Here is a 112,358-nt window from a genome sequence, read left to right as displayed (position 1 = left end):
GGTGGCGACGGCGGCAACTGCCAGGAGCGATCTCTTCATTGGCTTGACCTTTCACACACGGGAACTGTTTGGGAACCAGAGTTCCATACTTCGTTTGAATGATCAATGAACGGCCCCTTTGCCGGGGGCGACCAATCGTTTGGATCGAGCCAGGGAGGCAATGATGGGCGACGCGCTGATCAATACTCTGATTGCTGCCGGGATCGTCCTTGCGATCGGCTTCGGCTGGTTCACCCATATCCAGAACCGTGGCCGGCGCCCGCGCGCTGCGACCGGAGGCGATGGGGGAGGCGGCGACAGCTATTCGGGAACCAGCGACGGCTTCTCCCTGGGGAGCTGGTTTTCCAGCGGCAGCTCGGGGAGCTCGAGCGACGCTGCAAGCTGCTCCACGAGCGACAGCGGCGGTAGTGGCGGGGATTGCGGAGGCGGTGGCGATGGTGGTGGAGGCGGTGGCGGCGACTAGGTCCGCCGCAAGCTTGATCCAGCGCAACTCTCTATTTTAGAGCCGTTCTAGGCTGTTTCCCGGCCAGTTTGGAATAGCTTCAAATACCGGTTTTCCTTTTGCATCCGGGCGGCCGCTTAAATATCGATGATGGCGCATCACCGAAGGGCCTGCCGCTTCCATGATCGTTTGTTCCTGTAACGTGCTGAGCGATGACGACATCCGCGCCGCCGTCGCCGAGTCCGACGACGCTGTGCGGCATGCCAAGCAGGTCTATGGATGCCTTGGCTGCAGCGCCGAATGCGGTCGCTGCGCGCGGACGATCAAGACCATCATCGACGAAGCGCTCGGCCCCTGTGCCAAGTCCTGCTGTTCGGGCTGCCCGCACAACCACACCGTGGCCGCCAATGACGAGATTGCCGAGCCCACCCAGTTCGCTCTCGCGGCTTGCTGAACACCACACCTCCATCCCCTTGGCTTGAGCTTTTCCCCGGCTGCGTCTCCGTAGCCGGTTGCCCTCGCGGGTAAACTGACTTAGAAACGTTCTAAATTCGGTTTGCGGCCGATTTGGACGCTAGATTTGGAGTGCATCATGCAGGGCGACGCAAAAGTCATCGACTATCTCAACAAGGCGCTGCGTCACGAACTGACTGCGATCAACCAGTACTGGCTGCACTACCGCTTCCTCGACAATTGGGGCCTGCGGGACATGGCCAAGGTCTGGCGCAAGGAATCCATCGAGGAGATGGAGCACGCCGACAAGCTTACCGAGCGGATCCTGTTCTTCGACGGTTTCCCGAACATGCAGGTGCTCGATCCCCTGCGCATCGGCCAGAACGTCAAGGAGATCATCGAGTGCGATCTCGCGGCTGAGATGAGCGCGCGGGCGCTCTACCAGGAGGCGGCGGGCTACTGCAACAGCGCCAAGGATTACGTCACCCGTGACCTGTTCGAGAAGCTGATGAGCGACGAGGAGCACCACATCGACTTCCTCGAAACCCAGCTCGACCTGATCGGCCGCATCGGCCTCGAACTCTACACCCAGAAGCATGTCGGCGGGCTCGAGGGCGACGGGCACTAAGCACTGACGTCGCCACATACTCCCATGTCGTCCCGGCGAACGCCGGGACCGATCATCCCGGGGAGAAGTGTGGTGCGAGGCGGCAACTCCGCGTCTTCGTCAAACCGCTCCTTGTGGCTATACGGCCCGGATCTGCGCTTCGCCTGTCCGGGACGACACCACTGTTGCGCGCCACTACAGCTGCGTCTTGTACAGTGCTTCCACGACGTCCTGGCTCTGCGGCTCACCAAGACCGGTTTGCTCGTGGATCACCTCGGTGATGCTCGGCATCACCGAGCGTTGCACCTTCTCAGGCGCCCACAGTTTCGAGCGCATCAGCGCCTTGCCGCAGTGGAAATAGACTTCACTGACGGCGACGCTCAGCACCGCGCGCGGCGGCTTGCCGAATTCGACCATCGAGGCGAGCAGATCCGGATCGGCCGACAGCGTTCCGCGTCCGCCGACGCGTAGCGTCTCGTCGATCCCCGGCACGAAGAACAACAGATGTACGAAGCCGGAGCCTTCGACGACGTTGCGAAAACTGTCGATCCGGTTGTTGCCGGCGCGGTCGGGCATCAGCAACTGGTTGGGGCCGGCCACATGGACGAAGCCATTACCGCCGCCGCGCGGCGAGGCATCGACGCTGCCGTCGGCGCCCGATGTCGCGAGCACGCAGAACGGCGACATCTCGATGAATGTCCTCGCATGCGTATCGATCGCAGGACGCGCTTTCGCAATCACGCGCGGGGTTGGCTTCGCATAGATGGTGGCAAGGTCTTCGGCGCAAAGATCGGTCACGAACGTCTCCTTCATTGCAGACTGGAGGATATCAGTCCCCGTCCGGATCGCCAGCCTCTTGCTTGCGTCGCCACGGCCAGTCGGTCACGTCGCCACAGTACAACGCCCACCAGATCAGGACCGGTTGAAGCGCCAGCCGCGGCCCGTGATAGAGCCAGCTGTTGGGGAGGGGCGGAAGGTCGATGCCCTCCAGGGCGTGCTTGATGTTAGCCGGCCACACGCAAAGCGCATAGAGCGCAAATGCGACGCCTGCCCACCAGCGCAGTGGTCGTGTCACCAGCGCGATTGCGCCCGCGATCTCGCAGGCACCGGTGACAAGGATGACTTGCGATGCATACGGAACCCAAGAGGGCGTGATAGTGAGAAACTTGTCGGGAACGCCGAGATGCGCGATGCCGGCCGCCATGTAAAACGCTGCCATGACAAAGCGCATCACAGCGCGTGTCGGATCGGTTGCGGATGCCATCAGCCGAACTAGCACGCGCGGCACCCAGGCGCTATCGCAACCCGATTACACGGCGTCGGCCGGCACGAAGCAACTGATGATGATTGCGCCGCGGTGATGGACGTACCACACCACGGCCTGACCGACCGGATTGCCGCGGTCGCGGATCACGGCGCGCTCGGGCACTTCCATCCATTGTCCTTCGATCGGCACCCAATAGGCGCCGTGCCGCACATCGTATTCGGTACGATGGCCGTCGGAAACGTCGCAGCAGGGGACACCATTCGGCGCGATCACGCTCTTGAACCATGCGCGGATGTCGGGTGGAACGTGGTCATATTGGCCATTGTCGAACGCGAATGCGGCGCTCGTCAGCGCCATCATTGCGGCCAGCAAAACGCACAGCGCAAGCCTGTGCATGCGATCCTCCGTCGCGCGCCGATTCGTATCGTTGACGCGATTAAGCCCGAGCTGTCGGTTCAATGCATGCTCAAATAATATGCGGCGTCGAGACCCCGCATATGATGCGTTGCGATATGAGGGATCCGCTGCCGCAGATGCTGGATGCCAAGGACTTCCTTCACGATGTAGGATTTCGGCTTGGTCGATCGTCTTGCAGGGAAACATCGGGAGAGGCTGCATGTGCCGCAACATCAAGACGCTGTTCAATTTCGAACCGCCGGCGACGGAAGACGAGATTCACGCGAGCGCGCTGCAGTTCGTGCGCAAACTGTCCGGCTTCAACAAGCCGTCGCAGGCCAATGAGGAAGCCTTCGACCGCGCGGTGGCCGAGGTCTCGGAGGCCGCGCGAAAGCTTCTGACCTCGCTGCATACGCATGCGCCGGCGCGGGATCGCGAGGTCGAGGCGGACAAGGCCCGGGAGCGTTCGCGGCTGCGGTTCGGTTAGTTCGGTCTCAACCGGCCGTTCCGTGATCTGGCTCACGGTATGGGGCGTCTCAACTTGCGATGATATCCGCCGGGGTTTTGACAGCCCGGAGCACGATCATGAGCCGCCCTCTTATTCCCCTCAAAGCAGGTGCCGTCACCTTCACGGTGCTGTGGACTGCATGGATGATGTGGTGGAGCGGCTCCTACAGCAGCGTCAACCTCGTCATCCTGGCACTGCTCGGCACGCTGGTCGGCTATCTCTGGTACCGCGCCATGCGCTGGCAATTCGAGCGCATGGGCATGCTGTCCCGACGGGAGGATCAGACGAAGCAGACGTGACAGCTAGTCCTTGTGGGTATGCTTCTTCTTTTTCTTCTTCTTTCTGTGCTCGTCGTCTTCGCCGTCGTCGCTCTCGTCATCGACGAAAGTCTCGTCGGTTTCCAGCACGGCGGCCTCCAGCGCCTCGCGCTCGGCGGCTTCACGCTCGCGCTGGCGGCGGCGTTCATCCCAGGCGTCGAAGAGCTGCTCCAGCCAAGGCAGCACCTGCTCGATCGACGGCAGCTGGCCGGGCGGTCCGGCCTCGCCGCGCGGGCCCTGTGGCCCCGCCGGCCCTTGCGGCCCGACCGGCCCCCGCGGACCGGCTTCGCCGGCCTTGCCCGGCAGGCCAGGCTTGCCTTGCGCGCCGGCTTTTCCGGCAGCGCCGGGCTTGCCTTGCGGTCCCGGCTTGCCACGCACGCCGTCCGGCCCCCGCTTGCCCGGATGACCCTGCGGTCCGGGCCGTCCCGGCTCGCCCTGACGCCCGCGCGGTCCCTGAGGTCCCTGCCTTTTCTGTTCGTCTGCCACGCCACTGCTCCCTTGACCGGAAGCAAGCTACTTAGCGTCGTTTGACGACAGCAGCAATTCCGCCCGCACATCGCGGCGCGCTTGATCAACATCAATCGGCCGCAGGAAGCGCCGTGTCACTGAATGATACGCGGCCACATATTGCAGGGAGAGCCCGATGCATGCAGCGTGGAAACTCTTCTGCCTGTCGGCAGTCATCCTTGCGGCGTCGCTCGGCCTTGCTCATCTGCTCGTGCCCGATGTCGTGCCGGTCGCGTTCGCCGAGGAGCCGCAGCCGGCATGGGCCGTCATGACGGCCTTCATGCTCCGCGCCATCGAGATGATCGCGGCGGCGATCGCGATCATCTCGCTTGCAGCTCTCGCCGGCATTCCGCTCTACGTTGCCTGGTCGCGTGCTAGTCGTGATACGCAGGCACGTCGATGCCGGAGGCCGCATAGATTCTGATCTTGTTGCGCAGCGTGCGCACCGACAGGCCGAGCACGCGCGACGCGCGGGTGCGATTGCCGTCGCAGCGTGCGAGCGTCTGGAGCACGAGCTCGCGCTCGACCTCGTCGACGGTCGCGCCGATCAGCAGCGGAACGATCTGGTTGGGGCTCAGGAATTGCGCGCCCGGCCCGGACGCGGCGACATGAACAGTGGTCATCAACATACTCCCCGATCAACGCCCGCTTCCATCGTTGGAAGCGGATCGAGAACAAACGACCCCCAAGCCGTAGATCTACGGTGGGCGGGTTTGGTTAACGAAAGGTTAATCGCGGGCCATCGCACAAGATGACCTCGGGAATGCCGCGAAGGCGCCGCGATTGGCAACAGGTGCATGGTGATGCGGGCGCGCCTCGGTCGGCGAATTGTCTGCCGCGCCTCACACCGTCCGGTATCCGCCATCGACCATCAGGATCGTGCCCGTGACATAGGCCGACTGGTCCGAGGCCAGGAAGATCGCGGGTCCGACGATGTCCTCGGGCTTGCCGGTGCGCGCCAGCGGGGTGTGATCGACGAAGGCCTGCACCAGCGCCGGATTGGTCGCGCGCACATTGGCGTTGATGTTGGTTTCGATGAAGCCTGGCCCGATCGCGTTGACGCGCACGCCGTCCTTGCCGAGCTCGACCGCGAGCGCCTTGGTGAAGCCGAGCACGCCATGCTTCGAGGTCGTATATGCCGCCGAGCTCGGCGTGCGCAGGTGCACGAAGGACTGGATCGAGCCGATATTGACGATACGACCCTTGGCTGCGCGCAGTGGCGCGAGGAATGCCTGCGTCACGTTGAACACGCCGTTGAGGTTGAGCGAGATGATGTCGTCCCAGTCCTTCGCCACCGTCTCGGTCTCGGCGGTGAAGGCGTTGCGGCGGGTGATGCCGGCATTGTTGACGAGGATCGAGACCTGCCCAACCTTGTCCGCGACTTGGCCGGCGAGCGCAAAGCAATCCTCGCGCCTGGTTACGTCCAGTGCGAAGCTTTTGGCCTTGCCGCCGGCCTTGCGGATTTCCTGGGCGGCTTCCGCCACGGTGTCGGCGTTGACGTCGAGCAGCACCACTTGCGCGCCTTCGCGGGCGTAGCCGGCGGCGATCGCCCGGCCGATGCCGGAACCGGCGCCCGTGACGACGGCGATGTGGTTTGCGAGCAGTGCCATGACAATTTCCTCCCGGATTCTGTTTCTAAGTTTCATGAAAGGCTAACTCGAAATTAAGGGGTCGGAAACGGCCGCCTTGGCATACTGATCCTGATTGCTAAACGTTGCGCGCATGATGGAACGGCTTGAATCCTGGAAACCGGCGCTCGAGCGCCTGCGGTCGGCGGACGCCGCCGATTGGGCCGAGGCAGGCCGGCTCGTGGCCGAGATCGTGCGGATGAGCCCGGATGTCACGCTGCGCCAGGCGGCCGAGCAGGCGCTTCCGGTGCTGCGCCAGGCTGCGGACAATGACGATCACGGTGTCGCGCTGGCGGCCCGGCGCCGCATCGGGGTGGTCCTCGAGGTCGTCCATGATCTCACGGCGCCGCGCTTCGGCCGCCGCAACGCGATGCCGAAGAAACTGTCCAGCGAGGATCGCGCCCGCAAGATGCTCGGCTTGCCGCTCGCCGTGCAGCTCACCTGCGAGGACATCAACAAGGCCTATCGACGCGCCGCCAAGGGCACGCATCCCGACCAGGGCGGCAACGCGCAGGCCTTCATCGACCTCGCCGCCGCGCGGGATATGCTGATCCATCCCGGCGCCCACAAGGACGCGTGAGCGCACTCAGCTCTTGCTGACGCAGCTCGGATAGGGCGCGGCTTCTCCCGCGACGATCGGGCAGAGATCGATCGGGCTGAGCTCGCGCAGGCGCGCCGGCCATCTGTCGTCATTGACGGGCGGCTCGTCCATCTCGGGGCCGCGTTCCGCCCACTGAATGGTGTAGTAGTCGGTCGCGCCCTTCAGCGTGATCAGCAGCGCGGTCTCGCTGTGCCGGGTCGGGCCGCTGTCGACGCGGCCGCAGCCGATCACGGCACCGAAACCCTCGAAGCGGCCGAACTTCAGGACACCGAAAGGTCGTGCCGCAAAGCTGTCGGGGCAGGCCGATCTGAAGCCGCCGGCGATCGCGCCTGCGAACGTCTCGGGTGAGCTACCCGGCGTCAGCGTCATGCCCTTCTCGCCGGTGACGGTGATCATCTGGGTCCAGCGCTCGAGCCGTCTCGCCCTTCAGCACGGCCTCGCGGATGTAGTGACCGGCCTTGGTGTTCTCGAACACCGCGACAAAGGTCGATGGCATCGAAAAGCTGACGAGCTGGCCGAAGATCGGCGAGATCACGCGGAAGGATTCCGGGGCCTGCGCCTCCGCCGTGAAGACGAGGGCGAGCGAGACACCGAGGATAGAAGCCGTCGTGGCGAGCTTGCGCATCGATTGATCCCGCGGGAATTGGATGGAAACGCAACCGGGCGAGGATGCTAGCGGCGCAGCCTTGTCCGGCCCTTGTCGTGCGCTGCGGTGCGGCGCGCTTCCAGGCCGCGCGTCCCGGACAGGATGTGAGTAGTCCCGCGATCCCGGCAGGTTCAAACCGCGCGCGAGCGACACGGGTAATCCAAAAAGAAAAGGGCGGCCCGCTCGCGCCGGCCGCCCTCGAAACCCGATCTGTCGCGCGACGCTCAGAGCGTGCAGCGGCGCTCCGCGCGCAGCTTGATCTGCAGGTCGGACGCGGCCGTGAAGGTCGGCAGCGGCTTGCTGACGACCTTGTAGGTCGACGCGCCCCACTGGAACGGCTTGTACTTCAGCTCCTCGTTCCAGACCTGGCAGATGCCGGTGTTGTCCCAGCGGATCACGTAATAGCCGGGCGCTGCGGACGCGGGCGTGGCAAGCACGGAACTGGCGATGCCGGCAAAGGCACAGAGGGCGAGAACGCGACGCATGAAATATCTCCTGATGGGGAAGTAGGCCTCGAAAATTCGTGCGGTAAAAGCCGGTCCTTTGCAAGCCGGGGAGCGACCGTTTCACGGATATGTCAGACCGGCGCGCGCAATTGGTTGGGTCGCGTGCCCTGCAAGACACACGGGCGAGGCGTGGATCACTTCGCCAGCGACGCCACTGCCTCGATCTCGATCAGCATCTTCGGATCGGGCAGCGCATGCACCACGCAGGTCGTGCGCGCGGGGTAGGGCGGCGGGCCGAAGGCGCCGGCATAGAGCGCGTTCATGGCGGCGACGTCGGAGGCGCGGGTCAGCAGCACGTTGACCTTGGCCAGATCGCGAAAGGTCGCGCCGGCCTCGTCCAGCACCCGCCTGATGTTGACGGCGACATTGGCGAACTGCGCCTCGAAACCGTCGGGCAGCGCGCCGTCGGCGTCGAAGCCGGGAATGCCGGAGACGAACAGGAGGTCGCCGACGCGCGTGGCAAAGGACAGCGGCGGCGCCTTGACGTGCGGCGGGGGCGCGAAATGCTGGATCGGCATGGGATCACCTCGGATGGCATTGAGCGTCATAGCGTAGCGACAGGCCGGGCCTGCTCCAACAGGAAACGCGAAAACAACCCCATGCACAGTAGGGACCGGACCGGAATCATTGAGGTATTCCAGAATTCGGGAAGGGCGAAATTTTCGCTTGCTCCGTCGGGCAAAACAGGAGCAGAATGGCATGGTGCGGATGGCGTGCCGGCGAGGGTGGTGGTCCGCCTCTTCCCGTGTGTGGCCGCTGGCAGCAGGGGCTGGAATCCATCCATGCCGTCATTGCGAGCGCAGCGAAGCAATCCAGACTGTCTCCGCGGAAAGATTCTGGATTGCTTCGCTGCGCTCGCAATGACGGAGAATGAGGGCCTTCTGCGCGTCCTGCCGCCGCCGTACTTGCGGAAGCTTCCCTCCATCATGTTGCCGCCGCGATCCATCGGATAGATTCTGCTGCGTCTGATTCGTTTCCTCCCTTGAAAAATAGCTCCCGGAGATACTCCATGAAGATCGCTTCCACCCTTCGCGCCGCGCTGGTCGCCATAGCCGCGCTTGCCGGCCTCACGACGTCGGCGCTGGCCGACAGCGGCACCGTGGTGCTGACGATCTACAAGGCGGGCTGGATCATCGGCGGTTCCGGCGGCTCCGGCGTGCTGAACTTCCGCGGCCGCTCCTATGCGCTCTCGACCGGCGGGCTCGATTACGGCCTCGTCTTCGGCGGTTCCAAGACCGTGCTGCGCGGCCGCGTCTCCAACATCAACCGTCCCTCCGATGTCGCCGGCGTCTACGGCGCCGCCGGTGCCGGCCTTGCGATCGGCCGCGGCGCCCGCGCCATCGTGCTGAGCAATCAGAAGGGCGCGGTGCTGGAACTGTCGGGCACCCAGACGGGCCTGATGGCGAATGCCGATCTGAGCGGACTTGCGATCACGATGCGATAGGGCACGGTGTGATGCGTAGGGTGGGCAAAGGCGCGTGAGCGCCGTGCCCACCACCACGCCAGAGTTTGCAATGCGCCGCTCGCGGCCATCCTTCGAGACGCGCGCAAGAGCGCGCTCCTCAGGATGAGGTTGCGGTGACAGAAATGGTGGGCACGCTCCGCTTTGCCCACCCTACGATCTTTCCATCGGCGTGCCGCCGTGACGCGCTTGCAACAGTCGTGCGTATTCGGTTCTGCGTCATTCGATCGAAGGACGCAGAACGTCACCCAATTGGACTACGGCTTCGGGCAGAAGTTTTTGCCCGGGGCCCGACATGCGACGTTCATCGACCAGCCGAAACATGCCGGGATTGCTTTGGGGCGGCGCGCTTCTGGCCGGGCTGGCGCTCGCAGCACCAGCCCGGGCCGCGGACCTCGCGCCAAAGCCGTTCACCAAGGCGCCGCCGCTGGTGGCGTCGTCGTGGACCGGATTTTATGCCGGTCTCGGTCTCGGCTTTCGATCGACCAGCGCCGATCTCACCACCACGTCGGTGCTGGAAGACGGCGTTCCCCGTGATATCAGTCGCGGCGTCCTCACCCAACCGTTCGACGGCACCGGCTTTCGCGTCAATCCCTATGCCGGTTACAACTGGCAGGTCGCTCCCCACTGGGTCGTCGGCATCGAAGGCGATGTCGGCTTCGGTGACCAGACCACGGCACTGCCGGGATTTCGCGCCTCGCCGCGGGCCGGCTCGTCCACGTTCGCGGTCGACAGCCTCTCGGTGAAGACCACATGGGATGCGGGCCTGCGCGGCCGCGCCGGCTATCTGCTGACGCCGGCGACGCTGGTCTATGCGACCGGCGGCCTCGCCTGGCAGCATTTCGACGTCACCTCGGTCTGCGTCGGCGCGACCTGCAACGATGCCACGCCGACCACGGTCACGAACGCGGTGACGAAGACCGGCTGGACGCTGGGTGCCGGCGTCGAGACCGCGCTGTGGGGCAACTGGCTGCTGCGCGGCGAATATCGCTACGCCGATTTCGGCACCGCGCCGATGGCGATCGCGCGCACGCAGAGCGGAGCCGGGCCCGCGCTCACGGTCGACAATTTCGACACCAGGCTGCGGACCCACACGGCCAGCGTCGGCCTCGCTTACAAGTTCGGCGAGCCCGTCATCGGCGGCCGCTCGCAGCCGTTGCAGGCGCAGGCCGCGATGCTGCCGTCCTGGACGGGCGCCTATGTCGGCCTTGGTCTTGGTGCGCGCGCCACGCGCACCGATCTCACGGCAACGTCGGAATCGGTTGGAGGCTTCACGGACGATGTTCTCGAGGGCCGCGCCAACAACCGCCCGATGGACAACACAGCGTTCCGCGCCAGTCCCTATGCCGGCTATCTCTGGCAGCTTGCCTCGCAATGGACCGCCGGTGTCGAAGGCGATGTCGGCTTCGCCGACCGCACCACCACGCGCGAAGGCTTCACCACCATCTTCCTCGCGGACTCCCAGTCGCCCGGCGAAAGCCTCTCGATCCGCAACCGGTGGGACGCCAGCCTGCGCCTGCGCGGCGGCTATCTCGTCGATCCGCAGACCATGCTCTACGCCACCGGCGGCGTCGCCTGGCAGAATTTCGAGCTGACCTCGACCTGCACCAGCGGCCCCTGCACCGGCTTCTTCGCGCTGTCGCCGGCGATCATCAGCCAGTCCACCACGAAGACCGGGTGGACGCTCGGTGGCGGTCTGGAGACCGTGCTGTGGGGCAACTGGCTGGCGCGCGCCGAATATCGCTACGCCGACTACGGCAAGGCCGGCTTCACCGTGGCGCGGTCGAGCGGAAGGGCTGACCACGACCCATCCGCGAACACGTATGACGTCGCGATGCGCACGCATCTGGCGACGTTCGGGGTGACGTACCGGTTTCAGTGAGGGACTGGAACGGTGCGTAGGGTGGGTTAGCCGTAAGGCGTAACCCACCACCGTCTCTATCCGAGGGCGCGCAAGAGGTGGGTTACGCCGAGCGGACTGCGCTTCGCGCAGCCGCGGGGCTAACCCACCCTACTTTTCCCTTACGGCAACACGGCGGTGCGACGCCGGTCCAGCGCATTCGCATGGGCCATCCACTCCGGCAATGGTGCGCCGTCGCGATGCCGGCCGCCGGCGCACGCTGCCGCCCAGGCCGCGATGGCGCCGAGCAGAATGGCTGTGGCCACCGAGAACGCCAGGATGATCGTGCTCCGCCGCGATCGCGCGATCGCCGTCCTGGCGTTGGCGATGACGGTGTCGACGCGGCGCTCGGCTTCAGCCGGCGCAAGACCCGTGGTGCCGGCAACTTGCTGGATCAAATAGGCCCGGTCGTCCGCGCTGAGGCCGTCATGGCTCGAGGTGGTGAGAAGGATGCGGCCGGCTTCTGCGCGTTCCGAACTGAGGTCAACTGTCGGTGCGCGGCGCCCGGCCCGGTAGAGACGGTCGAGCTCGTAGCTGAGCAGCGGCTCAGCGGCGCTCGTGCGCGCCGACGTGGCGCCCGTTGGCGTGCGCGAGAACGTCGCCGCGCCCAGCAGCGTGGCGAGCACAGCGCCCATCACCACCGCGAGCGCCCAGACCGCCAGACCGTGCAGGCCGTCCGCCTGCTCGGTGTGCTCGACCGGACCGCCCGGCGCGGCCGGTGTGCGCACCCAGCCGGCGATATAGCCGCCCAGCCCGAAACTCAGGACCGCCTGGAGGATGAGGTAGATGCCGGAGAGGATCCACAACGCCGCGGAGGCGTCGCGCCAGCTCGGCGCAGCGGAGGTGACCCCGAGCCCGATGCTCGCGCCGAAGGTCACCATGACGAACGACAGCGCTGTGGCCGCGAACGCGCCGAGCAGAATCGGCGACCATTGCAGATAGCGCGAACCGCGATCGGCGCCGTACGCCTCGACATCGGCGCGCGGCGCCGGGGAAGGCCTTCCATCGACATTTCCATCATCCTTGCTCAGCGCAGGCCGAAGAAGGACAGCACAGCCAGGATCACCACCACCAGGCCAACCAGATAAATCAAACCGTTCATTGTCGCCTCCATTACGTTGTCGGCGTCAATTATGCCTGCCCGTTAAAGTTCCTATGCCGGGACAATGCTGCAAAGCTGAACTCAGGCGATTTGCCCGCGATGCGTGTGAGATCGCGCCGCCCTTCGCGATCGGCCGCCCGCAACCTCATACTTAAGTTCACTTTTTAACATTGGCGGGGAACGTTCCCGCCCCTGCGACATTCGTTCTCTGTCGTCAACATCACTTGACGGCGAGCCGAGGTGAACAGCCGTGCAGCAGGGGCAAGTGCTACCGACGATCCTGGTCGTCGAAGACGATCCGCTCATTCGCGGACTTGTCGAGGAAACACTGGCCGAGGGCGGGTTTGGCACCGTCATCGTGGGGTCGGGCGAGGAAGCCATCGCCTTGCTCAAGGGCGGGACCAACGACTACCGCGCCCTCGTCACCGACATCAACCTGAGCGGCGCCGTCGACGGCTGGGAGATTGCCCGCGTCGGGCGCGAAATCGACGCCGCATTTCCGATCGTCTACATGACCGGCGCCGCAGGCGACGAGTGGCCCTCGAAGGGCGTGCCCGGCAGCATCCTGCTGGCCAAGCCATTCGCCCCCGCGCAACTCGTGACGGCGGTGTCCCAGCTTCTCAACGCGGGCACGCCGACAGGCTGAGACGTCCCGGCACGGTCAATCCGCTGACGTGCCGTTGATCCACGCCGCAAGCTCGCGCCACGGCTCAAGCGTCCAATGCCCGGACGCGGCACCGGACGGCGAGGGCAACACGAAGATCTCCGGCAAGCTTGCGTCGCGCGGCTGCCGCCCGAGCGCAATCGCGCTCGACGACCTGCCGTAGAACAAGCTCGCCGCCTTCTTGCTCGTGAACGCAATTGTCTTCGGCCGATACTTTTCGATCTTGGCCCTGAACCCCGCGACGTCGATCGTCTCCGCCGCGATCTGGTGATCCATCCCCGCGCCCGACTTGGAGAGATCGGTGAAGCCGATCCCGAACTCGATCAGCGCGGCGAACTCGCCCGGCTGATAGCGCCGCGGCGTGATGCCGGCCTCATGGATCGCGCGCCAGAAGCGGTTGCCGGGATGGGCGTAGTAGTGCCCGAGCTCGGCAGAGCGTGTCGAGGCGGCTGTGCCGACGAAGACGAGGCGGAGGTTGGGGCGGAGCTGGTCGGGGAGGCGGTGGGGGTGTTGGACATCTTCGATACGACTATTGGCTTGCTTCTTCCTGAATTTGCCGTCGGTATTGTCAGTGGCGTGTGAGCGCCGTGCGCCTCCAGTGGGTTGGGGAAACGATGCAAGACCAGTTCGCGTGGCCCGAGCCCGAGCACGAGGCCGACAAGATCATTTTGCGCAACGTCCGCAGCCACGGCTGCCATATCACGGGCGTGCCCGGTGCCCATCCGCCGTTTGCATTTTCAATCGGTCTGTATCTGAACTACGGCCACCCCGAACTCATCATCTTCGGCCAGAGCGCCCAAAACGCGCACGCCATCATCAACCTTATCCGCGATCGCGCTGCGGCGGGGCATAAATTCGTCGACGGCGATATCTCCGCCGAGCTGCTGGAGAACGGCTACAAGCTCGGCTTCTGGCAGGTGCCGTTCGGGGCCTATCCTGATTATCTCGGCACTGCAATCTGGTTCTACAGGACATCGCGGCTCGCATTCCCTTGCCTGCAGATCGTTTGGCAAGACGCCGATCGGCGTTTCCCCTGGGAGGCGGAATGCTCGCCGGCTGTCAAGAAGGATCAGCCGTTGTTGAAGAAGACGACGTCTTGAAGTGATGCTGCGAAAAGGAAGCCGGGCCATCTGCCCGACTCCGGCGCGCAGGATGGTTTGGGTGCAGCGAAACCCATGGCCTCATTCACGGTTCGGCGTATCCTATCCTCTCTCGGTTCGACCGAAGAGTTTTGCTGCGCTATGCTCACCTCACAAATGCTGCGTAGGGTGGGTTAGCCGCTCACAAGTGCCGTCGTTCAATACGCGACGGTGCAAGGCGTAACCCACCGCGGCAGGAAAGGCTTTGGATGGTAAGTGGTGGGTTACGCTACGCTAACCCACCCTACGGGCTGCCTCAAGATTTCGGCGTTGGTTTCTGGACAACTTCACGCGCTCTGCTCATGTCGGTTTGGTAAATTGCGTCGAGGCATTGCCCGTTTGAGAGGTCGAGTTTAAACGGAACCCAGGCATCCTCGATCGGAGTCCATGCCTCGCCAGATAGTTCCAGCCCGCGTCTCGTGAGATTGCGAAAGCCGTCCCAGGAAATTCGCGGACTGTGCCATTTCGTATTGTCGGCAGCCATCGCGCAGAAATCGACTATGCTGCGAAACACAACGAACTTCTCTTCTTCGAGAACAAAGATCTCCTCGATTTGAGACCCAATACTGTCGCGCAAGCTGCGAGTCTCGGGATCGACGATAACGGCTTCCCCCATCGCGATAACGATTACATCGCTTCCATTTGGATGATTCAGAACCGCACTGAATCTGGTCAATCCCCCAAGAAAATTACCAACCCACGGCTCCGAATCCGATGGATAGAAGCAAACAACTTGGCCCTCGCGCCACTCGCGAGGGCCGTTCTGGGTGAATGATACAGCCGGGGGGCCGTATGGCGGTAATCCGGGTAGGACTTCAAACCGCATTTGAGCACGCCGAGTTAGAGCGTCGCCTTACAGCACCCGATTGCTCTCCTTCACCTTCTCCGCATCCAGATACAAGCTCTCGCCCATCTCCTTGAACTTCGCGCTCATCTGCTTCATGCCGTCCTCGGCGGTGCCGCTCAGCGACATACCGATCGAGTTCGGATCGTTCAGCGTGGCCGCGTAGTCGCGCACGTCCTGCGTGATCTTCATCGAGCAGAATTTCGGGCCGCACATCGAGCAGAAATGCGCGACCTTGTGGGCTTCCTTCGGCAGGGTCTCGTCGTGGAAGTTCTTGGCGGTCTCGGGGTCGAGGCCGAGGTTGAACTGGTCGCTCCAGCGGAAGTCGAAACGGGCGCGGGAGAGGGCGTCGTCGCGGAGCTGGGCGGCCGGGTGGCCCTTGGCGAGATCGCTCGCGTGGGCGGCGATCTTGTAGGTGATGACGCCGACCTTGACGTCGTTACGATCAGGGAGGCCGAGATGCTCCTTCGGCGTGACGTAGCAGAGCATGGCGCAGCCGAACCAGCCGATCATGGCAGCGCCAATGCCCGAAGTGATGTGGTCGTAGCCCGGTGCGATGTCGGTGGTCAGCGGTCCAAGCGTGTAGAACGGCGCCTCGCCGCACTCCTTGAGCTGCTTGTCCATGTTGATCTTGATCTTGTGCATCGGCACGTGGCCGGGGCCTTCGATCATGACCTGGCAGCCCTTGTCCCACGCAATCTTGGTGAGCTCACCGAGCGTCTCCAGCTCCGCGAACTGCGCGCGGTCGTTGGCGTCCGCGATCGAGCCGGGGCGCAGGCCGTCGCCGAGCGAGAACGAGACGTCATACTTGCGCATGAGGTCGCAGATCTCGTCGAAATGGGTGTAGAGGAAGCTTTCCTTGTGATGCGCCAGGCACCACTTCGCCATGATCGAGCCGCCGCGGCTGACGATGCCGGTGACGCGGCTGGCGGTGAGGTGGATGTATTGCAGGCGCACGCCGGCGTGGATCGTAAAGTAATCGACGCCCTGCTCGCACTGTTCGATCAGCGTGTCCTTGTAGAGCTCCCAGGTCAGCTTGACCGGATCGCCGTCGCACTTTTCCAGCGCCTGATAAATGGGGACGGTGCCGATCGGCACCGGCGAATTGCGCAGGATCCATTCACGAGTGGTGTGGATGTTGCGGCCCGTCGAGAGGTCCATGACGGTGTCGGCGCCCCAGCGGATCGCCCACACCATCTTCTCGACCTCCTCCTCGACCGACGACGTCACCGCGGAGTTGCCGATGTTGGCGTTGATCTTGGTCAGGAAGTTGCGGCCGATGATCATCGGCTCGAGTTCGCTGTGGTTGATGTTGCAGGGAATGATGGCGCGGCCGCGCGCGATCTCGGAGCGCACGAATTCCGGGGTGATGAAGGCGGGGACCGATGCGCCAAAACTTTCGCCGTCGGCAAGCGCTGCCTCCGCGCGCTCGAGCTGCTGCTTGCGGCCGAGGTTTTCGCGCGCGGCGACGTAGATCATCTCCTTGGTGACGATGCCGGCGCGGGCGAATTCGAGCTGGGTGATCTTGTGGCCGTCGAGGCCGCGCAGCGGCTGGTGATAGGCGCTGAACGCGCGCGCGGCCTTGTCCGCGGAGACGCTGCCATTGTCCTCCGGCTTGATCTGGCGGCCCTGATACTCCTCGACGCCGCCGCGCTCCAGCACCCACGATTTGCGGCCGCGCGGCAGGCCGGCGTTGACGTCGATGGTGACGGACGGATCGGTATAGGGACCGGAGGTGTCGTACACCGGCAGGTTCGGCTCGCCGGCGCCTTCGGAGAGGATGATCTCGCGCAAGGGCACGCGCAGCTCGGGCGCGGCGTCGGGCGAGGCGAAGATCTTTCGCGAGGAGGGAAGGGGGCCGGTGGTGACGGCGGGGACGGTTTTTTCGGGGTTGGAGCGGATGTTCATGGGATCCTCCGGGTTATTTCGTATGTGGGCGCGTCTGGGCGACGTTGGTGGTGTCTTGCTCCGTCATTGCGAGGAGCACTTGCGACGAAGCAATCCAGACTGCCTCTGGGGAGAGACTCTGGATTGCTTCGCTTCGCTCGCAATGACGAGTGGAGAGAGTAGGCGCATCACGCAGCCTCCTTCAGGCCGAGCCACTGCCGCACCCGCGCATCCGGGTCGGTGTTCTGGGTGACGTCGGACACCACGGCGATGGAATCCGCGCCGGCGGCAAAGATCTCCGCGGCGTGCTCGAACTTGATGCCGCCGATCGCAACCAGCGGGATGCTGCCGATGCGCTTCTTCCATTCCGTGATCTTCGGGATGCCCTGCGGTTCGAAGCGCATCGACTTCAAGGTGGTGAAGAAGATCGGGCCGAGCGCGACGTAATCGGGCTTGGCCGCGAGGGCGGTTTCAAGCTCGGAATCGTCATGGGTGGAGATGCCAAGCCAGAGGCCGGCCTCGCGGATGGCCTCGAGGTCGGCCTCGGCCAAATCCTCCTGGCCGAGATGCAGATATTTTGCGCCGGCGACGATCGCCGCGCGCCAATAGTCGTTCACGACCAGTTTGGCCTGCGTGCCCTCGGTGATGGCGAGCGCATCGGTGACGAGCTGCAGGGCCCGGGAATCGTCGAGGTCCTTGGCGCGCAGCTGAATGGTGCCGACGCCGAGCCTGGTCAGGCGCTCGACCCAGGCAAGGCTGTCGACGACGGGATAAAAGCGATCAGGATACGGCATGCCAGAACGGGGTCCCAACGACAGGGGTGGAGGGGGAGGCGAAGTCGCGGGCGTTCATCAGCCCGGCTTCATAGGCGGTGCGGCCGGCATCGCAGCCGAGGCGGAAGGCGTTCGCCATCGCGACGGGATCGGCGGCCTTGGCGATGGCGGTGTTGAGCAGCACGGCATCATAGCCGAGCTCCAGCGCCTGCGCCGCGTGGGAGGGTGCGCCGAGGCCGGCGTCGACCACCAGCGTGATGTCAGGCAGCCGTTCGCGCAGCAGCTTGAGCGCGTCGCGGTTGGTGATGCCTTTCGCGCTGCCGATCGGCGCGGCCCACGGCATCACCACCTTGCAGCCGGCGTCGACCAGGCGATTGGCGACCGAGAGATCCTCGGTGCAATAGGGAAACACCTCGAAGCCGTCCTTGATCAGGATGCTGGCGGCTTCAACGAGACCAACGACGTCGGGCTGCAGCGTGTCGTTGTCGGCGATCACTTCCAGCTTGATCCAGCTCGTGCCGAACAGCTCGCGCGCGAGCTTGGCCGTGGTCACGGCTTCGCGCACGGTGCGGCAGCCGGCGGTGTTCGGCAGCACGGCGACGTCGAGTTCGCGGATCAGGTTCCAGAACGCGTCGCCGGTCTTGCCGCCGGCGGATTCGCGGCGCAGCGACACCGTGACGATGTTCGAGCCCGAGGCGCGGATCGCCGCCTGCATGATCGCGGGCGAGGGTAGAGCGCGCTGCCGATCAGCAGGCGCGAGGCGAAGGTTTTGCCGTAGAAGGTCACCATGTCCTCACCCTCCCTGCCGCGGCGTGATGATCTCGATCTCGTCGCCGGCCTTGAGATGGGTTTCCGCCCAGCGGCTCTTCGGCACGACGTCATAGTTCAGCGCGATCGCGAAATGCGTGCCTTCGTAGTCGAGCTCGCTGAGCAGCGCGTCGACGCTGGCGGAGCTCACCTCGCGCTGCTCGCCGTTGATGATCACGCGCATTGCATCACCTCGTTGTCGATCTGGCCGCGCTGGACGTATTGCAGCGTCAGTTCGGCGAGCGCCGGCGCGATCAGGAAGCCGTGGCGGTAGAGGCCGTTGACGCTGATCTGGCCGCCGCTGATGCCAATGCGCGGGAGATTGTCGGGAAAGGCGGGGCGCAGGCCCGAGCCGAATTCGACGATGCGGGCCTCGCCGAAGGCCGGATGCACCGTATAGGCGGCGCCCAGCAGTTCCAGCGCCGAGCGGACGCTGACGCCGGTGTCCTCGGCCTCGATCGAGGTCGCGCCCAGCATGAACAGGCCGGCCTCGCGCGGGATCACGTAGAGCGGCCAGCGCGGGTGGATCAGCCGCACCGGACGTGCGAGCTGCACCTCGTTCGTTTCGATCAGGATCATCTCGCCCTTGACGCCGCGCAGTTCCTTCTGCTCGTCGCGTGCGCCGAGGCCGCGGCAGTCGATCACGATGCCTTTAGAAACAAGTTCTGCGAGCTCTTTCGCGGACACGTCGCTGCCGAACTTGATGGTGCCGCCGGCCGCGATGATGCGCTCGTGCAGCTTCGGCAGCACGCGGCGCGGCTCGACATGGCCTTCGCCCGGGAAGAACAGCGCATCGCGGAAGCGGCCCTCCAGCGACGGCTCGAGCTCGGCGAGATCAGCGGCATCGAGCCGGCGATGGCCCTCGGTCAGCCGGGCAAAGCGCTCGAAATCGTTGCGCTCGCGCGGATGGGCGACGACGAGCGAGCCGTTGAAGGGCGTGTCGGGCAGTTCGCGCCGCCAGATGTCGAGCGAGCGCTGGCCGAGCCGGGAGATGACGGGTTCGGCGACCTCCGCCTCGCACCAGGGCGCGAGCATGCCGCCGGCCCAATGGCTGGTGGCATCGGCCATGGTGGCGTCGCCGCGCTCGTGGAGCGTGACGGGATGGCCGGCCTGCGCGAACAACAGGGCCTGCCAAGCGCCCGCAATGCCTGCGCCGATGATGGATACCGGGGAATCCGGTCGTTTGGTCGTCTGCAACATCCCTGTCCCTTCGCCGGCATGACCCGGATCAGGTTCAAAGGGTCACCGCGGTCTTGGGAAGGCTTGCCGATTTGCAAGCTTTGCCCATTTAGCGGTATCTCAGCTCCTCCTCGGAGCACCCCTCGGAACGGCTCTAATGTAGGCTTGTGACGGCTGGTGTCAACGCATGTTGCCGGGAACCTGCGCCCGCGCGTTGCGGACGCGCTGGGCGAGCTTCCGGTGCGGCACGGTGCCGAACATCGGCTGCGGGTTGCCGTTGGGCTCCAGCCAGGTCGGGGAGCTGGTGTCGGCGCTGGCCTGCTGCACCATCTCCTGACGTTGTCGTTTTGCGGCGTAGTAGTAGCCGCCCGCGAAATAACGCACGGCCTGGGAGTGGTCGCCATTGGCGGCGCGATAGGCGCCGGCGAGGTATTTGACCGCGTAGGTGAGGTTGGTGTTGGGATCGCGCAGGCCCGCGGCATCGCCGGTGTAGCCGAGCCCGCGGGCGGTCGCGAGCTTGATCTGCATCAGGCCGATGGTGCCGCCGTGGCCGACGAGGCCGGGCTGGTAGCGGCTCTCGCGCATGATGACGCGATGCACCAGCGCTTCCGGCACGCCGTTGGCGCGCGCATGGGCCGCGACCATCTCGGCATAGTCGGCTTCGCCCGCCAATGCGGCCTGCGGCAACACCAATCCGGCCGCGAGCAGCGCGGCGATGCGTAAAATTTTCATCAGATATCCTCAAGGTCCCGGTGACCCGCGCCCAAGCCTCTTAAGGCGGCCGAAGACGGCGATGATGTGGCGAAGCGGAACCTGTTTGCGCGGGAACCTACGCCGCCAGCCGCGGCTGCTGCCAGATCGGCAATTGCATCCGCACGATCAGCCCGTGCGGCTCGCGGTCGTGCAGCGACAGCTCGCCGCCATGGGCGAGCGCGATCGCGTGCGCGATCGACAGGCCGAGGCCGAAGCCGGTGGAATCGTCCATCGTGCGCGCGTCGTCGCCGCGCACGAACGGCTCCAGCATCTCCTGCTTGCGCGCGTCCGAAATGCCGGGGCCGTCGTCCTCGACGTCGATGACGAGCCTGGTGCCCGATACGTCGAGGCGGATCGTCACCTCGGCGCCGAAGCGCACCGCGTTCTCGACCAGGTTGGTGACGCCGCGGTGCAGGTCGTCGGGACGCGCGGCGGCGGTCGCCGAAGCCGGCCCGTCGTAATGCACGACATGACCCATGTCGCCGAACTGGTCGGCAATGAGTTGCAGCGTGCTGGCGATGTCGACCAGCGTCACCGCCTCGATCTTGCGGTCGTTGCGCAGCAGCGAGAGCACGGATTCCAGCATCGAACGCATCTGGTCGAGATCGATCAGCATGCGCCTGCGATGGCCCTCGTCCTCGATGAACTCGGCGCGCAGGCGCAGCCGCGTGATCGGCGTGCGCAGATCATGGCTGATCGCCGCCAGCATTCGCGTGCGATCCGACATCAGCCGAGTGATCCGCTCATGCATGCGGTTGAGCGCGCGCGCGACCGAGCGGATCTCCTCCGGACCGCGCTCGGGCAGGGGAGCAGCCGCCTCGCCGTCCAGGCTGAAATTCTCCGCCGCCCTGGCAAAGGAGGATAGCGGCGCGGCCAGCGCATAGGCCGCCCAGAGGCCGAGCATGGTGACGCTGATCAGCGCGAACAGCAGCGTGATCATCCACGGGCCGCCCCAGAATCGCGGCGGATGAGGCGATTGCTCGACGCGGCCCGCGATCATGGTGCCGTCGGGCAATCCAACCGCGATTCGCTGCGCGGCCCCTTGCGGCGCCAGCGCCAGAACCTTGTACTGGTGGCCGAGGTGGCGTCGTACATTGCGCAGATGCGGGTTGTCGCCGTCATCGGTGAGCGGAACGGCCCCCGGTGCGAGCAGCTCGATGCCGGCCTTGGGAAACGCACGCGCGATGTCCGCGAGAATGCGCGGCCGCTCGCTGGCGTTGGCGCCGCTCAGCAGCAGGGCGGCATCCGCGAGCTGATGCGCGCTGTCGGGCGGCGGATCGGCACGGTCCGGCCGGCTGATCAGGAAGCTGACGGTGAGGATCAGATGCAGCGCGACGATCGACGCCACCACCAGCGCGGTGATCTGTCCGCCGATACTCTTGAGGTGGAAGAAGCGGAACGGCGTCATGGCAGCCGCCCCACTAATTGCCCAGGGGCGCCGCGACCGCTTCGTGGCTGGCTACTTCAGTTCTGGGCGTGAAGAGATAACCGCCTGAGCGAACCGTCTTGATGATGGTGGGATCGGCGGGATTCGGCTCGATCTTGCGGCGGATACGGCTGACCAGCACGTCGATGGACCGTTCGAACGAGCCGGTGTTGCGCCCCTGGGTGAGGTCGAGCAGGCTGTCGCGCGACAGTACGCGGCCGGGCCGCTCGCAGAACGTCCTGAGCAGGTCGAACTCGGCGCTCGTCACCGCGACGCGGGCGCCTTCCGGGTTGCGTAGCTCGCGCAGCCGCAGATCGATGCGCCAGCCCTCGAAGGCAAGCGTGCTTGCGCCCTCGATCGAGCTCGCCGCCTGTGCAGCGGCCTGGCGGCGCAGCACCGCGTTGATGCGTGCGAGCAGCTCGCGCGGGTTGAAGGGCTTTGACAGATAGTCGTCCGCGCCCATCTCGAGCCCGACGATGCGATCGACGTCCTCGCCGCGCGCGGTCAGCATGATGATCGGCGTTTGTGTCTCCGAGCGCACCTTGCGGCACAGGCTCAGGCCGTCCTCGCCGGGCAGCATGACGTCGAGGATGATGAGGTCCACGCGATGATCCGCCATGGCGCGCGACATCTCGCGGCCATCGCTCACGGCGGTGACGTTGCAGGCGTTGTTGCGCAGGTACTTCGCAATCAACGTCCGGGTTTCGCGGTCGTCTTCGACAACCAGGATGTTGGGAGAGGGATTGGCCATGCGCTTTGTTTGTCCAAGATTCGGGCCAAAAGGCGAAGATTTTTGTTTCGGCATGTTTCCGGATGCCCGGGTGCAACACCCGGCAACAGCTCGGCAGTGGTGCGGCAAGGTCTCGTTAAGGCCGTTAACCATACCGTGGTGGCGCCACTCAGGAAACCCCGAAAGAACCACGGAGCCATCATGACCTCGATTTCGGCGGCCTCCGCCGGTAACTACCAGTCGCCGTTGCAGCGGCTGCAGCAGGAATTGCAATCGGAAGTCTCCGCCGGCACGATCTCGTCGTCGGACCAGTCTGCGCTCTCCATCGCGCTGACGGACATCGACACGGCGCTCCAGCAGAGCCGGTCGAGCGACCAGTCGAGCGGCACGCGTCCCTCCAAGGACGACCTGAAGTCGAAGATCGACGACCTCATCTCGAACGAGGTGTCGAACGGCACGCTGACCTCGGACCAGGCGGACGCGTTGAAGAACGTGTTTCAATCCGCTTTCGCCAGCGGCGCCGGCGGTGCGGGCGGACCACCGCCCGGTCCGCCGCCGTCGGACGACAGCTCTTCGGATTCGTCGTCGTCCACGGACTCGACCAGCAGCACGTCGACCGCCTCCACCACGGCGGAGATCCTCCAGCAATTCCTTCAGGCGCTGCAGCAGTCGCAATCGTCGAGCTCGTCCTATGGCGCCAACGGCAGCTCGTCCAGCAGCTCGGACATCTCCGCACTTCTGATCGACTACAAGAGCTGACCTGAGCGACGCGGGTCGGCGCGGTCCCCGCCGCGATGGTGCTTCTTCCCAGGGCGCATCATCGCCGGCGGGGAACCGTGCATCCGGAACGTTCCTCTGTCACTCAGGAACCTTCGTCGCGATGCAGCGCCACGATCGCGCGACGAAATTGCCGCAACTCAGGAACTGCGGCTGCTCAGCGCTGTTCTCTCCGCACAAGTTTTCTACTGAAGGAGAGCACAACCATGTTGATGAAATCGATCGCCGCCGGCCTTGCCGGCACCGCGTTGCTTGCGACCGTTGCGTTTGCCCAGTCGCCGACCGTCACCACCGACAAGGCGGCGCCCGCGGCCACTGCCACGACGACGACCACGACGGCCTCCGGCCAGTGGCGCACGTCCAAGATGGACGGCCTGAAGATCTACAACGAGGCCAACGAAAACATCGGCTCGATCAACGACCTGCTGATGGACAAGAACGGTGACGTCAAGATCGCCGTGATCGGCGTCGGTGGCTTCCTCGGCGTGGGCGAGCATCTCGTCGCCGTGCCCTACGAGAAGCTGAAGTTCGTCAACGAGGCCGTCGCCTACACCGGCACGAAGCCTGCAGCGACCACCACGACGGGCGCCGCGACCGGCACCGAGAAGACCACGACGACGACGGCCACGACCGCGTCGACCACGTCGAAATGGTATCCGGACCATGCCGTTTTCAATGCGACCAAGGACGAGCTGAAGAACATGCCCGAGTTCAAGTACTCGGAGTAGTGCGGCTCGCCTGATTGCTAAAGCGAAGCGCGCCCGGTTCCCACCGGGCGCGCTGTCGTGTCGTTTTCCGTCATTGCCAAAGTTTTGGTTCTCTTGGCGGTGCCTTCTTTGTCTTCTCCACCGCTTGCGGGAGAGACCGCACCGCATCGAAGATGCGATGCGCTTGAGGGGACTCTCGGCGAGTCTATTCGCTGCCGCACTTGAGCCGTTCGTTGCGCCGGCGCAGGCCTTCCAGCGTGGCGAGGAGGATGACGGATACCGTCGTTAAGATTACGGCTGCTGCCGTGATGGTCGGGCTGATGTTCTCGCGGATGCCGCTGAACATCTCGCGCGGCAGAGTGCGCTGCTCGGGACCTGCCATGAACAGCACGATCACCACCTCATCGAAGCTGGTCGCGAAGGCAAACAGCGCACCCGACGCGAGCCCCGGCAGGATCAGCGGCAGGATCACGCGGCGGAACGCCTGAAGCGGCGAGGCGCCGAGCGAGGCGGCGGCGCGTGCCAGATTGGTGTCGAAGCTTTGCAGCGTCGCGCCGACCGTGATCACCACAAAGGGCGTTGCCAACGCGGTGTGGGCCAGGATCAGGCCGAGATAACTGCCGGTCAGTCCGATCGGCGCGAAGAAGAAATACAGACCGACCGCGGTGATTACACCGGGCACGACGACCGGCGACAACACGAAAGCCAGCACGAGCGGCTTGAACCGGCTCTTCCATTGCGCCAGCCCCAGCGCGGCCAGCGTGCCGAGCAGCATCGACAGCAGCGTCGCGGCGACGCCGATGATCATGCTGTTCTTCAGCGAATTCATCCAGCGCGGCGAACTGATGAAGTCGTCATACCAGCGCAAGGAGAGGCCGGGCAGCGGATAGGTGAGGTACGAGCCCGAGCTGAAGGACAGCGGCATGATCGCGAGGATGGGCGCAATCAGGAAGATGAACACCAGCGTGGAGATGACGATGGTCATGGTCCACGCGATGCGCTGGCTGAGCGTGCGGAGCGAAGAATGATTGCTCAATTCTTCATGCCTCCCGTGACCTGCTGTCCCTGCACCAGCTTGCCGTAGACCAGAGCAAGCAGAAGAGTGGCCAGCAGCAGCACCGCACCCAGCGCCGAGGCGAGTCCCCAGTTGGCTGTCTCCGTCGTGTAGAGTGCGATGAAATAGCTGATCATCTGATCGGCGGCGCCGCCGACGAGCGCGGGCGTGATGTAGTAGCCGAGCGCCAGGATGAAGACGAGCAGGCTTCCCGCGCCGATGCCGGGCAGGGTCTGCGGCAGGTAGATCCGCAGGAAGGCGGTGACCGGCGGCGCACCGAGCGAGGCGGCGGCCCGCATGTAGGCGGGCGAGATCGCCTTCATGCTGCTGTACAGCGGCAGGATCATGAACGGCAGGAGAACGTGGGTCATGGCCACGCAGACACCGAAGCGGTTGTAGATCAGCCGCAGCGGCTGGTCGATGATGCCGAGCCAGTGCAGGCTGTCGTTCACGACACCCTGGCTCTGCAACAGCACGATCCAGGCGCAGGTGCGGACCAGAAGCGATGTCCAGAACGGCAGCAGGACGAAGATCATCAACAGATTCGACCGGCCGGGCGGCAGCGTCGCCAGCAAATAAGCGACCGGGAAGCCGAGGATCAGGCACAGAGCCGTGACGCTGATGCTGATGAGGAAGGTGCGGGCGAAGATGTCGCGGTAGATGGCCTGATCCGGCGAGGTCGAGACGACCGCGCCGTCCGCGTTCCGCGTCAGGTCGAGCGCCGCCAGCAGGTAGAAGCCGGTCACCGGGCCGCTGGCGTCCTTGATCGTCGTCCAGGTGGTGCGCTCGCGCCAGGCCGGATTGATCTTGCCGAGCGTCTCCCTGGCTGCGCCGGGCTCGGGCGCCGCCTTCAGATTGCGCGCCGTGCCAGTCAGGATCGTACGAAAGCCGTTCGTTGCGTAGTTCAGCCGCTTGGCCGCGATGGCGAGGGTGCCGGCGGCACGCGCCGCGACGATGTCGCTTGCCAGCGCCGCGTAGGCCTTTTCGTCCGGCAGGTCCCTGCCGTCCCAGCCGGCGAGAGCCGCGACGGTCTGAGGCAGAACCTGACGCACCTCGCGGTCGTCGACCGCGCGCCACAGCATTCCGGCGATCGGGCCCGCGAAGGTGAAGAGCAGGAAGACGAGAAGCGGTGCGACCAGCGCCAACGCCTTGAGCTGGCGTCTCCGCTCCGCACGCCTCAATTGGCGTTTGAGCGGCACCTCGGTCGATGCATCGGCGCCGGTCGGGAGCGCATCCGTCATGGGTCGAACCCTGGGGCGAGCCTTGCGGGCGTTATTTCGCGGCCCATTTGTTGAAGCGCTCGGTCAGCCGATCGATGTTCTCGAGCCAGAAGGCCACGTTAATCTCGACCGCGTTCTTGATGTTGTCAGGGGCGGTCGGCAGGTCTTTCAGAACGGCTGGCTGCAGCCTGGCGGCCGCGTCCTTGTTCGAGGTGCCATAGGCGATGTTTTCCGAAAGTTTCGACTGGTTCTCCGCCTTGCCCGCGAAGTCGAGGAACTTGTAGGCGGCGTCCTTGTTCGGGCTGCCCTTCAGGATGACCCAGCTGTCGAGCGTGAAGAGCGCGCCGTCCCACACCATGCCGAAATTCTTCTTGTCGTTCTTGTTCGCGGTGTCGATGCGACCATTGTAGACCGACGTCATCGCCACCTCGCCGGAGGCGAGCAATTGCGGCGGCTGGGCGCCGGCCTTCCACCAGACGATGTCGCCCTTGATGGTGTCCAGCTTCTTGAACGCGCGTTCGATGCCCTCGTCGGTCGCCAGCACCTTGTAGACGTCCTTCGGCGCGACGCCGTCGGCCATGAGGGCGATCTCCAGCGTGGTCTTTGGTCCCTGACGCAAGGCGCGCTTCCCCGGAATCTTTTTGTATCGAAGAAGTCGGCCCAGCCGCCCGGGGCCTGCTTCAGCTTGTCCTTGTCGTAGCCGAGAACGAAATCATAGAGGATGGCGCCGACACCGCAGGGGTTGACCGACGGCGGGATATAGGCGGCCTCGCCGCCGATTTTCGAATAGTCCAGCTTCTCGTACAGGCCTTCTTCACAACCGACCGCGAGTTCGTCGCTCTCGACCTGAACGACGTCCCAGGTGGCGGCGCCACCCTGCACCTTGGCGCGCAACACGCCGACACCGCCGTCCCAGGACTCGTCGTTCATCGCAATACCGGCGGCCTTCTTGAACGGCTCGAAATAGACCTTCTTCTGGGCATCCTGATACGCGCCGCCCCACGAGACGACGGTCAGGTCACGCGCCTGTGCGACATTGGCCAGCGCCGCGCTGGCGCCGAACGCCGCGGCGAACCCCAAAGCAATCCTGCTGGTCTTGCGCTTCAGCATGGTCTTGGTTCCTTCTTCATATGCGTTGCGTTGAGCTTGATCGATGCCGGTGCGGATCAGACGGGATCGAGCGCCAGGCAGTCCTCGGGACGAAAGGTGATGACCACGTTTTCCCCATGTCTCAATTCGCCCTGCGCGCCCGGCTGAAGCTTGACCATGAACTCCTCGTTGCCGGCGACATCAAGCACGGCAAGCGCGTGGTCGCCGAGATAGATGGTGTTTCGCACCTTGGCCGGCAGCCGGTTCGGTCCATCGCTGGAGACGCCGTCCGGGATAATGGCGATCCGCTCCGGCCGTACCGACAGCGAGGTCGATGCGCCCGCGGCTGAGACATTGACCGCCCGTGCGGTCACGGTGCCGCCAGCGGCCAACGCGACGCGACAAAATGGCTTGTCGACCGTCTCGACGGTTCCGGCCAGCACGTTGTTTTCGCCGATGAAGTGGGCGACGAAGCTGTTCACGGGATGCTCATACAGCGCGTCCGGCCTGTCGATCTGCTGCACGATGCCGTCGTTGAACACGGCGATGCGGTCCGACATGGTGAGCGCTTCGCTCTGATCGTGGGTGACATAGACGATCGTGATGCCCATCGTCTCGTGCAGATGCTTGATCTCCAGCTGCATCTGCTCCCGCAGGCGCTTGTCCAGGGCGCCCAGGGGCTCGTCCATCAGCACGAGTTGCGGATTGAACACCAGCGCGCGGGCCAGCGCCACGCGCTGCTGCTGACCGCCGGACAGCTGCCCGGGGCGCCGGTGCGCCAGGGTCTCCATCTTGATCATCCGCAGCGCCTCGCCGACGCGCTCCTGCACTTCGGCCTTGCCCGTGTTGCGAACAGACAGCGGGAAGGCGATGTTCTCCGCGATCGTCAAATGCGGGAACAAGGCATAATTCTGGAATACCATGCCGATGTCGCGCTTGTGCGGCGGCACGTTCCTGATCGGCCGTTCATCGAGATAGATCTCGCCTTGGGTCGGCACCTCGAAGCCGGCCAGCATCATCAGCGTGGTCGTCTTGCCCGAGCCCGATGGGCCGAGCAGGGTGATGAACTCGCCCTTCCTGATGTCGAGATCGAGGTTCTTCACCACGAGGTGTTCGCCATCATAGGTCTTCTGAATGCCGGAAAACCGTACCAGTGCCGGCGAAGGCGTGACCATGCCGGCGTCCATGTTGTCCTCGCGTGATCAGCTACCGTGCCGTCCGGACCTCGTCCGAGGTTGCGAAAGACAGCTTAGCATCCTCGGGCGAGAATGCCAGCGGTGCAAGCGAGGCGCGCCGGCCCGGCGCGTGTGGGCGCGCTACATCCCCGACAGCTTCGTCACAAACACATTCAGCGTGCCGCCGGCTTCCGCGACCACGCGCAGCGTCTTGGAATCGAAGGCAATGTCGGCGAGCGTCAAGCTGTCGATCTTCGCATCGACCTTGAGCCCGTCCTCGCTCTTTTGATAGTCGGCGATTGCGGCTGCGATCTTCTCGCGGGCGTTGGCGGCAATCGGCTTCAGGTCCAGCGTCGCCTTCTGCACCAGCGTCTGCTGGAGTTGCGGCACCACGGCGCGCGCGGCGGCGCCGAGCAGGCCGAAGGCCGCCTCGGATTCCACCGCAAGCTGGATGTCGGCGAGCCGCAGCGTCTGCTGCGCCTGGTCGAGCATCGGCCGACCCCAGATGTGCACTGTGGCCTCCGCGCCGAGGCCGAGCCAGCTCTTCTTTTCCTTCGCGCGCACCAGCAGCGAGATCAGCAGACGCTCGCCCGACGGGACCACGTTGACGCTCTTCACGGTGACGTCGACCGGGCCGGAGCCGTCCTCGGGATAGGTGTGGCCGACCATCTGTGCCGCGATCAGCTTGTTGATCTCGGTGAAGGGGACGTCGATCGGCACGCCGATGTTCACGCCGGTGCCGGTCGGCGGCACGATCGAGATCTTGTCGGGGAACGGGCAGTCCGGCTTGGTCGCCGTCGCGGTCACGCGCGTCTCGAGCTCGAGGCCGAGCAGCAGCGTCACATTTTGCGCGTCGACGCGGGGCTGCGCTGCGATGGCGCGGGTCGGCTTCATCTCCAGCCAGAGCGGCGGCAGCGCGGCGGAGGCGCCGGAGCTCTGCAGCGGGATCGAGCGGCAGGCCTTGGCCCATTGCAGCTTGGCATTCTCGCGCAGCGATGGATCGTTGCGGATGCGCTCGGAGACGATGTTGATCTGCTCGCCGACATTCTTGTCGATCAGCGGCTTGACCTGTGCCGGCACGTTGACCTTGGCGCCGGAGACGTTGAGGTTGGTGTCGCCGAGATTGACCTGGGCGCCGAGATTGGGCTCGAGATGCCAGTTGGCCGCGAGTTTCGGCCGCGAGGTGACGACGACGTTGCCCTTGATCTCCGCGCTGGCGTTCAGATTCTTGATGTTGATCGCGCCGATCCGTTTCGCCGCGTCACCGCCGAGCACGCTGCCGAGGGCGTCGCCGAGCGCGCCGGTGGCTTTCGACGACAGCGAGCCCGTCACGTTCAGCTTGCCGTTGAGCGGCGTCGAGATCGTCAGCACGTCCTTGTCGCCTGCAGCCGACATCGGTCCGCGCACGGCGGACCAGCCGATGTCGGCATTCTCCAGGATCTGCGAGATTGGATTATCGGCCTTGCCGGCGAAATTGCGCGGCGCGGCTTTCTCCGCCTGATCGCGGATCGCGGACAGCGCGATCGCGACCGGCGCGACCACGATCGAGCTCTTCGCAGCGGGGGGCAGCGGCGGCAATTGCGCGACCGGCGGCGCCGAATTCGTCGCGCGCGGCGACATCCAATCCATCGCCTTCAGGCTGACGAAGAACGACACGGCGAGCACCGCCATGGCGATCAGGACAGACTTTAAATTGAACGTCAGACGCATCACTCCCCCAGGCCGCCCGAAGGGAATTTTACAGGGCGGGCGAGCAGGGCGCTAGAGCGCATCGGTGGGGTGGAATTGCGGCGAACAGGTTAACGGCTGCGAACGCGCCGTTGCGGCGGGTTCGTTCGCGCGGACTAGCCGCGCCGGGGACGGCGGATCGCTCTCACATTCCCGCGATTGCCGCCGCCGCAGAACAAGCGGTCGCCGCCGTCGGATTCCAATCCCGAAACCATCGTGCCGGCGGGCAGGTCGAGCTGCTCCAGCACCTTTCCGGTCTCCGGGTCGATCCGCCGCAGATCGCTTTCCTCGCCTTCCCAGGTGCCGTGCCAGAGTTCGCCGTCAACCCAGGTCACGCCGGTGACGAAGCGCCTGCTTTCGATGGTGCGGAGAACCTTTCCCGTTTCGGGATCGACCTGGTGGATCTTGCGCTCGCGATATTGGCCGACCCAGAGCGAGCCCTCGGCCCAGGCCAAACCGGAATCGCCACCGCCGCCCGGCGCCGGAATCGTGGAGAGCACCTTGCCGGTCGCCGCGTCGATCTTCTGGATACGGTCCTCGGCAATCTGGAACAGGTGACGACCGTCGAACGCCGTTCCCGCATGTGCGGCGACGTCGATGGAGCGGGCGATCCTGCCACTGTCCGGATCGACCGCATTCAGCTTGTCGCCGGATGCGAACCAGACATGGGTGCCGTCATAGGTGACGCCATGCACGGCCTCGACGCCCGCAAACGGCCCGTACTCAGTGACGATCTCGGCGGCTGAACGTTTCATGTGTCGATCCCTGTGATGGCCCTACCTTACGTCTTCAGCAGCGGTCCTGGGAGTAACAAGCCTGTCGGGAAACCGGGGACGGGCGGGCTCATCCAGCGCCGCGCGCGGCCATGCCCGAACGATTGCACCTTGCTCGCGCGTGCCAGCTCGTCGAGCGCCCGCTGCACCGTGCGCGCGCTGGTGCCGAGCGCCAACGCGAGCGCCGAGCTCGACCACGGCTCGCCATCGGAGAGAAAGGCGAGGACGTTGGCGTGCTTCTCCTCGACCGGACGTGCGAGCACGAGGACCTCTTGCGACTTGTGCGGTGACAGCGCAAAGCCCTGCCTGGTCGCGCTGATTTCAGCGAGGGGCTCGAGCTTGGCGCGGAGGCGGCCGATCTCGACCCGCAAGCGCGCGCGATGGGAGTCATCGACGTGCCTGGCCTGGAAAGCTCCCGACATCAGTGCCTCGCGCGACACATCCGCAGGCCATGCCTGCGCGAGGATGCGGGCGAGCGCGAACAGCACCGGCCGCGTGCCGAGCGAGATGACCGTGCTTCGCTGGCGAACGGCGTGGTGGAACGTGTCCACGACGAGTGCCCCGGAGGCCGCCAGCTCCTCGACCTGGTCGAGCAACAGCGGGCGTTCTTCGCCGCGCGCGATCAAGCGGGCGGCGGGTGTGTCGAGAACGCGCCTCGTGCTTTCGACTTCGGCGGCCAGCGCGGCAATGCCGGCCTGCCGTGCGGCGCGCGCCGCATTGCTGAGCGCCGCCCGCGCATCTTTCGTCTTGAGGCGCCTGATGGCGATGCCCGCACGCACGAGCTCGCGGACGATTTGCGACGCCGGTGGAAGCGGGCAGGTGACCAGCTCGGCCAGCGTGCGCTCGGCCTCGTCGAGGCGCCCGACGAGGAGGAGACGGCGCGCCTCGATGTGGCCGGCATGGGCTGCGTTGGCGAGATCGCCGTGGTGTTCGAGCGTGGCTCGCGCCGCCGCGAGCGTCTTCACCGGCCAGCTCAGGTCGCGCGAGACCAGCGCGATCTCGGCTTCGGCTACCACGCACCTGGCGCGCGCCACCGCCTCGCGTGGACCGAAGGCGCGCGCGGCACTTCGCAGCAGCGTTTTCGCCCTGGCGAGATCGCCGAGCTGCGCCATCGCGATGCCGCGCAGCGCCAGCGACGGCGCGTCATTGCGCAGCGCAACGCGGTTCAGCGCGCCGAGCGGATCGCCGGCCTCGAGGGCGCGCGCGGCAGCGGTGATCAGCGACTCCATAACAATCCCGCCACACTTGTTACTCCCACCGCGCAACCGGTTGGTGTCAGAAATCGTTGGCAGGACGTCAGCCGGGAGATTTGGAGAGCCATGATGACATCAATAGACAACGCAGCGACAAACGGACAGACCGCCATGCAAACACCGCCGGTGGTATCGCCGCAGGACTGGGAGGCTGCCCGTCAGCAACTGCTCGTGAAGGAAAAGGCGCAAACCCGCGCCCGCGATGCGCTCGCCGCCGAGCGCCGGCGCATGCCGTGGATGGCAGTCGCCAAAACCTATGCGTTCGAGGGGCCCGGCGGCAAGGTCAGTCTGGCCGATCTGTTCCAGGGCCGGCGCCAGTTGATCGTCTACCGCGCCTTCTTCGAGCCCGGCGTGTTCGGCTGGCCCGATCACGCCTGCCGCGGCTGCTCCATGGTGGCCGACCAGGTCGCCCATGTCGCTCACCTGAACGCGCGCGACACCACGCTGGTGTTCGCCTCGCGCGCGCCGCAGGCCGACATCATCAGGCTGAAGCAGCGGATGGGCTGGACCATTCCGTGGGTCACCATCACCGACAGTTTTGACGCCGATTTCGGGGTCGATGAATGGCACGGCACCAACGTGTTCTTTCGCGACGGCACGCAGATCTTCCGCACCTATTTCGTCAAGAGCCGCGGCGACGAGCAGATGGGCGGCACCTGGAACTATCTCGACATCACACCGCTCGGCCGGCAGGAGGTCTGGGAGGATTCGCCGAAGGGCTATCCGCAGACGCCGACCTACAAATGGTGGAACTGGCACGACAGCTACACGGACGGTGCAGCGCCCGACAAAGGTGGGTCGAGGTGTCGGACGCCGGCGAGAAGGCGCTCCGCGAGGCGGGCGCGTGACCGGGACCTGTCCCGTCGGTGCGGCCGCGATTGGCGCCAGCCACGATGGCGTCGCGACCGCGCGCCGCCTCGCGAGGTGGCTGGCGTTGGCGGCCACGCCGACCTTCGCAATCATGGCCGTGCTCACCGCCGTGATCGGCAACGGTTCGGCGGACATGCTGTGCTCCGCCGGGCACGACTCCTTGCTGGGCGGGATGGTGCCGATGTATCTGCTGATGAGCGCGTTTCATGCAGGGGCGTGGTTGAGGCTGGTCTCGGAAAGGAAGAGCCGCTAACGCCCGCCCGCCGCTTGCAGATAGGCAACCACCTTCGCCGCTTCATCCGCCGAGATGCCGCCATAGGGCTGCATCTTGTTGCCGGACACGATCTCGTCCGGCTTGACCATGAAGCGCGTGAGCTTGTCCTGGTCCCAGACGAAGCCCGCCTCTTTCATCGACGGCGAGTAGTTGTAGTCCGGCAGCGCGCCGGCCTTGCGGCCGACGATGTTGTGCAGGTTGGGGCCGAGGCGATTGTCGCCTTCCTTCACCGAGTGGCAGGTACGGCAGGAATTGTTGAAGGCCTGCTGGGCGGCCTCGTCGCTCGCCGGCTGCTGCGATTGTGCGGAGGGGCCGAACAGGAGCAGCGCCGATACTCCGGCGGCTGCGGCCGCGCGTAGCTTTGGACTCCGCGGCCGTGGACTCCGCAGCATTTGCAGGTGGGATTGCATTGGCGCCTCCATGCGAAGTGCTCTCGGAGAGCATGGGGCAAACGAAGACGGCCCCGGTCAGTTCCGGGGCCGTTTGCGTCACAATGTCCAGTCGCGTTAGCGGGTCGCAGCGCCGAGGTCTGCGCGGCGTTCCGTCATCGGCAGCACGATCACCTTAGTGCCGACGTTGACGCGGGAATAGAGGTCGGAGACGTCCTCATTGGTCAGGCGGATGCAGCCGGAGGAGACGTGCTTGCCGATGGTGTCGGGGGCGTTGGTGCCGTGAATGCGGTAGATGGTGCCGCCGAGATACATGGCGCGGGCACCGAGCGGGTTGCCGGGGCCGCCGGCCATGTGGCGCGGCAAATAGGGCTGGCGGACGATCATTTCCGGCGGCGGAGTCCAGTCCGGCCACTCGGCCTTCCTGGTCACCGACTGCACACCGGACCAGGTGAAGCCGTCGCGGCCGACGCCGATGCCGTAACGCACCGCCTGTCCGCCTCCGAGCACGTAATAGAGATAGGTGTTGGGCGTATCGATGATGATGGTGCCGGGCGCCTCGCGCGTCGCGTAGCTCACGGTCTGGCGGCGGAAGCGCGCCGGCATCTCGACCGCATCCTGATCTTCGGACGGCGCGGCCTGGTACGGCGTCGCCTGATAGGGCTGGTAAGGCTGCGGCGCGGCCACCGGCGGCAGCGGCTGGAAGAAGGGGAAGAGCTGTACGGGCGCGGCATTGGCCGATCCGGCGAATACGATCGCGGTGGCAGCAACTGCGCCAAAGGCGACGGCGCGCGAATAATTCCCGAATGTGCCCAGATCGAACATTTGATCGCCCCTGTTTGCTCGGTGTTCTTCGCCACCGTGGCACCGTCTCGGTGCTCCGTTGCCTAGATCACTAACGGCAAAACGTTTCCGGACGTTTGCGGAAAGAACCGAAAACGGTTTCGTCGCGGAAAGGATTGTTTCATGACAGTTTCGTGGCTGAGGCGATCCGTTAACGAACAAAACAACGGGCCGACACTTCTGTGACGTCACACGCCTGAAATATCCTTCGTTGATGGTCGGCAACCGAGAATCATCAAACTCTCGGGATTTTCCGATGCGGGTATTAATCGCGACCGACGCCTGGCATCCGCAGGTCAACGGCGTGGTGCGGACGCTGACCTCGCTGGCGAGCGCGGCCAAGGCCCTCGATGTCGAGATCGACTTCCTGACCCCGGAAGGCTTTCCGTCGTGGCCGCTGCCGACCTATCCGGGCCTGCGCATCGCGCTGCCGAGCGGAAAGGAGATCGCGCGGCGGATCGAGAAGGCCGCGCCGGACGCGCTCCACATCGCAACCGAAGGCCCGATCGGCTGGGCCGCGCGCGCCTATTGCCGTCGCAACCGGCTCGCCTTCACCACCTCCTATACGACGCGCTTTCCGGAATACATCGCGGTGCGGACCGGCATCCCCGCGAGCGTCGGCTATGCCGTGCTGCGCCACTTCCACGATGCCGCCGCGATGACGATGGTGGCGACGCCCTCGCTGCGGCGGGAGCTGTCCGAGCGCGGCTTCAAGCGGCTCGGGTTCTGGACGCGCGGCGTCAACACCGAGCTGTTCCATCCCGATCATCCCGCCAAGCTCGACCTGCCGGGTCCGATCTTCATGACCATGGGGCGCGTGGCGGTGGAGAAAAATCTCGAAGCGTTCCTCTCGCTCGATCTGCCCGGCACCAAGGTCGTCGTCGGCGACGGCCCGCAGAAGGCCGCGCTCGAAAAGAAATATCCGGACGCCGTCTTCCTCGGCGAGAAAAAGGGCGCGGATCTCACGTCGCACCTCGCCGCCGCCGACGTCTTCGTCTTCCCGAGCCTGACCGACACGTTCGGCGTGGTGCAGCTCGAGGCGCTCGCCTGCGGCACGCCCGTTGCGGCGTTTCCGGTCACCGGACCCAAGGACGTCATCGCCGATCACCCGATCGGCGCGATCGACCATGATCTGCGCGCGGCGTGCCTGCGCGCGCTCACCATGTCGCGCGAGACATGCCGCAACTTCGCGCTGGAGCGGTCCTGGGAAAACAGCGCGCGCCAATTCGTCGGCAACCTCACCTCACTCCAGCCCAGCCGCGTCCTGCGTGCCTCGCCTCGCATGGCGCGGCGGCCGGTGCGCGGTTGATTCCATAAGTCTTGAACCACAGCGAGAACCACATCGATGGCTAAGATCATGAACCTTGACGGCACCCAGCAGCTCGACCTCACCCGCGGCACCGTCGAGCAGGCCTATGACCGCTGGGCGCCGGTCTACGACCTGGTGTTCGGCGGCGTGTTCGCCAAGGGCCGGCAGGCGGCGATCGCGGCCACCAACAAGATCGGCGGCCGCGTGCTCGAGGTCGGCGTCGGCACCGGCATCTCGCTGCCGCTCTACGCACCGAACTTGCGCATCTTCGGCACCGACATCTCGGAAGCGATGCTGGACAAGGCGCGCCAGCGCGTCACCGAGGGCAAGCTGAAGAACGTCGAGGGCCTCGCGGTGATGGACGCCGAGAAGCTCGAATTCCCCGATGATTCCTTCGACGTCGTGATGGCGCAATATGTCGTCACCGCGGTGCCGAATCCGGAAGTCGCGCTCGACGAATTCGCCCGCGTGCTGCGCCCCGGCGGCGAGCTGATCATCCTGACCCGCGTCAGTGCCGATGCCGGCGTCCGCCGCTTCATCGAGCAGAAGCTCCAGCCGGTGGTGCGTCCGCTCGGCTTCCGCACCGCCGAGTTCGCCTGGTCGCGTTACGCGAAGTGGCTTGCCAGTGCGAAGGGCATCGAGCTCGCCGAGCGCCGCCTGATTCCGCCGCTCGGCCACTTCTCGCTGGTGCGCTTCCGCAAGGTCGACGTCGCAAAGGCGGCCTGACTTTCCTCACGCGTCGCGTGCGTCATCGCGCCGCTGCGCATCGTCATATGACGAAATGATGATGTCACACGGCGTACATCGAGATCCCTGTAATTCCGTACCCGAAAGCATTTTGGGGGAGAGCATGATCAAGAATTATCTCGAGCAGCTGCGGATCCAGCGCTGGGACGACCATCGCTACTATCACCACAGCCGCATCAATCAGGCCCTGCACTTCGTCAGCGCGTTGAGCTTCCTGTTCGCCTATGTCTGGCTGTTCATCGATCCCGTCGTGTCGGGCCTGGTGGGCTGGCTGGTCTCGATGACCTCGCGCCAGGCCGGCCACTTCTTCTTCGAGCCGCACGGCTACGACCACGTCAACCAGGCCACGCACGAGCACAAGGAAGAGATCAAGGTCGGCTACAACCTTCAGCGCAAGGTGGTGCTGATGTCGATCTGGGCGCTGTCGCCGCTGGTGCTGTTGGCCGATCCCACGCTGTTCGGCTTGTTCACACCCTGGGCGAGTGCGACCGATTTCATGCGGCAGGTTGCCAAGATCTGGCTCGTGGTCGGTGGCGGCGGTCTTCTGTTCCGCACCGTGCATCTGTTTTTCATCCGCGACGTCGAGACCGGCCTCGTCTGGATGACGAAGATCCTGACCGACCCGTTCCACGATTTGATGCTCTATCGCAATGCGCCGCTGGCGCTGATGCGCGGCGAGCTGATGGATCCTGGCCTGCATCTCAACCCCGAGCACACGCTGGGCTTCATCGACGAGCCCACGCTCGAAGAGCAGCACGCCTGAGCGCGCGGCTGCCTAAACCGCAAATGTCCATGGTTTACGTCATGCCCGGGCTTGTCCCGGGCATCCACGTGTTGGGGATACTCTAAAGTGAATCAGTGGAGCGCTCCGCTCTCTTCACCTCGCCCCGCTTGCGGGGAGAGGTCGGATTTGCGCGTAGCGCAAAGCCGGGTGAGGAGTCTCCACGGGGGCACTGCCAGCTGGATGTCCGCCAACTCTCACCGACTGCGCGGAGAGTCCCCCTCAACCCGACCCTCTCCCCGAAAGCGGGGCGAGGGGGAATTGGCAGCTTTGTTCGGGGCGAGGAAAAGAGCTTCAGCGCCCGAAGCGCTTGGCCAGCATCTCTTTCAGGATCTGCCGCTTGATCTGCTTGTTGGTGAGCACGCCGTCGTGCCACCAGAAGCCGTCGGCCTTCATCTTTTCGGCGGCGCGGACGAAGCGGTCGGCGACTTCGCCGAAATCGGCGTCGGTGTAGTTCAGGCTGAAGATCAGCCGGCCGGTGCCGACCCAGCTCAAGGACAGGCCTTCGGCGCGCAGGTAATATTGCAGCATCCAGTTGTAGCGGGACGGCGTATCGTACTTCACCGTCCAGATCGACGAGAAGTTCGCGAACCGCACCGGCAGGTCGGCGTCCGTCATCATCTGGTTGAGTTTTTGCGCGCGGCCGTTCCAGGTCGCGTCCAGCCCGTCATAGATGGCGCGGAAGTTTGGGCTGGCGAGCCGGCTCAGGAACTCGTCCATCGCCGTCATGACGTAGGGATGCGAATTGAAGGTGCCGCGGGCGAAGCAGATGTCGGCGGGACGGTCGTCATTGAAGCGGCGCATCAGTTCCTTCCTGCCGCAAACCACGCCGACCGGCAGGCCGCCGGCGAGGCTCTTGCCGTAGGTCACCATGTCGGCCTTGACGCTAAAGTATTCCTGGGCGCCGCCGGCGGCGAGGCGGAAGCCGACGAAGACCTCGTCGAAGATCAGCACGATGCCGCGCTCGGTGCAGACGTCGCGCAACTTCCTCAGCCATTCGGTGTACCCGGCGCGATCGAAATTGCCGCCGCGGGAGCTGTCGACCAGCGAGGAATCACCGGGGGCGTTGCCGTTGGGATGCAGGCCCTGCAGCGGATTGACCAGCACGCAGGCGACGTCCTTGCGCGTGCGCAGCACGTGCAGCGTCTTCTCGGACATCTCGGCGAGGGTGTAGGTCTCGTGCGCAGGGATAGGATTGCCGACACCGGGCTGCACGTCGCCCCACCAGCCGTGATAGGCGCCCGCAAAGCGGACGAGATGCGAACGCCTGGTGTGATAGCGCGCGAGCCGCACGGCCTGCATGACGGCTTCGGTGCCGGACATGTGGAAGGAGACTTCATCGAGGCCCGAGATCTGGCAGAGCCGGGTCACGTTCTCGAGGATGACGGGATGGTAAGGACCGAGCACCGGGCCGAGTGCGTGCGCGCGCTTCTCCGAGCCCTCGATGCACTCCTTGTAGAAGTCGTTGCCGAAAATGTTGACGCCGTAGGATCCCGTGAGGTCGTAGGAGGTGTTGCCGTCGACATCCGTGACGGTGACGCCGCTCGACGATTCAAGGAAGGTCGAGGTGCCCAGATGCTCGCGAACGAGACGCGAGAACTGGAACGGCACACGGTAGGTCTCGGTAAAGCGCAGGTCGGAGATCTTTTCCGTCGCTTCCTTCGTCATCGCGCGGCCCCTGGGGTAGCGCTCGGCGTAGAGCTTGGCGAGGCGGAAGAAGCCGTCCTTGCGCTGGGCCGCGATGTTCGCCGGCGCGCCGTCGCAGGCAAAGTAGTCGTCGCCTTCGAATTCGTAGAACGGGAGCAGCTTGGCCACCCGCCGCGACATCTTGGAGTGGCCGGCGAGCGAGCGGTGCTTGGCGCGGGACAATGCGACCCGCGCCTTGAGCTTCGGGAAGACGGCGGCAGCGGACGCTGCGGCGGCCACGGACAATGAAAGAATCGGGAGTGTCGTTTCCATGACAACAAGCGCTAATACTGCGAGCTGACAGATTCATGACAGTCAAAGCCCTCATCGCCTCTTTCACCCAGCAGGAAGACCTCAACTTCCTGCTGACCAACCACATCCCCGCGCCGCGCTGACCCGCTTCATGGGCTGGTTCTCCAAGATCGAGAACCCGCTCATTCGGGACGGCTCGATCGCGCTGTGGAAGCTGTTCTCCGACCTCGATTTGTCGGAGGCGCGCAAGACCCACTTCAGGAGTCTGCACGACTGCTTTACCCGGGAGCTCAAGCCGGGCCTGCGGCCGTTCGATCCGGATCCGGCGATCGTCGCCAGTCCCTCGGACGGCATCGTCGGCGCCCACGGCCGGATCGCGGACACTGAGCTGTTCCAGGTCAAGGGCGCGCCCTATTCGCTGCTCGATCTGCTCGGCGATTCCGCGCTGGTCGACCAGCACCGCAACGGAAGCTTCATTACGCTGCGGCTGACGTCGAGCATGTATCACCGCTTCCATGCGCCCTTTGACGCGCATATCGAGCGCGTCACGCTGATCCATGGCGACGTCTGGAACGTCAACCCGATCGCGCTGAAGCGCGTCGAGCGCCTGTTCTGCAAGAACGAGCGCGCGGTGATCCGCACGCGTCTGTCGACCGGCGAGGCCGTGACGCTGGTTCCGGTCGCCGCGATCCTGGTCGCGAGCATCCGCCTGCATTTCCTCGACATGGTGCTGAACGCGCAGACCCGGGGGCCGGTCAACTTCCCGTGCGATGTCAACGTGAGCAAGGGCGAGGAGCTCGGCTGGTTCGAGCACGGCTCGACCATCATCATCCTGGCGCCCGGCGATTTTTCGTTCTGCGATGGCATCGCCGAAGGCACGCGCATCCGCGCCGGTCAAGCGCTGCTGAGAAAAAGCTAGCCTTCAAACCGCCGTCCCTGTCGCTTATATCGTCTGCGGGGATGAATCGGCGATACGGATCTGGCAATGGCGCGAGCGCCGGTGATGGCGGCGGGTGGTATTGTGCTGCGGCGTGGCGAGCCGCCGCTGATCGCAGTCGTGCGCCAGCGCAAGCGCAACGAATGGGTCCTGCCCAAGGGCAAGCTGGACGACGGCGAGACGCCGAAGCAGGCCGCGCACCGCGAGGTGCTGGAAGAGACCGGCCACGAGGTCGCCATCCATGAATTCCTCGGCACGCTCGTCTATCAGTCGGGCGGGCGCTCCAAGGTCGTGCATTTCTGGCGCATGGAGGCCGAGGGCGGTCCCGTCCGCAAGCTGATGAACGACATCAAGGCGGTGGACTGGCTGACATTGGACGATGCGCTCGCGCGGTTGTCGCGCGAATATGAGCGCGTGTTCCTGACGCAGATCGGCCCGATCGCGCTCGCCGCGGCGGGGCTGGTGTCGTCGTCCGAGACGATACCGCCGCTCGCAGCCGACGACGTGGATGCGGCCTTGCAGTCGCTGACACCGGCCGAACCCGATTCCGTCGATGAACCGACGCATGGTCTGCTGCAGAAGGTGAAGGCCTGGCTGCGCGGAGAGGCGTGAGATCTTTCCGCGCCGCCTTGCTTGCGAATTTGTAAATGTCCGCAAGCTGGTGTGCTCGTGAGAGCGCAAGCTCGCTCCAGATCGTCATTGCGAGCGTAGCGAAGCAATCCAGAATCTTCCCGCGGAGGCACTCTGGATTGCTTCGCTACGCTCGCAATGACGGAGGAGAGAGAGCGTCAAGAGATCTACCGCCGCTCTTTCTCCTTCGGAGCCGGCGCCGGTTTGCGTGACATTGCGGGGCGTTGTGCACCGGGGAGGCGCTGCTGGAATCCGCCTTGGCGCTGCGCGCCGCTCGGCTGCTGAACTGCGGGCGGCAGTGCCGGTTGGCCGGGCTGCAATTCCGTGCGCGGTGTTCGCGGCTGCGGCGGCGCGACTCCTCCGGGCTGCGCTGGAGCCTGTCCATTGCGCGGCGGCTGGGCTTGGGGCGCGCCGTTCGGCGGGGTGCCCCGTTCGGGACGCGTTGGCCGCCCCGCGCCTTGCTGGCCTTGTTGCTGCTGGCCCTGACCCGCGCGCGGGTTGCCCGGCTGCACCGCGCCGCCTTGTCCCTGGCCCTGTCGCTGCGGCGGCTGCGCGCCCTGGCGGTTTGGTGCGCCCGGCTGCCGCTGACCCGGACGGTTGTTCTGGCCGGGCTGGGCGTTCGGTCGCTGCGGCTGCTGACCCGGCGTTGCGTTTGGCCGCAATTGTTGCTGCTGCGGCTGGAGCGGGCGCGGGATGCGGCTGCTCGCGCCGGGGTTGGCGCGGCGGAAATCGCGCTGCTCGCTGATGATCTGCCGACCCGTGGTCTGTGCCAGATGGACCTGGCTGACGAAGCCGCGGTCGCGCGCGATCTGTTGCGTGGGGATGGTGATCGGCACCGCCGCGAAGCGCATAGCGCCGCCGGGGCCGCCGGCGCCGGGACGGATCGCAAAGCCGCTCGATGCCTGCGTGAGCGCGCCGAGCCGCGTGCCGCTGGTGCGGTCGTCGACGTCGATGTGCCCGACCCGTCCGTCCGCGTCGGGATAGAGCTTGATGTTGACGTTGTTGGTGCGGTTCGCGGCCGCCCCTTCCGGCACGTCGACGACGCCGGTGGTGCCGCGGATGCCGAGCGTTGCCGTCGGCGTGGTGATCTTCATGTTGCCGGTCTTCGCCACCGCTGCGGCGACGAAGGCGACCGTGCCCTTGCCGATATCGAAGACGCCCGCGTTCTGCTTGCCGCCGTCCTCATAAACGTAATTGTCGATGGTGATCTTCGAACTGGCAGAGAGGTTGAACGTGGTGGCATCGTTGAACGTGATGCCGAGCGTGGAGCTCGACGAGGTCTGCACGACGTCGTTGAGATAGATGTCGTCGCGCACACGCAGCGGATACGAGTTCCTGTCGCGGATCACGGTCGCGATTCCCGTCACGGTCGCGACGTTGCCGATCGGCTCGACGGCGGCGGATTGCGCGTCGGCGGCCGGTGCAGGGGAGGGCGCGGGCGTCGGGGAGGCGGCCGGGGTCGGAGAGGGCGTCGGCTCCGCTTGAGGCTGCGCCTGCGCGAGCTCGATCGTATCGGACGCAGAGGCCACGCTCGCGCCGGCCGGCGGCAACGCCAGCAGCACGAGCGCGAACATGACGCGGCGCCAAGCCACTATTGAAGTCACGAGGAGGTCCCGGTGAGAACGTGAGGCGAGATCAGCCGATATCAGCGAGGATGAGCTGAATGGCGGATGAACATCTATCGCACGGGAGGGGTGAACGTTCAAACGCCGCGCGGTGCTGGCTTTGCGCCAGGGATATCCAGATCGTCATGGCCGGGCTTGTCCCGGCCATCCACGCTTTGCCTTGCGGTATCAAGAACGTAGATGCCCGGGACAGGCCCGGGCATCACGCGGGGATCTTGTATGTGGGGAGATATCCCCAGGTGCGCGATGCGCACCATGGTTCTTCGCCGTCAGCTCACGCGCTTCCAGGTCTGGCCGCCGCAGAACATGCCGCCGAAGGCGCAGCCCTGCACGCGCATCGCATTCGGGCCCTTCATCGCGATGGTCGAGTCGTAGTTGCGGCCGGAGTCGGGATCGTGGATGCGGCCGCTCCACTTCGAGCCGTCGGGCTTCATGTTGATCAGGATGCGCTCGTTGCTCTTCACGGCGTAACCGCAGAGATTGGCGCCGCACTGTTCGACACGGACATTGCCCTTGTTCTCTTCGGTCGCCCAGATGCCGACCGGCGTGTTGGCAACCACCACGGGCGCGGCGGCAACCGGAGCCGGCGCGGGAGCAACCGCGATGGGAGCGGGCGCGGCAACGGGCGCAGGCTGTGTCGTCGCGTCAACGGACGGAGCGGCGGCAACCGTCGCCGCCGGGGCAACGGGAGCAACCGCAGGGGCGGCCGGCGCGGCCGCCTGCACCGGGGCCTGCTGCACCGGCTGCTGCTGCACCGGAGCCGGCGCGGGCTGCGCGGTCGTGGTCGCCGGAGCCGGCGTGTTGTCGATGTCGTCGTCCTTGGCGCCGCCGAGGCCCTTGAGGTTGATGTTGTTCAGCTTGATCGGCTTGTCGGACAGGCCCGGCGCGACGATGGTGACGCAATTGAGCGAAGCGCAGTTGCGCGGCGTCTCGATGCGGATGTGCTGGCCCTCGATCTGGAACGAGATCGTATTGCCGGCATGGGCCGCGGCGGTCGAAGCGAGGAAGAGCGCGGTGGCGGCGATGGTGAGCTTGTTCATGACAACCTCCGAAAATGGCGTGGGCCCGATATGGACTGGTGTCGCCGGTGGATGAAGCGTGGTTCGACCCTACGCCCGACCGGCCGCGCCTTCCGTGATGGACGTCACGAGAGGCTGTCGTCCCTGGGTGAGGCAGCGCACATTCGGCCGCCATGCATCCCGCGTAATCTCGTCGCGACACAGAGGGGAGGGGTCGATGACGCGGCTTGTGACTTCGCTTGGCATGGTGATCGCACTGACGGCGAGTGTGCCCGCGGCGCAGGCCGGTTCCTACGCCTTCTCGATCGGCGGCCACCGGTTCCATGTCGAGGCGTCCCGCAATTGCCGGTCCAGTTCCTGTGTTTCGATCTCCGGCCGCAGCCTGCGGACGACGGAAGATGCCGGCACGGCACCGGCGCCTGCGCCGGTCGTGCAGGCGCCGCAGCCGATCGCGCCGATCAGGCCGGCGCCAGCGGCTGTGGTTCCGCCACCGGCGCCGCCCGCACCCGTCCTTGCCGCCACGACTTCGCAGCCCGTCGTGTCTCCCCCGGTGCCAAAACTCGAAGCGCCGAACGGTGTTACTCTCGTCCCGCCGCGTCTGGAGCCGCCGGTCGTTGCCCCACAACCCGAGATCAAGCAGGGCACGACGATCGCACAGCGCGGCGATGATGAGCCGGTCTATTCACCGCTCGGCGAATGGGAGAGCACCGGTGCCAAGGGTACGGTTCGTATCGAACGCTGCGGACCGGCACTGTGCGGCTTCGTGCTCACCGAAGCGTTGAGCCGGGGCGAGAGCGTGCTCGTCAACATGAAGCCGAAGACGCACGACGTCTGGACCGGCAGCATCTACAGCCGCTCCAGCGGCAGCACCTATTACGGCAGGATGACGTTGACGGCCTCCGGCAAACTCCGTGTCGAAGCCTGTGCGATCGGCCGGTTCTGGTGCGCCGGCAACGACTGGACGCGGGTCGAGGAGCCGCGGGAGCAGGTGATGACGACGGCGCGGCAATGGAGTGGCGCGCGGTCGTAGATACTCTCTCCGAGAGTCCGGAATCGTAGGGTGGGCAAAGGCGCACTTGCGCCGTGCCCACCATCGACGAACTCTGCGATAGAGGCGGTGGGCACGCTTCGCTTTGCCCACCCTACGATAATGGTCGATCGTCGTTGCTAGATCATGCCGAGCACGATGGCGCCGACAAAAGCCATGGCGAGGTACGCGGTGACAACGCTCAGTCTTCCGGTGAACGTCATGACGTTGCTCCTGGGGTCTCCCCCGCCACGCGCACCGCTTTGCGCGCGAGCTTCATGGTTAACAGAGAGTCTCTGTCTGAAAAAGTCAGTCTTGCTGTCGCTCGGTGCCGTGGGGTTCGAGCGTGCGCGGGCGGGTATGGTTAAAGAACACTGAAATCAACATGTTGAAGAGTCTTTAAGTAAATTCACCCAACGTGCGTGCATGACGCGCGGAGTTCGTTTGTATCTCGTCGGCTCCATCGTCCTTGTTTCGCTTGCGGGTTGCGGACGCGGCTTTTTCCAGGCCGAGCGCGAACCGTGGCGGGCCGAGGCCGAAGCCGCTTGCCTGAAGTCCGGCGCGGTGAAGGAAAGCCCTGACATCGTCCGCATCGAGCCGATCTCCGGACCCGGCATGTGCGGCGCCGAGTATCCGCTGAAGGTTGCGGCCCTCGGTGAAGGCTCCAGCAGCTACGGCTTTGCCGATGAAGAATTGCGTCCGCCGGGGAGCGTCGGCAACCAGCCGCGCTGGCCGGTGACGCAGCCGCGCTCGAATTATCCACAGAGCCAGAATTATCCGCAACGCTCGAGCTATCCCGAGAGCGCCGTGCGCCAGCCCTCCGGCTATGGCGCGCCATCGGGCCCGGTGTCGCTGAACGCACCCGGGGTGGCGCCGCAGGAAGACGAGATCGACCTGCCGCCCGAGGGCACCGATGCCGCGGGCGCTGCGCGCTACATGAACGCGCCGAGCTATCCGGCGCGGCCGGCGCCGTACTCGCAGGCGCCTGCGCAGCAGCCGTTGCCGCGTCTCGGCCCCGCACAGGGCAATCCCGTCACCGCCGTCGGCCCGGTGGCGATCAAGCCGACCGCGACGCTGGCCTGTCCGATCGTGTCCGAGCTCGACCGCTGGCTCGCCGACACCGTGCAGCCCTCGGCGATGCGCTGGTTCGGCGTCCGCGTCGCCGAGATCAAGCAGATCTCCGCCTACTCATGCCGCGGCATGAACGGCAACTCGCACGCCCATATCTCCGAGCATGCCTTCGGCAACGCGCTCGACATCGCGGCCTTCGTGCTCGCGGACGGCCGCCGCGTCACCGTGAAGGATGGCTGGCGCGGCGTGCCGGAAGAGCAGGGCTTCCTGCGTGACGTGCAGTCGGGCGCGTGCGCGCATTTCACTACGGTGCTGGCGCCGGGCTCCAACGTCTATCACTACGATCACATTCATGTGGACCTGATGCGCCGCGCCAGCCGCCGCCTGATCTGCCAGCCCGCGGCCGTCTCCGGCGAAGAGGTCGCTTCGCGTGCGCAGTCGCGTAGGCCGTACGCGAATGCACGCGAGCCGTCAGTGACCGGTTCGCTTGGCCGCAAGAGCGCCGCGCAGAAGCGCGAGGAAGACGAATACGCGGACGAATGAGATGACGGCCGACATCGTCCGCTATCTCACCCACCCGCAGGTGCAGATCGACCCCGATGTGCCTGTGCCGCAATGGGGCCTGAGCCCGGTCGGACGCGCGCGAACCGAGACGGTGGCGCAGGCGGACTGGCTTGCGAACACCACGCAGATCATCTCCAGCGGCGAGCGCAAGGCGGTGGAGACCGCCGGGATCATTGCAGCCCCACTCGGGATCATGATCGAAATCCGCGAGGCCATGCATGAGAACGACCGTTCGGCGACCGGCTTCCTGAAGCCGGCCGAGTTCGAGGACGTCGCCGACCGGTTCTTCGCAGAACCGCATCTGAGCGTCCGCGGCTGGGAGCGCGCCGTCGATGCACAGGCGCGCATCGTGCGCGAGGCCGAGGCGGTGCTGGCGCGCGATCGTGCCGGCGATGTTCTCTTCGTCGGCCACGGTGCCGTCGGCACGCTGCTGTTTTGCCACTACGCCGGGCATCCGATCGACCGAGTTTACGATCAGCCGGCTGGAGGCGGTCATTGCTTTGCGCTTGCAAGGCGGAACAGGAGCATCCTGCACGCGTGGTGCAGAATGGAAGAGATCGCATCCTGATGTGACGGATGGCCCGCGATTGCGAGGGCGGCTGCGGGCAGCGAGCGCTGCGTCTTCGGCAATGCAAATCTTGCGCGCAAAAATTTGCGCAGCCGGGATTTTCCTCCAAGTCATTGAGTTGTCGCCACTAATCGTAACCTGACGGGGCTCGTCGGCGGTTGGCACAGTCGCTGCAATGAGACTGCTGCAACGAAGCGGCGCGGCCGGCGCTGTGAGCCATCGGAACCCGTCATGCAGATGTCCGTCACCCCGCCTACCTCCGATCTCGAGCAGCGCGTGCTGTCGCGCATCACGGAGGAACGCTGGCTCGAGCTGGCATCGGAGCTGATCCGCACCGGACAGCCGCGCTCCGGCAACCCGCTCGATCCCGATCTGCCGCCGGCCGAGGAGGAGGCCATCTCCATGCTGGTCGCGGGCAAGCTCGAAGCTCTCGGCATGGACGTGACAAAACACAGCGCGCAGCCGCACCGGCCGAACGTGCTCGGCGTCTTGAAAGGGCGGGAGGGCGCGCCGTCGTTGATCCTCAACGATCATCTCGACACCTATCCGGCCGTCGAGCCCCACAAGTGGCACATGACGGATTTCGATCCGTTCAAGGCGACGCGCCACGGCGACCTGCTCTACGCGCGCGGCACCTCCGACACGCGCGGCAATCTCGCGGCGTCGCTGCTCGCGGTGCAGGCGCTGGTCGAAGAGGGCGTGACATTCGATGGCACCCTGATGTGCTGCTACACCGTCGACGAGGAGCGCAACGGCACCGAGGGCTCGATCTACATGCTGAACAAGGTCGGCCTCACCGCCGACTACGAGATCACCGCCGAGCCGACCGCGTGGGGCGATGTCGGCAAGGACTGGGGCATGAACCTCTCGGTGGCCAATTCCGGACACTGCCTGGTCGAGGTCACGGTCGAGGGCATCAAGTCGCATATCTGGCGTCCCGACATCAGCGTCAACGCCATCATGGAGGCGGCCAAGCTGCTGCCGAAGCTGAAGGAGATGGCGTTCACGCACGTGCCGAGCACGTTCATGGGGCATACGCCGCCCTGCTGCTCGGTGGTGCGCATCCGCGGCGGCCTGCCCGGCGAGATGCAGTTCTCGCCCGATGCCTGCACCATCACGCTCGCGGTGGTCGGCATCGTCCCGGGCATGACGCTGGCAAGCGTGATCTTCGACATCGAGCGGCTCGGGCAGGAGACGTTCGCGGGCGTCAACGACGTCAAGGTCGGGGTGCGCCAGGTGCCCGGCTCGCTGTTCGTCAACGCGACCGAGCCGGTGCCGGTCGAGGAAGAGCCGTGCCGCTCCCTGCGCGCCGTCTACAAGCGCATGATGGGCCGCGAGCCCGGCGTCAACCGCAAGAACGCCTTCAACGACACCATCCGTTTTCGTGAGGCCGGCATCAACGCCGTGACCTTTGGTCCCGGCGAGGACGGATGGGCGGTCGACAACGAGAACATCTCGATCACCAAGTCGGTGATGGCGACGCGGATCTACGCGTTGACCATCATGCAGATTCTGGGTGTGCGCGCATGAGCGCCGAGGCGAGTCCCATGGCCCTTCCGCTCCCAGCAGATCGCACGCGACGGGGCAGCCTGCGGCTGCCAAAAGTCTCGCGATCGGTGCTGCTGTCGACGCTCACCGTCGCCATGCTGCTGGCGGCATGGGCCATCGTGACGGAGATGGGCTGGGCCAACGAGCTGTTCCTGCCGAAGCCGCAGGCGGTGTGGGCCGCGTTCATCAAGACCATGACCAGGGGATATCAGGGCGCGACGCTGTTCCAGCATCTCGGTGCCAGCCTCTATCGCATCCTCACCGCGTTCGCGCTGGCCTGTCTCGTCGGCATACCGCTCGGCGTTCTCATGGGCGTGTCGCGCAACGCGCGCGCGCTGCTCAATCCGCTGATCGAGTTCTACCGGCCGCTGCCGCCGCTCGGGCTCTACACGCTGCTGGTGATGTGGCTCGGGATCGGCGAGAGCTCGAAACTGTCGCTGCTGTTCCTCGCCGGCCTGCCGGGTATCGTGATCTCGACGATCCAGGCCGTCACCAGCGTCGATCCCGTCTATGTGCGCGCCGCGCAGTCGCTCGGTGCAAACAGGCGCCATCTGCTGTTCCATGTCTATCTGCCCGCGGCGGGACCCTTGATCCTCGCCGGCATGCGCATCTCGCTCGGCTTCACCTACACCGTTCTCGTCGCCGCCGAGATCGTCGCAGCCTCCGCCGGCATCGGCTGGATGATCTGGGACGCCGCAAAATTCCTGCTGTCCGACGTCGTCATCATGGGCCTGATCGTGCTCGGCCTCACCGGCGTCGTGCTCGACCTCATGATGCGCGGCATCGCAAGACTTCTGATGCCGTGGGCCCGAACCTGATCCCGACCGAGGAGAGACCGATATGATGAAGAGATTGATTGCGACCCTTGTTGTTTCCACGTTTGCGCTCACGGCAATGGCGCGTGCCGAGGACAAGCCGGCGAAGGTGACCGTCGGCTATCTGAACCTGGTGAACGCGCAGCTCGTGACAAAACACCTCGGCCTGCTTGCCAAGGAGATGCCGGGCGTCGACATCAAATACGTCAAGGTCGGCGGCGGCGGCGACATGCTGCGGGCGATCGCCGGCAACGACGTCGACTTCGGCGGCCTCGGCAATCCGCCGACCGCGATCGGCGCCACCCGGGCGCTGCCGATCAAGGGCATTCTGGTGATCAACCTGCTCGACTACGTCGAGTCATTGGTGGTCCGTACCGACAAGAACATAACGTCTCTCAAGGACCTCAAGGGCAAGACGGTCGCCGCCCCGTTCGGATCGACGACACATTATCTGCTGCTCCAGGCCCTGAAGGACGAGGGCGTCGATCCCGCCTCGATGAAGATTCTGGACCTCGCGCCGTCGGACATCGCGGCGGCATGGCTTCGCGGCGACATCGATGCCGCCTGGTTCTGGGAGCCTAACCTCGACAAGGCCGTCAAGAACGGCGGCAAGATCCTCATCACCTCGGGTGAGATGACCAAGCGCGGCTATCCGACCTGGGACATCGGCGTCGTCATGAACGCGTTCGCGGAGAAATATCCGTCGTATGTCGAGAAGTTCATCAAGGCCGAGTGCGAGGGCATCGATTTCTGGCTGAAGAACCCGGAGAAGACGGCCGAGATCATCGCGGAGGAGCTGTCGCTTCCTCTTGCCGACGCGACACGGATGATGAAGGGCACCGGCATGGTCCCCTGCAGCAAGCAGCTTACGGAGGACTATCTCGGCACATCCGCGAAGAAGGGCAAGTTCGTCGATACGCTGGTCTCGACCGCCGACTTCCTGGTGAAGCAGGAGCGGTTGCCGAAGCTGTTGCCGCGCGCCGACTTCGAAGCCTTCATCCAGCCTGTCTATCTGGAGAAAGTGGTCGGCCGTTGAGGCCGGGTGCCGGCGGGCTCGCCTCGCCGGCACCTCCCGTTCCTGCAAGCACGTGACCGACATGGATATCTCCCCCGGCACCTCCGTGCCGCCTACCGCAGCGGCGTGCTCAAGCCATCGGACGTGGCTGCGCACGTGCTGTCGCGCCTGAACGCCGCCGACCAGAGCGGCGTCTGGATCTCCACGGCGAAACCCGAGAGCGTCGTGGCCGCCGCGCGCGCACTCGACGCGCGTGTCGGCGAGATCGAGGCGCTGCCGCTCTATGGCCTCGTGTTCTCGGTCAAGGATTGCATCGACGTCGCGGGCGAGCAGACCACGTCGGCCTGTCCGGAATTTGCCTACGTCGCGAAGGCTACGAGTCCGGTGGTGGCCGACGCCATCGCCGCCGGCGCGATCTATGTCGGCAAGACCAACATGGACCAGTTCGCGACCGGCCTCGTCGGTGTGCGCTCGCCCTACGGCATCGCGCGCAACCCGCACAACCCTGATTACATTCCCGGCGGCTCCAGCTCAGGCGCGGCGGTGTCGGTCGCGACCGGGACGTCGTCCTTTGCGTTCGGCACCGACACCGGCGGATCGGGCAGGGTGCCGGCGTCCTATTGCGGCGTTACCGGCTTCAAGCCCGCGCCCGGCGCCTTCAGCCAGCGCGGCATGGTCTATGCCTGCCGGAGCTTCGATACCATCTCGCTCTACACGCAGCAGCCGGACGATGCCTACGACGTCTATCGCGTGCTGGCGAGGCACGATCCCGCTGACGGCTTTTCGCCAATCGATTTTGCCGGCTGGACGCAGCAGGCTTCGCCGGCGCGGCCGCTGAAGATCGCAACGCCGCGCCTCGATCAGCTCAAGTTCTTCGGCAACGCCGAGACGGAAGGGCTGTTCGGCGATGCGCTTCACAGGCTGCGTCAGCTCGATCTGCCGGTCGCTCCGGTCGATTTCTCGCCGTTCACCTCGATCAACGATCTGATGTTCTTCGGGCCGTTCCTGGCCGAGCGGGATGTCTCGGTCGGTGCGTTCCTCGTTGCCAATCCCGATGCCGGCGTCAGGATCGTGCGCGATCTCGTCATTGGCAGCCGGAAGTTTACGGCCGCCGATGCCTACCGCGCCCTCTATGAGGTCAAGGGCGTCCAGCGTTCGCTTCGCGCGTTCTGGGAGGCGCACGACGCGCTGGTCGTTCCGACGGTCGGCACCATCCTCAGCATCGCGGACGTTGCGCGCGATCCGCTGACGGCCAATTTCAACAACGGCTATTACACCAACTTTGCCAATCCGCTCGGGCTTGCCGCCATCGCGGTGCCGAATGCGGTGACCGGGGCCGGCGTGCCCTATGGCGTCACGTTTCTGGCGCCGGCCGGGCGAGAGCGCCTGCTCACCGACCTCGCTCGCACATTCATGGGGGCGGCGGCCAAACCTTGAGCATTCGCGCCGCGTTGCAATCCGACCGGAGACCTCCTAGCCTTCGAGCGGTCTCTCGGAGGGATATCGATCGTGGGGCGCAGTCATGTGCATGAGGTGGCTGATCCAGGTCAGCCTTCTGGTGAGCCTTGCGCGGAGGTGCAAAGGGCCGGGACCGGTCGTTACGTGCTGAAGACGTTGGACAAGCCCGATCTCGACCTGGTGATGCGGACTGGCAGGTTGGCGACCTATCCGAACCGCGAATACCTGTTGCGGGAAGGCGAGCCCGCGAATGGCATCCACGTCATTCTGAGCGGGATCGTCGAAAGCACCCATGCCGGCACGCAGGGCCGCGAACTGATGCTGGCGACCTGGGAGGCCGGCGATTTCGTTGGCGCGCCCTATATTCTCGGCGATCACCGCCATAGCTGGTCGGCGCGCGCGCTCGGCAGGGTCGAGGCGCTGCATCTCGACCAGGATGCGGTTCGCCGGCTGGTCGCCCAGTCCCCGTCGTTCGCGGTTGCGCTGATCGAGTGCCTCGGCTTCAAGGGCGAGACCTATTCGATGCTGGCGCAGACGCTGGCGGGGCAGAAGGCCGCGGAACGTCTGGTGCTGCTGCTGGTGAAACTGTGCGAGAACGCGGCGCAGGACGAGAATGGCCCGATCTCGCTCGGCCGCATCACGCAGGCCAATCTCGCGCGCATGATCGGCGCGACGCGGCAGTCGATCAGCCTGATCCTCAACCGTCTCCAGGACGACGGCATCATCGCGACCGGCGCGACCAAGATGGTGGTCAAGGATCTCGCGGCGTTGAGGAAGCAGGTGGCGGACTAGCGAGCGCGGCAAAACATGCCAGCGCATGCTGCTATGTCGGCGTCTCGCTCAGCGACGTGTTGGATGCCGCAACAGGCGCGATGGGCCGCGCTCATCAACGGAAAGACTCTCTCCGCGAGCACGGCGAGTCGGCTCGGCTGCGTTCACATCGCCTTGGCGAGTGCGAACAGCCGGAAATCCTCGAGCCGCAGCGTGCCGATGCGGGGCAACTTCGCGCCGGTAAGTCTCGGTGTCGACGATCGAGCGGAAGGTGGCAAAATCGCCGTATTCATTGATCGCCGCTTCGTCCCAGCGTTCGCCCGGCGAGCCGACGAGGCTCGTTAGGACCGACCCGGAAAATATCGGCGCGAGCGGTTTGCCGGCCGCGAGACTCCGGAATGCCGGCCGATAGCGTTCGTGAAAGGCTTCGCGGCCCGAGCAGGGCGCGGCGTCGAATCCGTCCTCGTAACGCGCATCGGCGCGATAGCGCAGCAGATTGAGCATATAGACCGGCTGGCCGGGTGGAATCGCGCGCTCGGCGGCGTCGAGGGCTTGCAGGGTGATTTCGATGGGGTTCATGGGACTTCCCGCGTTTCCAGCGCCGCAGACTGCGCGCTGACGCTCCCCGTCTAGCCGTTCGGGAGTGGCTCTTGTAGTGACCGTGTAGCCATGACTATGTGGACTGTATGTCCACAACGACTTTGCCTCCCGACCTCTCGCGTCTCCTCGCCTTCGTCCGCGTCGTCGAGGCGGGCTCGTTCGCCGAAGCCGCGCGGCGCGCGGGGACGACCACCTCGGCGATGTCCAAGGCGGTCGCCCGCTTCGAAAAGGCTCGCGGGTTGCGGCTTTTGCACCGCTCCACCCATTCGTTGGCGCTGACCGAAGAGGGCGACAGGCTGATGGCGGCGGGACGCGCGTTGGTCGAAAGTCTCGCCCATGTCCAATCCGCGCTTGGCGAAGTCGCGCGCGATGATGGTGGACGGGTGCGCGTGACCGCCCCCGCCTCGTTCGCGCGCGCCTGCATCCTGCCGCGACTGCCCGCCTTCCTGCGGGAACGGCCGGAAATCGAGATCGAGGTCAAATTCCGTAACGAGATTCTCGATCTCGCGGCGGAAGGCGTCGACGTCGCGATCCGCTCAGGGCCCCTCGACCGCGTGCCGGGCCATCAGGTGCGGCGGCTTTGCACGTTCTCCTGGATCGCTTGCGCCTCGCCTGTCTATCTGAAGGGGCGTGGCGCGCCGGCGACTCCATACGAGCTTTCCGGGCACGACCACGTCGGATTCCGGAATCCCGCGAACGGTCAGATCCTGACCTGGCGCTTCGCTGACCCGCGCGGCAAGGCACCCATTCGCGTCACGCCCAAGCCGAAACACATTTGCGACGATGCGCACGCTTCGCTTGCTTTGATCGTAAATGGGTTTGGGGTCGGCTGGGGACCGGCGTGGCTCGTCGACGAAGACCTTCGCAGCGGCAGGCTGGTCGAAGTGTTAGCGCCCTGGCGTGCGTCTGGAGAACCCCTATGGATGCTGCGCACCTCCGACCGCCGTCCGCCTCTGCGCACACAGCGCGTCATGTCCTTCCTCACCACGCTTGCCGCCCCGTTCAGCGACAAGGCAGTGTGAAGCATCGGTCGTCACCGAAATTCAGGCGCCAAGACATTTGGGCCCAGATCCTGGGGACTAGCGCGGGCTGCTGCGGAAAGTCATGTCGACGTCGGCTTCGACGGTGCGGGGACCAGCCCCATGCAGTGCTGCACTTCGGCCGGGACGTTGTAGGTCCGCATGATGTGGCGGCTGTCGCGCAGACCGGATGACTCCCGTTGCACCACGAACATCCAGAGCGCTTGGCCGGCGTCCGTCACCAGCTTGCGCCTCACCGCCTGCAGCGAGGCCGGCACCTCCGGGAGCGCATGGGCGGCGTCGAACTCGCGCAAGCGCGTCAGCGCCTGCTCGAGCCGTGCGGCCCATCCGTCCAAGCGCTGAGGCCTGTTCCTGAACGATCTCGTAGTGGAGGATATCGACGGGCGGGCGAAGATCACGGGACATGAGCCCAAATATAGCGCCGCCCGAATGGCCTGCAACGCCTGGCCCGCTTGCTGTTACTTCGCCCGGTACGCGGCCAGAAACATCCGCGCCGCGCTGTCCACCACCTCGGTCATGCGCTCTTCCGACGGCGCGGGTGCGGCCTGGAACACGAAGGGCAGGAAGAGCGAGGCCTTGCACAGTTCCATGAACTGCGAGGCGGCCAGATCGCAATCGGGGATCTTGAGATCGCCGGAAGCGACGTGAGCTTTGAGATAGTCGGACAGACGGTTGATGGTCTTGTCCAGCACGCGCCCATAATAACGGCGGCCGACGTCGGGCATGCGCTCGGCGATCGCCATGACGGTGCGGATTGCCGATCCGCCGCCGGGCCGGCAGAGTAGGCGGTTATACGCCAGCCCGAATTCCCTCAGCGTGGTCTCGACGTCGCGGTCGGGGTCGAAGTTGAAAGCGACCTGACCATACTGGAGCGCCTCCTCCTCGAGAATGGCTTCGAACAGCGCACATTTGTCGGCGAAGTAGACGTAGAGCGTGCCCTTGGAGACGGCGGCCGCGCGCGCGATCTCGCCCATGCTGGCGCCGTCAAAACCGAGATCCATGAACACTTTGCGCGCCCCGTCCAGGATCTGGCGGCGCTTGGAGCTGTCCTCCTCCTGGAGGACGTGCAGATGTTCGCGGCCGGCTACAACCATTGGTTCAGCGTCTCGGAAGGTTTCTGGATCGGGCCCAAACCATGAAACCCAAATATAGGATTCGGGCCAGTACGGTCTGTTCGGGCATATTATCTATATTGACCGAACCGTTCGGTCAATGGTATTTGGGATAGGCGAGAGGGAGACCGGCCGCATGACGGCCGTCCTTGATCGCGCTTTTTTTGGGGAGGCCTTATGGCCGTATCGAGAGACCAGGCTGCGCGCGTTGTTCGCCAGGAAGCGGTGGAAACGACGCCGGAGCAGGCGGGCGGTGACGTGACAACCGGAAAATCTGCCGCCCTTGCCGAGCAGTTGCGCTCTCATGTGGCCGAGGAAGCCAAGCGCCGCGGCGAGGCGCCGGAGAAGCCCGTGACCGACAAGCCGGCCCCCGATGCAGCCGCGCCCGGCGCGCCTGCCGCCGGCAAGTCCGGCAAGCGCAAGTTCGTCATGATGGGCATCGGTCTCGTGCTGGCGCTCGCGGCAGCCGGCTATGCCGGCTATTACACGCTGGTCGGCCGCTTTTATGTCTCGACCGACGACGCCTATGTCCGCGCCAACAACACCATGCTCGGCGCGCGCGTCGCCGGCCACATCTCCTCGATCCTCGCCGGCGACAACACGTCGGTGCGCGCGGGCGACATCGTCCTGCGCATCGACGACGGCGACTACAAGATCGCCGTCGATGCCGCCACGACGAAGATCGCGACCCAGCAGGCCACCATCGATCGCATCGGCCGACAGGTCGCCGCGCTCGACAGCCAGGTCGCGCAGGCCAAGGCGCAGCTCGTCTCGGCTGAGGCGGGCCTCAAGCGCGCAGACCTCGATTATGAGCGCCAGCAGGCGCTGAACAGCAAGGGCTTTGCCTCGCGGGCGGTGTTCGAAACCTCGGAAGCCGGACGCGACCAGGGCGCTGCCGCGGTCAAGGCCGCGCAGGCCGCCTATGATGTCGCCGTCAGCAATGTCGACGTCGCCAAGGCACAGCAGGCCGAAGCGCAGGCGCAGCTCGCCGAGCTCAAGACCTCGCTCGCCAAGGCCGAGCGCGATCTTGCCTTTACCGCCGTGCGCGCGCCGGTCGACGGCGTCTTCTCCAACCGCCTCGTCAGTGCCGGCGACTTCGTCGCGGTCGGGCAGCGTCTCGGCAATGTCGTGCCGCTCGACAACGTCTATATCGACGCCAATTTCAAGGAAACGCAGCTCAAGCGCATCCGTCCCGGTCAGCCCGTGACGATCAAGGTCGATGCCTACGGCATGCGCAAGTTCTCCGGCGTCGTCGACAGCATCGCGGCCGGCTCGGGCTCGGTGTTCACGCTGCTGCCGCCCGACAACGCCACCGGCAACTTCACCAAGATCGTGCAGCGCGTGCCGGTCCGCATCCGCGTGCCGAAGTCGGTGGCGAAGCAAAACCTGCTGCGTGCCGGCATGTCCGTCTATGCGACGGTCGACACCAACAAGGGCGCGGCCGACGCCGACAGCGAGATCGATCTCGACGATCCCACCATGGTCCATCCGCAGTAAGCGCGCTCTCGAGCCGCCGCGAGGTCAGACCATGGCGACCGCCACCACCGCCTCACCCGACATGATGGCCAACCCCGCTTCGGAGCGCATTGCGCCGAAACGGCTGTTCGCTTTCATCATCATGGTGTTCGGGATGTTCATGTCGATCCTGGACATCCAGATCGTCTCGGCTTCCCTCAGTGAAATCCAGGCCGGACTGTCGGCAAGCTCCAGCGAAGTGGCCTGGGTCCAGACCGCCTATCTGATCGCCGAAGTCATCGCGATCCCGCTGTCGGGATTCCTGTCGCGCGCTTTCGGCACGCGGTTGTTGTTCGCGATCTCGGCGGCCGGCTTCACGGTATCGAGCCTGCTTTGCGGCTTTGCCACCACCATCGAGGAGATGATCCTCTGGCGCGCGCTGCAGGGATTCCTGGGGGCCGGCATGATCCCGACGGTGTTCGCCTCGGCCTATACCGTGTTCCCGCGCTCCAAATTCCACATCGTCGGTCCCATCATCGGGCTTGTCGCGACCTTGGCTCCCACGATCGGGCCGACGGTCGGCGGCTACATCACCGACCTGATGTCGTGGAACTGGCTGTTCTTCATCAACATCGTGCCCGGCATCGGCATCACCATCGGCGTGCTGGCGCTGGTCGATTTCGACGAGCCGCATTTCGAATTGCTCGACCGCTTCGACTGGTGGGGCCTGACGTTCATGGCCGGCTTCCTCGGCACGCTGGAATATGTGCTGGAGGAAGGTCCGCTCCATGAATGGATGCAGGACACGTCCGTCGCGATCTGCGCCTGGATCTGCGCCATCTCGGCGATCGCCTTCTTCTGGCGCGTGTTTACGGCGGCCGAGCCGATCGTCAATCTGCGCACCTTCTCCAACCGCAATTTCGCCATCGGCTGCGTGCTGCAGTTCTGCATCGGCATCGGTCTCTACGGCCTGACCTACATCTATCCGCGCTACCTCGCCGAGGTGCGCGGCTACAGCGCGCTGATGATCGGCGAGACCATGTTCGTCTCCGGCATCACCATGTTCCTGGTGGCGCCGCTGGTCGGCCGCCTCATGGTGAAGATCGACATGCGCTACATGATCGCGTTCGGGCTGATCGTGTTCGCGATCGGCTCCTACCAGATGACCTGGATCACCCGCGATTACGATTTCTACGAGCTGCTGATCCCGCAGATCCTGCGCGGCGTCGGCATGATGTTCGCGATGGTACCGACCAACAACATCGCGCTCGGCACGCTGGCGCCGGACAGGGTGAAGAACGCGAGCGGCCTGTTCAACCTGATGCGCAACCTCGGCGGCGCCGTGGGCCTTGCCGTCATCAACACCGTGCTCAACGACCGTACTGATCTGCACATCACCCGCCTCCAGGAGCGCGTCACCTGGGGCAACGCGACCGCGACCGAAACCCTGACCATGCTGCAGCAGAAGTTCCAGGGCCTCGGCGATGCCTCGCTGATGGCGATGAAGCAGCTCAGCCAGATCGTGCACCGCCAGGCCGTGGTGATGGGCTTCGGCGATGCGTTCTTCGTGCTGACGGTGTTCTATCTCGGCCTCAGCCTGCTGGTCACGCTGCTGAACAAACCGGCTTCGTTGACCGGCGGCGGGGACGCGCACTAAATTGCGTCGAGTAATGTTTCAACGTCATGCGGCAGCTGTGGGCGCTTATCAAAATGTGTTGCGTCTGGCGGGGATTTGCACTTTCCGCAGATGACAGAAGCATCCTGCGTGTCACGTCCAAACAGTGCTTCGATCTGCTCGGGCGATTCGCCGTATTCGTGCTCGAAGAGTTGCATTGTTTGCCGGAATGTGTCGATTAAGTCAGCTCTGTCGCGTGGGCCCCGCACCCCAAAATAGGGGAAATGGTGGACGAAATGGCCATGTAGATAAAGACAATCGTTGGCGTATTTTTGGGTGTCCATAATATGAAGGTGCCAAAACTCGTCGATCGCTTTTGTAGGTACAATTGCGTGAGAGGGGTACTGGTGAATCAGTCGATGAAATCGGCGGTACCATTGTTCCGCCGAACGAGCTTGTTGCAGAGTCCATTGTGGCCCGTCTTCGAGAGAAGTCAGCAAGAACAATATGGGCTCAAGATCCATAGCGCTGAGTTTTTTTCGAACGTGCTTTTCATGATTGACCCCATGCATTCAGCGCCTGAACAGCTCACCGTGCCACATTTCAACGTCTATTTCCGAGGTGTTTTTGATTTGAACTACCATCTGTCTGTCAGTGCGCCAGTTGCGAATTTCACAATTCCACTGATACTTTGGAGGTTGCTGTTCATATGTGAACTTCTCTCCCATCACCTCGTGAGATCTCCTAACAAACTCTGGTCGCCAAGTATTGCGACTGCGATCAAGTAGATTGTGGGCCCCAGCACGGAGCTGGTCCACGCCTCGAAAGATGACATCGTTTCCGTTGATAACGCCCTCGTAGTAAAGCAATCCATCAAGCCTTCGATGGTTGCATTCAACAATCATAAGCAGAACTTTGAACTCGACCTCTCGGTTGGGGCCTTGACGCAAAGACCCGTCCCACGCTCCTGCTAGTCGCCGGTGGTGACCCCAAAAAGCCATAAGAAAATTGGGCAGCGAGGACCCCATCAACTCTCTCACTCTCTCTTGCAATTTTTAATTGAGTATACTTTTATTGAGACTTTACATTCTTGCTTCCCCTGGTTGCAAGAGCTTTGGATGCCAATTTGTCTGCCAACCTTTTGCTGGAGGGAGCGCTGTCGAGCGCCTGAGAAATGGACAACGATAGGGATATTGCCGCTGAAATTGCAGTGCTTGAGGCCATTCGATCGATCGTTAGTAGCGGGCGCAGGCCATATCATCTGAATGTGCCAACGGAAGCTGCGAAGCTTCTTTTTCGAAATGGACGCGGTACGATTGATGAGATGGAGGCCTCTCGAAGGTCGCGAGCCGCGATCACGATGCTGGCGCAGCGAGGTGCGATCTCGCGCTGGTGTACAAGGGCACCAGACTTGGACGATTTTAGATGAAGATGGAGGCAACATGAGCGGATCCCGCGTTTTCATTGTCCATGGACATGATGCTGCTTTGAAGAATGAGGTCGCTCGATCTCGTTCAGTCGCTTGGACTCGAAGCTTTTATTTTGCACGAGGCGGCAAGCAGGGGCCGGACCATAATCACGAAGTTTCAGGAGGAGGCAAAAGACGTTAGTTTCGCTATCGTATTAATGACTCCTGACGACGAAGGAGGCCCCAACGGAGGTCCTTCTAGGCCGCGCCCGCGACAGAATGTAGTTTTTGAGTTGGGTTTTTTTATTGGAAAGCTGGGTGCTGGCCGAGTTGTTGCGTTGGTTTCAGGGGATGTTGAGAAGCCATCTGATTACGATGGAGTCGTTTACATAAGTTACGATGCTCGTGGTGCATGGAAACAAGATCTCGCGAAGGAGCTGAAGGCAGCCTCGATTGAATTCGATCCGCTGAAGCTAATCGGCGGATGACATCGCTCCGCGCTGAGCCATTGCCTGGCTGTGACGGCGACTGAATTTCAGCTAGCCTCAGTCTCCCTGCCCTACGTTTTTAGCCGGTTGTTCTAACCCGATCCTGTTCCACCGCGCGCTCGCCGAGAACATCGCCTATGGCCGGCCTGGCGCCAGCCTGGAGGCGATCGAGCAGGCGGCGCGGCTGGCAAACGCGCACGACTTCATCCTGCGCCTGCCGAAGGGCTACGGCACCTTGGTCGGCGAGCGCGGCGTGAAGCTGTCGGGCGGCGAGCGGCAGCGTGTCGCGCTGGCGCGCGCCTTCCTGGCGGACGCGCCGGTGCTGATCCTGGACGAGGCAACCTCGAGCCTCGATTCTGGAATCGGAAGCGCTGATCCAGCAGGCGATGGAGCGGCTGATGAAGGGCCGCACCTCGATCGTGATCGCGCACCGGCTGTCGACGGTGCGCAGCCTCGACCGGATCCTGGTGTTCGACCGCGGCGAGATCGTCGAGCAGGGCACCCATGCCGTGCTCGCGGGCAAGCCGGGGGAATCTATCGCGGCCTGTTCGAGCGCCAGGTTGTGGAGCTCGGACGCATCGCAGCGGCGGAATGAGGCGCGCGGCGGCGGGACGAAAGTCCCGTCGCTATCTCGCCGGAAATGGAATGAGATGAAGGACCTGACTCGCGGCTCCATCGTGGGCCACATCCTGCAGATGTCGCCGCCGATCATGGCCGGCATGATCTCGATCATGATCTGCCAACTGGTCGATTTGTACTTCGTTTCGGGGCTGGGCGACGCGGCAGTCGCAGGCGTCGCCGCCGCCGGCAATGCCGGCTTTCTCGTCAACGCGCTGATGCAGGTGCTCGGCGTCGGCACGGTTGCGCTGATGGCGCATGCCGTGGGGCGCAAGGACCGCGGCGATGCCAATCTGGTGTTCAACCAATCGGTCGTCCTGTCGGTGCTGTTCGGACTCCTGACATTGATCGCGGGCTTTGCGCTGTCGCGCCCCTACATGCGCGCGGTAGCGGCCGACGAAGCTACGGTCGAGGCCGGAACCGTCTATCTGCTCTGGTTCATGCCGGCGCTGGCGCTGCAATTCGCCTCGCAGGTGATGGCGTCCGCGTTGCGGGCGACCGGCATCGTGCGTCCGAGCATGCTGGTGCAGGCGGTGGCCGTGGCGATCAACATCGCGCTGGCGCCGGTGCTGATTTCGGGCTGGGGCACCGGTTACGCGCTCGGCGTTGCCGGAGCAGGCCTCGCAAGTTCGATCGCGGTCTTCATCGGCGTACTGATGCTGCTGGTGTACTTCCTCAGGCTGGAGCGCTACGTCGCCTTCCATCCCGCACAATGGCGACCGCAGCTTCGGCAATGGAAGCGGATCCTCAATGTCGGCCTGCCCGCCGGCGGCGAGTTCGTGATGGTCTTCATCATCATGGCCGTGGGCTATTACGTGCTGAGCGTCTTCGGTCCGGCGACGCAGGCGGGATTTGGCATCGGGACGCGTCTGCTCGGTCTGATCCAGATGCCGGCGCTCGCCATCGCCCTCGCCGCAGGGCCTATCGCCGGACAGAATTTCGGTGCCGGCAATGGCGCGCGCGTGCGCGAGACCTTCGTCAAGGCGGTGCTGATCGGCACCGCCGTGATGATCATTCTCATGATCTTCGCGCAGCTCGCGCCCGGTCTGTTGCTGGCGGGATTCTCGAATGACCCGGAGACGATGGCGGTCGCGTCGCACTTTCTTCGGATCGTCTCGCTCAACATGGTGGCGCAGGGGCTGATCTTCACCTGCTCCAGCATGTTCCAGGGACTCGGCAATACCAAGCCCGTGTTGTGGATCTCGGCGACGCGGGTCCTCACCTATTCCCTGCCGTCGATCTGGCTCTCGACGTGGCCGGGCTTCCGGATGGAGCACGTCTGGTATTTGTCGGTCGTGACGACGACGCTACAGGCCGCCCTGAGCGTCTGGCTGCTCCGCCGCGAGTTCAACAAGCGCCTTGCGTCGCCGCCGCAGGAAAAGGTTATGGAACAGGCCGCGTCTGAGCCCGTCGCGCCGCTCAAGCGCGAACCTGCGTAACGGCGGCCTGTTTCATCCTTGCGGCCCCGGCTAATTTGCCTCGCCGTGGGGATGGTGGGCTATATAAGGGCGGAATGGACGGAGTGACGAACGAGCAGAAGCCGGCGTCCTGGCTCCCCGCGATCTGGGCGGCGCGCTATCGCACGCCGGCCCGCTTCGTCGCGCTGATCGCGCTGCTGCTGCCGTGGACGACCACCGGGCTGACGTTTGCGCTGATCCCCTGGCTGATCGCCTTTGCCTTTCTCGATCTCCGCGCGTTTCCGCGCTCGCTGCTTCGTCCGGTCTGCCTGCTGCCGATTGCGCTGGTCGCGCTCGCCGCTCTCGGTACGCTCTGGTCGGATGCGCCCTGGCCGGAGCGAATCCATGCGATCGGGCCGGCGGCAAAGCTGTTGGTGATCCCGCTCCTGATCTACCAGTTCGAGCGCTGGCCCTACGGCAACTGGGTGTTCTCGGCGTTTCTGGCGTCCTGCGCGCTGCTGATGTTGTACTCCTTCGTCGTCGCGATCGACCCCGGCCTCTCGCTCAAACCCTATCTGTCGCGTGGACCCTACAAGGTCGAGAGCGGGATCGCCGTGCGCAACTATATCGACCAGAGCCAGGAGTTCGCGCTTTGCGCCATCGCGGTACTTCATCCTGCCGTGACGATGTTCCGGCAGGGCCGCGTTCGGATCGCCGCGATGTTCACGCTGTTTGCGGTCGGGTTCCTCGCCAACATGATGTTCGTGGTGGTCTCGCGGACGGCACTGGTGACGCTGCCGCTTCTGCTCATGGCCTTCGCGCTGCTGCATCTGCGCCGCTGCACGGCCGTGGTTGCGGCCGGCGCGATGGTGCTGGCGGCCATCCTGCTCTGGACCGTCTCGCCGCACCTGCGCGCGACGATCGCGAAATTCCAGGGCGACTACGAGATGAGCATGCAGGAGAGGAAGGTCAGCGGGATGGGCTCGCGGCTGGAATATTGGCGGAAGTCCCTGGGGTTCATCGCGGACGCGCCGCTGATCGGTCACGGCACCGGGTCGATCCGTGGCCTGTTCGCAAGCGCAGCTGTCGATGCGGAGGTCGATCCGTTGCGCGGCGAGATCGTCAGCAATCCGCACAACCAGACGCTCAGCGTCGCCGTGCAGTGGGGCCTTGTCGGTGTGGCGATCCTCTACGCGCTGTGGTTCGCGCACCTTTCGATGTTTCGCGGCGACGGGCTGGCTTGCTGGATCGGTATGCTCGTCGTGGCGCAGAACATGCTGTCCTCGCTGTTGAACACGCATCTGTTCGATTTCACGTCGGGCTGGATCTACGTACTCGGTGTCGGCGTTGCCGGCGGCATGGCGCTTGGCGAAAAGCGCGGCTGGTCGGCCGCGACGACTGACGGGCTCGAAGGCCCGCGTCTGCGCCAGACTCCCGGCGGCACCCCGAAGTGACGCTTGAACGCCCGGCTGAACGCCGCTTCGGATTCGTAGCCGGTCTGGCATGCGATCGACTTGATCGGCGTCGTCCCTGACGTCAGGGCGTGAGCGGCCAGCCGCAAGCGCCAGTGGACCAGGTACTGCATCGGCGGCTGATCGAGAAAGTGCTTGAAGCGCTCGGCCAATACGGTGCGCGAGACGCCGATCCGGCGCGCTAACCTATCGACCGTCCAGTCGTGGAACGGCATGGCATGCAGGTGCCCCAGCCCCACGCCGGCGATCGGGTCGTTGATGGCGGCGAACCAACCGATTTCGGTCGCGGGCAGCCCTTGCATGTGCTTGCGCAGGATCTCGATGAACATCAACTCCGCCAGACGATGCAGCAGACTGCGCGAGCCCGGCCGCGGCGTGCTCGCTTCCGCAGCGCTGTGCCGGATGGTGCTGGCCAGCCATTCGTCGCCGGGGCCTTCCGGACTGACGTGCAGCAATACGGGCAACTGACGCAGCACGGGGTGACACAGCAGTTCGTCGCACTGAAGAAATCCGCAGATGATCCTCGTGCTGGGACCGGCGCCTCCATGCTCGAGGACGACAATGTCCGTCCACGGTGGGCGCGGCAGCAGGCCGCCGACCTGCATGGGTACGATGGGCTCGCGCCCGCGGAGCCGATGACTATCGCCGTAGGGAAGCACGATGACGTCGCCTTCGTTCAACCGCACCGGCGCGTGTCCGTCCAGCTCCACCGTGCAGCCGCCCGATGCGATGATGTGAAACGGGATGATCTCGCTTGGTGCGCAGCGGCAACAGCCTGGCAAGCTGGCATGCTTGCGGCGTCGTGATCGCCCAGGGCTCGCGAAACTCGGCGCGGAAAAGCACGGTGCCGGCAAGACGCATGCTGCCCAGCACCTCGGAGAGAAGGTCGGCCGGCGTTTCGGGCAAGACTTGCGGGGTCCTGGTCATGTTCGGCCGATCCACAGAGACATAGGATGAGACCTCGCAAAACGATTGAAGAGGTAAGCAACTTGAATAATGAGGCACGTGATCTGGTCGTCGTCATCACGCATGGCATCGACCACGAATTGTCGTCCGTTGGCGTAACCATCGCGCTCGGCGGGATGACGGCCGGCCTGAAGGTCTCGATCTTTCTGACCAGTGCCGGTGTCGACATCGTGCGGCACGGCGCCGCGGATCTCACGCAGGTCAAGCCGCTCGATGGCCTTGCCGCCATGCTGCGCGATTTCATGAACAGGGGTGGCAGGCTCTGGGCCTGCACGCCCTGCGTCAAGAGCCGCGGTTACGCGCAAGAGGACCTGCTGGATGGCGTTGTCATTTCCGGTGCGAGCGTGATGCACGAACTGATCAAGGGCGGTGCCGCCACCCTGAGCTTCTGAGCCGGAATCAATAAGAATGTTTCGGCTCGCCGCATCCTCCGATCGGGGGATGCGGCTCGACCGGCGAACACCCGTCAGTGGGGCGCGAAACTGTTGAAACTGTTCCAGACGAGGCCGAGGCCCGACAGGAACAACAGGCCCAGCACGACGTCGCCAAAATGCTTGTCGCTCAGGGCGTGGTAGACGCGTGCGCCGGCCCATGCACCGATCAGCGTGCCCGGAAAGGCGACAGCTGCGAGCCAGACCACCTTGAACGCGACGAGGCCTGATGCCGTCTGCACGATCAGCGCGGTCGCGAGCACGGTGAAATTGAACAGCTGGAAGATGCCGCGCCGCTCATGCTTGTTCCAGCCGCGGATGTTGGCCCACAGGATCGGCAGCGGTCCCGACAGTCCGGCGAGGCCGCCGAGAATGCCGCCGGCAAAGCCGATCGCGCCGTCGGCGATTCGGCCGCCGAACTTCACGGCGAGCGGCTTCTTGTTCAGGTACAGCGCACTCGGGAAGATCAGCAGCAGCACGCCGACGCTCAGCTTGAACACTTTGGGATCGGCGGAAGCGATCATCATGGCGCCCAGCGGAACGCCGATCAGTCCTCCGATCAGGAACGGCCAAACCAGCGAGAGATCGAAACTCTTCCACATCGACGGCAGCGTCGAGGTCTGCGCGACCACCGAGCAGATCAGCACCAGCGGCACCGCCAGCGATGGCGGCAGGACGTAGAGCCAGATGCCGAGCGCCATCAACGCCGTGCCGAAGCCTGCGAGGCCCGAGACGAAGCCGCCGGCCAAGGCGCCGAACAGCAGCAGCGCGTAGGTGCTCGTTTCCAACAGATCGTCCTTGTCGCAATGGGCGATCCTGAACTTTTGATCGCGACTGTCCGCATAGCACGGCCGCGGCCCTGGAGGTCAATTTCAAAACCGCACGCAAGCGTGATCTTCACAGGCGGGCGTTCGCGGAAGACGGGCCTACATGATGATCGTATTTCAGGCTTAAGGGGCGCCCGACGCGATCATGCGTTTCCATTGGCCTGTCCCCCTGACCAGAGGATGGAGAAGGACCATGATCCGCACGAGAGTCGCCGTCGCGGCTGCGCTGCTATCGGCCGCGGCGTTGATGCCGACAGTGGCGCAGGCGCAGTTTTCCGAGCCTGCGGCCTATCAGGCCGCGCATCCCGACCGCGACGTGCTCAATGGCGGTCAGCTCACGCCTGCCGGGCGCGCGGCCCGTGGCGAGACGGTGGCACCGGGCGAGGCCTATGCGGCCTATCCGTCAGGCGTTGCGCCGGTCGTTCGCTCCCGCCATCGCCGTCATCACCATTGATCTAGACGATCTGCCTGGTATCGGCTGGCCTGTGCAGCGCGCCGACGAGGATGCGCAGCGCCTCGGTCAGTTCCGCCCTGTTGCGCGCGGCGCCGAGCGAGACACGCGCTGCATGTGGCGCCGTTCCGTCCACGGTGAAGGCGTCGCCCGCGACGACGGCCAGCCCATTCCGCAGCAGATGCGCCGCGACGTCCGGACGACCCTCCGGCAGACTCAGCCAAAGATGGTGGGCCGCAGGCTTGGCCAGCAACTGAAAGCCCTTCAGTGCGCGCTGCGCGAGCTGCTGGCGGCCGATCGCCTCGTTGCGTATGGCCGTGATGATGCGATCGGCAATGCCGGTCTCGATCCAGTGCGTGACCAGCGCGACCATCAATGGCGCCGGCATCTGCACGGTGGCCTGCAGATAGCTGCGCATCTCCTGTTGCGCGGCGCTGTCGGGCGTCACGAGATACGCGACCCGCAGGGCCGGCGCGATGCATTTTGACAGCGTAGTTGCGAGATACGTCCGCTCCGGAATGAGATTGGCGATCGGCGAGGCTGAACGATCGAGCAGTCCGTAGGCGTCGTCCTCGATCAGAATCGTATCGGTATCGCTGATGATCTTTGCGATGGCGCTGCGGCGCTCGGCGGACAGCGTCGCGGTGGTCGGATTATGCAGCGTCGGGATCAAGTAGACGGCCTTCGGGCTGTGCGTGCGGCAAGCTCGCGCCAGTGCATCCGGCAAGATGCCGCCGTCGTCCATCGCGACGCCGACCAACTTGACGCCGAGCCGCGCGGCGGCGGCCTTGATGCCCGGGAAGGTCAGCGCTTCCGTCAGCACGATTTCGCCGGGCCGGGCGAGATCAGCGAGCAGGTTGAACAGGATCGTCTGCGTGCCGGGAAAGATCACGAGCCTGTCGGCGTGCGTATGCGGGACACGCGCACGCATCCAGCGCGCCGCGACCTCGCGCTCGTGCGCGCTGCCGCCGGGCGGCTGATAGTTGAGATGCGCCGTCAGGCCCGATTGCGCGCGGATGGCTTCCATCCCGGCGATGATGCGTTCGTCGAGCTGCGCCTCCAGCGGATGCGGCGGCACGTTCATCGAGAGGTCGATCGCGATGGGATGCGGCAGGTCGATCGCGCGGCGCGCGCTGGTCTCCGACACGAACGAGCCCTGTCCGACGCGCGCCTCGAGAATTCCGCGGCGCCGCGCCTCAGTGTAGGCGCGCGTCACCGTGGTCAAATCGATGTCGAGTGCTTTTGCGAGCGCGCGCTGGGTCGGCAGTTGCTGGCCGCGCACCAGGCGGCCGGATGCGATGTCGGCCTCCATGGCATCGACAATGCGCTGGTAGCGGGGCCCGCTCAGCTCCGAGATTGTAGGGGTCAAATCCATGCAATTCAGGCCCATATCCTTTGAATGTATGGATACAGGATATTATTGTATGGATCATAGAAAAGGAAGAGGTGCTGTCATGGCAACCGGTTCAGTCTCGCCCTCGAAGGCGATGTGGCGCGGCTTTTTGGGGAAGTGCCCGAACTGCGGCGAGGGGCACATGTTCGGCCGTTTCCTGAAAGTGGCCGACGCCTGCGACCATTGCGGCGAGGAGCTGTTCCACCAGCGCGCCGATGATTTCCCGGCCTATCTGGTGATGGTCGTGGTCGGCCACCTCGTGGTGCCGGCCATCCTCGCGGTCGAGACCGCCTATGCGCCGGCAATTTGGCTGCAACTGGCGGTGTGGCTGCCGGTAACGCTGTTCGCTTCGCTCGCGCTGCTGCAGCCGACCAAGGGCGCCATCGTCGGCCTGCAATGGCAGATCGGCATGCACGGCTTCGAGGCGGCCAAGCTGCGGCGCGAAGCCGGTCCGTTTGCACCGGTCTTCGTGAAGGCGGACACGCGCGCGGCTTAGTCCGTCGCTGTCATTCCGGGGGTGTGCGCAGCACGAACCCGGAATCCATTGTTCCGCATTTTCTGTAGCCCGATGGATTCTCAGATGCGCAATTGCGCATCATAGCTCTCGCTTCGCGAGCCCCGGAATGACATCCTTGCTTGGCTACGCTTGTCCCCAAATGGTGAGGGGTCCGATGCGCTAGCACCGAACCCCTCGTCACTGTCTCAGTAAGACGCGTTTTCTTCGCGAACCGGAAAACCACTTCGCTCGAAAACGCTTTAGAATATCAGCCGGCCTGTAAGCCGGGTTCTGTAGGGCACCGTCCGCTTGCGCGCACGATACGTGACGGCCATTCCTCTGGGACCATGTTTGCACATGGCCTCGAGCAACCTACCCGGACGGCGGGCCTGACATCGCCCCGCGGCGTTATCGCTTGCGCGAACAGCCCGCTACGCCGTCCCTATTCGGTTTTGCTCCCGGTGGGGTTTACCCTGCCGGCTCCGTTGCCGGAGCCGCGGTGCGCTCTTACCGCACCTTTTCACCCTTACTTCCTCCGAGGAGAAAGCGGTTCGTTCTCTGTGGCACTTTCCCTGGGGTTGCCCCCGCCGGACGTTATCCGGCACCGTATGTCAAGGGAGCCCGGACTTTCCTCCCCGGCGGCCTTTCGACCGTTGCCGGAGCGGCCGTCCGGCCGACTGACGGGCGCAGGCATGGGCATTTATGACGGTTTCGTCAAGCTGATATCGCCGCGCACGCCGCCTGCTAATAATTTACCCTGAAGATGTCGTTTGGAGTGCGGTTCGTTCGACTGGATGTCGGCGGTTCAGCCGAACAACAGGAGTTAAGCGATGCAATATCTGCTGATGATCTACCAGAACGAGGTCGAGTACGCGAAGAACGACGTGGCGACCAGCCAGAAGATGCTGGCGGAATATCAGACCTTTACCCAAGGCATCGTCCAGAGCGGCAATTTCAAGGCCGGCGACCGTTTGCAGCCGACCACGACTGCGACGACGGTGCGCGTGCGCGACGGCAAGACGCTGACGACCGATGGCCCGTTCGCGGAGACGCGCGAGCAGCTCGGCGGCTACTATCTGGTCGAGGCCAAGGACCTGAACGCCGCGATCGAGATTGCCGCGCGCATTCCGAGTGCGCGGATCGGGTCGATCGAGGTGCGGCCGATCTGGGTCTACGACAAGTGACGGCCGAACCGTACACCGACGCATGAACCCGAGCGAGATCGATGGCATATTCCGCGACGAGGCGGGGCGGGCGCTCGCCACGCTGATCCGCCTCGTCGGTGATTTCGATCTCGCCGAGGATGCGCTGCAGGACGCCTTTGCCGTTGCGCTGGAGCGCTGGACGGCTCGCGAACTGCCTGACAATCCGCGCGCGTGGCTGGTCAATGTCGCCAGGCACAAGGCGATCGATCGGATTCGCCGCCAGACCGTCTTCCGCGGCAAGGAGCAGCAGCTCGTGCATGAGCTCGAGCTGAACGCGCAAGCCGCCGACGAGCCGCCGGCGATGCTCGACGACGACATGCTGCGCCTGATCTTCACCTGCTGCCATCCTGCGTTTTCGCCCGAGGTTCAGGTCGCACTGACGCTGCGCACCATCTGCGGGCTCTCGACCGCGCAGGTCGCGCGCGCCTTTCTCGTCAGTGAGGAGGCGATGGCGCAGCGGCTCGTCCGCGCCAAGCAGAAGATCAGGCTCGCCGGTATTCCCTATGAAGTGCCCGAACGCGACGCGCTGGCGCCGCGGCTCGATGGCGTGCTCGCCGTGGTCTATCTGGTCTTCACCGAAGGCTATGTCGCAACCTCGGGCGCGGATCTGATGCGGCTCGATCTCGCGGCCGAGGCGATCCGGCTCGGCCGCTTGCTCGATCGGCTGATGCCCGGCCGTGCCGGTATCAAGGGCCTGCTGGCCCTGATGCTGCTGCACGACGCGCGCCGCGCCGGGCGCGCGAATTCGGCCGGCGATGTCGTGCTGCTGGAGGAACAGGACCGTACGCTCTGGGATCGCGCGCAGATCGAGGACGGCTTGCGTCTGGTCGATGATGCGCTTCGCACGCCCGGCCGGCCGCAAGCCTATGCCGTGCAGGCCGCGATCGCCGCGCTGCATGCGCGCGCGCCGAGTTTTGAGGAGACCGACTGGCCGCAGATCGCCGGGCTTTACGAGGTGCTGCTGCGCATCAACCCGTCGCCGGTGATCGAGCTCAATCACGCCGCGGCCGTCTCGATGGTCGACGGGCCTGCGCGCGCGCTCGATCTCGTCGATGCGATCACCGCGCGCGGCGGGCTGAATGGCTATGAGCTGCTGCCCGCGGTGCGTGCGGATCTGTTGCGACGGCTGGGTCGGCAGCAGGACGCGCGCGAGGCGTATGTCGCGGCGAGCGAGGCGACGCAGCTGGAGCCGCTGCGGCGGCTGTATGCGCGAAGGATGCGGGAGTTGGAGTAGCCGCCACAGAACTCCGTCATTGCGAGCGTAGCCGAGCAATCCAGACTGGCACCGCGGAAAGATTCTGGATTGCTTCGCTGCGCTCGCAATGACGAGCATCGTCACTTCGATGCGACGACCGTCGCATCCGCCGGCAAGCTCGCCAGCAACGCCTGCAATGTCGACAGCGTCGAGTGATCGGCGACGCCGTCCAGCCGCGCGGGGCGGAAGTGGCGTTGAAATGCGGTGACGACTTCCATCGTCGCGGCGTCGTACTTGCCGGTCAGCGGCACGCCATAGCCGTATCTGGCCAGCGCCTGCTGCAGACTCAGCACCTCGTCGCTGATGGTGCCCAGCATCAGGCTCTCGCCGCGCACGACGGGCGCGGGCGTTACCCAGTGGCCGACGCCGGAATTGGCCAGCGAATGCCATGGGAATTTTTCGCCGGGGTCCTTCTTGCGCGCGGGCGCGACGTCGGAATGGCCGAGCACCCGGTGCGCCGGCACCTTGCGGCGAAGCATGATGCCGCGACACAGCGCGATCACGGCGGCGATCTGGCGCAGCGGGAACTCCGGATAGCCCCAGTCGTGGCCGCGATTGACGATCTCGATGCCGATCGAGCAGGAGTTGATGTCGTCCTCGCCGGCCCAGGACGAGACGCCGGCGTGCCAGGCGCGCCTGGCCTCGGGCACGCATTGCACGATGCGGCCGTCCTCAAGCACGACGTAATGTGCCGATACTTCGGTGCCCGCCGTGCACAGCCGCGCCAGCGCGCCCTCGACGTCGGGCATGCCGGTGTAGTGCAGCACGATCATGTCCGCCTGCCGTCCCCTGTTGCGCTCGCCATGGTTGGGCGAGGGGATGATGTCGGAGACGATCGAGGAATCCGGTTCGAACGTCCGCACGTTCGCCGCGGCCTTGGGAACCGGGAGAACGCGTTGACGCTTCGAATCAGATCCAGACGGTGTGGACGAACCGGACGACATAGACAGCTCAAGTCGGAATGGGAGAGTGGGCCAAGCCCTTCTCTTTACTATTCCTTTACCCTCCGGTCCGCGCAATCGCGTGGTTCGGTTAACGGGTGCATTTTGGGCGCTGTGTGTGGATGACGCATCACCGCCCGATGACCTCTTCGACTTGTAACCGGCCGATCAACGCTTTCTTAACGCTAAGGGCCGTTACTGAGGGATGAAGAGCCGACCCGCGTCCGGAGGCGGCCAAAGCGTATTTTGGCTCGAAATCCCATGGCTGCCCGACAAATTCCACTGGGAACACTGGGTTTGCCGCTCAGGGCGACCGGGCCCGGATACCATGCTGCACAGGGGTTGGGTCGTGGAACCGCCGCGACGCGGAATTATTCGAGGCGTAATGGGCTCGCTCACCCCAGATTTTGCATGGACGCTCGGCGGGCCTGGCGCATGAGCTCTGCTCCGCACATCCCCGTTCTCGGCCGCGAGGCGATCGAGCATCTCGCGCCGCGCGAGGGCGGACTCTATGTCGACGCCACCTTCGGCGCTGGCGGCTACAGCCGCGCCATTCTCGACCTGCCGGGAACCCGCGTGATCGCGATCGATCGCGACCGCACGGCGATCGCGGGCGGCGCCGAACTGGTCGAGGGCTCCGCGGGCCGGCTGACGCTGGTCGAGGACCGCTTCTCCAATCTCGCCGAGGTCTGCGCGGCGCAGGGCGTCGAGGCCGTCGACGGCGTCGTCATGGATGTCGGGGTGTCCTCGATGCAGCTCGACCAGGCCGGTCGCGGCTTCTCGTTCCGCCTCGATGGTCCGCTCGACATGCGGATGGGGCAGACGGGACCGACCGCGGCGGACGTAGTCGCGCGCGCCTCCGAAGCCGATCTTGCCGATATCATCTATCTCTTCGGCGAGGAGCGGCATTCGCGCCGCATCGCCCGTGCCGTCGTGGCGGACCGGCAGGAAGCGCCGTTCACGACCACGCGCGCGCTCGCCGATCTCGTCGGCCGGGTGGTGCGCTCCAAGCCAGGCGACATTCATCCGGCGACGCGGACGTTCCAGGCTCTGCGCATCTTCGTCAACGAAGAGCTCGAAGAGCTTCAGGCCGCGCTGGCTGCTGCCGAGCACGTGCTCAGGCCGGGTGGCCGGCTCGTGGTGGTCTCGTTCCATTCGCTGGAAGACCGCATCGTCAAGAATTTCCTCGCCGAGCGCAGCAAGACCGGCGGCGGCTCCCGGCATTTGCCGGAAGTGGCGCAAACCGCGCCGAGTTTCCAGCTTCTGACTCGGCGGCCGGTGGTCGCCGGCGAGCAGGAAGTCGCGCATAATCCGCGCGCGCGTTCGGCCAAGCTGCGCGCTGCCGAGCGTAGCTCGGCGCCCGCGCATGACGATAGCGGGCAATCGTCCTGGCCAAAGCTCTCCGACGTGTTGAGGGGAGGCTAGCGCATGCGCTTCATCCACCTCCTCGTCATCGGCGCGCTGATCTTCGCGGCGGCCTATGTCTACCGGATCAAGATGGATTCGACGGCCCGCACCGAGAAGGTGCTGCGGCTGCATGCGGAGATCCGCGAGCAGCGCGATGCGATCGCTTCGCTGAGGTCGGAATGGGCCAAGCTCGATGCGCCCTTGCGCCTGCAAGGCCTGTCCGAGCGGCATCTGCCGCTCAAGCCGGTCAATGCGACGCAATATGACTCGCTGAAGAACCTGCCGGAGCGCCCGCCGCGGATGTTCAGGCCGGGCGAGCCCGACCCGATCGGAGCCATGCTCAACACCATCGAAGCCGCGAGCGATCCGGATACGGTGACGGGTTCCGTACCTCAGCCCGAGGACAAGCAATGAGCACGCCGACTCCGGCCAATCAGACAGGAAAGCCGACCGAGCCCTGGGGACAGCGGCTGATCCGCAGCCTGCTCTACGGGCGCAATGTCGACCGCGCCGCGAAGGCGCGGGCGCGCGTCGGGCTTGCGATGCTCGCCTTCACCTCGGTCTACGTCCTGATCGGGGGCCGGCTCGTGATGTTCGCGATCGGCGCCGACGCCCACAGCGCGCGGCGTGCGGCGGCGCAGGAGGTGGTCGCGACCGCGCGACCCGACATCGTCGATCGCAACGGCGCGATCCTCGCGACCGACGTCAAGGCGTCGAGCCTGTTCGGCGAGCCGCGCCGCATCATCGACAAGGACGAGGCGATCGAGCTCCTGACCGCGACGGTGCCCGACCTCGACGAGGTCGAAGTGCGCGAGCGCCTGTCGACCCGCAAGGGCTTCGTCTGGCTGAAGCGCGAGATCACGCCGAAGCAGCAGCAGGACATCCACAAGCTCGGCATTCCCGGCATCGGCTTCCTGCGCGAGAACAAGCGCGTCTATCCGACCGGCAACGAGGTCGCGCACATCATCGGTCTGGTCAACATCGACAACCAGGGCATCGCCGGGATGGAGAAGTGGCTCGACAATCAGGGGCTTGCCGATCTTCATCGCGCCGGCTTCGCCACCGACCGGCTGCAAAAGCCGATCGAGCTGTCGGTCGATCTGCGCGTCGAGCATGCGCTGCGTGACGAACTGCTCAAGGCCAAGGAGAAGTTCCACGCCAAGGCGGCGTCCGGCATCGTCTCCAACGTCAAGACCGGCGAGATCGTGGCGATGGTCTCGCTGCCGGATTTCGATCCCAACAATCCCAAGGAAGCGCACGACCCCGATCGCATCAACCGCCTGACCACCGGCGTCTACGAAATGGGCTCGACCTTCAAGGCGTTCACGCTGGCGATGGCGCTCGACTCCGGAAAGATCAACCTGAATTCGTCGTGGGATGCGCGCGGAAACCTGCACTACGGCAAGTTCACCATTCACGACAGTCACTCGCTCGGACGCTTCATCAACACCAAGGAAGTCTTCACCTATTCGTCCAACATCGGTGCGGCGCGGATTGCGCTCAGCCAGGGCGTCGAGGCCCACAAGGCCTTCCTCGCCAAGATGGGCCAACTGACGCGGCTGCGCACCGAGTTGCCGGAGAGCGCAGCTCCGCTGGTGCCGCGTCGCTGGGGTGAGTTGAACACGGTGACCATTGCGTTCGGCCAGGGCATGTCGGTGGCGCCGCTCCAGGCGGTGATGGGCATCAACTCGCTCGTGAACGGCGGCTATCTGATTCCACCGACCTTCATGAAGCGCACCGAGGCCGAAGCGGCGGCGATGGCCAAGCGCGTCATCAAGACCGAGACCAGCGACAAGATGCGATTCCTGATGCGGCTCAATGCCGAGATCGGGACCGCCAAGTCCGCGGACGTGAAGGGCTATTATGTCGGCGGCAAGACCGGCACGTCCGAGAAGGTCATCAACGGCCGCTACGCCAAAAAGCGCGTGCTCAACTCGTTCACCGCGATCATGCCCTGCGACGATCCGAAATATCAGATCCTGATCATGCTGGACGAGCCGCAGGCGATTCCTGAAACGAAGGGTTTCATCACTTCGGGCTGGAACGCGGTGCCGACCGGCGGCAAGGTGATCGAGCGGATCGCGCCGCTGCTGGGGGTCGAGCCGCGGTTCGACCTGCCGCCGTCCGAGCGCCTTATTCTTGCAGCATCCAGGACAACCCAGTAATCAACTGGGTAAGCCGTTGCCGCCGATGAGTCGGGGCTTTTCCGAAGATTCGGCTTTCCGGCACGGCATGTCGACTGGACAACCATGAAGCTGCGCGACCTACTCAGCAAGGACGTTCTGGGCAATGATGCCGCGATCGAGCCCGCTGTCGCGGCGCTCGAGGTGACCGGCGTCGCGCTCGACAGCCGGGTGGTCAAGCGTGGCGATCTCTTTTGCGCTCGCGGGCAGCAAGACCGACGGTGCGCGCTTCATCGACGCCGCGATTGCCGCGGGCGCGGTGGCGGTGGTCGGCGACCATGGGCCGGCGGCGATCAAGGTGCCGTTCATCGAAGTTGCCAATCCGCGCCGCGCGCTGGCCCTGGCCGCGGCAAGATTCTTCCCCGCGCAGCCTTCGACCATTGCCGCGGTGACCGGCACCAGCGGCAAGACCTCGGTCGCGGCGTTCACGCGCCAGATCTGGGAGCGGCTGGGGCATGCCTCCGCCAGCATCGGCACCATCGGTCTCGTCTCGCCGAAGCGCACGGTGTACGGCTCGCTGACGACGCCGGATCCGATCGCACTGCACCGGCAGCTCGACGAGATCGCGCGCGAGGGCGTCACGCATCTTGCGTTCGAGGCGTCATCGCACGGGCTCGATCAATATCGCCTCGACGGCGTGCGGATCGCGGCCGGCGGCTTCACCAACCTCTCGCGCGACCACATGGATTATCATCCGACCGTCGCGCATTACCTCGCCGCAAAACTCAGGCTGTTCCGCGAACTGGTGCCGCCGGGTGGCGCGGCCGTAATCTCGGCCGATCATGATTGCTCGGCCGAAGCGATCGATGCGGCGGCCTCGCGCGGCTTGAGGGTGATGGCGGTCGGCCGCAACGGCGATGGGGCAGGCGAAGGCATTCGTCTCGTGGACGCCAAGGTCGAAGGCTTTTCGCAGGTGCTTGCACTCGAACATCGCGGCAAGCGCACTTCCGTCCGGCTGCCGCTGGTCGGCGAATTCCAGATCGAGAACGCGCTGGTATCGGCCGGCCTCGCCATCGGCACCGGCAGCGATGCGGCCGACGTGTTCGCGAGCCTCGAACATCTCGAAGGCGCCAAGGGTCGGCTCGAACGCGTCGGCGAGCGCAACGGCGCGCCCATCTTCGTCGATTATGCGCACAAGCCCGATGCGCTGGCGAAGGCATTACAGGCGCTGCGGCCCTACGCCAGGCGTCGGCTGGTCGTGGTGTTCGGCGCGGGCGGTGATCGCGACGCCGGCAAGCGTCCGATCATGGGCGAGATCGCGGCGGAGAACGCCGACGGAATCATCGTCACTGACGACAATCCGCGCAGTGAGAAGCCGGACGTCATTCGTGCCGAGATCCTCGCAACAGCAAAGGGCGCCCGCGAGATCGGCGACCGCGCCGCGGCGATCCGCACCGCGATCGAGGAATTGCAGGACGGCGATGCGCTGCTGATCGCCGGCAAGGGCCACGAGACCGGCCAGATCGTCGGCGGCCAGGTGCTGCCTTTCAGTGATCACGAGGCGGTCGCCGCCGCATTAGCGTCGAGGGTTGCATGAGCGGGCCACTATGGACGGTTGCCGAAGTGGCGCGCGCGCTGGGCGCTACCGGATCATTCCCGGACACGCCGATTGATTTCGTCACCCAGGACAGCCGCCTGGTGAAGCCGGGCAGCCTGTTCGTCGCGCTGAGCGGCACGCCGAGCGGCGGCTTCATCTCGGCTTTCGCCAGCGCGCGTGACGGCTGGGAGTTCGCCGACAAGGCGGAAGCCTCCGGCGCGGTCGCGATGATCGTGCCGCACGAGATCGCGGGCATCCGTATTCCGCAGATCGTCGTCGAGGACACGCTGATCGACGGCCTCTGGGGTCTGGCGCGCGCGGCACGCGCGCGCTTCCATGGACCGGTGATCGGCCTCACCGGCAGCGCCGGCAAGACCAGCACCAAGGAGTTCCTGGCGGCTTATCCGGGCGCCTATGCCAGCCCGTCGAGCTTCAACAATTTCTGGGGCGTGCCGCTGACGCTGTGCAATGCGCGGCCTGACGCCAGCCTCTGGGTCGTCGAGATGGGCATGAACCAGCAGGGCGAGATCGCGCGGCTCAGCGAATTGACGCGGCCGACCGTCGCGCTCGTCGTCAACGTCCAGCCGGTGCATCTGGAGAAGCTCGGCTCGCTCGAAGCCATCCGGCGCGAGAAGGTGTCGATCGCGCTCGGCCTTCCCGAGGACGGCGTGCTGGTGCTACCGGCGGGGCTCAAGGCGTCCGAATGGAAAGGCAAGGTGGTGCGCTTCGGCGAGCATGCCGAGGTGCATGAGGTCGCGCACGCGCCGCATGGCGAGAGCTGGCAGGTCGTGGCCATGATCGGCAAGAAGGAGATCGCCTTCAGCCTGACGCCGGGCGCGCCGCACCGGGTCCAGAATGCGCTGGCCGCGCTCGCCTCGATCCGCGCCGCGAACCTCGACGCATCGACGCTGGCGATCAAGCTCGACCGGGTCGGCATCATGACCGGCCGCGGCGTCGAGCAGGCGGTCGGCGGCGTCACCGTGATCGACGACAGCTTCAACGGCAACCCGGCCAGCGTGGCGGCTGCGCTGCAGAGCCTGCAGGCGCGTAACGTCACCGGCGGCCGCCGCATTGCGGTGCTCGGCGACATGCTGGAACTGGGCGATGACGCGCCAGGCTATCACACCGGCCTCGCCAGCCATCTCGACGGCATCGATGGCGTCTACTGCGTCGGCCCCCTGATGCGTCATCTGTTCGACATCCTGCCGGCGGGCAAGGGCCTCGGCTGGCACGACGATCCCGCGACGCTGAAGCCCGCCGAGGTGGCAAATCTGCTGAAGGCGGGCGATGTCGTGGTTGTCAAGGGCAGCAAGAAGATGTTCTGGGTCAACAAGTTTGTGCCGGGGCTGGTGGCCGCCTTGCGGACAAAGGCGTAAACTGCTTGGAAGGCGCTGTTCCCGAATCCCTCCTTGCGGCGCGAGCCGTCCGTTTTCCAAGGGTCGCCCGGCCCCCATGATGAAGACCAGCGAATGCGCGTGACACGCGGTGACAAGGCCAAGATCAAGGCCAAGGCCGCGTGCAAAGGCGCCATAGGACCGTCTGAATGTTTTACTGGCTGATCGAGCTATCCAACACATTTCCGGGCTTCGGTCCCGTTCGCACCGCCCTGAACGTCTTCCGCTACATCACCTTCCGCACCGGCGGCGCCGTCGTCACCGGGGCGCTGTTCGTGTTCCTGTTCGGGCCCTGGATCATCGACCATCTGCGCCTCCGCCAGGGCAAGGGGCAGCCGATCCGGGCCGACGGTCCGCAATCGCATCTCGCCAAGAAGGGCACGCCCACCATGGGCGGGCTGATGATCCTGTCCGGCCTCACGGTCGGCACGATGCTGTGGGCCAATCCGCTCAACCCCTATGTCTGGATCGTGCTGGCGGTGACGCTGGGCTTCGGCTTCGTCGGCTTCTATGACGACTACCTCAAGGTGACCAAGCAGACCACGACCGGGTTCGGCAGCAAGCTTCGCCTGCTGATCGAGGCGGCGATCGCGCTGGTGGCCTGCTATGCACTGGTGCGCCTGAACCGCGATCCCGCGTCGACCGCGCTGACGATCCCTTTCCTGAAGGATACGGTGTTGCATTTCGGCTGGTTCTTCGTCGTGTTCGGCGCCTTCGTCATCGTCGGCGCCGGCAATGCGGTAAACCTCACCGACGGTCTCGACGGCCTCGCCATCGTGCCCGTGATGATCGCGACCGCGAGCTTTGCGATGATCGCCTATCTCGCCGGCAACGCGGTGTTCGCCGACTATCTCCAGATCAAATATGTCGCCGGCACCGGCGAACTCGCGGTGCTCTGCGGCGCGCTGCTCGGGGCCGGCCTCGGTTTTCTTTGGTTCAATGCCCCACCAGCTTCGATCTTCATGGGCGATACCGGCTCGCTCGCGCTCGGCGGCATGCTGGGGGCGATCGCGGTCGCGGTGAAGCACGAGATCGTGCTTGCGGTGATCGGCGGCCTGTTCGTGCTGGAGGCGGTTTCCGTCATCGTGCAGGTGGTGTCGTTCAAGCTGACGGGCAAACGCATCTTCCGCATGGCGCCGATCCATCACCATTTCGAGCAGCTCGGCTGGACCGAGCCGCAGATCGTGATCCGCTTCTGGATCATCTCGGTGATGCTGGCGCTCGCCGGCCTCTCCACCCTGAAGCTGCGCTGACGGTCACGCCATGATCCCGGTCACCTCCTTTGCCGGCAAGACGGTCGCGGTGTTCGGCCTCGGCGGCTCGGGGCTCGCCTCCTGCCACGCGCTGAAAGCGGGCGGCGCCGAGGTGATCGCCGCCGACGACAATGCCGAGAACGTTGCCAAGGCCGCGCAGGCCGGTTTCATCACCGCCGATCTACGCGACGTTTCCTGGGCGAATTTCACCGCCCTCGTGCTCGCGCCGGGCGTACCGCTGACCCATCCGGCCCCGCACTGGAGCGTGCTGAAGGCGCGCGAAGCCGGTGTCGAGGTGATCGGCGACATCGAGCTGTTCTGTCGCGAGCGGCGGCGGCATGCGCCTGATGCGCCATTCGTCGCCATCACCGGCACCAACGGCAAGTCGACCACGACGGCGCTGATCGCGCATCTCACCAAGGTCGCCGGCTACGACACCCAGATGGGCGGCAATATCGGCACCGCGATCCTGTCGCTGGAGCCGCCGCGAACGGGCCGCGTCCACGTCATCGAGATGTCGTCTTACCAGATCGACCTGACGCCCTCGCTCGATCCCTCCGTCGGCATCTTGTTGAACGTCAGCGAAGACCACATCGACCGCCACGGCACCATCGCGCACTACGCCGCGGTGAAGGAGCGGCTTGTTGCGGGCGTGCAGGCCGGCGGCACCGCGATCGTCGGCGTCGACGACGGCTTTTGCCGCGACATCGCCGACCGGCTCGACCGTGCCGGCATGACCGTGGTGCGTATCTCCGTCAAGAATCCGCTGGCCACCGGCATTCATGTCGAGCACGGAACGATCGTGAGCACCGCGGGCGGCGCGCGGAGCGAGATTGCAAAACTTGGCGGCATCGGCTCGCTGCGCGGCCTGCACAATGCGCAGAACGCGGCTTGCGCCGCCGCTGCCGCGCTCGCGATGGGCATCAGCCTCGACCTGCTCCAGAACGGCCTGCGCAGCTTTCCGGGCCTTGCGCACCGCATGGAGCAGGTCGGCCGCCGCGGCAACGTGCTGTTCGTCAACGACTCCAAGGGCACCAATGCGGACGCCACCGCGCATGCGCTGTCGTCCTTTTCGGACATTTTCTGGATCGCCGGCGGCAAGCCAAAGGCCGGCGGTATCACTGGTTTGACCGGCTACTTCCCGCGCATCCGCAAGGCCTATCTGATCGGCGAGGCTGCGCCGGAATTTTCGGGAACGCTGGGCACGGTCGCGCACGAGATCAGCCAGACGCTGGACGTCGCCGTCGAACACGCCGCGCGCGATGCGGAGGCATCAGGCCTCACCGACGCCGTCGTGCTGCTGTCGCCTGCCTGCGCCTCCTTCGACCAGTACCGCAACTTCGAGATCCGCGGCACCAGGTTCCGCGAACTGGTGCAGGCGCTGCCGGGTGTGAAGTCGGTGGTGTAGGGCCGCTTGCTCCTCATTCTCCGCTGTCGTCACCCGCGCAGGCGGGTGACCCAGTATTCCAGAGTCGGTGCTTGAGCCGAGACGCCGCAGCGTACTGGATGCCCCGCCTTCGCGGGGCATGACCACCATTTTGGTCGCGCTGTGCGCTATCGCCAAAGTTATCGACTCCCTTAACCCCCGGTAACCAACCTCGGCGACCAATGGACCGACCTCTGTCTGAAAGCGGCCGCCCATGCTCTCCCGTGAAGAACGCACCCCTTTTCCGAGTGGTGGTGGACCGTCGACAAGCCGCTGATGGGCGCCATCCTGGCGCTGATGCTGACCGGGGTGATCCTGTCGCTGGCGGCCAGCCCGCCGGTCGCGACCCGCATCGGGCTCGAGCCCTTTCATTTCTTCAGCCGCCACGTGATGTTCCTGCTGCCGTCCTGCCTGGTGCTGCTCGGGGTGTCCTTCCTGTCGCCGCGCGCGATCCGCCGTTCGGCCCTGATCATCTTCGCGGCCAGCATCATCCTGATCGTGCTGACGCTCGCGATCGGCCCTGAAGTGAAGGGCTCGCGGCGCTGGATCACGCTGCTCGGCGTCAACATCCAGGCCTCCGAAATCGCAAAGCCTTCGTTCGTCGTGATCGCCGCCTGGCTGTTCGCGGAATCGACCAGGCGGCCGGAGATGCCGGCGACCACGATGGCGCTGGTGCTGCTGTTGATGCTGGTCTCGCTGCTGGTGATGGAGCCCGATTTCGGCCAGACCATGCTGATCCTGATGGTGTGGGGCTCGCTGTTCTTCATCGCGGGCATGCGCATGATCTGGGTGTTCGGGCTCGCCGGCCTCGGCGCGGCCGGATTGTTCAGCGCCTATCTGTTCGTCCCGCACGTTGCGGGCCGCATCAAGCGCTTCATGAATCCGGCCTCGGGCGACACCTTCCAGGTCGATACCGCGATGGAGGCCTTCTACAACGGCGGCTGGTTCGGGCTTGGACCGGGCGAGGGCATTGCAAAACGCAGCCTGCCGGACAGCCACACCGATTTCGTGTTCGCGGTCGCCGCCGAAGAGTTCGGCATCATCCTGTGTCTCGCCATGCTGGCGCTGTTCGCCTTCGTCGTCCTGCGCACGCTGTCGCGCGCCTATGCCAATGAGGACATGTTCTCGCGCTTCGCCGCGTCCGGCCTTGCCATCCTGTTCGGGGTGCAGGCCGCCATCAACATGTCGGTCAACCTCCAGCTCATTCCGGCCAAGGGCATGACGCTGCCGTTCATCTCCTATGGCGGCTCCTCGATCGTGTCGCTCGCCTATGGCGTCGGCATGATGTTGGCCCTGACGCGGCTGCGCCCGCGCACTGAGGTCGAGGCCAGCGGCCACGCCGAAGCGATGCGGAGTTATGCGTAGTCGTCAATGTGGACGCGTAGCCCGGATGGAGCGAAGCGCAATCCGGGAAAGTCTCACCGCGGATAGATCGCCCCGGATTACGCTTACGCTCCATCCGGGCTACGAACGCTTCGCTACGCTCGCAATCACGGCGGAGGCCTTGTAAAACGTCCCCTATGGACACCTCCCCTTGATTCTTCTCGCCGCGGGCGGCACCGGCGGCCATCTGTTTCCGGCCGAGGCGCTCGGCGTCGAATTGATCCGGCGCGGCTTTCGCGTCCGCCTCGTCACGGATGAGCGCGCACTGCGCTATAGCGGGCTGTTCACGAAGGACATGATCGATGTCGTCGCGAGCGAGACCGCGCGCGGTCGCAATCCGCTTCAGATCGCTTATGCCGGCCTCACGCTCGCCACCGGCACGTTGTCCGCTTACAACCTGATCAAGCGATTGAAGCCCGCGGCCGTCGTCGGCTTCGGCGGCTATCCGACGCTGCCGCCGCTGGTCGCGGCAAAATTCGCCGGCGTGCCCGGCATCATCCATGACGCCAACGCCGTGCTCGGCCGCGCCAACCGGTTTCTGTCGAGACGCGTCCGCGCCATCGCGACATCGTTGCCCGGTGTGCTCGATCGCGATCCCGCACTATCAGGCAAGACGACGACGGTCGGCACGCCGATGCGCCCGGCAGTCCTCGCCGCGGCGGCGGTGCCGTATGCGGCACCCGAAGTGAATGGACCGCTGCGCCTGCTCGTCGTCGGCGGCAGCCAGGGTGCGCGCATCATGGCCGACATCGTACCGGGCGCCATCGAACGGCTCGAGTCTTCGTTGTGGAGCCGGCTCGTTCTCACCCAGCAGGTCCGCGACGAGGACATGACCCGCGTGCGCGCGGTCTACGACAAGCTCAAGATCAATGCCGAGCTCGCGCCGTTCTTCACCGATCTGCCCGCGCGGCTCGCCTCCAACCATTTGGTGGTCTCGCGCTCCGGCGCGGGCACGGTCGCCGAACTTGCCGCCATCGGCCGGCCCTCGATCCTGGTGCCGCTGCCGGGTGCGATCGACCAGGACCAGTTCGCCAATGCCGGCGTGCTGGCCAAGGTCGACGGCGCCATCCGCATTCCGCAGACCGAGTTCACCTCCGACCGTCTCGCCGCCGAGATCTCCGGTTTTGCCGCCGAGCCGGCACGCCTCGCGGCCATGGCTGCCGCGGCGAAAGCGGCAGGCCGGCTCGATGCCGCCGAACGGCTGGCCGATCTGGTGGTCAAAGTCGCGGGAATCTGACGCGAAAAAGCCCTTGTCTTGGCCTTCCAAAGCGGGGCATCCAGTAGCAAAGGCGCGCGGCTGATTTGGCCGTGACCTTCGCCAGATACCGCCGTTCAGGCGGCGAGGTCAGGGAACAGAGCATGAGACTGCCGCGCGAGATCGGACCCATCCACTTCGTCGGGATCGGCGGGATCGGCATGAGCGGGATCGCCGAGGTGCTGGTCAATCTCGGCTATGCCGTGCAGGGCTCGGACGCTTCCGACAATTACAATCTCGACCGTCTCCGCAAGGCGGGCGCAAAAGTTTCGGTTGGCCACAAGGCCGAGAATGTCGATGGCGCCGAGGTCGTCGTGGTGTCCTCCGCGATCAAGCGCGACAATCCGGAACTGATGGCGGCGCGTGAACGGCGCATCCCGGTGGTGCGCCGCGCCGAGATGCTGGCCGAGCTGATGCGGCTGAAGAGCTGCGTCGCGATCGCCGGCACGCATGGCAAGACGACGACGACCACGATGGTCGCAACGCTGCTCGATGCCGGCGAGCTCGATCCCACCGTCATCAATGGCGGCATCATCAACGCGTATGGCTCGAACGCGCGCCTCGGCGCCGGCGAGTGGATGGTGGTGGAAGCGGACGAGAGCGACGGCACCTTCCTGAAGTTGCCGACCGACGTGGCGATCGTCACCAATGTCGACCCCGAACATCTCGACCACTTCAGGACCTTCGAGGCCGTGCAGGACGCCTTCCGCCACTTCGTCGAGAACCTGCCGTTCTACGGCTTTGCCGTGATGTGCATCGATCATCCCGTGGTGCAGAGCCTCGTCGGCAAGATCGAGGATCGCCGCATCATCACCTACGGCGAGAATCCGCAGGCCGATGCGCGGCTGGTCGATCTCACCCCGATGGGCGGCGGATCGAAGTTCAAGGTGGCGTTCCGCGATCGCAAGATGGGCGCCGTGCACGAGATCGCTGATCTCATGCTGCCGATGCCGGGGCGCCACAATGCCTCCAACGCGACGGCGGCGATCGCGGTGGCGCGCGAGCTCGGTGTGTCCGACGAGGCGATCCGCAAGGCGATCGCCGGCTTCGGCGGCGTCAAGCGCCGCTTCACCAAGACCGGTGAATGGAACGGCGTCACCGTGATCGACGATTACGGCCATCACCCCGTCGAGATCGCGGCGGTGCTGAAGGCGGCGCGGGATTCCTACGCTGGCAAGGTGATCGCCGTGGTGCAGCCGCATCGTTACACCCGCCTGCAATCGCTGTTCGAGGAATTCTGCACCTGCTTCAACGACGCCGATGCAGTGGTTGTCGCCGACGTCTATGCCGCCGGTGAAGCGCCGATCGACGGCTTCGACCGCGATCATTTCGTCGCCGGCCTGCGCGCGCACGGCCATCGCGAGGTCGTGCCGCTGCCCGCTGCGTCGGAGCTCGCGGGTATCGTGAAGGGGCTCGCGAAGCCCGGAGACCTCGTCGTGTGCCTGGGCGCCGGCAACATCACGCAATGGGCGTATGCGTTGCCGGATCAATTGAAGGCGCTGGGGTAGGGAGCGGATGTCGCGCCATCGTCGATCACCGCCCGTGTGGCCACCCCTCTCCTAACCCTCCCCCGCAAGGGGGAGGGAACCCATCTGCCGGTGCGCCCCTGACTCTCGCAAAAGACCGGGGCGCAGTTGCGACGCTCGGTGAGGTGAGCACGCTGGGCAGGCTCCCTCCCCCTTGCGGGGGAGGGTTGGGGAGAGGGGTAAGCCCAGGGCGCTGGCGGACAACTTCGCACGGCGCAGTCTCAACCCAGGTCGCATGTCGGTCGACGCACGATGACCTTTCCCGACATCACGCCCACTCTCAAAGCCGCGATGCCTGATCTCCGCGGCCGGCTGCTGGCGAACCAGTCGCTTGCCGAGCTGACCTGGTTTCGCGTCGGCGGCCCTGCACAGGTGCTGTTCACGCCGGCGGACGAGGACGATCTCGCCTATTTCCTCGCACACCTTGCGCATAACATCCCCGTTCATGTCGTCGGCGTCGGCTCCAACCTGATCGTGCGCGACGGCGGCATTGCGGGCGTGGTGATCCGCCTTGCGCCGCGCGCCTTCGGCGACGCGAGTGCTGACGGAGACGTCGTCACTGCAGGTGCCGCGGCGCTCGACAAGCGCGTCGCGGAAGTGGCGGCCTCTGCCGATATCGGCGGGCTCGAATTCTATTTCGGTATTCCCGGCACGATCGGCGGCGCGCTGCGCATGAATGCGGGTGCCAATGGCGGCGAGACCAAGGACGTGCTGATCGAGGCGCGTGGCGTCGGGCGCGACGGCACGAAGTACACCTTCTCCAACGCCGACATGAAGTTCGTCTACCGCAACAGCGGCGTCGATCCCTCGATCATCTTCACCTCCGCGCGCTTTCGTGGGCAAATCAGGGATGCCGAGACGATCCGCGCGCGGATGGCGGAGGTGCAGGCCCATCGCGAGACCGCGCAGCCGATCCGTGAAAAGACCGGCGGCTCGACCTTCAAGAATCCGCCGGGCCATTCCGCCTGGAAGCTGGTCGACGCCGCCGGCTGCCGCGGCCTGCGCGTCGGTGGTGCGCAGGTGTCGGAGATGCACTGCAATTTCCTGATCAACACGGGCGATGCCACCGCGCAGGATATCGAGACGCTCGGCGAGACCGTGCGCGAACGAGTGAGGGCAAATTCCGGAATTGAGTTACACTGGGAAATCAAGCGGATCGGGGTTTCCGCGTGACCGTCATTCCGGGCCTGTGCCCTACGGCGCATCCCGGAATCACGACGACTGGCTAGGATAGGTAACAGGAACATGCGCATCACCATCCTCTTCGGCGGCTCCAACCGCGAACGTCTGGTTTCGGTCGCCTCGGCCCAGGCTCTGCATCAGGCGCTGCCCGAGGCCGATCTGTGGTGGTGGGACGTCGAGGACAAGGTGCATGTGGTGCAGTCGAAACAGCTGCTCGACCATGCCCGCCCCTTCGAGGACGAGTTCAAGCCGGGCACATCAGGCATTCCACTGGCGCAGGCGCTCGACCAGGCCAGGGCCGAAAGCCGCGTGCTGGTGCTCGGCCTGCATGGTGGACGGGCGGAGAACGGTGAATTGCAGGTGATGTGCGAGACGCGCGGCGTACCCTTCACCGGCTCGGGCTCGGCCTCCTCGCATCTTGCCTTCGACAAGGTCGCGGCCAAGCGTTTCGCCGCGCTCGGCGGCGTGACGCCGCCGGCAAACGTCGCGCTGGACGAGATCGACGAGGCCTTCGCCGAATATGGCCGGCTGATCGCAAAGCCGGCACGCGACGGGTCGAGCTACGGACTGATCTTCGTCAACGCCAGGCAGGACCTCGTCGCCGTCCGCAATGCGGCCAGGCACGAAGACTATGTGATCGAGCCCTACATCGCCGGCGTCGAGGCGACCTGCGGCGTGCTGGAGCGCCCCGATGGGTCGATCATCTCGCTGCCGCCGATCGAGATCATTCCGGGCGAGGGCAGTTTCGACTACGCCGCGAAATATCTCTTGAAGTCGACCCAGGAGATCTGTCCCGGCCGGTTCGCGCCCGAGATCACCGCCGCGCTCAAGCAGCAGGCGATGCTGGCGCACCGGGCGATGTCCTGTACCGGCTATTCCCGCTCGGACTTCATCGTCTCGGACAAGGGGCTGGTCTACCTCGAGACCAACACGCTGCCCGGGCTGACCAAGTCCTCGCTCTACCCCAAGGCGCTGAAAGCCGAGGGCATCGAATTCGTCGACTTCCTGGGCGGCCTGGTCGAGCTCGCCGAGAGGGGCGTGCGGAAATAATTAGGACTGGTTAACGGCGAAATGGGCGAAATCGCCCGATTTGGAACCAAATGCCGGCAAAATGCCGGGTATCGCGGCATAAATACCTCACTGGCCTCGGCAAATAGCATCCCGCGTTAACGAACTTTACCTTTTGTTTACCAGGACGTCCGAAGGTTAACGCTGGCGGCGCATATGGCGTTTTGGCTGCCGGCGCGTGAGCTGTTTCGGGTGATGTCACCTCCAGCGAACGCTTTGAACGGGAGAGGCTTCTTCTGCTGAAGACCAGTACCCGGCCCGGCAAGTTCGAGACGTCATGTTCGCCAGGATCCGCGCGATGTCGCGGGGAAACTGTTGACGAGCTCGTGCAATGGATGGAGCAGGAAGCCTCACCCGGTCGTTTTTCGGATCGCTGAGGCCCCAAGCTGACCTGAAGGCGGCCGCTATCGGAGCGGTCGTGCTTCTGCGCGAGTGGGTGCAGGAGAAGCTCGACTCCAAGCGTGACCGCGCTGCTGCCAAGGCAAAGACCAAAGCCAAGCCGGTCATCGAGCGGGAGCCGCCGCCGCGCGTGGTCGCGCTGGTCGAGCGCTATGCGCCGCGCCGGATCGGGATCACCCTGACCGTGCTGCTGCTGCTCGGCAGCTATGGCTTCGGCATCGTCAAAGGCGGTCATCTCCAGGATTTCATCACGGCGGTCAGCGATGCCCGCAACGCGATGGCCAATTCCGCCGGCTTCCGCATCACCTCGGTCGTGATCAACGGCCGCAAGCAGCTCAGCCAGGACGAGATCCTCGCTGTCGGCGGCGTCAGCGGCCGTTCCTCGCTGCTGTTCCTCGACGCCGACGCCGTGCGCGACAAGCTCAAGGCCAATCCCTGGATCGCGGATGCGACCGTGCTGAAGCTCTATCCGGGCCGGCTGATGATCGACATCACCGAGCGTCAGGCGTTTGCGCTGTGGCAGGAGGCCGGCCGGCTCTCCGTCATCGCCGATGACGGCGCCGTGCTCGAACCCTATGTGTCGCGCCGGTTCCTGTCGCTGCCGCTCGTGGTCGGCAAGGGAGCCGACACCAAGTCGCGCGATTTCCTGGCGTTGCTGGCGCGCTATCCGCAGGTCAATTCGGTGACCAAGGCCGCCATCCTGGTCGGCGAGCGGCGCTGGAACCTGAGGCTCAAGGACGGTCTCGACATCCGCCTGCCCGAGCAGGACGTCGGCAACGCGCTCGCGATGCTGTCCAGGCTCGACAAGGAGGACAGGCTGTTCTCGCGCGACATCGTTGCCGTCGACATGCGCCTGCCGGATCGCCTGGTGGTGCAGCTGTCCGACGACGCCGCCAAGGCGCGCGAAGATCTGTTCAAGGACAAGAAGAAGAAAAAGGCCGGGGACGCTGCATGACCGGTCTTGATCGCACCCAGACGCCGAAGACACGCCAGATGCCGCACAAGCGCGGCGGCCTCGTCGCCTGTCTCGACATCGGCACCAGCAAGATCGCCTGCATGATCGCGCGGCTGAAGCCGTCGGCGCCGAACGACGCGTTGCGCGGCCGCACCCACGCGGTGGAGCTGATCGGTTACAGCCAGATCCAGTCGCGCGGCATGAAAGCCGGCGCGGTGGTCGACCTTGCCGAATGCGAGCAGGGGGTCCGTCAGGCCGTTGGGCTTGCTGAGAAAATGGCCAAGGTGCGGGTCGACTCCGTGCTGCTGTCGGTGTCCGGTGGCCGGCTCTCCGGCCAGCTGGTCGAAGCCGCGGCCGACATCCGTGGCGGCGCCGTGACGCCGGCCGACGTCAGCCGTGTCACCTCCACCGGCATGCGTCACGCCACCGGCGAAGGCCGCACGGTGCTGCACGCGCTGCCGGTCGGCTACACGCTCGATGGCGTCAAGGGCATCCGCGATCCCCGCGGCATGGTCGCCCACCAGTTCGGCGTCGACATGAACGTCGTCACCTGCGACGCCACCGTGGCGCGGAATCTGATGCTTGCGGTGGAACGCTGTCACATCAACGTCGAAGCAATGGCGGCGAGCCCCTATGTGGCCGGCCTGTCGGTGCTGACCGACGACGAGGCCGATCTCGGCGCAGCCGTCGTCGAAATGGGCGCCGGCACCACCACCATCGCGGTCTATTCGGGCGGCCGTTTCGTGCATGCGGCGGGTTTTGCGGTCGGCGGGCAACACATCACGATGGATCTTGCGCGCGGACTCTCGGCGACCATTGCCGATGCCGAGCGAATCAAGACGTTATATGGGACCGTCATCACCGGCGGATCGGACTCGCGTGAGCTGATGTCTGTACCGACAGCCGGTGACGAGCAGGATCTGCCGCAGATCGTCTCCCGCGCCACCATCGCCAACATCGTCAAGCACCGTGCCGAGGAAGTCTTCGAAATGGTTCGGGACAAGCTGAAGGATTCGCCCTTCGCCTCAGAGCCGAACGGCCGCGTCGTACTGACAGGCGGCGCTTCCCAGCTCACCGGTCTGGTCGAACTCGGCACGCAGATTCTCGGCCGGCCCGTGCGGGTCGGACGTCCGCTCGGTTTCGGCCGGCTGCCCAACGAGGCGAAGAACGCCGCGTTTGCGGTGCCGGCCGGCCTTCTCGTCTACCCGCAATATGTTCACCAGGAACATGTCGAACCGCGGCATACGCGGCAGCAGGTCAGGACAGGGACCGGCGGTTATTTCGGAAAGGTCGGACGATGGCTACGCGAGGGCTTCTGATGACCGATTTCCGCAATTCCCGACTTTCATCAACTCCCGCGGCCGCCGGCCGGGGCGAACCCACGCGCGCGTGATCGAGAGGCAAACATGACCATCAGCATCAATGTTCCTGATATTCACGAACTGAAGCCCCGGATCACCGTGTTCGGCGTCGGCGGTGCCGGTGGCAACGCCGTCAACAACATGATCACGGCGGGCCTCCAGGGCGTCGACTTCGTGGTCGCCAATACCGACGCGCAGGCGTTGACGATGTCGAAGGCGCAGCGCATCGTGCAGATGGGCACGGCGGCAACGCAGGGTCTGGGCGCAGGCTCGCAGCCGGTCGTCGGCGCGGCCGCGGCCGAAGAGGTGATGGATGAGCTCCGCGACCATCTCTCCGGCGCCAACATGGTGTTCGTCACCGCGGGCATGGGCGGCGGCACCGGCACCGGTGCTGCTCCCGTCATCGCCAAGATCGCGCGCGAGATGGGCATCCTCACCGTCGGTGTCGTGACCAAGCCCTTCCACTTCGAGGGCGGTCGCCGCATGCGCACCGCGGAAGCCGGCATCAACGAACTGCACAAGGTCGTCGATACGCTCCTGATCATCCCGAACCAGAACCTGTTCCGGGTCGCCAACGAGAAGACCACCTTCGCCGACGCCTTCGCGATGGCCGACCAGGTGCTGTACTCCGGCGTTGCCTGCATCACCGACCTGATGGTCAAGGAAGGCCTGATCAACCTCGACTTCGCCGACGTGAGAGCGGTGATGAAGGAGATGGGCAAGGCGATGATGGGGACGGGCGAAGCGTCCGGCGACAAGCGCGCGCTGACCGCCGCTGAAGCTGCGATCGCCAACCCGCTGATCGACGACAGCTCGATGAAGGGCGCCAAGGGCCTCCTCATCTCCATCACCGGCGGCAAGGACCTCACGCTGTTCGAGGTCGACGAAGCCGCGACCCGCATCCGCGAGGAAGTCGACCAGGACGCCAACATCATCGTCGGCGCAACCTTCGACGAAGCGCTCGACGGCCTGATCCGCGTCTCGGTCGTTGCCACCGGCATCGAGCAGGCTGCGATCGCCCGCAACAGCCAGGCCACCAGCGCTCCGGTTGCGAACGCGGCGGCGCCGCAGGTGCAGCAGGCTCCCGCGGCTCCGGCGGTCGCCGCCGAGAGCCGTCTTGCCGACCTGACCGCGCGGCTCCGCGCCGACAACCAGCGGCTGGCCGAGCGTGCCCAGAAGCTGGAAGGTCAAATCCCCGCCGCCACGTCCGCGCCTGTCGCGCCGCGTCCGAATGTCGAGCGTGCGGCGCTCGCGGCGATCGCCGCCGCGGTTGCGGACGTTCCGCAGGCGCCCGCGCCGATGCAGACCTATGGCGACGTCACCGTGCGCCCGATTGCGCAGAAGCCGACGCTGTTCCCGGAGCCCGAGCAGGCGCCGATCGTCATGCAGGAGCCGATGACGCCGGAAACCTTCATTCCGCCGCAGGCCGAGCGTGCGCCGATGCGTACGCCGCGGATGCCGCGGATCGAGGAACTGCCGATGCCGGCCCAGGCCGAGCTTCGTCAGGCCCGCGGCGAGGTTGAAGAAGAGACCCCGCAGAAGAGCCGCCTGTCGCTGCTCCAGCGCCTCGCCAATGTCGGCCTCGGCCGCCGCGACGAGGAGAGCGAGGCGCCGATCGCCGCCCGCACCGCCGGTCCCGCGATGCCGCCGCTGCCCGATCGCCGGCCGCAGAAGAGCGTGGCGCAGCAGATCGCGGCCACCGAGCCGGTATCGGAGTATGCTCGCCGTCCCGCGCCGCAGGGCCTGGACATGCATGGCCGGCCGGCGCCTGTTGCGCCGGCGCCACAGGGCGACGATCATCTTGATATCCCGGCCTTCCTGCGGCGTCAGGCGACCTGAGGATTGTTACAATAAGGCAGACGAAAAAAGGTCCCGGCGGGAAGCTTGCCGGGACCTTTCCTTTGGCCCCGTGCATATCCGGATTGCGCGCCCAAGCAACTGATTTTAAATCATTAATTACTTGTTCGGTGGTTCAGTAAAGCTGCTGATAACGGCCTCAAAACTCGGCGCAATTTGGTTAAGCCTTGGCGCGAATACGGCAGGTTTGGGGTAACAATCAGTAAAAAAGCGTGAGTTGGCGCTGTTTGAGGCAGTGATTATGGTTTGCCGTGACTTGGGGATACGGAGATTCGGACGGTCGATCTCGATCGATCAGCCGGCTCTTGTATAAGTCGCAGTGGGTCGTAGTGGGGCGGGTTCCTGATGAAATTTAGCCGGCAAACAACGCTTCGTGCGCAAGCCACCGTGGCCGGCGTCGGCGTTCATTCCGGTCTTCCCGTCACCCTCACGCTGGGACCTGCGCCTGTCGACGCAGGTTTTATTTTTGTCCGCACGGGCCTTGAGGGAAGTGACCGCGAAGTCCAGGCGACCGCCGATCAGGTGATCGCGACCGATTTTGCCACCGTCCTCGGTGATCGCAGCGGTCCGTTGGTGTCCACCGCCGAGCATGTGCTCGCTGCACTGCGTGGCATGGGCGTCGACAACGCCACCATCGAGATCGACGGTCCGGAAGTGCCGATCATGGACGGCAGCGCCGCGGCCTTTGTTGCGGCGATCGACCAGGCCGGCATCGTCAACCAGCCGGCACAGCGCCGTTTCATTCAGGTTTTGAAGCCGGTCTCGGTCAAGATCGGCGACTCCTTCGGCGAGATCCGACCCTATGCCAACGGGTTCCGCGCCGAGGTCGAGATCGACTTCACCAATCCCGTCATCGGCCAGCAGAGCTACGATATCGACCTGAGCCCGGAACGCTTCCGCCGCGAAGTCGGCCGCGCCCGGACTTTTGGCCTGATGTGCGACGTCGCGCGGCTGTGGAGCGCGGGTTACGCCCTCGGAGCCTCCTTCGACAACACCGTCGTGTTCGACGACGAGCGGCTGCTCAACACCGAGGGCCTGCGCTACGCCGACGAATGCGTCCGTCACAAGGTGCTCGACGTGATCGGCGACCTCGCGCTGGCCGGCCTGCCGCTGCTTGGCGCCTACCGCTCGCGCCGTGGCGGCCACAAGCTCAACCATGCTGTGCTGACCGCGCTGCTCGCCGATCGTACCGCCTGGCGGGTGGTCGAGGGCGAGGCAGCCCGCCGCACCACGCGTCCCGTGGCCGAAACCGGTCGCAGCATCGTCGGCGGCCGGATCGCCGCGGCCTACGGCCCGGACGTGTCCTGACAGCTCTGCTGTCACGGCATCCCCTGTCCCGGCAGAGCTGCGGAATTACCCCCGGGAAACTCCTGGTAACGATGATCGGCTAGGATTGCGGCGCGTTCGCCTTAATCCGGGCGAAATGCCTGCCTATCCGGTTGGTTGGAGATCGTTTTCGGTTACAGCGGCGTGGTCGCACGGCAGGCACCACGGTCACATTTCGCGCCCATGACGGGGTCATGGGCAGGCGGGCACCGCACCACAGGGCGTCAGGGCTTAAACTCATGTCGGCACAGCGTATGACGCGCGGATATCTCTCGGTCTCCTCGCGAGCCCATGGGCTGCTTCAGGCCGCCATCTTTGTCGTGCTCGCGCTGCCGCTGGCCGGCTGCGGCACAGGCTCGCTCTGGGACAAATTCACTGCCAAGGACGACACCTTCGTCGAGGAGCCCGCCGACAAGATCTACAATGAGGGCCTGTACCTCATGAACGAGAAGAAGGACATGAAGGCGGCGACCAAGAAGTTCGAAGAGGTCGACCGCCAGCATCCTTATTCCGACTGGGCCCGCAAATCGCTGCTGATGTCGGCCTACGCGTCCTACCAGGGCGGCGACTATGACGGCTGCATCGGCGCCGCGACCCGCTACGTCACGCTGCATCCCGGCAGCCCGGACGCGGCCTATGCGCAATACCTGATCGCCGCCTCGCATTACGACCAAATTCCGGACATCAGCCGCGACCAGTCCCGTACCGAGAAGGCGATCGCGGCGCTGGAAGAGGTGGTACGCAAATATCCGACGTCCGAATATGCGACCTCGGCCAAGGCCAAGATCGAGGGCGCGCGCGACCAGCTCGCCGGCAAGGAAATGAACGTCGGCCGCTATTACATGCAGAAGCGCGACTACACGGCGGCGATCAACCGCTACAAGGCCGTCGTGACGCAGTACCAGACCACCCGTCACGTCGAGGAAGCGCTGTTCCGGCTGACCGAGGCCTATATGGCGATCGGCATCGTCGGCGAGGCGCAGACCGCGGCCGCCGTGCTCGGGCACAATTTTCCTGACAGCCGCTGGTACAAGGACGCCTATAATCTTGTTAAAAACGGCGGTCTCGAACCGAGCGAGAATCAGGGGTCCTGGATGAGCAGGGCCTTCAAGAAGGTTGGTCTCGGCTAGGAAATTTGATTCCATGCTGGCGCGTCTGTCGATCCGTGACATCGTCCTGATCGAACGGCTCGATATCGAATTCGCCACCGGACTTGCGGTTTTGACCGGCGAGACCGGTGCGGGCAAATCCATCCTGCTCGATGCCTTTGCACTGGCGCTCGGCGGCCGCGGCGACGCCGGCCTCGTGCGCCACGGCGCGGAGCAGGGGCAGGTCACTGCCGTGTTCGATATCCCCAAGAATCACCCCGCAACGAAGATCCTGGCCGAGAACGGCCTGGATGACACCGGTGAGATGATTCTCCGCCGGGTACAGCTCGCCGACGGCCGCACCCGCGCCTTCATCAACGACCAGTCGATCAGCGTGCAGACGCTGAAGGCGGTCGGCACCGCCCTGGTCGAGATCCACGGCCAGCATGACGAGCGCGCGCTGGTCGATGCCGCCACCCACCGCCGCCTGCTCGATGCCTTCGCCGGGCTCGAAAAGGATGTCGCGGCCGTCGAATCGCTCTGGGATGCGCGCCGCACCGCCAACACCGCGCTGGACGAGCATCGCGCCGGCATGGAGCGCGCCGCGCGCGAGGCCGACTATCTGCGGCACGCCTCCGACGAGCTGAAGCAGCTCGCGCCCAAGGATGGCGAGGAAACCTCGCTGGCGTCCCGCCGCACCACCATGATGCAGGGCGAGAAGATCGCCTCCGACCTGCGCGAGGCGCAGGAGGTCGTCGGTGGCCACAATTCGCCGGTTGCGGCTCTCGCGGCCGCTGTGCGCCGGCTGGAGCGCCGCGGCGTCAATTCGCCGGCGCTGGTCGAGCCCGCGGTGAAGGCGATCGACATCGCGATCAATGCGCTGGAGGAAGCCGACCAGCATCTCCAGGCCGCGCTCGCCGCGACCGATTTCGATCCGTCCGAGCTCGAGCGCATCGAGGAGCGGCTCTTTGCTCTGCGTGCAGCATCGCGCAAATATTCGACGCCGGTCGACGGGCTCGCCGCGCTTGCCGCCAAATACGCCGCCGATGTCGTGCTGATCGATGCCGGCGCCTCGCGGTTGAAGAAGCTGGAGCAGGCCGCGATCGAGGCAGATAGCCGCCATGCCGCCGCCGCCAGGAAGCTGTCGATGGCTCGGCAGAAGTCGGCCGAGAAGCTCAACAAGGCCGTCAATGCCGAGCTGGCCCCGCTCAAGCTCGACCGCGCCAAGTTCATGACCCAGGTGACAACCGACGAGGCGGCACCGGGCCCGCAGGGCTTCGACCGCGTCGAGTTCTGGGTGCAGACCAATCCGGGCACCAAGCCGGGTCCGATGATGAAGGTCGCCTCCGGCGGCGAACTCTCGCGCTTCCTGCTGGCGCTCAAGGTCGTGTTGTCAGACCGCGGCTCGGCGCCGACGCTCGTCTTCGACGAGATCGACACCGGCGTCGGCGGCGCGGTCGCGGATGCCATCGGCGCGCGGCTGGCGCGTCTGGCCGGCAAGGTGCAGGTGATGGCCGTCACCCATGCCCCGCAGGTTGCGGCCCGTGCCGACCAGCACCTGCTGATCTCGAAGGACGCGCTGGACAAGGGCAAGCGCGTCGCCACCCGCGTCAACACACTGGCCGCCGACCACCGCCGCGAAGAGATCGCCCGCATGCTGGCCGGGGCGGAGATCACGGCAGAGGCGAGGGCGGCCGCTGACCGGCTGCTCAAGGCGGCGAGCTAGATTTCGTGTTCCGGACGCGCCAAGCGCGCGGGGACCCAGGCGCCGCCCACCTTTACCCTCCCGCCCGCTCCGTCGTATCCAAGCACCATGGCAAGAGCAGCAAAATCAAAACCGCTCCGTGACGTCGCCGACCTCACCAAGGCGCAAGCCAAGGTCGAGCATATGCGGCTGGCGCTCGAGATCGAGGGCCACAACGAACGCTATTATCAGGAGGACGCGCCCACCGTCACCGACGCGGAATACGATGCGTTGCGCCAGCGCTTCAACGCGATCGAAAAGCGCTTTCCGGAATTCGTCAGCGGGGAGTCGCCTTCACAGAAGGTCGGCGCGGCCCCGTCAGGGCGTTTCAGGAAGGTGCCGCATTCCGTTCCCATGCTGTCGCTCGACAATGCCTTTGCCGAGGAGGACGTGCGCGACTTCGTCGGCCGCATCGTGCGCTTCCTGAAGCTCGACGACGACAAGATTGATTTCTCCGCGGAGCCGAAGATCGACGGCCTCTCGATGTCGCTGCGCTATGAAGGCGGCGAGCTCGTCACCGCGGCGACGCGCGGCGACGGTGCGGTCGGTGAGGATGTCACCGCCAACATTCGGACGCTCGAGGACGTGCCGCAGAAGCTGAAGGGACGCAACGTCCCCGATGTCTGCGAGGTGCGCGGCGAGGTCTACATGACCAAGAAGGCGTTCCTTGCGCTCAACGAGCGACAGAAGGCCGAAGGCAGCACCATCTTCGCCAATCCGCGCAACTCGGCGGCGGGCTCGCTGCGGCAGAAGGATCCGACCATCACCGCCTCGCGCCCGCTCGGCTTCTTCGCCTACGCCTGGGGCGAGATGAGCGCGATGCCGGAGGAGACGCAAAGCGGCATGATCCACTGGTTCGAGCGTTGCGGCTTCAGGACCAATCCGCTGACGAAGCTGTGCCATTCGGTCGAGGAGCTGCTGGCCTTCCATCGGAAGATCGAGGAGCAGCGCGCCAGCCTCGACTACGACATCGACGGTGTGGTCTACAAGGTTGACCGCATCGACTGGCAGGAGCGCCTTGGCTTCGTCTCGCGCACGCCGCGCTGGGCCATCGCGCATAAATTCCCGGCCGAGCGCGCCATGACCGTGCTGCGCGACATCGAGATCCAGGTTGGCCGTACCGGCTCGTTCACGCCGGTCGGCAAACTCGAGCCGGTCGGCGTCGGCGGCGTGATCGTGCAGAACGTCACGCTGCACAACGAGGACTACATCAAGGGCATCGGCGGCAAGGGCGAAGTCTTGCGCGAGGGCCGCGATATCCGGATCGGCGACACCGTCGTGATCCAGCGCGCCGGCGACGTCATTCCGCAGGTGGTCGACGTGGTTCTCGACAAGCGGCCGAAGAGCGCCAGCGAATATCACTTCCCGAAAAAGTGCCCGTGCCCGCTGCATACCGACGTCGTGCGCGGGGAGACGGCCGCAGGCGAAGAGGAATCCCGCGCCCGTTGCACCGGCGAGTTCGCCTGCCCCTATCAGAAGATCGAGCATCTCAAGCTGTTCGCGTCACGGCGCGCCTTCGATATCGACGGTCTCGGCGAGAAGCAGCTGCAGTATTTCTTCGACGAAGGATGGGTCAAGGAGCCCGCCGACATCTTCACGCTGGAGAAGCGCAATTCGAAGCTCAAGCTCGAGGAGATCGAGGGCTACGGCGAGACCTCGGTGCGCAACCTGTTCGACGCCATCGAGAGCCGCCGCAGGATCGCCCTGGAGCGCTTCATTTATGCGCTCGGCATGCGCCATGTCGGCGAAACCACGGCTCTGGCGCTGGCGCGCGGCTACGGCTCCTGGGAGGCCTTCCACGACGCCTGTCTCAAGGTCGCCAAGGGCGACGAGGAGGCGATCGCCGAGATGGACGCGCTCGACCAGATCGGCGACACGGTGATCAAGAGCATCGCGGATTATTTTGGCGAAAGCCACAACCGCGGCATTGTCGAGCGGCTGACCAGGGAGGTCGAGATCGTCGACGCCGAGAAGCCGAAGAGCAACTCTTCGGTCGCTGGCAAGACCGTGGTGTTCACGGGCTCGCTGGAAAAGATGACGCGCGACGAGGCCAAGGCGACCGCGGAGCGGCTCGGCGCGAAGGTCTCGGGCTCGGTGTCGAAGAAGACCGATCTCGTCGTCGCAGGACCTGGTGCAGGTTCGAAGCTCGCTGAGGCCAACAAGCACGGCGTCAAGGTATTGACCGAGGATGAGTGGCTGACGCTGATCGGGGAGTGAGGGCGCGCGCTCGCGCCTCTCATTCCGCAGTCATTCCCCGCGAAGGCGGGGAATCCAGTATTCCAGAGACAGTGCGATGATACGGAGCAGCCGCGGCGTGCTGGATCCTCCGCCTTCGCGGAGGATGACAGCGCGTGTGTGGTGACAGCGCCCCTACATCATCCCGCCCTCTTCCTCTTCCGCCTGTTCGATCAATTCCTCGCTGACCACCACCTCCCGCCGCGGCACGACGAAGATCATCATGCAGGCGCAGAGCAGCGAGATCGCCAACACAGCGGACGTGAGCGGCAGCGTCGTTGCGGAGTGGCCGCCGAGATAGGCGCCGAATTGCGACATCAGCGCGCCGATACCCTGCTGGAGAAAGCCCATCGCGCCTGACGCGGTGCCGGCGGCTTCGGGGCGGATGCTGATGGCGCCGGCCGCGGAGTTCGCCATCACGAAGGCATTGCCGGCCATCACGATCATCTGCGTGCCGAACAGCCAGGCCGGCGCCTCGTTCCAGCCGGCAAAACTCCAGAGCAGGTTCAGCAGGCTGCCGCAGAGCTGCAGGCCGAGCCCGAGCCAGATCAGCTTTTCGAGCGAGTGCCGCGGCGCGAAGCGCACGCAGAGCAGATTGCCGACAAGGTAGGCGAAACCGGTCGTCGCGAACCACGCGCCGTATTCGGCGCTGGTCCGGCCCATCTGGGTCACCACGATGTAGGGACCGCCGCCGGCGAAGGTGAAGATGATCTGCGAGGCCAGCACCTGGCACATGACATAGCCGACGAAAGCGCGGTTGCGGATCAGCATGCCCACGTCGCCGCGAAAGCCGCTGCCGGCCGCGCGGGTGCGGCGCGTCTCCGGCAGCGCGACCGCGATGCCGATGGCGACGATGATCGCGGCGATGGTGATGGCGTAGAAGATCGCGCGCCAGCCGAATGCGGTCTCGATCAGGCCGCCGGTGAGCGGGGAGACCATCTGCCCGATCATCAGCGCGGCGACCACGAGGCTGATCATCGAGGCGACGCGGTCGCGCTCGTAGATGTCGCGGATGATCGCGCGGCTCACCACCATGCCGGCGGCGCCGCCCAGTGCCTGAAAGAAGCGCGCGGCGATCAGTTGCGGCAGAGTTTGCGCGAAGATGCAGCCGACGCTGGCTGCCACCATCAGTGCGAGGCCGCCCAGCAGCACCGGGCGCCGCCCGAACCTGTCCGACAGTGGCCCCATGATCAGCTGCGAGAGCGCGATGCCGACCATGTAGAGCGACACGGTCATCTGTGCGATCGAGATGTCGCTGCCGAAATTCGTCGCCAGCACCGGTAGCGCCGGAACCAGCATGTAGAGCGAGATCGGCGCGATGCCGGTCATGACGACCAGCAGCAGCAACACCACGCGCGAGGTCGCGATGTTTTTCGCCGTTTCCGGCGGTTTGCTGATCATGCCGTGCATGCGTGTCCGTTTCGTCGAAATCCGAATCGGACTGTAGCCTGCTCGCGCAAGACGGATATCGGCGTTTCGGAATGCGGCTATACGGATTCCGGGACGGTTATGATGAGGGCACGATGGCGACCGATTGGGCGCGATGTTCGTGTCATGAAGTCGGTGTCATTCCCCGCGAAAGCGGTGAATCCAGTATTCCTGAGGCAGTGTGGTTGAACCGAGAGGCCGCGGCGTACTGGATGCCCCGCCTTCGCGGGGCATGACGGTCATGGCGAGGAGAGTGCCTTGCGCAAATCGCGTAGCGCCATGCGCGTTACGCCTTCAGCTCCGCCGTGGCCTGATCGAGCCAGGCCCTGGTCGCCTCGTCCAGCGCCGGCCGCACCTCGGCCCGCACGCGGGCGTGGTAGGCGTTCAGCCAGCCGAGTTCGTCCTTGCCCAGCATCGCGACATCGATCAGCCGGCGGTCGATCGGCGCCAGGGTCAGCGTCTCGAACGCGTTCATCGGCTTCTCGGCGCCCTTGATCTCGGCTTCAACCACCAGCTCGAGGTTCTCGATGCGGATGCCGAAACCGTCGGTCTTGTAATAGCCGGGCTCGTTGGAGAGGATCATGCCGCGCTTCAGCGGCGTGGTGCCGAGCTTCGAGATCCGCGCCGGCCCCTCGTGCACCGAGAGATAGCTGCCGACGCCGTGGCCGGTGCCGTGCTCGAAATCGACGCCGGCGGCCCACAGATATTGCCGCGCCAGCGTGTCGAGCTGCGCGCCGGTGGTGCCGTCGGGGAAGATTGCGCGCGCGATCGCGATGTGGCCGCGCAGGACGCGGGTGAAACGGTCGCGCATCTCGTCCGTGGGCTCGCCCACCGCCATGGTGCGGGTGACGTCGGTGGTTCCGTCTTCATACTGCGCGCCGGAATCGATCAGCAGCAAATCACCCGGCACGATCCGCCGGTTGCTTTTGCGGGTGACGCGGTAGTGCACGATGGCGCCATTCGGGCCGGTGCCGGAGATGGTCGGGAACGACACGTCCTTCAGTGCGCCGGTGTCGCGGCGGAACGTCTCCAGCGCCTCGACCGCGTCGATCTCGGTGAGCTTGCCGCTTGCCGCCTCTCTGTCGATGAAGGCGAGGAAGCGCGCCAGTGCGATCGCGTCGCGCCGGTGCGCCGTCTGCGTGCCCTTGATCTCGGTCGGGTTCTTGACGGCCTTCAGCAGCGCAATCGGATCGCTGCCGCGCAGCGGCTTGCCGCCGGCGCCCGCAATCAGCCGGCTGAGGGCGTCGGCCGCGGTGGCATTGTCGAGCGCGATCGCCGCACCGCTCTTGGCCAGCGCCATCAGCGTCGGCGCCATCGCATCGGGCTCGCGCACGTCGGCGGATTGTTCGAGGTGGTCGCGCGTCAGGTTCGAAAGCTTGCGGTGGTCGATGAAGATGGTGGGGCGGCCGTCCTTGGGCACCAGCGCGTAGGACAGCGGCAGCGGCGTGTGCGCGACGTCGGCGCCGCGGATGTTGAAGGTCCAGGCCACGGCATGGCTGTCGGACAGCACCAGCGCATCGGCGCCGAGCCTGGCGATCTCATTCGTGATCTGCGTGAGCTTCTCGGCCTCGGCGACGCCGGCATTTTGCAGGCCATGCACGGCGACGGGGGCGAGCGGCGGCTGCGGCCGGTCCTGCCAGATCGCGTCGACCGGATTGCTGTCGACCGCGACCAGTTCGGCGCCGGCCTTGGCGCAGGCGGCGGAGAGGCGTTCGGCTGCCGCAAAAGTGTGCAGCCATGGATCAAATCCGAGGCGGTCGCCGGCCTTCAGGTGCGCCGTGACCCAGCTTTCCGGCGGCGGATCGATCAGCGATTCCACCGCCCAAGCCCTTGCATCCACCTGCTTGGCGGCCTGAATCGTATAGCGGCCGTCGACGAAGACCGCCGCTTCATGGGTCAGCACCACCGCCAATCCCGCCGAGCCCGTAAAACCGGTCAGCCAGGCCAGCCGCTCTTCCGAGGGCGGCACATATTCGTTCTGCTGCTGGTCGGCGCGCGGAATGACGAAGCCGGTCAGCTTGCGGCGGGCGAGTTCTTCGCGGAGCGCGGCCAGGCGCGCCGTCAGTGCGACGCCGGCCTCGGGCTCCTCGAAAGTCTGGAAGTGCGCTTCGAACATGATGGGCTTAGTCTAAGGTCATGGGGACCGGTCCGCAATGTCGGCGCATTTGGGGTCGCATCTGGCATGGACTGTGCTTGAAATTGTTCCATTCGAATTGAGTGGAGTACGGGATGCAGCAGTTGCGCTTCGTCCGGATAACAGGGAAATTCGAGCAAGTGGTTCATCTCAACGGCGAGGGGACACACGATGCCAGCGTTCACGTTTGAGAAGATTTCGCCGCCGGTCCGCCGCGCACCGGCTGCCACGACACCGAAGAAGCCGCGCGGCCTCATCAGCCAGGTGATCGACCGTTTCGCCGAGCGCCGCGCCAGGCGCGCGCTGCAAGGCGAGCGCGCGGTGCAACGGGACGACAAGCCGGCTGAGTAGCGCGGTATCGAGGTTTCGTTGGGTGGGCAAAGGCGCAACGCGCCGTGCCCACCATCTTCGTTGATTGGCGATCGGTGTTGGTGGGCACGCTTCGCTTTGCCCACCCTGCAGCACCTCGCTTATGCGACCTTCCTCAGCAACAGACTGCTCCATCCCTCGATCCGCAGGTGCCGCAGCGGCACGAGGCCGCGCGCGCGGTAGGCGGCGATCACGGCGGGGGCCTGGTGGGTCAGCAGGCCGGAGAGGATGACGCGGGCGCCGGGGGCGAGGTGCCGCGCCATCGGACCTGCCAATTGCCGTAACGGATTGGCAAGGATGTTGGCCAGCACCAGGTCGAACGGGCCGCATCTGGCAAAATCCGGCGCGGCGAAGCCGGTGGCGCGGATCACCCGGACCAGATTGCCGGCTTCGTTCAGCACCGCGTTCTCGGCCGCGACCCGGACCGAAGGCGGGTCGATGTCGGAGGCGAGCACGGCGCGATGCAGCGCCTTCGCCGCCGCTATTCCCAGCACGCCTGTCCCGGTGCCGAGGTCGAGCACGCGTGCAGGCCGGGCGCTTTTCAGGACATGGTCAAGCAACAGTAAACAGCCGCGGGTGGTGCCGTGGTGGCCGGTGCCGAAAGCGAGCGCCGCTTCGATCTCGATGGCGAGCTTGTTCGGCGCCACGCGGTCGCGGTCGTGGCTGCCGTGCACGACGAAGCGCCCCGCCGGCACCGGGACGAGGTCTTCGAGGCTCGCCTTGACCCAGTCCTTGGCTTCGACGGTGTCGAACAGGAGCGTTTCGGCGATTTCGTTTCCTGCTGAATTTGCAATGAGTTCGCGCAGCAGCACCTGATCCGGCGGTTCGGCGAAATGCAGCGTGACGTCCCATCGTCCGTCCGGCTGCTCGAACGCGGCGACCGCCGCGTCGCCCTCGAAAAAGACTTCGGTGAGCACGTCGACGACGCGCCTGGCGGCGGCCTCGGTACCGATCGAAAAACTGGCGCGATGGGTGGGGGAAGACTGCATCCTAGGGTTCCGTTGAGTTCAATTTTGGAACTTTTGTTCCCATTATTTCGTACAACTTGCAGTTCCCGGGTTAACCGGACCGCAGGTTGTGCCCCGTAGATTTTTGGATGTTGGGTCAAGTCAACACATCCTGGAATTGAAACGGAGGCGAGACGTGAAGAGCATGATTTTGAAGTTCTGGTCGGACGAGTCCGGCGCAACCGCGATCGAATACGGCCTGATCGCTGCCGGCATCGCGCTGGCGATCATCACCGTGGTGAACAGCCTCGGCACCAGCTTGAACGAGAAGTTCGGTTCGATTAGCACCTCCTTGAAGTAATTTCCGCCTCCCATTTCCCAGTGGGGGCTGTTTTTTCTTCAGAGGCTGTTCCTGATCAGCGCCCGCGAGGGGATTGCCCCCTGGCGGGCGTGGTCTTTTGGGGCGCCGTCGCCCACAATCTGTCCACGCGTTTTCCGCCCGCCCTCCACAGTCTTTCCCGCCGCTCATCCCCAGCTTATCCACCGCTTCTACAAGTCCTGGACAGGCCAGCAGCGCTCGGGCTCCACCGCTTTCCCACAAGCCTTCCAACAGACTTGCCCACAGCTCATCCACAGATCTATCCACGGCTTCCGAACAGCGAGCGGTGATCCCTCAGGATCGCCTGCGCGGCGTTGTGGCCGGGAGCGCCGGTGACGCCGCCGCCGGGGTGGGCCCCGGAGCCGCAATGGTACAGGCCCTTCAGCGGCCCGCGATAATCGGCATGGCCCAGCATCGGCCGCGCCGAGAACAACTGGTTCAGCGACAGCGCGCCGTGGAAGATGTCGCCGCCTAGCAGGCCGAACTCCCGTTCGAGATCGAGCGGCGACATGATCTGGCGGCCGAGCACGCTGGTCGCAAAGCCCGGCGCGTATTTGTCCACTGTCGCGATCATGAGATCGGCGACCTCGTCGCGATGGTCGTCCCAGGACTTGCCGTCAGGCAGCTCCGGCGCGACGTGCTGGCAGAACAGGCTCGCGACATGCTTGCCTTCGGGCGCCAGCGTGTCGTCGAGCGTCGAGGGGATCAGCATCTCGACGACCGGCTCGCGGCTCCAGCCCTTTGCGCGCGCATCGAGCCAGGCGCGGTCCATGTAGCCGAGATCAGGCGCCAGGATGATGCCGGAAGAGAGATGATCGCCGTCGCCCGGAAGCGCCGTGAAGGAGGGCAGGCGGTCCAGCGCCACGTTCATGCGGAAGGTGCCGGAGCCGTTCTTCCAATTGCGGATGCGGGCGAAGAAGTCGGCGGGCAGCGCGTCGGCCGCGATCAGCCGCGTATAGAGCAGCTTCGGATTGACGTTGGCCGCGACATATTTCGCGCGGATCGTCTCGCCGTTCTCCAGGACGACGCCGACGGCGCGGTCGCGCTCGACGATCACCTCGCGCACGCCGGCATTCGTGTCGATCACGACGCCCCGCTCGCCTGCGGCGCGCGCCATCGCCTGCGTGATCGCACCCATGCCGCCGATGGCGTGGCCCCAGACGCCCTTCTTGCCGTTCACCTCGCCGAAGGCGTGATGCAGCATCACATAGGCCGAGCCGGCGGCGTAGGGGCTGGCGTAATTGCCGACGATGGCATCGAAGCCGAACAGTGCCTTGACCAGATCGTGCTCGAAGCGCTCGTCCAGCATCTCGCCGGCCGAGCGGGTGAAGAGATCGAGCAGGCTGCGGCTCTGCTCGAGCGTCAGGGTGCGCAGGATGTTGGCCGTCGTCCACGCGTTGACGCCCTCGCGGATCGCGGCCGTGCCGAAGCCGTCGACCAGGTTCGGCGGCGCGCGCAGCACGAACTGCCGCAGCACGTCGGCGATGTCCTCCAGCTCGCGCGAAAACCCGTCGAGCGCATCGGCGTCATGCGGGCTCAGCCGCGCGACCGACTCTTTGGTCCGCCCCTCGCCGGTGAGGAGATAGCTGCCGTCGGGGGCGGGCAGGAAATTCTGCGCGCGCCGCTCGACGATTCGCAGGCCTTGCTCGGCGAGCTTGAGATCGCGGATCACCTGCGGATTGAGCAGGCTCACGGTGTAGGCGGCCACCGAGTTGCGGAAGCCCGGATGAAACTCCTCCGTCACGGCTGCCCCGCCGACCACCTTGCGGCGCTCGACCACGCGCACGCGCAGGCCCGCCATGGCGAGATAGGCCGCGCAGGTGAGGCCGTTGTGGCCGGCACCGATGATGATGACGTCGGTTTCGCTCATGAAAGGTTCTGATGTTCCGCGGCCATTTTGGGGACGGTCCGCACGAACGGACCTGGAATGACATCTGTATATCAGGCATTTCTCGCGGCAACATCACGAGACCCTTTATTGCCCGTTCAGGCGCCTTGTGCTCCATTGCGCGCGTCCGGCGCCCGCCGGGGAATTGCTGGCCGGAGCTTCCATGGATTCGATCGTGCAACCCGCCGCCACGGAGCAGCCGTCGTCGTCGCGCAACCGGCTGCTGCTGACGGTCTACACCGCTGCGATCTTCGTCAGCGCGCTGCTGTTGTTCTCGGTGCAGCCGCTGTTCACGAAGATGGTGCTGCCGCGACTCGGCGGCTCGCCGGCGGTGTGGTCGGTGGCGATGGTGTTCTTCCAGTCGCTGCTGCTGGCCGGCTATGCCTATGCGCATCTGCTGATGCAGACCAGGAATCGCATCATCCCGGTGGTGGTGCATCTCCTGCTGCTGGTGCTGGCCTTCGTGACCCTGCCACTCGGCATCGCCTCCGCTTATGGCGAGCCGCCGGCGTCGGGCTATGCGTTCTGGCTTCTCGGCCTGTTCGTGATCTCGATCGGTCTGCCGTTCTTCGCGCTCGCCGCCAACAATCCGTTGCTACAGGCCTGGTTCGTCCGCACCGGCCATCCCGCCGGCCACGATCCCTATTTCCTCTATGCCTCCTCCAACATCGGCAGTTTCCTGGCGCTGTTGTCCTATCCATTCCTGCTGGAGCCGATCTTCACACTGCACACGCAGAACCGGCTCTGGACCGGCGGCTATGGACTGCTGATTCTCCTCATCGCAGCCTGCGGCGCGCTGCTGTTGCGCTCGCCGAAGCTCGCCGTGGTCGATCCGCAAGCCGAGGATTTGAACGCGCCGGCGCCCGGCCTGGTGACGCGGCTGCGCTGGATTTTCCTGGCTGCGGTGCCGTCCGGCCTGCTCATCGCCGTCACCGCGCACATCTCGACCGACGTCGCGGCCGCGCCGCTGCTGTGGGTGCTGCCGCTGTCGCTGTACCTTCTCACCTGGGTGGTGGTGTTCCAGTCGCGGCCGCTGCTGCCGCACAAATGGATGCTGATGCTGCAGCCGGTCGCGATCGCGGGCATCGTCGTCCTGCTGGCGTTCGGCGGCGAGCAGAATTTGCTGCTGACGCTCGGCGGTCACCAGCTCTGTTTCTTCATCATCGCCATGGCCTGCCATGGCGAATTGGCACGAACCCGGCCGGCCGCCAGATATCTCACCGGCTTCTATGTCGCGCTGTCGTTCGGCGGCATGGTCGGCGGCCTGTTCGCGGGGCTGCTTGCACCGTTCACGTTCTCATGGATCGCCGAGTATCCGATCCTGGTCGCGCTCGCCGCGCTGTGCCGGCCGCCTGCGAACGAGCGGCTGGCGGGCATCGTCAAATGGTACTGGCTGGCGCTTGCCGCGCTCGCGGTGGCGCTCGTTGCACCGTTCGCCACGACGGGCGAACTCTCGACCTGGTTCGAGGATCACCGTGTCTGGATCGCCGGTGCCGTCGGCGTGCTCGCTGCGCTGCTCGCGCTCGCACTCAATGCCGATCGGTGGAAGATATTCGCCACCGTGGCGCTCGCGCTGGCGTTGATCCGCGTCTATCCCGCGGACGAAGGCCGCGTCACGACGGTGCGCAGCTTCTTCGGCGTGCACAAGATCGTCGTGACGCCCGGCGGCTATTTCCACGTGCTGATGCACGGCACCACCATTCATGGCGCCGAGCGCTTCCGAAACAATGACGGCACGCCTGTGACCGGCCGGCCCGAGCCGATCACCTACTATCACAAGGACGGCGGCATCGGTCAGGCCATCACCGCCATCCGCGAGCGCAAGGGCGCGCCGCTGAAAGTCGCCGCGATCGGCGTGGGATCGGGCACGCTCGCCTGCGCAGCCGAACCCGGTGACGACTGGAAATTCTTCGAGATCGACCAGTCGATGGTCGACGCGGCGAGTGACCCGAAGAACTTCCGCTACATATCGAGTTGCATGCCGGGCCTGAAGCCGGTGATTGGCGATGCCCGTCTCACCTTCGCGAAGGAGCCCGACGGCGTCTATGATTTGATCATCGTCGATGCCTATTCGTCGGATGCGATCCCGATCCATCTCGCCACCGAAGAGGCGATGAAGATCTACAAGGACAAGCTCGCCCCGCACGGCGCGGTCGTGATGCACGTCTCCAACCGGCACCTCGATCTCGAGACCGTCGTGGTCGGCATCGCCGATGCCAACGATCTGAAGAGCTGGGTCTTCAACGAGGATTCGGGGCGCGATTCCGACTACATCTTCTCGACGGACGTCGTCATATCGGCGCGCGAGGACGCCGACGTCGGCCGGCTCGCCGCCTCCAAGTCGTGGGAGCTCACCGAAGCCGACGACAGGGTGCGGATCTGGACCGACGATTATTCCAACATTCTCGGCGCGCTGTACCGGCGTCTGCGGGACGGGGAGTAGGGGCTTTTTCGTAGCCCGGATGGAGCGAAGCGTAATCCGGGGTTCTTCGATACGGCTGGCGCTGTCCCGGATTGCGCTTCGCTCCATCCGGGCTACGAGGATGACTCCCAAACTACGGCACCACCGGTGTCCCCGCCGGCAACGCAATGCCCTTCTCGCCCGCGACCTGCCGCAGCAGGTCCGGCCGGTCCGAGATGATGCCGTCGACGCCGAGCCCGATCATCCGCGCCATGTCGTCGGGCTTGTTGACGGTCCACACCACCACGCGCAATTCGAGATCATGGGCCTCGGTGATCAGCGCCCCGGTTACGTCGCCAAAATAGGGCGACCAGATCGCGCCGCCCGCAGCCTTGATGGTCCGGGGCAGCGAGCCGCCGTGATCGGCGGGACTGAAGCCCGCCGTCCAACTGGTGGCCTTGTCGAGCGCGATGGTCGGCGCTGAGCCGCGCTGGAGTGTCAGATACACGGACGGAATTTTGGGCGCCTGCTGCTGGACCAGACGCAGGGTTCGCCAGTCGAACGACTGGATCATGACGCGATCGGAAAATCCCTCGGCCTCGATCAACCCGAGCAGTCTTGCGACAAAAGCCTGCGGATCGAGCGTCTCGTCCGTGTGGTTCGGATCGATCTTGGTCTCGATGTTGAAGCGCACGCGGGTGTTGCCGGACTTGCGTACCAGCGCGAACAGCTCGCGGAGAGTGGGAATGTGCGTTCCCGGCATCGCGCGCTGGTCGGGGAATTGTTTCGCGTAGGAACTGTCCGGCCGGATCTGGCCGACGTCATAGGTCCTGACGTCTTCAAGCCGGAGCTTGATGAATGGCGTCCCTGGCGCAGCGATGTAGCCGTCGTTCCGATCTCGCGCGAGATCGGGGTTGAGACCACGTTCATGCGACACGATCACCTCGCCGTCGGCGGTGATGCCGACGTCGAGCTCCAGCGTGTCCACGCCCATTGTCAACGCGTTGGCAAAGGCAGGCAGGGTGTTTTCCGGCAGCAGCGCCCGCCCGCCGCGATGCGCCTCGAGGTCAAAGGCCAAGTCGGATCCCATAGCCTCTCCTGCAACCAGAACCGAGAGCGCGGTCAGTATTATCGCTGCACGTGATGTCATCACAGTCCGAGAGGCGGTGGAAAACACGGCATTAAAACGTATCTTGCGCCGGGCCCATTCTAAAGGCTTTCGTGTCTCAATCCATGCCCAAGCCGGCGCATTTTCCCGCTGTCGACAGGTGTGATGCCTGCCCGTATCCTCCGCGGATTGCCATTCGACGCGCGTGACGGGATTTTCACATGAACCGCGCCCGCTTTTTTGTCGCATTCTTGCTTGTGGTCCTGCTGTCCGGACCAGCCTTCGCCCAGCGCGGCAACGACTTTGATCCCTGCTCGCGCAGATGAATGCGGCCACGCAGGCCGGCCGGTGGGCCGATGGGCTCGCCGCCGCCCAGAAACTGGAAAATCTGGTGCGCCGCCGGCAGGGCGCCGATAACATGAACTTTGCCGGCGTGCTGCATAACGAGGGCATGTATCTGCACAATCTCGGCCGCTTCCCAGAGGCGGTCGACAAGCTCAACGCCGCGCTTGCCATCAAGCTGCGCAACAGTGACGTCCTCTCCACGCTGCGCACCTCGAACATCCTGGTCGGATCGCTCGGCATGCTCGAGCGCCGGGCGGAGGCGACCGCGGTCGCCGAGCGGGCGCTGGCGCTCGGCACCAGTGCTTTTGGCGCCAACGACGGCAGGCTCGCCGGGACGCTGTCGGCGCTCGGCGGGCTCGCGCGCGACAACGAGAACCTTCGAGAGGCCGCAGGTTATTTCGAGCGGGCGCTTAGCGCCCTGCAAGCCGCCAACTCGCCGCCCTCCGACGTCGCGTCCGCCCTGGATGATCTCGGCGATATATATGGCCTGCTCGGGCGCTTCGACGACGGCGAGCGTACATTGAAGCAAGGGCTCGATCTGCTCGATCGCAGTTTTGGCAGGAACGCCGAGGCTACGTCGAACTACGACAAAATGCTCAATGATCTTGGCAATCTCTATCTTGACGCGGGCCGCCTGACGGAGGCCGAGGCAGCGATGCGGCGTTCGCTTGCGATCACGCGTGCGCGCAGCGGCGATACCCATCCGAATGTCGCGGCCACGACGGGCAATCTCGCCACTGTCCTCCAGCATGAGGCGCGCTATGCCGAGGCCGAAAAGCTCTATCAGCAGACCCTTCAGGCCTACGAGAAACTCTATGGTCCCAATCACCCGACGACCGCGATCGGGCTGAACAACCTCGCCAACGTCTACTCGGCTCAAGGCAAGCACGATGCTGCCGCAGGCCTCCAGGAACGGGTGCTCGCGATCTACGAAAAGGCGTTCGGTACCGAGAGCCCGGACGCCGGTCGTGCCCTGAACAATCTCGCGAACAGCTACGCGGATCTGGGACGCAACGCGCAGGCGCTGGATCTCTACCGGCGCTCGCTGACCACCATGGAGCGCAAGTTCGGGGAAGGCAGCGGCCCGACTGCACTGGCGGCGGGCTCGCTCGGACAGGCTTTGGCCGACGCCGGCCGCATGGATGAGGCCCGACCATATCTGGTGCGCTGCCTGGAGATCGACGAGCGCGTGCTTGGCGGCTCCCATCCGCAGCTCGTCAAGGACCTGCGTAGCATCGCGCTTCTCGACCTCAAGACCGGCAACATGAGCGACGCACGCAACCGGCTTGGTCGCGCGCTCGCGATCGCGCAGGACAGGCTCGGGCCACGGCATCACGATTCCATCGCCACGATGATCAACCTGGCCGACGCCGACCGGCGCGAGGGCAAGTGGCCGGATGCCCTGGCGCGGCTGCGGCTCGCTGCAGCCGCGCTCAACGCCGAGAAGAATACGCAGTTCGTCCGTTTTCCCGAGATCGATCCCTGGCTGATCGATGCGATCTGGCGCGTCTCCGACGGCAAGCCGGACAATGCCGCAAAGGACGAGGCCTTCGGCGCCGCTCAGCGCGCGCACGAGACCAGCGCGGGTGCCGCGCTGTCGCAGATGGCGGCCCGGTTCGGCGCCGGCAACGATACGATCGCCGGACTGGTGAGGCGGCAGCAGGACCTCAAGGCGAGCCTCGAAACGCTCGACAAGCGTGTGACGTCCGAACTCGGGCAGGCGGACGGCAAGCGCAACGACGCACTGATCGCCAGCCTGCGCGCGCAGGCCGCGCAAATGCGAAAATCGCTCGAGGACGTTTCGGCCCAGCTCGACCGCAGCTTTCCGGCCTATGCCCAATTGTCCAATCCGCAACCGCTGTCCATCGCGCAAACGCAGGGGCTGCTGAAGCCCGACGAGGCTCTGGTGGCGTTCATCGTGCGCGGCGACAAGACCTACGCCTTGGCGGTGACGCGTGAGGCAAGCGCACTGCGTCAGATCGCGCTCGGCAGCCGCGAGATCGGCGACCGTGTTGCTCATCTCCGGCTCGGGCTCGCCAATCCCGAGGCAGCCCAATCGTCATTCGACCTCGATGCGTCCTTCGAACTCTACAATGCGCTGTTCGGCCCGATATCGGCCGATATCACCGGCAAGCCAAAACTGTTGGTCGTCCCGGCCGGTGCGCTCACCAGCCTGCCGTTTCACGTGCTGGTGACCAGGAAACCCGACACGGCGTCTGCCGACCGCTTTCGACAGGCGGCGTGGCTGCTCAATGAGCGCGCCATCACGGTGTTGCCATCGGTGCCGAGCCTGCGCGCGCTGCGCAGCTTTGCCAGGGACTCACGCGCGCAGAAGCCGTTCATCGGATTTGGCGATCCGGTGTTGCGGCGTTCGCCGAGCGACAAGCGCGCGGGGCGCAACGTGCAGCCATACCAGAGCTACTACGACGGCACTTCCGTTGATATCGAGCGCCTGCGCACGGGGCTGCCTTCGCTGCCGGAAACCGCGGGCGAGCTCCAGGCGGTGGCGCGTGCGCTCGGCGCCTCGCCGCAGGACGACGTCAAGCTCGGCTCAGCCGCGACCGTGACCAGCGTGAGCACGCTGCCGCTCGATCAATACCGTGTCGTCGATTTCGCGACCCACGGCCTCGTTGCCGGTGAGGTCGGCGGCCTCAGCGAGCCCGCGCTCGTGCTGACATTGCCGGACAAGCCGACCAGCGACGATGACGGCCTGCTCACGGCAAGCCGCATCGCAAGACTCAAGCTGGATGCGGATTGGGCGGTGCTTTCGGCCTGTAACACGGCAGCCGGCGACAAGCCTGGCGCCGAGGGCCTGTCGGGCCTCGCGCGCGCGTTCTTCTATGCCGGCGCGCGCGCGCTCCTCGTCTCGCATTGGCCGGTCGATTCCGATGCGGCGGTGCGGTTGACCACGGGCGCCTTCTCCGAGCTCACAGCGCATCCCGGCATCGGCCGGGCCGAAGCGCTGCGCCGGTCGATGCAGGCTCTGATTGCCGACCGGTCGTCATCCCGCAACGCCGATCCCGCCGTGTGGGCGCCGTTCGTTCTGGTGGGCGAGGGCGGCTGACGGCGACCGCGTTCGGATAGTGTCAAT

General features: G+C 65.3%; 101 protein-coding genes, 1 other RNA gene, 9 pseudogenes and 1 riboswitch (2 of these 112 running past the window's edge). Of the genes and pseudogenes, 61 read left to right on the top strand and 50 right to left on the bottom strand.

Annotated elements, in window-relative coordinates; genetic code table 11:
• Positions 1–39 carry the 5' portion of a hypothetical protein gene (locus ACQ86E_RS07010; RefSeq protein ID WP_431204794.1) on the bottom strand. The gene continues 300 nt to the left of window position 1, outside the view, so the window shows 39 of its 339 coding nt (coding positions 1–39); the start codon lies at positions 37–39; its stop codon lies beyond the left edge, outside the window.
• Between the two features lie 584 nt (positions 40–623).
• On the opposite strand from ACQ86E_RS07010, the gene ACQ86E_RS07005 reads away from it, so the two are divergent.
• Both ACQ86E_RS07005 and bfr read left to right on the top strand, forming a co-directional pair.
• Entirely contained in the window at positions 624–896 is a 273-nt protein-coding gene (locus ACQ86E_RS07005; RefSeq protein ID WP_431204793.1) for a (2Fe-2S)-binding protein, read from the top strand.
• A gap of 138 nt (positions 897–1,034) precedes the next feature.
• On the top strand, positions 1,035–1,523 hold the full coding sequence (bfr, locus tag ACQ86E_RS07000) for a bacterioferritin (RefSeq protein WP_431204792.1): 489 nt from the start codon (positions 1,035–1,037) through the stop codon (positions 1,521–1,523).
• Positions 1,524–1,697: 174 nt separating this feature from the next.
• Here the strand turns inward: bfr and ACQ86E_RS06995 are convergent, their stop codons facing one another.
• The 3 genes from ACQ86E_RS06995 to ACQ86E_RS06985 are packed head-to-tail and all read right to left on the bottom strand — an operon-like array spanning position 1,698 to position 3,165.
• Entirely contained in the window at positions 1,698–2,300 is a 603-nt protein-coding gene (locus tag ACQ86E_RS06995) for an MSMEG_1061 family FMN-dependent PPOX-type flavoprotein (RefSeq protein ID WP_431204791.1), read from the bottom strand.
• A 31-nt stretch (positions 2,301–2,331) separates the two neighbouring features.
• The gene (locus ACQ86E_RS06990) at positions 2,332–2,766 is read right to left on the bottom strand and encodes a DoxX family protein (protein ID WP_431204790.1); all 435 of its coding nucleotides are present in this window, start codon (positions 2,764–2,766) and stop codon (positions 2,332–2,334) included.
• Between the two features lie 45 nt (positions 2,767–2,811).
• Positions 2,812–3,165 carry a hypothetical protein gene (locus ACQ86E_RS06985; RefSeq protein ID WP_431204789.1) on the bottom strand — a complete coding sequence of 118 codons (354 nt, stop codon included), beginning with the start codon at positions 3,163–3,165 and terminating at the stop codon, positions 2,812–2,814.
• Between the two features lie 220 nt (positions 3,166–3,385).
• Between ACQ86E_RS06985 and ACQ86E_RS06980 the strand changes: the two genes are divergently transcribed.
• Positions 3,386–3,652, top strand: coding sequence for a DUF2277 domain-containing protein (locus ACQ86E_RS06980; protein ID WP_015684182.1), 267 nt, complete (start codon positions 3,386–3,388; stop codon positions 3,650–3,652).
• A gap of 98 nt (positions 3,653–3,750) precedes the next feature.
• Positions 3,751–3,972, top strand: a complete 222-nt coding sequence (locus ACQ86E_RS06975) for a hypothetical protein (protein WP_431204788.1) — start codon at positions 3,751–3,753, stop codon at positions 3,970–3,972.
• Between the two features lie 3 nt (positions 3,973–3,975).
• Here ACQ86E_RS06975 and ACQ86E_RS06970 read toward each other — a convergent pair whose 3' ends face one another.
• The 4 genes from ACQ86E_RS06970 to ACQ86E_RS06955 all read right to left on the bottom strand — a co-directional run bounded on the left by ACQ86E_RS06970 (position 3,976) and on the right by ACQ86E_RS06955 (position 6,107).
• Positions 3,976–4,476, bottom strand: coding sequence for a collagen-like protein (locus ACQ86E_RS06970; RefSeq protein ID WP_431204787.1), 501 nt, complete (start codon positions 4,474–4,476; stop codon positions 3,976–3,978).
• Between the two features lie 222 nt (positions 4,477–4,698).
• Complete coding sequence (locus tag ACQ86E_RS06965) at positions 4,699–4,821, bottom strand: hypothetical protein (RefSeq protein ID WP_431204786.1); 123 nt, start codon at positions 4,819–4,821, stop codon at positions 4,699–4,701.
• A gap of 50 nt (positions 4,822–4,871) precedes the next feature.
• A complete protein-coding gene (locus ACQ86E_RS06960) occupies positions 4,872–5,120 on the bottom strand; it encodes a helix-turn-helix domain-containing protein (RefSeq protein WP_151648274.1) in 249 nt (82 codons plus the stop codon).
• Between the two features lie 219 nt (positions 5,121–5,339).
• Entirely contained in the window at positions 5,340–6,107 is a 768-nt protein-coding gene (locus ACQ86E_RS06955; protein WP_431204785.1) for an SDR family NAD(P)-dependent oxidoreductase, read from the bottom strand.
• Positions 6,108–6,219: 112 nt separating this feature from the next.
• Here ACQ86E_RS06955 and ACQ86E_RS06950 point away from each other — a divergent pair, with 112 nt between their 5' ends.
• Positions 6,220–6,705 (top strand): J domain-containing protein, encoded by a 486-nt coding sequence (locus tag ACQ86E_RS06950; protein ID WP_431204784.1) that lies wholly within the window; start codon positions 6,220–6,222, stop codon positions 6,703–6,705.
• 6 nt (positions 6,706–6,711) lie between these two features.
• Here ACQ86E_RS06950 and ACQ86E_RS06945 read toward each other — a convergent pair whose 3' ends face one another.
• The 4 genes from ACQ86E_RS06945 to ACQ86E_RS06930 form a co-directional block, all read right to left on the bottom strand.
• Positions 6,712–7,122 carry a hypothetical protein gene (locus ACQ86E_RS06945; protein WP_431204783.1) on the bottom strand — a complete coding sequence of 137 codons (411 nt, stop codon included), beginning with the start codon at positions 7,120–7,122 and terminating at the stop codon, positions 6,712–6,714.
• The gene (locus ACQ86E_RS06940) at positions 7,076–7,351 is read right to left on the bottom strand and encodes a hypothetical protein (protein ID WP_431204782.1); all 276 of its coding nucleotides are present in this window, start codon (positions 7,349–7,351) and stop codon (positions 7,076–7,078) included. The genes ACQ86E_RS06945 and ACQ86E_RS06940 overlap by 47 nt, the downstream gene beginning before the upstream one ends.
• A gap of 245 nt (positions 7,352–7,596) precedes the next feature.
• Complete coding sequence (locus ACQ86E_RS06935; protein WP_431204781.1) at positions 7,597–7,857, bottom strand: hypothetical protein; 261 nt, start codon at positions 7,855–7,857, stop codon at positions 7,597–7,599.
• A gap of 155 nt (positions 7,858–8,012) precedes the next feature.
• Entirely contained in the window at positions 8,013–8,396 is a 384-nt protein-coding gene (locus tag ACQ86E_RS06930) for a RidA family protein (protein WP_431204780.1), read from the bottom strand.
• Positions 8,397–8,887: 491 nt separating this feature from the next.
• On the opposite strand from ACQ86E_RS06930, the gene ACQ86E_RS06925 reads away from it, so the two are divergent.
• Positions 8,888–9,322 (top strand): hypothetical protein, encoded by a 435-nt coding sequence (locus tag ACQ86E_RS06925; RefSeq protein WP_431204779.1) that lies wholly within the window; start codon positions 8,888–8,890, stop codon positions 9,320–9,322.
• 340 nt (positions 9,323–9,662) lie between these two features.
• Positions 9,663–11,222, top strand: coding sequence for an outer membrane protein (locus tag ACQ86E_RS06920; protein ID WP_431204778.1), 1,560 nt, complete (start codon positions 9,663–9,665; stop codon positions 11,220–11,222).
• Positions 11,223–11,362: 140 nt separating this feature from the next.
• On the opposite strand, the gene ACQ86E_RS06915 is transcribed toward ACQ86E_RS06920, so the two are convergent.
• The gene (locus tag ACQ86E_RS06915; RefSeq protein ID WP_431204777.1) at positions 11,363–12,121 is read right to left on the bottom strand and encodes a hypothetical protein; all 759 of its coding nucleotides are present in this window, start codon (positions 12,119–12,121) and stop codon (positions 11,363–11,365) included.
• Between the two features lie 471 nt (positions 12,122–12,592).
• On the opposite strand from ACQ86E_RS06915, the gene ACQ86E_RS06910 reads away from it, so the two are divergent.
• Positions 12,593–12,988, top strand: coding sequence for a response regulator (locus ACQ86E_RS06910; protein WP_431204776.1), 396 nt, complete (start codon positions 12,593–12,595; stop codon positions 12,986–12,988).
• A 15-nt stretch (positions 12,989–13,003) separates the two neighbouring features.
• On the opposite strand, the gene ACQ86E_RS06905 is transcribed toward ACQ86E_RS06910, so the two are convergent.
• Positions 13,004–13,531: a mismatch-specific DNA-glycosylase gene (locus ACQ86E_RS06905; RefSeq protein ID WP_431206416.1), complete on the bottom strand. Its 528-nt coding sequence runs from the start codon at positions 13,529–13,531 to the stop codon at positions 13,004–13,006.
• An 89-nt stretch (positions 13,532–13,620) separates the two neighbouring features.
• Here ACQ86E_RS06905 and ACQ86E_RS06900 point away from each other — a divergent pair, with 89 nt between their 5' ends.
• Complete coding sequence (locus tag ACQ86E_RS06900; RefSeq protein WP_431204775.1) at positions 13,621–14,106, top strand: DUF4262 domain-containing protein; 486 nt, start codon at positions 13,621–13,623, stop codon at positions 14,104–14,106.
• Between the two features lie 295 nt (positions 14,107–14,401).
• Here the strand turns inward: ACQ86E_RS06900 and ACQ86E_RS06895 are convergent, their stop codons facing one another.
• From ACQ86E_RS06895 to ACQ86E_RS06855, 9 genes and pseudogenes are all read right to left on the bottom strand, one after another.
• Complete coding sequence (locus ACQ86E_RS06895) at positions 14,402–14,971, bottom strand: hypothetical protein (protein WP_431204774.1); 570 nt, start codon at positions 14,969–14,971, stop codon at positions 14,402–14,404.
• Between the two features lie 27 nt (positions 14,972–14,998).
• Positions 14,999–16,897 (bottom strand): phosphomethylpyrimidine synthase ThiC, encoded by a 1,899-nt coding sequence (gene thiC, locus ACQ86E_RS06890; RefSeq protein ID WP_431204773.1) that lies wholly within the window; start codon positions 16,895–16,897, stop codon positions 14,999–15,001.
• A 167-nt stretch (positions 16,898–17,064) separates the two neighbouring features.
• Complete coding sequence (locus tag ACQ86E_RS06885; protein WP_431204772.1) at positions 17,065–17,670, bottom strand: thiamine phosphate synthase; 606 nt, start codon at positions 17,668–17,670, stop codon at positions 17,065–17,067.
• Positions 17,657–18,438: pseudogene (locus ACQ86E_RS06880) on the bottom strand (thiazole synthase). Before ACQ86E_RS06880 ends, ACQ86E_RS06885 begins: the two are co-directional and overlap by 14 nt.
• A gap of 4 nt (positions 18,439–18,442) precedes the next feature.
• A complete protein-coding gene (thiS, locus tag ACQ86E_RS06875) occupies positions 18,443–18,640 on the bottom strand; it encodes a sulfur carrier protein ThiS (RefSeq protein ID WP_209958227.1) in 198 nt (65 codons plus the stop codon).
• On the bottom strand, positions 18,631–19,656 hold the full coding sequence (locus ACQ86E_RS06870) for an FAD-dependent oxidoreductase (RefSeq protein WP_431204771.1): 1,026 nt from the start codon (positions 19,654–19,656) through the stop codon (positions 18,631–18,633). The genes thiS and ACQ86E_RS06870 overlap by 10 nt, the downstream gene beginning before the upstream one ends.
• Positions 19,644–19,789: riboswitch (TPP riboswitch) on the bottom strand. (Overlaps the previous gene by 13 nt.)
• Positions 19,790–19,815: 26 nt before the next feature.
• Positions 19,816–20,367 (bottom strand): transglycosylase SLT domain-containing protein, encoded by a 552-nt coding sequence (locus ACQ86E_RS06865; protein WP_431204770.1) that lies wholly within the window; start codon positions 20,365–20,367, stop codon positions 19,816–19,818.
• A 97-nt stretch (positions 20,368–20,464) separates the two neighbouring features.
• Positions 20,465–21,796 (bottom strand): ATP-binding protein, encoded by a 1,332-nt coding sequence (locus tag ACQ86E_RS06860; protein ID WP_431204769.1) that lies wholly within the window; start codon positions 21,794–21,796, stop codon positions 20,465–20,467.
• 13 nt (positions 21,797–21,809) lie between these two features.
• On the bottom strand, positions 21,810–22,565 hold the full coding sequence (locus tag ACQ86E_RS06855) for a response regulator (RefSeq protein WP_431204768.1): 756 nt from the start codon (positions 22,563–22,565) through the stop codon (positions 21,810–21,812).
• A 180-nt stretch (positions 22,566–22,745) separates the two neighbouring features.
• Between ACQ86E_RS06855 and ACQ86E_RS06850 the strand changes: the two genes are divergently transcribed.
• Together ACQ86E_RS06850 and ACQ86E_RS06845 are read left to right on the top strand one after the other, a co-directional pair.
• On the top strand, positions 22,746–23,303 hold the full coding sequence (locus ACQ86E_RS06850; protein WP_431204767.1) for a hypothetical protein: 558 nt from the start codon (positions 22,746–22,748) through the stop codon (positions 23,301–23,303).
• A gap of 224 nt (positions 23,304–23,527) precedes the next feature.
• On the top strand, positions 23,528–24,049 hold the full coding sequence (locus ACQ86E_RS06845; RefSeq protein ID WP_431204766.1) for a PRC-barrel domain-containing protein: 522 nt from the start codon (positions 23,528–23,530) through the stop codon (positions 24,047–24,049).
• A gap of 184 nt (positions 24,050–24,233) precedes the next feature.
• Here ACQ86E_RS06845 and ACQ86E_RS06840 read toward each other — a convergent pair whose 3' ends face one another.
• From ACQ86E_RS06840 to ACQ86E_RS06810, 7 genes and pseudogenes are all read right to left on the bottom strand, one after another.
• Entirely contained in the window at positions 24,234–25,064 is an 831-nt protein-coding gene (locus ACQ86E_RS06840; RefSeq protein WP_431204765.1) for an ABC transporter permease, read from the bottom strand.
• Positions 25,061–26,323: an ABC transporter permease gene (locus ACQ86E_RS06835; RefSeq protein WP_431204764.1), complete on the bottom strand. Its 1,263-nt coding sequence runs from the start codon at positions 26,321–26,323 to the stop codon at positions 25,061–25,063. The genes ACQ86E_RS06840 and ACQ86E_RS06835 overlap by 4 nt, the downstream gene beginning before the upstream one ends.
• 31 nt (positions 26,324–26,354) lie before the next feature.
• A pseudogene (locus ACQ86E_RS06830) lies at positions 26,355–27,412 on the bottom strand (ABC transporter substrate-binding protein).
• 56 nt (positions 27,413–27,468) lie between these two features.
• Complete coding sequence (locus ACQ86E_RS06825) at positions 27,469–28,578, bottom strand: ABC transporter ATP-binding protein (protein ID WP_431204763.1); 1,110 nt, start codon at positions 28,576–28,578, stop codon at positions 27,469–27,471.
• A 129-nt stretch (positions 28,579–28,707) separates the two neighbouring features.
• A complete protein-coding gene (locus ACQ86E_RS06820; protein ID WP_431204762.1) occupies positions 28,708–30,276 on the bottom strand; it encodes a DUF4403 family protein in 1,569 nt (522 codons plus the stop codon).
• Positions 30,277–30,410: 134 nt separating this feature from the next.
• Positions 30,411–31,049 (bottom strand): DUF5074 domain-containing protein, encoded by a 639-nt coding sequence (locus ACQ86E_RS06815; RefSeq protein ID WP_431204761.1) that lies wholly within the window; start codon positions 31,047–31,049, stop codon positions 30,411–30,413.
• 26 nt (positions 31,050–31,075) lie between these two features.
• Positions 31,076–32,296, bottom strand: coding sequence for a helix-turn-helix domain-containing protein (locus ACQ86E_RS06810; RefSeq protein ID WP_431204760.1), 1,221 nt, complete (start codon positions 32,294–32,296; stop codon positions 31,076–31,078).
• 93 nt (positions 32,297–32,389) lie between these two features.
• Here ACQ86E_RS06810 and ACQ86E_RS06805 point away from each other — a divergent pair.
• Both ACQ86E_RS06805 and ACQ86E_RS06800 read left to right on the top strand, forming a co-directional pair.
• Positions 32,390–33,168 (top strand): annotated as a pseudogene (locus ACQ86E_RS06805) (DUF899 domain-containing protein).
• Complete coding sequence (locus ACQ86E_RS06800; RefSeq protein ID WP_431204759.1) at positions 33,165–33,443, top strand: hypothetical protein; 279 nt, start codon at positions 33,165–33,167, stop codon at positions 33,441–33,443. Before ACQ86E_RS06805 ends, ACQ86E_RS06800 begins: the two are co-directional and overlap by 4 nt.
• On the opposite strand, the gene ACQ86E_RS06795 is transcribed toward ACQ86E_RS06800, so the two are convergent.
• Positions 33,440–33,886, bottom strand: a complete 447-nt coding sequence (locus ACQ86E_RS06795) for a c-type cytochrome (RefSeq protein ID WP_431204758.1) — start codon at positions 33,884–33,886, stop codon at positions 33,440–33,442. The genes ACQ86E_RS06800 and ACQ86E_RS06795 overlap by 4 nt on opposite strands.
• 84 nt (positions 33,887–33,970) lie before the next feature.
• The gene (locus ACQ86E_RS06790; protein WP_431204757.1) at positions 33,971–34,678 is read right to left on the bottom strand and encodes a L,D-transpeptidase; all 708 of its coding nucleotides are present in this window, start codon (positions 34,676–34,678) and stop codon (positions 33,971–33,973) included.
• Between the two features lie 274 nt (positions 34,679–34,952).
• Between ACQ86E_RS06790 and ACQ86E_RS06785 the strand changes: the two genes are divergently transcribed.
• The 3 genes from ACQ86E_RS06785 (at position 34,953) to ACQ86E_RS06775 (ending at position 37,515) form a co-directional block, all read left to right on the top strand.
• On the top strand, positions 34,953–36,005 hold the full coding sequence (locus ACQ86E_RS06785; RefSeq protein ID WP_431204756.1) for a glycosyltransferase family 4 protein: 1,053 nt from the start codon (positions 34,953–34,955) through the stop codon (positions 36,003–36,005).
• A 36-nt stretch (positions 36,006–36,041) separates the two neighbouring features.
• Positions 36,042–36,731, top strand: a complete 690-nt coding sequence (locus ACQ86E_RS06780; RefSeq protein WP_431204755.1) for a methyltransferase domain-containing protein — start codon at positions 36,042–36,044, stop codon at positions 36,729–36,731.
• Between the two features lie 124 nt (positions 36,732–36,855).
• Positions 36,856–37,515, top strand: coding sequence for a hypothetical protein (locus tag ACQ86E_RS06775; RefSeq protein ID WP_431204754.1), 660 nt, complete (start codon positions 36,856–36,858; stop codon positions 37,513–37,515).
• 312 nt (positions 37,516–37,827) lie between these two features.
• On the opposite strand, the gene ACQ86E_RS06770 is transcribed toward ACQ86E_RS06775, so the two are convergent.
• The gene (locus ACQ86E_RS06770) at positions 37,828–39,492 is read right to left on the bottom strand and encodes an aminotransferase class III-fold pyridoxal phosphate-dependent enzyme (protein ID WP_431204753.1); all 1,665 of its coding nucleotides are present in this window, start codon (positions 39,490–39,492) and stop codon (positions 37,828–37,830) included.
• A gap of 35 nt (positions 39,493–39,527) precedes the next feature.
• On the opposite strand from ACQ86E_RS06770, the pseudogene asd reads away from it, so the two are divergent.
• Positions 39,528–40,390: pseudogene (gene asd, locus ACQ86E_RS06765) on the top strand (archaetidylserine decarboxylase).
• A gap of 66 nt (positions 40,391–40,456) precedes the next feature.
• Complete coding sequence (locus tag ACQ86E_RS06760; protein ID WP_431204752.1) at positions 40,457–41,020, top strand: NUDIX hydrolase; 564 nt, start codon at positions 40,457–40,459, stop codon at positions 41,018–41,020.
• A gap of 185 nt (positions 41,021–41,205) precedes the next feature.
• Here the strand turns inward: ACQ86E_RS06760 and ACQ86E_RS06755 are convergent, their stop codons facing one another.
• Together ACQ86E_RS06755 and ACQ86E_RS06750 are read right to left on the bottom strand one after the other, a co-directional pair.
• The gene (locus ACQ86E_RS06755) at positions 41,206–42,612 is read right to left on the bottom strand and encodes a FecR domain-containing protein (protein ID WP_431204751.1); all 1,407 of its coding nucleotides are present in this window, start codon (positions 42,610–42,612) and stop codon (positions 41,206–41,208) included.
• Between the two features lie 320 nt (positions 42,613–42,932).
• Complete coding sequence (locus ACQ86E_RS06750) at positions 42,933–43,703, bottom strand: DUF2147 domain-containing protein (RefSeq protein ID WP_431204750.1); 771 nt, start codon at positions 43,701–43,703, stop codon at positions 42,933–42,935.
• A 196-nt stretch (positions 43,704–43,899) separates the two neighbouring features.
• Between ACQ86E_RS06750 and ACQ86E_RS06745 the strand changes: the two genes are divergently transcribed.
• The 8 genes from ACQ86E_RS06745 (at position 43,900) to ACQ86E_RS06710 (ending at position 52,540) form a co-directional block, all read left to right on the top strand.
• Positions 43,900–44,712, top strand: coding sequence for a DUF2147 domain-containing protein (locus ACQ86E_RS06745; protein ID WP_431204749.1), 813 nt, complete (start codon positions 43,900–43,902; stop codon positions 44,710–44,712).
• Positions 44,713–45,135: 423 nt separating this feature from the next.
• A complete protein-coding gene (locus ACQ86E_RS06740) occupies positions 45,136–46,323 on the top strand; it encodes an extensin family protein (protein WP_431204748.1) in 1,188 nt (395 codons plus the stop codon).
• 1 nt (position 46,324) lies between these two features.
• A complete protein-coding gene (locus ACQ86E_RS06735; protein WP_431204747.1) occupies positions 46,325–46,912 on the top strand; it encodes a histidine phosphatase family protein in 588 nt (195 codons plus the stop codon).
• A 231-nt stretch (positions 46,913–47,143) separates the two neighbouring features.
• Positions 47,144–48,442, top strand: coding sequence for a M20 family metallopeptidase (locus ACQ86E_RS06730; protein WP_431204746.1), 1,299 nt, complete (start codon positions 47,144–47,146; stop codon positions 48,440–48,442).
• A gap of 17 nt (positions 48,443–48,459) precedes the next feature.
• Positions 48,460–49,278, top strand: coding sequence for an ABC transporter permease (locus ACQ86E_RS06725; protein ID WP_431204745.1), 819 nt, complete (start codon positions 48,460–48,462; stop codon positions 49,276–49,278).
• A gap of 22 nt (positions 49,279–49,300) precedes the next feature.
• Positions 49,301–50,311, top strand: coding sequence for an ABC transporter substrate-binding protein (locus ACQ86E_RS06720; protein ID WP_431204744.1), 1,011 nt, complete (start codon positions 49,301–49,303; stop codon positions 50,309–50,311).
• A gap of 123 nt (positions 50,312–50,434) precedes the next feature.
• Positions 50,435–51,727, top strand: coding sequence for an amidase family protein (locus ACQ86E_RS06715; protein WP_431204743.1), 1,293 nt, complete (start codon positions 50,435–50,437; stop codon positions 51,725–51,727).
• A gap of 165 nt (positions 51,728–51,892) precedes the next feature.
• Positions 51,893–52,540: a Crp/Fnr family transcriptional regulator gene (locus ACQ86E_RS06710; RefSeq protein ID WP_431204742.1), complete on the top strand. Its 648-nt coding sequence runs from the start codon at positions 51,893–51,895 to the stop codon at positions 52,538–52,540.
• Positions 52,541–52,588: 48 nt separating this feature from the next.
• On the opposite strand, the gene ACQ86E_RS06705 is transcribed toward ACQ86E_RS06710, so the two are convergent.
• Entirely contained in the window at positions 52,589–53,098 is a 510-nt protein-coding gene (locus tag ACQ86E_RS06705; RefSeq protein WP_431204741.1) for a hypothetical protein, read from the bottom strand.
• A 107-nt stretch (positions 53,099–53,205) separates the two neighbouring features.
• Here ACQ86E_RS06705 and ACQ86E_RS06700 point away from each other — a divergent pair, with 107 nt between their 5' ends.
• Entirely contained in the window at positions 53,206–54,141 is a 936-nt protein-coding gene (locus ACQ86E_RS06700; RefSeq protein WP_431204740.1) for a LysR family transcriptional regulator, read from the top strand.
• Positions 54,142–54,221: 80 nt separating this feature from the next.
• Here the strand turns inward: ACQ86E_RS06700 and ACQ86E_RS06695 are convergent.
• A pseudogene (locus tag ACQ86E_RS06695) lies at positions 54,222–54,564 on the bottom strand (DUF6665 family protein).
• Positions 54,565–54,617: 53 nt separating this feature from the next.
• Positions 54,618–55,253: a TetR/AcrR family transcriptional regulator gene (locus tag ACQ86E_RS06690; protein WP_431204739.1), complete on the bottom strand. Its 636-nt coding sequence runs from the start codon at positions 55,251–55,253 to the stop codon at positions 54,618–54,620.
• 195 nt (positions 55,254–55,448) lie between these two features.
• Between ACQ86E_RS06690 and ACQ86E_RS06685 the strand changes: the two genes are divergently transcribed.
• Together ACQ86E_RS06685 and ACQ86E_RS06680 are read left to right on the top strand one after the other, a co-directional pair.
• Positions 55,449–56,768: an HlyD family efflux transporter periplasmic adaptor subunit gene (locus tag ACQ86E_RS06685; RefSeq protein ID WP_431204738.1), complete on the top strand. Its 1,320-nt coding sequence runs from the start codon at positions 55,449–55,451 to the stop codon at positions 56,766–56,768.
• Positions 56,769–56,799: 31 nt separating this feature from the next.
• Entirely contained in the window at positions 56,800–58,383 is a 1,584-nt protein-coding gene (locus ACQ86E_RS06680) for a DHA2 family efflux MFS transporter permease subunit (protein ID WP_431204737.1), read from the top strand.
• On the opposite strand, the gene ACQ86E_RS06675 is transcribed toward ACQ86E_RS06680, so the two are convergent.
• The gene (locus ACQ86E_RS06675; RefSeq protein ID WP_431204736.1) at positions 58,380–58,913 is read right to left on the bottom strand and encodes a glycine-rich domain-containing protein; all 534 of its coding nucleotides are present in this window, start codon (positions 58,911–58,913) and stop codon (positions 58,380–58,382) included. The two genes, ACQ86E_RS06680 and ACQ86E_RS06675, sit on opposite strands and share 4 nt — an antisense overlap.
• Positions 58,914–59,835: 922 nt before the next feature.
• Between ACQ86E_RS06675 and ACQ86E_RS06670 the strand changes: the two genes are divergently transcribed.
• From ACQ86E_RS06670 to ACQ86E_RS06655, 4 genes and pseudogenes are all read left to right on the top strand, one after another.
• Positions 59,836–60,237: a TIR domain-containing protein gene (locus ACQ86E_RS06670; RefSeq protein WP_431204735.1), complete on the top strand. Its 402-nt coding sequence runs from the start codon at positions 59,836–59,838 to the stop codon at positions 60,235–60,237.
• Positions 60,238–60,331: 94 nt separating this feature from the next.
• Positions 60,332–60,832, top strand: a pseudogene (locus ACQ86E_RS06665) (ATP-binding cassette domain-containing protein); the annotation flags it as partial.
• A 55-nt stretch (positions 60,833–60,887) separates the two neighbouring features.
• Positions 60,888–62,294: an MATE family efflux transporter gene (locus ACQ86E_RS06660; protein WP_431204734.1), complete on the top strand. Its 1,407-nt coding sequence runs from the start codon at positions 60,888–60,890 to the stop codon at positions 62,292–62,294.
• 74 nt (positions 62,295–62,368) lie between these two features.
• Complete coding sequence (locus ACQ86E_RS06655) at positions 62,369–63,706, top strand: O-antigen ligase family protein (protein WP_431204733.1); 1,338 nt, start codon at positions 62,369–62,371, stop codon at positions 63,704–63,706.
• A 23-nt stretch (positions 63,707–63,729) separates the two neighbouring features.
• Here ACQ86E_RS06655 and ACQ86E_RS06650 read toward each other — a convergent pair.
• A pseudogene (locus tag ACQ86E_RS06650) lies at positions 63,730–64,506 on the bottom strand (AraC family transcriptional regulator); the annotation flags it as partial.
• Between the two features lie 207 nt (positions 64,507–64,713).
• Here ACQ86E_RS06650 and ACQ86E_RS06645 point away from each other — a divergent pair.
• Complete coding sequence (locus ACQ86E_RS06645; protein WP_431204732.1) at positions 64,714–65,082, top strand: DsrE family protein; 369 nt, start codon at positions 64,714–64,716, stop codon at positions 65,080–65,082.
• Positions 65,083–65,156: 74 nt separating this feature from the next.
• On the opposite strand, the gene ACQ86E_RS06640 is transcribed toward ACQ86E_RS06645, so the two are convergent.
• Positions 65,157–65,909: a sulfite exporter TauE/SafE family protein gene (locus ACQ86E_RS06640; RefSeq protein WP_431204731.1), complete on the bottom strand. Its 753-nt coding sequence runs from the start codon at positions 65,907–65,909 to the stop codon at positions 65,157–65,159.
• Between the two features lie 232 nt (positions 65,910–66,141).
• Here ACQ86E_RS06640 and ACQ86E_RS06635 point away from each other — a divergent pair, with 232 nt between their 5' ends.
• Positions 66,142–66,402, top strand: a complete 261-nt coding sequence (locus ACQ86E_RS06635) for a hypothetical protein (RefSeq protein WP_431204730.1) — start codon at positions 66,142–66,144, stop codon at positions 66,400–66,402.
• A 1-nt stretch (position 66,403) separates the two neighbouring features.
• On the opposite strand, the gene ACQ86E_RS06630 is transcribed toward ACQ86E_RS06635, so the two are convergent.
• Entirely contained in the window at positions 66,404–67,774 is a 1,371-nt protein-coding gene (locus tag ACQ86E_RS06630) for a PLP-dependent aminotransferase family protein (protein WP_431204729.1), read from the bottom strand.
• Positions 67,775–67,823: 49 nt separating this feature from the next.
• Between ACQ86E_RS06630 and ACQ86E_RS06625 the strand changes: the two genes are divergently transcribed.
• Positions 67,824–68,288: a DUF983 domain-containing protein gene (locus ACQ86E_RS06625; RefSeq protein ID WP_431204728.1), complete on the top strand. Its 465-nt coding sequence runs from the start codon at positions 67,824–67,826 to the stop codon at positions 68,286–68,288.
• Between the two features lie 264 nt (positions 68,289–68,552).
• On the opposite strand, the gene rnpB is transcribed toward ACQ86E_RS06625, so the two are convergent.
• Positions 68,553–68,969: RNase P RNA component class A (gene rnpB / locus ACQ86E_RS06620), an RNA gene on the bottom strand.
• 149 nt (positions 68,970–69,118) lie between these two features.
• Here rnpB and ACQ86E_RS06615 point away from each other — a divergent pair.
• Positions 69,119–69,472, top strand: coding sequence for a YciI family protein (locus ACQ86E_RS06615; RefSeq protein WP_431204727.1), 354 nt, complete (start codon positions 69,119–69,121; stop codon positions 69,470–69,472).
• A 22-nt stretch (positions 69,473–69,494) separates the two neighbouring features.
• Positions 69,495–70,727: an RNA polymerase sigma factor gene (locus ACQ86E_RS06610; RefSeq protein WP_431204726.1), complete on the top strand. Its 1,233-nt coding sequence runs from the start codon at positions 69,495–69,497 to the stop codon at positions 70,725–70,727.
• Positions 70,728–70,828: 101 nt separating this feature from the next.
• On the opposite strand, the gene ACQ86E_RS06605 is transcribed toward ACQ86E_RS06610, so the two are convergent.
• A complete protein-coding gene (locus ACQ86E_RS06605) occupies positions 70,829–71,692 on the bottom strand; it encodes an N-acetylmuramoyl-L-alanine amidase (protein WP_431204725.1) in 864 nt (287 codons plus the stop codon).
• 432 nt (positions 71,693–72,124) lie between these two features.
• Here ACQ86E_RS06605 and rsmH point away from each other — a divergent pair, with 432 nt between their 5' ends.
• The 19 genes and pseudogenes from rsmH to ligA all read left to right on the top strand — a co-directional run bounded on the left by rsmH (position 72,125) and on the right by ligA (position 98,250).
• Positions 72,125–73,114 carry a 16S rRNA (cytosine(1402)-N(4))-methyltransferase RsmH gene (rsmH, locus tag ACQ86E_RS06600; RefSeq protein WP_431204724.1) on the top strand — a complete coding sequence of 330 codons (990 nt, stop codon included), beginning with the start codon at positions 72,125–72,127 and terminating at the stop codon, positions 73,112–73,114.
• A gap of 3 nt (positions 73,115–73,117) precedes the next feature.
• Positions 73,118–73,510, top strand: a complete 393-nt coding sequence (gene ftsL / locus ACQ86E_RS06595) for a cell division protein FtsL (protein WP_431204723.1) — start codon at positions 73,118–73,120, stop codon at positions 73,508–73,510.
• The gene (locus ACQ86E_RS06590) at positions 73,507–75,261 is read left to right on the top strand and encodes a peptidoglycan D,D-transpeptidase FtsI family protein (RefSeq protein WP_431204722.1); all 1,755 of its coding nucleotides are present in this window, start codon (positions 73,507–73,509) and stop codon (positions 75,259–75,261) included. The genes ftsL and ACQ86E_RS06590 overlap by 4 nt, the downstream gene beginning before the upstream one ends.
• Positions 75,262–75,345: 84 nt before the next feature.
• Positions 75,346–76,816, top strand: a pseudogene (locus ACQ86E_RS06585) (UDP-N-acetylmuramoyl-L-alanyl-D-glutamate--2,6-diaminopimelate ligase).
• Positions 76,813–78,192, top strand: a complete 1,380-nt coding sequence (locus ACQ86E_RS06580; RefSeq protein WP_431204721.1) for a UDP-N-acetylmuramoyl-tripeptide--D-alanyl-D-alanine ligase — start codon at positions 76,813–76,815, stop codon at positions 78,190–78,192. Before ACQ86E_RS06585 ends, ACQ86E_RS06580 begins: the two are co-directional and overlap by 4 nt.
• Before the next feature lie 167 nt (positions 78,193–78,359).
• Entirely contained in the window at positions 78,360–79,463 is a 1,104-nt protein-coding gene (mraY, locus tag ACQ86E_RS06575) for a phospho-N-acetylmuramoyl-pentapeptide-transferase (RefSeq protein ID WP_431204720.1), read from the top strand.
• Between the two features lie 10 nt (positions 79,464–79,473).
• Positions 79,474–80,871, top strand: a complete 1,398-nt coding sequence (gene murD / locus ACQ86E_RS06570; RefSeq protein ID WP_431204719.1) for a UDP-N-acetylmuramoyl-L-alanine--D-glutamate ligase — start codon at positions 79,474–79,476, stop codon at positions 80,869–80,871.
• Positions 80,872–81,103: 232 nt separating this feature from the next.
• Positions 81,104–82,254: pseudogene (ftsW, locus tag ACQ86E_RS06565) on the top strand (putative lipid II flippase FtsW).
• Positions 82,255–82,423: 169 nt separating this feature from the next.
• A complete protein-coding gene (gene murG, locus ACQ86E_RS06560) occupies positions 82,424–83,509 on the top strand; it encodes an undecaprenyldiphospho-muramoylpentapeptide beta-N-acetylglucosaminyltransferase (protein WP_431204718.1) in 1,086 nt (361 codons plus the stop codon).
• A gap of 122 nt (positions 83,510–83,631) precedes the next feature.
• Complete coding sequence (gene murC / locus ACQ86E_RS06555; protein ID WP_431204717.1) at positions 83,632–85,035, top strand: UDP-N-acetylmuramate--L-alanine ligase; 1,404 nt, start codon at positions 83,632–83,634, stop codon at positions 85,033–85,035.
• Positions 85,036–85,305: 270 nt separating this feature from the next.
• Positions 85,306–86,226: a UDP-N-acetylmuramate dehydrogenase gene (gene murB, locus ACQ86E_RS06550; RefSeq protein WP_431204716.1), complete on the top strand. Its 921-nt coding sequence runs from the start codon at positions 85,306–85,308 to the stop codon at positions 86,224–86,226.
• A gap of 72 nt (positions 86,227–86,298) precedes the next feature.
• Positions 86,299–87,285, top strand: a complete 987-nt coding sequence (locus tag ACQ86E_RS06545) for a D-alanine--D-alanine ligase family protein (protein WP_431204715.1) — start codon at positions 86,299–86,301, stop codon at positions 87,283–87,285.
• Positions 87,286–87,634: 349 nt separating this feature from the next.
• Positions 87,635–88,657 carry a cell division protein FtsQ/DivIB gene (locus ACQ86E_RS06540; RefSeq protein ID WP_431204714.1) on the top strand — a complete coding sequence of 341 codons (1,023 nt, stop codon included), beginning with the start codon at positions 87,635–87,637 and terminating at the stop codon, positions 88,655–88,657.
• Positions 88,654–89,976 carry a cell division protein FtsA gene (ftsA, locus tag ACQ86E_RS06535; RefSeq protein WP_431204713.1) on the top strand — a complete coding sequence of 441 codons (1,323 nt, stop codon included), beginning with the start codon at positions 88,654–88,656 and terminating at the stop codon, positions 89,974–89,976. Before ACQ86E_RS06540 ends, ftsA begins: the two co-directional genes overlap by 4 nt.
• 87 nt (positions 89,977–90,063) lie before the next feature.
• Positions 90,064–91,857, top strand: coding sequence for a cell division protein FtsZ (ftsZ, locus tag ACQ86E_RS06530; protein WP_431204712.1), 1,794 nt, complete (start codon positions 90,064–90,066; stop codon positions 91,855–91,857).
• 363 nt (positions 91,858–92,220) lie between these two features.
• On the top strand, positions 92,221–93,183 hold the full coding sequence (gene lpxC / locus ACQ86E_RS06525; RefSeq protein WP_143841312.1) for a UDP-3-O-acyl-N-acetylglucosamine deacetylase: 963 nt from the start codon (positions 92,221–92,223) through the stop codon (positions 93,181–93,183).
• A gap of 257 nt (positions 93,184–93,440) precedes the next feature.
• A complete protein-coding gene (locus tag ACQ86E_RS06520) occupies positions 93,441–94,331 on the top strand; it encodes an outer membrane protein assembly factor BamD (protein ID WP_431204711.1) in 891 nt (296 codons plus the stop codon).
• Positions 94,332–94,344: 13 nt separating this feature from the next.
• The gene (gene recN / locus ACQ86E_RS06515) at positions 94,345–96,015 is read left to right on the top strand and encodes a DNA repair protein RecN (RefSeq protein WP_431204710.1); all 1,671 of its coding nucleotides are present in this window, start codon (positions 94,345–94,347) and stop codon (positions 96,013–96,015) included.
• 87 nt (positions 96,016–96,102) lie between these two features.
• Positions 96,103–98,250, top strand: coding sequence for an NAD-dependent DNA ligase LigA (gene ligA / locus ACQ86E_RS06510; protein WP_431204709.1), 2,148 nt, complete (start codon positions 96,103–96,105; stop codon positions 98,248–98,250).
• Between the two features lie 153 nt (positions 98,251–98,403).
• Here the strand turns inward: ligA and ACQ86E_RS06505 are convergent, their stop codons facing one another.
• Together ACQ86E_RS06505 and ACQ86E_RS06500 are read right to left on the bottom strand one after the other, a co-directional pair.
• On the bottom strand, positions 98,404–99,678 hold the full coding sequence (locus tag ACQ86E_RS06505; RefSeq protein ID WP_431204708.1) for a multidrug effflux MFS transporter: 1,275 nt from the start codon (positions 99,676–99,678) through the stop codon (positions 98,404–98,406).
• 304 nt (positions 99,679–99,982) lie between these two features.
• Positions 99,983–101,812 carry an aminopeptidase P family protein gene (locus ACQ86E_RS06500; protein WP_431204707.1) on the bottom strand — a complete coding sequence of 610 codons (1,830 nt, stop codon included), beginning with the start codon at positions 101,810–101,812 and terminating at the stop codon, positions 99,983–99,985.
• Positions 101,813–102,001: 189 nt separating this feature from the next.
• On the opposite strand from ACQ86E_RS06500, the gene ACQ86E_RS06495 reads away from it, so the two are divergent.
• A complete protein-coding gene (locus ACQ86E_RS06495; protein WP_143841307.1) occupies positions 102,002–102,181 on the top strand; it encodes a hypothetical protein in 180 nt (59 codons plus the stop codon).
• A 119-nt stretch (positions 102,182–102,300) separates the two neighbouring features.
• On the opposite strand, the gene ACQ86E_RS06490 is transcribed toward ACQ86E_RS06495, so the two are convergent.
• Entirely contained in the window at positions 102,301–103,188 is an 888-nt protein-coding gene (locus ACQ86E_RS06490; RefSeq protein WP_431204706.1) for a 50S ribosomal protein L11 methyltransferase, read from the bottom strand.
• Positions 103,189–103,351: 163 nt separating this feature from the next.
• Between ACQ86E_RS06490 and ACQ86E_RS06485 the strand changes: the two genes are divergently transcribed.
• Entirely contained in the window at positions 103,352–103,507 is a 156-nt protein-coding gene (locus ACQ86E_RS06485) for a Flp family type IVb pilin (protein ID WP_431206415.1), read from the top strand.
• Between the two features lie 277 nt (positions 103,508–103,784).
• Here the strand turns inward: ACQ86E_RS06485 and ACQ86E_RS06480 are convergent, their stop codons facing one another.
• On the bottom strand, positions 103,785–105,395 hold the full coding sequence (locus tag ACQ86E_RS06480; RefSeq protein ID WP_431204705.1) for a phytoene desaturase family protein: 1,611 nt from the start codon (positions 105,393–105,395) through the stop codon (positions 103,785–103,787).
• Between the two features lie 181 nt (positions 105,396–105,576).
• Here ACQ86E_RS06480 and ACQ86E_RS06475 point away from each other — a divergent pair, with 181 nt between their 5' ends.
• Positions 105,577–107,856: a fused MFS/spermidine synthase gene (locus ACQ86E_RS06475; protein ID WP_431204704.1), complete on the top strand. Its 2,280-nt coding sequence runs from the start codon at positions 105,577–105,579 to the stop codon at positions 107,854–107,856.
• Between the two features lie 112 nt (positions 107,857–107,968).
• On the opposite strand, the gene ACQ86E_RS06470 is transcribed toward ACQ86E_RS06475, so the two are convergent.
• Positions 107,969–108,904, bottom strand: coding sequence for a glycerophosphodiester phosphodiesterase (locus ACQ86E_RS06470; protein ID WP_431204703.1), 936 nt, complete (start codon positions 108,902–108,904; stop codon positions 107,969–107,971).
• Positions 108,905–109,244: 340 nt separating this feature from the next.
• On the opposite strand from ACQ86E_RS06470, the gene ACQ86E_RS06465 reads away from it, so the two are divergent.
• A complete protein-coding gene (locus ACQ86E_RS06465) occupies positions 109,245–112,331 on the top strand; it encodes a tetratricopeptide repeat protein (protein ID WP_431204702.1) in 3,087 nt (1,028 codons plus the stop codon).
• Positions 112,332–112,353: 22 nt separating this feature from the next.
• Here the strand turns inward: ACQ86E_RS06465 and ACQ86E_RS06460 are convergent, their stop codons facing one another.
• Positions 112,354–112,358 carry the final stretch of a L,D-transpeptidase gene (locus ACQ86E_RS06460; protein ID WP_431204701.1) on the bottom strand. 787 nt of this gene lie beyond the right edge of the window, so only the last 5 of its 792 coding nucleotides appear in the window; its start codon lies beyond the right edge, outside the window; the stop codon is at positions 112,354–112,356.

This window comes from Bradyrhizobium betae, from assembly GCF_050632175.1.
GTDB lineage: Bacteria > Pseudomonadota > Alphaproteobacteria > Rhizobiales > Xanthobacteraceae > Bradyrhizobium > Bradyrhizobium betae_B.
The sequence above is the reverse complement of the archived record's forward strand: the minus strand, read 5'-3'. Positions and strand labels throughout refer to the sequence as shown.

Coding starts and splice junctions, on each gene's coding strand:
- ACQ86E_RS06680 (WP_431204737.1), top strand. CDS start 56,800: ATGGCGACCGCCACCACCGCCTCACCCGACATGATGGCCAACCCCGCT.
- lpxC (WP_143841312.1), top strand. CDS start 92,221: ATGAAATTTAGCCGGCAAACAACGCTTCGTGCGCAAGCCACCGTGGCC.
- ACQ86E_RS06730 (WP_431204746.1), top strand. CDS start 47,144: ATGCAGATGTCCGTCACCCCGCCTACCTCCGATCTCGAGCAGCGCGTG.
- ACQ86E_RS06960 (WP_151648274.1), bottom strand. CDS start 5,120: ATGACCACTGTTCATGTCGCCGCGTCCGGGCCGGGCGCGCAATTCCTG.
- ACQ86E_RS06545 (WP_431204715.1), top strand. CDS start 86,299: ATGCGCATCACCATCCTCTTCGGCGGCTCCAACCGCGAACGTCTGGTT.
- ACQ86E_RS06845 (WP_431204766.1), top strand. CDS start 23,528: ATGTTGATGAAATCGATCGCCGCCGGCCTTGCCGGCACCGCGTTGCTT.
- ACQ86E_RS06980 (WP_015684182.1), top strand. CDS start 3,386: ATGTGCCGCAACATCAAGACGCTGTTCAATTTCGAACCGCCGGCGACG.
- murB (WP_431204716.1), top strand. CDS start 85,306: ATGACCTTTCCCGACATCACGCCCACTCTCAAAGCCGCGATGCCTGAT.
- ftsZ (WP_431204712.1), top strand. CDS start 90,064: ATGACCATCAGCATCAATGTTCCTGATATTCACGAACTGAAGCCCCGG.
- ACQ86E_RS06490 (WP_431204706.1), bottom strand. CDS start 103,188: ATGCAGTCTTCCCCCACCCATCGCGCCAGTTTTTCGATCGGTACCGAG.
- ligA (WP_431204709.1), top strand. CDS start 96,103: ATGGCAAGAGCAGCAAAATCAAAACCGCTCCGTGACGTCGCCGACCTC.
- ACQ86E_RS06955 (WP_431204785.1), bottom strand. CDS start 6,107: ATGGCACTGCTCGCAAACCACATCGCCGTCGTCACGGGCGCCGGTTCC.
- ACQ86E_RS06470 (WP_431204703.1), bottom strand. CDS start 108,904: ATGGGATCCGACTTGGCCTTTGACCTCGAGGCGCATCGCGGCGGGCGG.
- ACQ86E_RS06790 (WP_431204757.1), bottom strand. CDS start 34,678: ATGTTCGATCTGGGCACATTCGGGAATTATTCGCGCGCCGTCGCCTTT.
- ACQ86E_RS06895 (WP_431204774.1), bottom strand. CDS start 14,971: ATGCGGTTTGAAGTCCTACCCGGATTACCGCCATACGGCCCCCCGGCT.
- bfr (WP_431204792.1), top strand. CDS start 1,035: ATGCAGGGCGACGCAAAAGTCATCGACTATCTCAACAAGGCGCTGCGT.
- ACQ86E_RS06985 (WP_431204789.1), bottom strand. CDS start 3,165: ATGCACAGGCTTGCGCTGTGCGTTTTGCTGGCCGCAATGATGGCGCTG.
- ACQ86E_RS06670 (WP_431204735.1), top strand. CDS start 59,836: ATGAGGTCGCTCGATCTCGTTCAGTCGCTTGGACTCGAAGCTTTTATT.
- ACQ86E_RS06625 (WP_431204728.1), top strand. CDS start 67,824: ATGGATCATAGAAAAGGAAGAGGTGCTGTCATGGCAACCGGTTCAGTC.
- thiC (WP_431204773.1), bottom strand. CDS start 16,897: ATGAACATCCGCTCCAACCCCGAAAAAACCGTCCCCGCCGTCACCACC.
- ACQ86E_RS06865 (WP_431204770.1), bottom strand. CDS start 20,367: ATGAAAATTTTACGCATCGCCGCGCTGCTCGCGGCCGGATTGGTGTTG.
- ACQ86E_RS06855 (WP_431204768.1), bottom strand. CDS start 22,565: ATGGCCAATCCCTCTCCCAACATCCTGGTTGTCGAAGACGACCGCGAA.
- ACQ86E_RS06660 (WP_431204734.1), top strand. CDS start 60,888: ATGAAGGACCTGACTCGCGGCTCCATCGTGGGCCACATCCTGCAGATG.
- ACQ86E_RS06820 (WP_431204762.1), bottom strand. CDS start 30,276: ATGCGTCTGACGTTCAATTTAAAGTCTGTCCTGATCGCCATGGCGGTG.
- ACQ86E_RS06860 (WP_431204769.1), bottom strand. CDS start 21,796: ATGACGCCGTTCCGCTTCTTCCACCTCAAGAGTATCGGCGGACAGATC.
- ACQ86E_RS06940 (WP_431204782.1), bottom strand. CDS start 7,351: ATGCGCAAGCTCGCCACGACGGCTTCTATCCTCGGTGTCTCGCTCGCC.
- ACQ86E_RS06635 (WP_431204730.1), top strand. CDS start 66,142: ATGATCCGCACGAGAGTCGCCGTCGCGGCTGCGCTGCTATCGGCCGCG.
- rsmH (WP_431204724.1), top strand. CDS start 72,125: ATGAGCTCTGCTCCGCACATCCCCGTTCTCGGCCGCGAGGCGATCGAG.
- ACQ86E_RS06740 (WP_431204748.1), top strand. CDS start 45,136: ATGACGCGCGGAGTTCGTTTGTATCTCGTCGGCTCCATCGTCCTTGTT.
- ACQ86E_RS06975 (WP_431204788.1), top strand. CDS start 3,751: ATGAGCCGCCCTCTTATTCCCCTCAAAGCAGGTGCCGTCACCTTCACG.
- ACQ86E_RS06755 (WP_431204751.1), bottom strand. CDS start 42,612: ATGTTCGCGCTCGTGCTGCTGGCGTTGCCGCCGGCCGGCGCGAGCGTG.
- ACQ86E_RS06825 (WP_431204763.1), bottom strand. CDS start 28,578: ATGGACGCCGGCATGGTCACGCCTTCGCCGGCACTGGTACGGTTTTCC.
- ACQ86E_RS06475 (WP_431204704.1), top strand. CDS start 105,577: ATGGATTCGATCGTGCAACCCGCCGCCACGGAGCAGCCGTCGTCGTCG.
- ACQ86E_RS06785 (WP_431204756.1), top strand. CDS start 34,953: ATGCGGGTATTAATCGCGACCGACGCCTGGCATCCGCAGGTCAACGGC.
- ACQ86E_RS06965 (WP_431204786.1), bottom strand. CDS start 4,821: ATGATCGCGATCGCCGCCGCGATCATCTCGATGGCGCGGAGCATGAAG.
- thiS (WP_209958227.1), bottom strand. CDS start 18,640: ATGCGCGTGATCATCAACGGCGAGCAGCGCGAGGTGAGCTCCGCCAGC.
- ftsL (WP_431204723.1), top strand. CDS start 73,118: ATGCGCTTCATCCACCTCCTCGTCATCGGCGCGCTGATCTTCGCGGCG.
- ACQ86E_RS06920 (WP_431204778.1), top strand. CDS start 9,663: ATGCCGGGATTGCTTTGGGGCGGCGCGCTTCTGGCCGGGCTGGCGCTC.
- ACQ86E_RS06945 (WP_431204783.1), bottom strand. CDS start 7,122: ATGATCACCGTCACCGGCGAGAAGGGCATGACGCTGACGCCGGGTAGC.
- ACQ86E_RS06655 (WP_431204733.1), top strand. CDS start 62,369: ATGGACGGAGTGACGAACGAGCAGAAGCCGGCGTCCTGGCTCCCCGCG.
- ACQ86E_RS06590 (WP_431204722.1), top strand. CDS start 73,507: ATGAGCACGCCGACTCCGGCCAATCAGACAGGAAAGCCGACCGAGCCC.
- ACQ86E_RS06465 (WP_431204702.1), top strand. CDS start 109,245: ATGAATGCGGCCACGCAGGCCGGCCGGTGGGCCGATGGGCTCGCCGCC.
- ACQ86E_RS06900 (WP_431204775.1), top strand. CDS start 13,621: ATGCAAGACCAGTTCGCGTGGCCCGAGCCCGAGCACGAGGCCGACAAG.
- ACQ86E_RS06770 (WP_431204753.1), bottom strand. CDS start 39,492: ATGGAAACGACACTCCCGATTCTTTCATTGTCCGTGGCCGCCGCAGCG.
- ACQ86E_RS06990 (WP_431204790.1), bottom strand. CDS start 2,766: ATGGCATCCGCAACCGATCCGACACGCGCTGTGATGCGCTTTGTCATG.
- ACQ86E_RS06725 (WP_431204745.1), top strand. CDS start 48,460: ATGGCCCTTCCGCTCCCAGCAGATCGCACGCGACGGGGCAGCCTGCGG.
- ACQ86E_RS06495 (WP_143841307.1), top strand. CDS start 102,002: ATGCCAGCGTTCACGTTTGAGAAGATTTCGCCGCCGGTCCGCCGCGCA.
- ACQ86E_RS06605 (WP_431204725.1), bottom strand. CDS start 71,692: ATGTCGTCCGGTTCGTCCACACCGTCTGGATCTGATTCGAAGCGTCAA.
- ACQ86E_RS06580 (WP_431204721.1), top strand. CDS start 76,813: ATGAGCGGGCCACTATGGACGGTTGCCGAAGTGGCGCGCGCGCTGGGC.
- ACQ86E_RS06480 (WP_431204705.1), bottom strand. CDS start 105,395: ATGAGCGAAACCGACGTCATCATCATCGGTGCCGGCCACAACGGCCTC.
- ACQ86E_RS06615 (WP_431204727.1), top strand. CDS start 69,119: ATGCAATATCTGCTGATGATCTACCAGAACGAGGTCGAGTACGCGAAG.
- ACQ86E_RS06835 (WP_431204764.1), bottom strand. CDS start 26,323: ATGACGGATGCGCTCCCGACCGGCGCCGATGCATCGACCGAGGTGCCG.
- ACQ86E_RS06745 (WP_431204749.1), top strand. CDS start 43,900: ATGACGCGGCTTGTGACTTCGCTTGGCATGGTGATCGCACTGACGGCG.
- ACQ86E_RS06750 (WP_431204750.1), bottom strand. CDS start 43,703: ATGAACAAGCTCACCATCGCCGCCACCGCGCTCTTCCTCGCTTCGACC.
- recN (WP_431204710.1), top strand. CDS start 94,345: ATGCTGGCGCGTCTGTCGATCCGTGACATCGTCCTGATCGAACGGCTC.
- ACQ86E_RS06705 (WP_431204741.1), bottom strand. CDS start 53,098: ATGAACCCCATCGAAATCACCCTGCAAGCCCTCGACGCCGCCGAGCGC.
- ACQ86E_RS06675 (WP_431204736.1), bottom strand. CDS start 58,913: ATGCATGGGGTCAATCATGAAAAGCACGTTCGAAAAAAACTCAGCGCT.
- ACQ86E_RS06930 (WP_431204780.1), bottom strand. CDS start 8,396: ATGCCGATCCAGCATTTCGCGCCCCCGCCGCACGTCAAGGCGCCGCCG.
- ACQ86E_RS06690 (WP_431204739.1), bottom strand. CDS start 55,253: ATGGTTGTAGCCGGCCGCGAACATCTGCACGTCCTCCAGGAGGAGGAC.
- ACQ86E_RS06795 (WP_431204758.1), bottom strand. CDS start 33,886: ATGGAGGCGCCAATGCAATCCCACCTGCAAATGCTGCGGAGTCCACGG.
- ACQ86E_RS06815 (WP_431204761.1), bottom strand. CDS start 31,049: ATGAAACGTTCAGCCGCCGAGATCGTCACTGAGTACGGGCCGTTTGCG.
- ACQ86E_RS06485 (WP_431206415.1), top strand. CDS start 103,352: ATGATTTTGAAGTTCTGGTCGGACGAGTCCGGCGCAACCGCGATCGAA.
- ACQ86E_RS06520 (WP_431204711.1), top strand. CDS start 93,441: ATGTCGGCACAGCGTATGACGCGCGGATATCTCTCGGTCTCCTCGCGA.
- ACQ86E_RS06540 (WP_431204714.1), top strand. CDS start 87,635: ATGGATGGAGCAGGAAGCCTCACCCGGTCGTTTTTCGGATCGCTGAGG.
- ACQ86E_RS06780 (WP_431204755.1), top strand. CDS start 36,042: ATGGCTAAGATCATGAACCTTGACGGCACCCAGCAGCTCGACCTCACC.
- ACQ86E_RS06500 (WP_431204707.1), bottom strand. CDS start 101,812: ATGTTCGAAGCGCACTTCCAGACTTTCGAGGAGCCCGAGGCCGGCGTC.
- ACQ86E_RS06950 (WP_431204784.1), top strand. CDS start 6,220: ATGATGGAACGGCTTGAATCCTGGAAACCGGCGCTCGAGCGCCTGCGG.
- ACQ86E_RS06735 (WP_431204747.1), top strand. CDS start 46,325: ATGACGGCCGACATCGTCCGCTATCTCACCCACCCGCAGGTGCAGATC.
- ACQ86E_RS06760 (WP_431204752.1), top strand. CDS start 40,457: ATGGCGCGAGCGCCGGTGATGGCGGCGGGTGGTATTGTGCTGCGGCGT.
- ACQ86E_RS06925 (WP_431204779.1), top strand. CDS start 8,888: ATGAAGATCGCTTCCACCCTTCGCGCCGCGCTGGTCGCCATAGCCGCG.
- ACQ86E_RS06870 (WP_431204771.1), bottom strand. CDS start 19,656: ATGTTGCAGACGACCAAACGACCGGATTCCCCGGTATCCATCATCGGC.
- mraY (WP_431204720.1), top strand. CDS start 78,360: ATGTTTTACTGGCTGATCGAGCTATCCAACACATTTCCGGGCTTCGGT.
- ACQ86E_RS06810 (WP_431204760.1), bottom strand. CDS start 32,296: ATGGAGTCGCTGATCACCGCTGCCGCGCGCGCCCTCGAGGCCGGCGAT.
- ftsA (WP_431204713.1), top strand. CDS start 88,654: ATGACCGGTCTTGATCGCACCCAGACGCCGAAGACACGCCAGATGCCG.
- ACQ86E_RS06700 (WP_431204740.1), top strand. CDS start 53,206: ATGTCCACAACGACTTTGCCTCCCGACCTCTCGCGTCTCCTCGCCTTC.
- ACQ86E_RS06505 (WP_431204708.1), bottom strand. CDS start 99,678: ATGCACGGCATGATCAGCAAACCGCCGGAAACGGCGAAAAACATCGCG.
- murD (WP_431204719.1), top strand. CDS start 79,474: ATGATCCCGGTCACCTCCTTTGCCGGCAAGACGGTCGCGGTGTTCGGC.
- murC (WP_431204717.1), top strand. CDS start 83,632: ATGAGACTGCCGCGCGAGATCGGACCCATCCACTTCGTCGGGATCGGC.
- ACQ86E_RS06850 (WP_431204767.1), top strand. CDS start 22,746: ATGACCTCGATTTCGGCGGCCTCCGCCGGTAACTACCAGTCGCCGTTG.
- ACQ86E_RS06885 (WP_431204772.1), bottom strand. CDS start 17,670: ATGCCGTATCCTGATCGCTTTTATCCCGTCGTCGACAGCCTTGCCTGG.
- ACQ86E_RS06685 (WP_431204738.1), top strand. CDS start 55,449: ATGGCCGTATCGAGAGACCAGGCTGCGCGCGTTGTTCGCCAGGAAGCG.
- ACQ86E_RS07005 (WP_431204793.1), top strand. CDS start 624: ATGATCGTTTGTTCCTGTAACGTGCTGAGCGATGACGACATCCGCGCC.
- ACQ86E_RS06720 (WP_431204744.1), top strand. CDS start 49,301: ATGATGAAGAGATTGATTGCGACCCTTGTTGTTTCCACGTTTGCGCTC.
- ACQ86E_RS06630 (WP_431204729.1), bottom strand. CDS start 67,774: ATGGATTTGACCCCTACAATCTCGGAGCTGAGCGGGCCCCGCTACCAG.
- ACQ86E_RS06935 (WP_431204781.1), bottom strand. CDS start 7,857: ATGCGTCGCGTTCTCGCCCTCTGTGCCTTTGCCGGCATCGCCAGTTCC.
- ACQ86E_RS06775 (WP_431204754.1), top strand. CDS start 36,856: ATGATCAAGAATTATCTCGAGCAGCTGCGGATCCAGCGCTGGGACGAC.
- ACQ86E_RS06610 (WP_431204726.1), top strand. CDS start 69,495: ATGAACCCGAGCGAGATCGATGGCATATTCCGCGACGAGGCGGGGCGG.
- ACQ86E_RS06915 (WP_431204777.1), bottom strand. CDS start 12,121: ATGGTGACCTTCGGCGCGAGCATCGGGCTCGGGGTCACCTCCGCTGCG.